This window comes from Amycolatopsis sp. NPDC051128, assembly GCF_040682715.1.
Lineage (GTDB): Bacteria > Actinomycetota > Actinomycetes > Mycobacteriales > Pseudonocardiaceae > Amycolatopsis.
This window is the reverse complement of sequence record NZ_JBFBBN010000006.1, coordinates 1-115343: the sequence shown is the minus strand read 5'-3', so window position 1 is coordinate 115343 and position 115343 is coordinate 1. Positions and strand designations below refer to the sequence as shown.

Below are 115343 nucleotides of genomic sequence, written 5' to 3'. Positions count from 1 at the left end.
CCGGGCACCGCCGGATCGCGTTTGTGGACGCCGAAGAGCGGTTCGATCTCGTCGCCTCGCCGCTGCGGTACGAGGGGTATCTGCGGGTACTGGCGGACGCCGGGATCGAGCCGGATCCCGCCTTGCACGCCCGCGCCGAGCCGGTGGCCGGTGGTGGGCGGGAAGCGGCCCGGCGGCTGCTGGATCTGCCGGCCGGGCGACGCCCCACCGCGATGTTCTGCTTCAACGACCGCATGGCGATGGGCGCCTACTCGGTCGCGCACCACCGGGGTCTTTCGGTTCCCGGTGACCTGTCCGTCGTCGGCTACGACGACCAGCAACTGGTCGCGGCCGAACTCGATCCGCCGTTGACGACGGTCGCGCTCCCGCACTACGAAATGGGCCGCTGGGCGATGGAGGTCGCCCTCGGGCTGCGCCGGGCGGATCCGGCGGTGCCGTATCTCATGCCGTGCCCGCTCATCCGCCGGGCCTCGGTGGGGCCGCCGCCGGCCCAGCTCGGCGGCTGACCGGCCGACGGCGGACCGCACTCTTCCTGCACTGCATTCCATCTGGCAGTTGGCGCTGCCATCCGGCACGGAGGCGACGGTCGGTCGCGCTCCGCAACAGAGAGAGATTGTACGGTGAAACGCAAATCCCTCCCCATCATGGTAGCGGCAGGACTGTCCGCGGTGCTCGCGCTGAGCGGCTGCGCCCGCGCGGGTCAGGACTCTTCGTCCTCCGGCGGTCCCGGTGAAATCACCATGTGGACGCACTCGGCGGGCAATCCCGGTGAGCTGGCGGTGTACCAGCGGATCATCTCCGACTTCAACGCGTCCCAGACCCAGTACAAGATCGTCCAGCAGAACTTCCCACAGGGGTCCTACAACGACGCGATCACCGCGGCCGCCGCGGCGCGCAAGCTGCCCTGCCTGCTGGACATGGACGGCCCGGTGATGCCGAACTGGGCCTGGGCCGGCTACCTCCAGCCGCTGGGACTGCCGGACGACCTGATCAAAACGCTGCTGCCCACGACCGTCGGCCGCTACAAGGACACCGTCTACTCGGCGGGCTACTGGGACGCCGCGCTGTCGATCTTCGCGCGGAAGTCGGTGCTGGACAAGAACGCCATCAGGATCCCGGCCGTCGACAAGCCGTGGACGCTCGAGGAGTTCGACGCGGCCGTCACCAAGCTGAAGGCGAACGGCTATTCCACGCCGCTCGACCTGGGCGCCGCCGACAAGAACGAGTGGTGGTCGTACGCGTACTCGCCGATGTTGCAGAGCACCGGCGGCGACCTGATCAACCGCGCCACCATGAAATCCGCGGACGGCGCGCTGAACGGCCCGGACGCGGTGAAGTTCTTCACCTGGTTCCAGCAGGTGTTCAAGAACGGCTGGGCGGACAACGCGGGCCCGGTCGGCAACCAGCGCTTCATCGACGACAAGGTCGCCCTGAGCTACACCGGTGTGTGGAACGCCAAGGACGCACTCGAGGGCATCGGCGAGGACCTGCTGATCCTGCCGCCGGTGGACTTCGGCAACGGCCCGAAGATCGGCGGCGGTTCCTGGCAGTGGGGGATCTCCGCCGGCTGCAAGAACGCCGACGGCGCCCGCGCGTACCTGAAGTTCAGCTTCCAGGACAAATATCTCACCGCCTTCGCCGACAGCCAGGTGGTCATCCCGAGCACCACGGCCGCCGCGGCGGCGTCGAAGTACTTCGGCGACACCGCACCGCTGCACCAGTTCGCGGTGCTGTCCCGGAAGTTCGCCCTGGCCCGGCCGGCCACGCCCGGCTACCCGGTGATCTCCTCGACCTTCGAGAAGGCGGCGAAGGACATCATGAGCGGCGCCGACGTGAAGCCGGCGCTCGACACCGCCGTGCAGGCGATCGACACCGACATCAAGTCCCAGAACGGCTACGGCTTCTAGCGTCGCAAGTTGTTCGACGGTCGGGCCGAGCGCCCCAATGTGGCGTTCGGTGCGTCCAGCGCACCCAATGTGGCGTTCGGTGCGTTGGGCGCACCCAATGTGGCGTTCGGTGCGTCCAACGCAACCAACGCCACATTGGGGCGCAACCCCGGCCCCCTGTCAACGAACCTCGAACGCGCGACACCAACTCGTCGCTCCCCCCGCCCGGCGGCGACGCCGGGCGGGGCCGAGAGGGAAGGCACCTCCCATGACGGCGACCATCTCGCCGGACACCCGCGCCGCGAGCGCGGCCCCCAAACCCGTCACCGGCCGGAAAACCGGCCTCGAACTACGCTCCCAGCGCCGCGCCGGCTGGGCCATGGCCGCCCCGGCGGTCCTGTTGCTGCTGGCGTTCCTGATCGTCCCGGTGATCCTCGGCTTCGTCCTGTCCTTCACCAACGCCCGGCTGGTCTCGCCCGAACCGACCACCTTCACCGGTCTCGACAACTTCGTCCGCGCCTTCACCGCCGATCCGGCGTTCCTCCGCTCGCTGGTGAACACGTTCTGCTTCGCCGCCGTCGTCGTGCCGGTGCAGGCCGGATTCGGGCTGCTGCTGGCCATCCTGGTGAACCGGAAGATCCGTGGCGCGGTGGCGTTCCGGGTCATCTTCTTCATCCCGGTCGTGACCTCGATCGTCGTGGTGTCGATCCTGTGGAAGTTCATGTACCAGCCGGATGGGCTGATCAACTCCTTCATCGACTCCATCACCTTCGGCGCCTGGCAGGGCACCGCGTGGCTGAACGACCCGAGCACCGCGCTGACCGCGATCATCGTGCTGTCGATCTGGCAGGCGGTCGGCTTCCACATGCTGATCTGGCTGTCCGGCCTGCAGACCATCCCGCAGGAACTGTACGAGGCGGCGCGGATCGACGGCGCGGGCACCTGGCAGCAGTTCCGCAACGTGACCTGGCCGTGCCTGCGCCCGACCCGGGTGTTCGTGCTGATCACCATCACCATCGCCGCGCTCGGGCTGTTCGTGCAGATCGACGTGATGACCCAGGGCGGCCCGGTGGACTCCACCTCGACGCTGGTCTACCACGCCGTCCGCATGGGCTATCACCAGCAGCAGATCGGCTACGGCTCGGCCCTGTCGCTGGTGTTCTTCGTGCTGGTGCTCATCGTCGCGCTGGTCCAGCGCTTCCTGACCCGGGACAAGGACTGACCCATGACAATCCACAAAGGACACAGCGATCCGGACGAGCGCGTGCTGCGCCGTCGCCGGCGGGTCTGGACCTACCTGGTCCTGGCCGGGCTCGCCGTCTTCTTCCTGTTCCCGCTGGTGTTCATGTTCGTCTCCAGCCTGAAACCCGACGGCCAGATCCTGTCCGACGTCGGTGGCTGGCGCGCGTTCCTGCCGCTCGGCGACATCAGCTTCGACAACTACTCCGCCGTGTTCGACCGGGTGCCGGTCGGGCGGTTCCTGCTCAACTCGGTCCTGGTCACGGTGGTGATCGTGGCGGCGGGACTGGTGGTGAACTCGATGGCCGGGTTCGCGATCTCCCGGCTGCGCTGGACCGGCCGCGGGGTCGTGCTCAGCGTCATCATCGCCACGCTGATCGTGCCGTTCGAGACCATCGCGGTTCCGATGGTCTACTGGGTCTCGCAGCTGCCGACCCTGCTGTTCGAGAACGGCCGGATCGTGTACGACTTCGGCTGGCTGGACACCTACCAGGTGCAGATCATTCCGTTCATCGCCAACGGCTTCTCGATCTTCCTGTTCACGCAGTACTTCTCGACCATCCCCACCGCACTCGACGAGGCGGCCCGGATCGACGGCGCGGGCTGGTTCACCATCTACCGGAAGATCGCCGTGCCGCTGGCGGGGCCGGCGTTCGCCACCGTCGCGATCCTGACGTTCCTGCCGGCCTGGAACCAGTACCTGTGGCCCAGCATGGTCGTCCAGGACGAGAAGCTGCGGCCGGTGATGGTCGGCATGCAGTACTTCTTCCAGGACAACACCGCCTGGGGTGAGGTCATGGCCTACACCTCCATGATCACCCTGCCGGTGCTCGTGGTTTTCCTCGCCTTCCAACGCGCGTTCGTCAGCAGCGTCGCGGCCAGCGGCGTCAAGGAATGACGTCTCTCCCGACTTTTCGAAAGGCTCGTATGTTCTCGCTGCCCGACTCCTGGGTCTGGGACTTCTGGTTCGCCGACGACGGCGACCGCTACCACCTGTTCTTCCTCTACGCCTCCCGTGCCCTGCACGACCCCGAAGCACGTCACTACCGCGCCTCGGTCGGCCACGCCGTCTCGACGGATCTGGTGCACTGGACCCGGATCGAGGACGCGCTGGTCCGCGCGGACGCCCCGGCGTTCGACGACCTGGCGACCTGGACCGGCTCGGTGGTGCGGCACCCGGACGGCACGTGGTTCCTGTTCTACACCGGCGCCACCCGCGCCGCCGGCGGCAAGAACGTCCAGCGGATCGGTTACGCCACCTCACCGGATCTCGTGACGTGGCAACGGTCTCCGGAGAACCCGATCCTGGCCGCCGATTCCGGCTGGTACGAGACACTGGACGCGGGCTGGCACGACGAAGCGTTCCGCGACCCCTGGGTGTTCGCCGACCCCGGCGGCGACGGCTGGCACATGCTCATCACCGCTCGCGCCGGTACCGGCGAGCCGTTCGAACGCGGCGTCGTCGGCCACGCCGTCTCCCCGGACCTGCGGCACTGGGAGCTGCGCCCGCCGCTGACCGCGCCCGGGCCGCGGGGGTTCGGGCAGCTGGAGGTCCTGCAGGCCGAGGTGGTGGACGGCCGCCCGGTCCTGCTGTTCTCCTGCCTGGCCGAGCACGCCTCGAGCGATCGCCGGGCCACCGGCACGACCGGCGGGATCTGGGCCGCGCCCGCCGTCGGCTTGCTCGGGCCGTTCGACATCGCGGCCGCCGAACCCGTCACCGACGACCGCTTCTACAGCGGACGCCTGATCCGGCGCCGGTCCGACGACCGCTGGGTGCTGCTCGCGTTCCACAACCGCGACGAGCAGGACTTCGCCGGCGTCATCAGCGATCCCATGCCGGTGGCGTGGGACGGCAAACGTCTCAGCGTTCTCGATTCCTGAATTCCTGGAGGTTCCATGCGCTCAACGACGAGCGGCCTTCGCCTGCTGTCCGCCGCCGCCCTCGTGGCGGCGACGGCGGCTGTGGGCATGACCGGCCCCGGCGGCGCCACCCCGGCGCACGCCGCGGCCACCTACCGCGCGCAGTACCACTTCACGGTGCCCGACCACTGGAAGAACGACCCACAGCGGCCGGTGTATGTCAACGGCAAGTTCAACTACTACTACCTCTACAACGCCGACTACCCGACCGAAGTCGGCACCGCCTGGCGGCTGGCGACGACCACCGACGGCGTCGCCTTCGCCGACCAGGGGATCGCCGCGCCGAAGAAGACGAACGCGAACCACGACCTGTGGTCCGGGTCCGCGGTGGTGGACACCGCGAACACGGCCGGCTTCGGCGCCGGCGCGGTGATCCAGCTGGTCACGCAGATGGACCATCCGACCCCCGCGCAGATCGCCAGCAGCTCCGGGCCGCAGGCGCAGTTCCTGTGGTACTCGATCGACGGCGGCCGGACGTTCCGGCCCCACGGCGAGACACCCGTGATCCCGAACGGCGGCCGTCGCGACTTCCGGGACCCCAAGGTCATCTGGGACGCCGCGCGCGGCCGGTGGGTCGCGGCGATCACCGAAGGCGACCGGATCGGATTCTTCACCTCACCGGACCTGAAGACCTGGACGTGGCAGTCCGACTTCGTGAGCACCCACGGCACCCTCGAATGCCCGGACCTGTTCCCGATGCGCGCCGACGACGGCACCACGCACTGGGTGCTGGGCGTCAGCGCCGGCGGGATCCCGGGCACCTACGCCTACTGGACGGGAGCCTTCGACGGCGCGGCGTTCACCGCCGACGCGGCCACCCCGCAATGGCTCGACCACGGCTTCGACTGGTACGCCGGAGTCACCTGGGAAGATCCTGCCGCGCCGGTGGACCGGCGGTTCGGCATGGCCTGGATGAACAACTGGGCCTACCCGGACACCACCCCCACCCGGGCCGCCGACGGCTTCAACGGCACCGACTCGATCGTCCGCCAGATCACGCTCAAGCACTACCCGGACGGCTACGCCCTCGCCTCGCAACCGACGCCTGCGCTGGCCACCCATGCCGCCTCCGTGAGGAACCTCGGCACCATCCAGGTCAACGACGGCCTGGTGCCGCTGGCCTACCACGGAACGGCCTACCAGCTCGACACCGACGTCAGCTGGACCCAGCTGGAGAACATCGGACTGCAGCTGCGGGCGTCGGCCGACGGGACCCGGCACGCGGACGCCGGGATCTACCACGACTACAGCTACCTCAACCGCCGCCAGACCGGCCAACCCGACACCACCGGGACGCGAGGGGAGAGCCACGCGCCGTGGAACCCGGCGAAGACCAGCGCGCACCTGCGGATCCTGGTCGACCGGACGACGATCGAGGTGTTCGTCGACGACGGCCGGTTCGTGCACTCCAGCGAGGTGTTCGCCGACCCCGCCGACACCGGCGTCAACCTCTACGCCACCGGCGGCAGCGCCACCTTCGCCAACACGACGATCACCGAATTCCCCGACCTGTCCCAGCGCCCGGCGCACGTGGTCTCCGGGTTCGAAGGCAGCTCGTACGACCCCGGCTGGACCACCTCCGGCAGTTTCACCGGCACCGGTCCGTCGTTCGAATACCTGCCGGGCATGGTCGGCAACGCGGTCCTGGACACGTTCGCCGGCGGCGGCGACCCGGCCACCGGCACGATCACCTCACCGGCGTTCACCCTGGACCGCAACCACCTGCGCTTCCTGATCGCCGGCGGCGACCACCCGCCCGGCTCGCCCGGGCAAACCTCGATCAACCTCGTCGTGAACGGCCAGATCGTCCGGACAGCGACCGGAGACGGCACGGGGGTGCTGAAGCCGGTCGACTGGGACATCGGTGACCTGTCGGGGCAGAGCGCCCAGGTCCAGGTGATCGACCAGGCGACCGGCGCGTGGGGCCACCTCATGGTCGACCAGCTGCTGCTGAGCGACTGAACGGATCGGCCGGGGGAGACCAGGCAGCGGCAGCTCGCCGTCGGCTGCCGGTTACTGCCTTGATTGGCGGGGCAACCACGGCAGCCGCTCCGGCGTGCTGGAGATGGCGGGCGCCGGTGCTTCCCTGCTCGCGGACGTGAACCGGTCGGCCGGGCTCTTCCCGGGGCGGGTCGTGGCGTCCGGGGTCCGGCAGCACCGGACCCCGGACGAGCGGAGGGCGCAATTCGGCGAAGGCGACAAGCACACCGGGTCCTGCCCTTTCCGGGCAGCCGGACGGCCTGCGCATCATCGGCGTCGAGCAGGCGCCCCCGTCGAGCGCCTGCCCGCTGTGGCGACTGACGCGGTCCTACGGCGAGGGGGTCGTGCTCAGCGGCGGGCCCATCACCGGCCATCCGCCGCTGAACGTGATGGGGCGGAACTGGACGCGTGGACGAGCTCGGGCGAGACCGCCGCCGTCCGCTGAGCGCGGGAGAACGTCCGGCGCGGAACGCAAGCCCGTCCCCGATCGCGGCGGTCCGTTCGCTACCCGGTGCCGCTCGATTCCCTTGCGCGCGGGCTGATCGGTTTGGCCGCCGGGCGGTCCTCGCGCGCCGTAGCGATTCCTTTCGCTCACCGGTGGAGTCCAAGAGAAGGCTGGACCAACGAGCGGGAGCGTGACGTGTCCTCCGAGACGATCTCACAGGTGAGCGGCGCCGCGCGGGCCTGCCCGCCACGCTCGCGGCGTAACCCGGCCGCTCGCTCAGGAAAACCCGAAATCGAGAGGAAACGCGCCATGAAGGTGCCATCGGTTGTGTCTGCCCAGGAATGGGAGGCCGCCCGTCAGAAGCTGTTGGTGAAGGAGAAGGAGCGGACCCGCGCACACGACGCGCTAGCCGCCGAACGCCGGCGGATGCCGTGGATGGCCGTGGAGAAGGACTACCGGTTCGACGGTCCGGACGGGTCGGTGCGCCTGCTGGACCTGTTCGAGGGCCGCCGCCAGCTGATCGTCTACCGGTTCTTCTTCGAGCCGGGTGTGCACGGCTGGCCGGAGCGTGGCTGTGTCGGCTGCTCGATGATGGCGGACCAAGTCGCTCACCTCGCGCACCTGAACGCTCGCGGCACGACGTACGCGCGGGTGTCGCGGGCGCCGCAGGCGGACATCCAGCGGTTGAAGACGCAGATGGGCTGGGACAGTCCCTGGTACACGCTCACCGACGACTTCGACGCCGATTTCGGCGTGGACGAGTGGCACGGCACCAACGTGTTCGTGCGGGACGGCGAGCGGGTGTTCCGCACGTATTTCGTCAACCACCGCGGTGACGAGGCGCTGGGCAGCACGTGGAGCTACCTCGATCTCACGGCGTTCGGGCGGCAGGAGGAGTGGGAGGACTCGCCGGAGGGGTATCCGCGGACCCGGGCGTACGAGTGGTGGCGGCGGCACGACGAGTACGAAACGGGGATCGACCCGTGGGACGGGCGCCTCGACGAGAAGGTGGCCGCCACCAAGGCGCACGCACGCGCGTCGGCGGGCGACGCGACCTGACCGCCGGCCCGGTTCGAACTGGGCTCGGCGGCCCTTACGGGGCTCGCCGCGGTGGTGTGGTCAGCAAGGCCGTGATGCCGTCGACCAGGGTGTCGCCGGTCTCGGCCCAGCCGGGGATGCCCGAGCGGTTCCCCGCCTCGGCCAGCTCGGCCTCCCGCTCGGCGCAGGTGTGGACGATGGCGTGCCGGGCCATCGCCGAACGGGTGAGGATCGCGGGGTCGCCTGCGTCCCCGGCGTGTGCGGCCACCGCCCGCAGTGCCCGGTGCATGACCGGTGTCGAGGTGGTGACCGACAGCGCCGGCGCGCGGAGGACCGGGTCGCTGACGACGTGGGCGGCGAAGCGGGCGTAGTAGCTGGGGACGCCCAGGTCCGCGAGGTGCAGGGTCGTGGGCAGGACCAGGGCGGCCACGTGGTCGCGCAGCTCCGTCGAGCCCGCGGCCGCGTCCACCATCGCGGCCCGGATGTGGTCCATCGCCTCGCCGTGCTCGCGCAGCACGGCGAGGATCACGTCTTCCATCGTGCCGACGTGGTAGGCGACCGCCGAGTTGTTGGCCTGCCCGGCTTCCTGGCCGAGCCGGCGGCTCGACACCTGGGCGACGCCGTTCACGGCGATCAGCCGCTCCGCCGTCGCCAGCAGCCGGGCCCGGGTGGCCGCCGATCTCCCGCCCGCCTGCGGTCGCGGCACGGTCACCACCGCACCGGTACCCGGTCGATCCCGCCGACGATCAGCCCCTGGCGGGCACGCAGGTCCGCGGCGTCCCCGGCGAGTTCCAGGGTGGGCAGGCGTCGCAGCAGCACCTCGAGGACGGTCTGCAGCTCCACCCGCGCGAGCTGCTGGCCGACACACGAATGCGGTCCGACGCCGAAGGCCAGGTGCGGGTTGGGCCGGCGGGCGAGGTTCATGTCCTCGGCGCCGTCGAACGCGCCGGGGTCGCGGTTGCCGGCGGCCATGCTGCACACCACGGTCGTGCCGCGCGGCAGGGTGGTGCCCCCGACCACGGTCTCTTCCGAAACGTAGCGCGGCATCCCGAACCCGGGGTTGGCGTCGAACCGCAGCGCCTCCTCGACGGCGGAGGGCACCAGCGACGGGTCGGCCAGCAGCCGTTCCCAGCGGTGCTCGCGGTCCGCCAGCAGCATCGCGACCATCTTGCCGATCATGGTGGCGGTGGTCTCGTGGCCGGCGATGAGCAGGCCCTGCCCGGTCATGACCAGCTCGGTCGCGCTCATGTCGGCGGCGAGGTCGCTCAGCAGGTCGTCACCGGGCTCGGACCGCTTGGCGGCGACCAAATCCGTCATGTACTGGAAGAACTCGCGGCCCGACCGGTCGATCTCGTCCTGGGTGAACCGGGTCATGTTGAGCATGGTGTCGGACCAGCGCGCGAACCGGTCCCGGTCGTCCCGCGGGACCCCGAGCAGGTCGCAGATGACGAACACCGGCAGCGGGAACCCCAGCGCCGGGCCGATGTCGGCGGGCGCGCCGGCCTCGACCATGTCGGTGATCAGCCGCTCGGCCAGCTCCACCATCCCCGGCCGCAAGGCCTGCACCCGCTTGACGGTGAACGCTTTCCCGACCAGCCGCCGCCAACGCCGGTGCCCGGCACCGCCGAGCATCGACGCCTCCGGCTCGCCGGTGTCCACCTCGCCGCCGGTCGACGTCGAGGGCCGGCTGAACACGCCGCCGTCGTCGCTGTCGGAGACCCGGGAGGCGTCGTCGGCATCGAGCTGGCGGCTGAACCGGGGGTCGGACAGCATCGCCCGGACGTCGTCGTAGCGGGTCAGCAGCAGCGCTTCGTCGCCACTGGCCAGTCGGATGCGAGCCACCGGGCACTGCGACCGCAGCCGTTCCCACTCCGGCGGCGGTTCCAGCGCGGTGGGGTTCGGGAACGGATACGGCGGCAGTCCCTCCAGGACCAACGCCGAGGCCGGGTCGTTGCCGTCGCTTGCGCGCGCTCTGTCCTCGGGCATGTCCGCAGCCTAGGTAAGTCGTGTGACTTAATCAAGTCGCCTGTCTTAATGATCAGCATTCTCCGCCGCTGACCTGGAAGCACCCAGGTCCAGCCGAGCGGGCGCAGTCAGCGAAAGTGCCGCAGAACCATCTCGATCAGCGCGGCGACGTCGCCGCCGGCCATCGGCTCGCCGGTCATGCCCATCCGGTGGAGCAGGGTGCCGACGACGATGCCGGACCCACCCGGGCCGCCGGGCGCCAACAGCACGGTGCCCAGCCGGCCGGCTGCCGTGGTGGGCAGGCGGGCGATGTCCAGTGTGATCCGCCGCTGGTGGGGGCGCGACCAGTCGACGGGCACGTCGAGCTCGGCGCACTGGAGGTCCGCGGGTGATTCGGCGCCCGGACACTGTGTCCAGGCCAACGGGCTACCGCCGCCGGTCAGGTCGGCTGCCGCCGCCGCGGCAGGTGTCGTTGCCGCCGGCAAGCTGGTCACCAGGACGTCGACGATGACTGCGGCGAGAAGGCATCAAGGTCGGACCCGGCACGCCGGACCCAGTCCGGCGTGCCGGGCCCGATGAAGAGGCAGAGGTCGCTTATTTTTTCCCTCAGCAGGTAGACGTTTCCGTTGCCGTTCCGGTCGAAGGCCTCTTCTTGGCCTTGGCCCGGCAGCAGTGATGTCGGCGATATGGTACGCCCTCCTGCCAATTCCGACGAAAAGCCGACACGGACGGCTTACTTCTGGGCTCACCATTGTTTTGTTCGCCACACGTAGCGTTGTAGGGTTCAGGAACTAGTCGAAGATACCTCTGCAGCTGTGAGTTCCGAAATCTCGATCCCTGCGAAGGAATCCCATGATGACAACCAGTCCTGCTTTCCCGTTCCGTGATATCGCCGTCCGGTCCCGACTGGCCGCGATCTTGATCCTGGCGTTGTTGACAAGTGTCCTGATCGGCGTGGTCGGGCCGCCGAGCGCGAACGCGGCCACGCAGCCGGTCTTGTTGGGCACCGCGGCCGACTTCGGGGTTCTCGCCGCGTCGACGGTCACGAACACCGGCCCCACCACCGTCAACGGCGATCTCGGGCTGAGCCCCGGCACCTCAGTGACCGGTTTCCCCCCTGGGCAGGTGAACGGCGCCGTCCACATAGCCGACGCGATCGCGTTGCGGGCCAAGGAAGACCTGGCCGCCGCGTACGACGACGCCGCGGCACGGCCGACATCGTCCACCGTCGCAGTAGAGCTCGGTGGAACCACCAAGACTCCCGGTGTGTACGACTCCGCCGCGGGCACGTTCGGGATCACCGGAACGTTGACCCTCGACGCTCAGGGCGATCCGAACGCGGTCTTCATCTTCAAGGCCGCATCGACGCTCATCACGGCGTCCGCGAGCAGCGTGGACCTCGTCAACGGCGCGCGCTCGGCCAATGTCTTCTGGAAGGTCGGCAGCTCGGCGACGCTCGGCACCTATTCCATCCTCCGGGGGACCATCATGGCCCTCGCGTCGATCACCGTCACGACGGGCGTCGCGGTGGACGGCCGGACACTCGCCCGGACTGCCGCGGTCACGCTGGACAGCGACACCATCACCCGCCCGGCCGTGGTATCGCAGCCCGTCGGCACCACCACCAGCCTGGCCACCTCGGTCAATCCCGCACATGTCGGTCAGCCGGTCACCTTCACCGCCACGGTAGTGGAAAGCATCGGTGCGGCCATCCCCACCGGCCTCGTCGCGTTCACGGACAGGTCGAGGCTCCTCGGCGTGATCGCCCTCGACAGCACCGGGCACGCGACGTTCACGACCTCCGCCCTGATCGCCGGCCTCCACCCGATCAAGGCCATCTACGTGGGTTCGGCTGGATTCCTCGGCAGTAGCTCACCGAGGACCTACGAACTCGTCGTCTCATGAATCCGACCTGATCGGGCGAAGTTCGGTGACCACTCACCCCGGCAAGGACGAATGGCCACCGCGGCTGGTGACGGGGTTCCTGTGGAGAGGCGTTGTCGGCCGGCCCGCCGAATGTCTCCCCGCGTGCGAGAGTGGCCATTCTCCACTTTCCGGTGAATCGGATGGGGCGCGGGGGCGGTGCGGGATAACGTCAGCCACGTATCCGGCGCAGTCCCAGCCAAGTCCTGGCGGCATCGACGGCCGGAGGTGTCGGGTGCCTGCTGAAAGGAACCGGTAGCTCATGAGTCAGGGCGCGGTCGGCCGGCAGGCTCCCGGAGAACCTGCCGGTCACCGCGGGAGGGCGCCGCGGTTTCGGGTGGCCGGGGCGGTCGTGCGCCGGTGTCCGGTCCGGCCGACCGTGCTGTTTCCTGTCCGGCTGTGGCGGTGTCTGAGGCGAACGCGGCCGGACGTCGTCGTGTCTCACATCAGCATGCTCGCCGGAACGCCGGCGGTCTGGAAGAGTCTGTGGACAGTTCCGCGCTGAGTGGCCGCGACGTGGGTCGCGCCACCCTGACGGTGGCCGTGGTGGTGATGTTCGCGGTCGAGGCTCTGATGCCGTTCGTGCCATCGGACGTCTCCGGCACGGCCGTGGCCTTCTTCCTCTCCTGGGGCCTGTGCCTGGCGCTGCTGCTGAGCGACGATGGCGGTGGCCTGTACCGTCCCAGCGCCGGCTATCTGGTGCTGTTCGGTTTCTTCCATGGCGGGCTGCTGTTCAGCATCGCGCTGCGCGGACGTGACGCCTTCACCGCATATGACGTCGCGTGGATCGACGACGGGTACGCGCCGGAGGCGACCCACCTCGCCATCCTGGGCATGGCGGCCTTCACCCTCGCCGCCGAACTGGCCAGCCGGGGTGCTCGCGGCGAGCCCGCGTCCGGCCCGGTTCCGATCGAGCGCGCCAGGCTCGCCGTCGCCGGCCTGGGATGTCTGCTGACCGGAGTGGTGATCTTCGTGGTCGCCGTGGCCGACGCAGGAGGGTTCGGTCTGGTGTCCGGGGGCTACCTGATGTTCATCCAGGCCAACGAATCCGACAGCGCCCTCGGGTACGGCACACTGCTGGTCGGGTACGGCGTGATCCTCGCTGTACTCGCCGGGGGACGCACCAGGGTGGTCGCGTGGGCCATCTTCGGTGCCTACTCGGTCGTGGCTTTCCTCATCGGCTCACGGGGATCCGTGCTGTTCGCCCTGCTGGCCATCCTGATCGTCGAGGTGCGGCAAGGACGCCGCATCCGTACCTTGTGGACGGTCGGGGGCGCGCTGGGCGTGCTCGTGCTGATCGGGCTCGTGCGCCAGACGCGGCTTGTGGGGTTCGGCCAGTCCGGCGGCACCTCGGTCGGCTCCCCGTTGGACGCGCTGGCCGAAATGGGTGCCTCGCTGCGTCCGACCACGGTCGTCCTCGACTGGCATTCCTTCGGTGAGCCGTTTCGCCATGGGGTGACCCTCGTCGCGGTGCCGGTGCGCTTCCTCGAGAGGCTGACCGGCTGGCACGGTGGCGCGCCGGCGCACGACGACCGCCTGTTCAACGTCGAGATCAGCGAGCGGGTATCGGCGATCGGCGGTTCCCCGATCGCCGAGGGGTACCACAATTTCGGCACCGTCGGGGTCGTCCTCTTCATGCTGGCCATCGGGCTGGCGATCGGCCGGATCGAACGCCTTCCCCGATCCCCGTGGAGCACCGCACTGACCGGCGTCGTGTTGCTGCCCCTGCTCGTGCAGGTACGCAACAGTTTCGCCCCGGTCCCGGTCCAGCTCGCCCTCGGGTTGCTCCTGCTCTGCCTGGTCCGGGCCGGAGCGCGTCGGCACACCCCGCAGGATCCAGGAAACACCTCGCCAGAGTTGACGACCGCCCGTTGACCTGGGTCGCCTCGAAGGGATTGCGTGATGATTCTCAACCGCGCCGTGTCCGCGCTGTACCGGCAGTACCTGATCAAGCGAGATCCGGTGGCCTATGCGAGGCGACTGGGCGTCACGGTCGGTCCGGGCTGCTGGTTTCCCGGCTTCCAAGCCGAGACATTCGGGTCCGAGCCCTATCTGGTGTCGCTGGGGCGGCGGGTCGCGGTCGCCAGCGGAGTCCAGTTCGTGACCCACGACGGCGGCCCCTGGGTGCTCCGGGAGGAGTTCCCGGACGTCGATGTCGTCGCCCCGATCACGGTCGGCGACGACGTCATGCTCGGCTCCCGCGCGATCGTGATGCCGGGCGTGACGATCGGGTCCCAGGTGGTCGTGGGCGCGGGGAGCGTGGTGACCAAGGACGTGCCGGACGGGGTGGTGGTCGCCGGGGTGCCGGCGCGGGTCATCTGCGACCTCGACGACTACAGGACCCGCGTACTCGCGAAGGCGATCCACACCGGGACCCTGCCACCCGCGGCCAAACGCGCCGTACTGCGAGAGAAGTTCGCCCGTCAGCCGACACGCTGAACGGACCAGGTCCGGCGCGCCATTTCGCGCAATGCTCGCTGTCCTCGCCGGGCGCGTGCGCGAAAGCTCGGCGGCCCGGCCGGGAGTTCCGTTCCGGACTGTCCGAAAAGGAATGATCGTCACGCCTCGGCCGACTCGATCCCGAGGTGGGCGTGCGGGGTGGCCAGGGGACTCAGCTCCGGTTCCGTGACCGCCTGCGTGCGAGGAAAACAAGGGCGATCAGCAGCACGAGCGCGCCGGCCGCCGCGAACCACCACACCGGCCCGGAGCGCGACACGGTCGCGGCCGGCGATACCGCGCTGCCCGGCCGGATTGCGCCGGAACTGCCCGCCAGGGCGACGTCGTTGCCGTCGCCACCGTGGTAGGTGAGCCGGAGCGCACCGATCGCCGCTCCCTCGGGCAGCCCGTCGAAGGTGCCACTGACCTGGTCGGCTCCTTGGTTGTCGATGATCACGCCAGGGCCACTCGCCGGGTCCGGTGCGAAGGTGCCCGCGAGCATCACCGCGCCGGTGACGCTCATCCGGGTGCCGGTGAGGCGTGCGCCGGGCCGCTGGGTGTAGGCACCGCGCACGGTCATGCCGGTCGCGTCGACCGTCCCGGCGTTGTCCACCGCACCCGCCACCGTCCCGCCGGCCCGCAGCGTGCCGGCGGGTTCCACGGCGAGCTGCCGCGCCTGGACGGAGCCGGCCAGCGCGAGCGCTCCCTCCCGGACGGTCCAGGTGCTGTTCGGGGTTGTGTGCTTGCCGGTCAGGGTGAGCGTTTCGGCCCCGGTCTTGGTGACCCCGTCAGCAGCGGTCACGGCGCCGCCGAACGTCGTCGGGGTGGTGGCGCGGACGGTCAGGGTTCGCCCGGCCGCCACCGTGCTGCCCTCGGCGCCGGCGAGGTTGTTGATCGTCCGGTCGCCGGCCCGGGTGAGGTCCAGCGTCGCTCCGGCCGCCGGCAGGTCGACCGCCGTGCTCGCGGCGAGGGAACCGCCGGTGACCGCGAGCGTGCCCGCCTTCACCGTGGTCCTGCCGGTGTAGGTGAGCTCGCCGGTCAGGGTGGTGGTGGCCGGGCCGGCCTGGGTCACCGAACCCTTGCCACCGATCCGGCCCAGTTCGGCACCCCTGGTGGCGTTCTGCACGATCACCTCGCCGTTGTCGACGATCTTGCCGGTCGCCAGCAGCGCACTGTCACCCTGCGGGCTGCCGTCCCCCAGCCGCAGCGACGCGCCGTCACCGATCGTCGTGTCACCGTCGTAGTTCTGCGGCGCCGTGAACGTGACCGCGTTGCCGCGAGTCGCCGCGATGACGACGTCGCCGCGGCCGACGTCCGCCATCGTGTCGTGGTACCTGCCGCCGGAGATGGGCGCGTCCAGGGCGACCGGGCCGTCGTAGTCGAACGTCAGCACGCTGCGGGTGCCGTTCCGCTCCGCGTGCATGTTGACGTAGACGGTTTTCTCGTTGCCCGGCAGGAAGAACCGGTTGTTCGTGCCGTCGCCCCAGGTGACCGTGGCGCCCTCGATGTTGATACCGCGCTTGTTGTCGCTGTGCGGCACCGTGGCGAAGTTCCGGGACGGGTCGCTCAGCGCGGGCGCGGTGTCCGACCCGTTGTCCGACCAGCTGTACACGCCCGACATCCGCACCACCCCGGAACCCCAGGTGTGGAAGTTGATGTCGTTGCCGTAGAACTGCGAGTAGATGTCGGCGGCGTCGGTGACCACCTCGCCGTCCGGAGCATTGTGGATGAACGAGCCCTGGTTGACCACCTTGCGCACGTGCGGCATGGCGGTGAGGTAGTGCAGGCTGCCGTAGTCCGCGCCGGTGCCGACATACAGCGTGCCCGAGAACGGGTGCGTACCCGGCAGTTCGATGCCGGGCCAGGTGCTCCGCCGTTGTTTGACGAGTCCGGAGCCGCTGATCACGCCCAGGTTCACCTGCCGGTGCACGGCAAGGTCCAGAGTCCCGTCGACCTGGTGGTTCAGTGTGTTCAGCGACACCTCGGGCGCATGGGCGAAATGGCCGATGATGCCGTCTTCGCCCGATCCGCTCCCGTACTGGAGAGTCGCACCGCGTTGCACGATCACGGCGGGCGGGTCGGGGTTCTCGATCGTGGTCACCGGATGGTTGCCGCCCACCGTGACGATCTTCTGCCGGCGGCGATCACCCGGCAAAGTGAAGTCACTGTCCTTCACCAGCACCAGGGTGCCCGTTCCCCCGACGGTGAAGACACCTTCACCGCTGATCACGCCCGTGTAGGTGGTGACGCCGCCGGTGAGCCGCACGACAGCGTCCCCGCTCAGCGTCACGTTCCGGTTCGCGAGAACGTCGGCGGTGACGTCCCTGCCCCCGGATTGCGCGAACGCGCTCGGCGAACTCAGGGCTGCGAGGAGGATCGCGGTCACCGCCACCGAAACCCCGCAACCGCCACGTTGTGCGCGCAAGACCTACCTCATGATGTTAGCGATAACATTTTCCGGCGCCCAGTGTTCGTGGCCGATACAGCCCTGTCAACCCTCCCAGGATGCCGGGCCACCGGCTCCTGTGGACGGTCATGGTCGACTCAGCGACTGGTCAGGCATCCCCGTCGCCGGCGTCGCCGCCGTCGGGGTCACGGCCAGGCCCGCCGGCGGCCAGGCCCCACAAGGAGAAAATGAGCAGTGTGCCACCGAAGAGGGCCGTGTCGAGGTCGCCTTGGACGAGACCGGCGATCACGAGAGCGGCGCCACCGGCCAGCAGCAGCCCGAGGATGATCACGACAATGTGCTCCGTTCCCGGTGCGGGGCCAGTTTCATCGCCGGCCGAGTTCGACGGCTCGGTCCTGCCGGACGGCGCCGCCGGTTGGCTCGCGGCACCGCGGTCACGGAGCTGAGCGCTTCCCCGGGCGACACCTCCAGCGGCAGTCCGTCGCGTATCGCGGTGGCGTCCTCAGGCACGGACATCGGCAGGCTCCTCGAGCGTCGCGGGGCTACTTGCCGAGAATCGCCGCCAATGTCACGCTGAGGGACCGAATCCACGATTTCGCTCACTTGGGTGGCTGTCTATGCAGGATCTGCTCATCCCTGACGAGACGGATCTCAAGCTCGTGCACGCGCTGCAGGCGGCACCCCGCGCGAGCTGGCACGAGCTCGGCCGGTTACTCGGCGTCGACCCCGCCACCGCCACGCGACGCTGGCAAGGACTGGTCGAAGCCGGATCCGCCCGGGTCACCGCCTATCCGGACGTCAGGCTGTGGGCGCAGGACCACTGCAACGCGTTCATCGAACTGGATCTCCAACCGACCGCCCGCGCGCACGCGGTGGAGGTGCTGTCCCGGGTCCCGCAGATCGCCTCGATCTCGATCGTCAGCAGCGGCCGGGACCTGTTCCTGACCGTACTGACGCCCGATTTGGCGACGCTGTCCCGGCTCGTCCTCCAGAAGCTCCAGCAACTTCCCGGGCTACGCGGAACGCGCACCCACGCGGTCACCACCGTGTACGGCGAGGGCAACCACTGGCGGCTCGACGCGCTGTCGCCGCGGCGGCGCGTCCACGTCCCGCTGAAAGCCGGCAACCGGCCCGTCTGGAAGGATCATCACCGGGCAGTGCTCCGAGCCCTCGGCGACGGACGCGTTCCCGCGGCCGACATCGCGGCCCGCACGGCGAGAAGCGGTTCCACCGTCCGCCGCTGGCTCAACGAGATGATCGACGGCGGCCTGCTGTCCCTGCGCTGCGAGGTCGCCCAGCCCATCACCGGATGGCCTGTCGCCGCGACGTTCTGGGCCCGAGTGCCACCCCACGAACTGCACCGGACCGCGACCGCGCTGACCGAGCTGCCGGAAGTCCGCCTGTGCGCGGCCACCACCGGAGCGGACAACCTCGTGCTGACCCTGTGGCTGCGATCCCTCGGCGACATCCAACGCCTGGAAGCGGAACTCGCCGGCAAACTCCCCGCGCTCACCCTCACCGACCGCGCGGTCACCCTCCACGCCGCCAAACGCATGGGCTGTCTCCTCGACGACACCGGCCGGATCACCGACGTGGTACCCATCGATCCATGGGCGACGGTGACGCCGCGGTAGCGAGCTGTCAAGCTGCCCGATTTGACCGCCCCCGACGACCTGGCACCGGGCAGGAACATCGGTCACAGGGCAGGTCGAACGGCTACCCTCAGGGGCACATGCTGGGCGTACAGCCCGGGGTCAGTCAACGGCATGCCGAGCCACTTAGCCGTGACCTGCCGGGTACGGAGAGCTGGTCGGCTCCGTGAAGATGGCGCCGGTACCCGCGGGGGCCTGGTTGAGGACCCAGAGCCCGATGAGCACGGCGACCGTGAACACGACCGCTACCAGCAGGGCCAGCACGATGCGGCGCCTTCGTTCGCGGCGCAGCCAGTCGCCGCGGGCGGTGCGGTAGGCATCGCGAGCGGGGTGGACGCCGCTGGCGAGGGTGTCGAGCGTTTCGCGGAGGCGGCGTTCCATGTCGTCGGGGACGGTGTTCATCGTCGGGCCTCCATTCGCTGGGTCAGGGCGGCCATCCCGCGCGCGGCATGGGTCTTGACCGACCCCGGCGAGATGCCCATCGCGGCCGCGATCTCGGCTTCCTTCAGACCCTGCCAGTACCGCAGGACGAGGGCTTCCCGTTGCCGGGCAGGCAGTTCTCGCAGGATACCGACCAGTGCTCGTTGATCGTCGTGCAGGAGCACGGAGTCTTCGGGCGAGGCCACGGATTCGGGGAGCAATGCCTCGATGTTCCGGCGGACGACCTGAAGGTGCCGGATCCGCATCCGGGTGAGGTTGCAGATGGTGGATCGCAGGTAGGCCTCCGCGGAACCGGGATCACGCATCTTCCGCCACTTCCGGTAGATCTGGTAGTACGCCTCGGCCACGACGTTCTCGGGATCGTCGGCGCCGAGCAGGGCGGCGAGCCGCAGCATCGACGGGTAGTGCAGGTCGAAGAGCCGGGCCACTCCCGCCTCGCGGTCCACGTCGCCGTCGGTCGCGGTCAGGGCCGGCTGCGGCCGGGGCTCGGTCCGTCTCATCGGTTCGCTCCGCTCTCAGGGGAGTTCTTCGTGGTCATGCGGGCGGGAAGCGTGGTGGTGTCCGGCGCGCGCGGGGTGCCCAGCCGTTCGAGCACCGCGGTCGCCGCGATGGTGACCACCAGGTTGAGGACCAGCGCGACGATACCGGCGTAGAGCCCGATCGCGTGACCTGGCGGACCGACGGAAACGACCGGCGAGAACCCGGCGTGCACCACGGAATACGTGCCACCGGCCATCCCGGTCGCCCATCCCGCCAGTAACGCCCGATGGTGGAGCCGGCGGGTGAACAGGCCGACGACCACGGCCGGGAATATCTGCAGGATCCACACCCCGCCGAGCAGCTGGAGGTTGATGGCGTCCTGGTCGCGAAGTCCGAAGACGAACGCGATGGCGCCGACCTTCGCGGTGAGGGAAACGGCTTTCGCGATGCGCACCTGGCGCTTGGGCGTGGCGGTGGGGTGGAAGTACTCGACGTACACATTGCGGACGAAGGACGTCGCGGCCGATATCGACATGACGGCGGCCGGGACGAGCCCGCCGACGATGAGGGCGCCGAAGACGAGCCCGGCCACCGGTGCCGGCATGACGTGCAGCACCAGCAGGGGCACGGTGGCCTCGCCGCGGCCGGGCGGAGTGTGCACGCCCGCGGCGAGTGCGGCGATGCCGAAGAACGCGAACACCGCGAGGATCGCGGTCCAGGCGGGCAGTGCGACCGAGGCCCGGCGCAGGGTGTCGCGGCCGGTGGCGGCGAAGCCCACCGTGAGCACATGGGGATACATGAACAGGGCGAGCGCCGAGCCGAGCGCGAGGGTGGCGAACGCGGGTTGCTGGGCGGATGTGAGCAGGAGAGCCCCACTCCCTGCCGGGTGCTGCTCGGCCAGGCGCGTGGACGCCGCGGCGAAGATCGTGCCGAGGCCGCCCACCCGCACCAGGACGTAGCCGAGGACGGCGATCGCCGAGCAGAAGACGGCCAGGGTCTTGAAGGCCGAGATGACCGTGGGGGCGCGCAAGCCACGGCGGTACGTCGCGACCGCCAGGCCGGCGAAGAGCACGACCATCACCAGGTCCCCGGCGGCGGTCCGGGCGGGTATCCCGGCCGCGACGAGGACCGCGCGGATGCCGACCACCTGGAGAGCGAGGTACGGCATGGTGGCGAGGATGCCCGTCAGCGCCACCACCAGCGCCAGGGTCGGCGATCCGTACCGGCCGCGCACGAAGTCCGCGACGGTGACGTAACCGTGGTCGCGAGCCACCGACCACAGTCGCGGAAGGAGCAGGAAGGCCAGCGGGCAGATGATCACGGTGTACGGCAGCGGGAAGAAGGCCGGCGCCCCGGTGGCGGACACCAGCCCGGGCACCGCGATGAACGTGTAGGCCGTGAAGATCGTGCTGCCGAGCAGGAACCAGGTCCAGAGCGGGCCGAGGCCCCGGTCGGCCAGTGCCCAGCCCTCCAGCGTGGGCAGGTTCCCGGTGGCATGGAACCGGCGTGCGGTGACGGCGAGGAGTGACGCCACGCCGATGACGGCGAGAGTCGTCGTCATGAGGTCTCCGGACATCGGTCACCGTCCTTGGCGCGCCGCTCTTGTCTTCCAGTTGCCGTACCGCCGTGTTCGGAGGACAAGCGCCCGCGGAATTTTCCGGTGGATTCTCACCGGCCATGCGGTGTCAACCGAATCCGGGGACCGGCAACTCTTGCACAACGTGGACCACAAGGCGAGGCCACTTCCCGGCCCGCCCGTTCCTTCCTGCCGGCTTGAGGAGTCGACCTTGTCAAGATTTGTCATGCCCTCGTCGGGGATCCGGCCGCGGTCGGTCCTGCTCTGGACCGCCGTGGCACTGGTGGGCGCGGTGGGGTGGGGTGTTCTCGCCCTCTCCCGCGGGGAACGGGTCTCGGCCATCTGGCTCCTGCTGGCCGCCCTGGGCTCCTACCTCATCGCGTACCGCTTCTATTCGCGGTTCATCGCACGGCGGGTGCTGAAGGTCGACGACCGGCGGGCCACCCCGGCGGAGCGGCTGGAGGACGGCGTCGACTACCAGCCGACCGACCGGCGCATCCTGCTCGGTCACCACTTCGCCGCGATCGCCGGTGCCGGGCCGCTGGTCGGCCCGGTGCTGGCGGCCCAGATGGGCTTCCTTCCGGGGACGATCTGGATCGTCGCCGGCGTGATCTTCGCGGGTGCGGTCCAGGACATGGTCGTGCTCTTCCTCTCCCTGCGGCGCGACGGCAAGAGCCTGGGGCAGATGGCCCGGGACGAGATCGGCAAGGTGGGCGGCGCGGCCGCCCTGCTCGCCGTCTTCGCCATCATGATCATCCTGCTGGCGGTGCTGGCCCTGGTCGTGGTCAACGCACTGGCGCACTCGCCGTGGGGCACCTTCTCCGTCGTCATGACCATCCCGATCGCGCTGGTGATGGGGTGCTACCTCCGGTTCCTGCGACCGGGGCGTGTGCTGGAGGCCAGCGTGCTCGGCGTGGTCCTGCTCCTGCTGGCCATCGCGGGCGGCGGCTGGGTCGAGCACTCCGCGCTCGCGGCGGCGTTCACCTGGAGCCCGACCACCCTCGTGCTCGGCCTGGCCGGCTACGGCTTCGTCGCCTCGGTGCTGCCGGTGTGGGCGCTGCTCGCGCCCCGCGACTACCTGTCCACGTTCATGAAGATCGGCACGATCGCCCTGCTCGCGGTCGGTGTGCTGGTCGTCGGGCCGGTCCTGCAGAGCGGCGCGGTGACCCGGTTCGCGTCCTCCGGGACGGGTCCGGTGTTCGCCGGAACCCTCTTCCCGTTCCTGTTCATCACCATCGCGTGTGGTGCGTTGTCCGGCTTCCACGCCCTGGTGTCGTCGGGGACCACCCCGAAGCTGATCCAGAAGGAATCCCAGGTCCGGATGATCGGCTACGGCGCGATGCTGATGGAGTCGTTCGTGGCGATCATGGCGTTGATCGCGGCCTGCGCCCTCGACCCGGGGCTGTACTACGCGATGAACGCCCCCGCCGGGCTGCTCGGTTCCACGGCGGGCTCCGCCGCCCGTGCCGTCACGGACCTGGGGTTCGCCATCACGCCCGACCAGCTGAGCGCGGCGGCGGACGCGGTGGGGGAGCACAGCCTCGTCGCCCGCACCGGTGGCGCGCCGACCCTGGCGGTCGGAATGTCGGAGATCCTTTCCGGACTCTTCGGCAGCGCCTCGGCGAAGGCTTTCTGGTACCACTTCGCGATCATGTTCGAGGCGTTGTTCATCCTCACCACCGTCGACGCGGGCACCCGGGTCGGCCGGTTCATGCTGCAGGACATGCTGGGCAACGTCTGGAAGCCGATCGGCCGGGTGACCTGGAAGCCGGGCATCTGGCTCACCAGCGCCCTGGTCGTGGCCGCCTGGGGCTACTTCCTCTACGTGGGCGCCACCGACCCGCTCGGCGGGATCAACCAGCTCTTCCCGCTCTTCGGCATCGCCAACCAGCTGCTCGCCGTCATCGCACTGGCGGTCACCACCACCGTCCTCGTGAAGTCGGGGCGGCTCCGCTGGGCCTGGGTGACCGGGATCCCGCTGGCCTGGACCGTCGCCGTCACCTTCACCGCCAGCCTCGAGAAGATCTTCTCGAGCAACCCCCAGATCGGCTTCTTCGCCCAGCACGCCCGCTACGACGCCGCCCTCGGCTCCGGCCGGATCCTGCCGCCGGCCAAGAGCGCGGCCGACATGCACGCGGTGCTCACGAACTCCATTGTGGACGGTGTGCTCGTTTCGGTCTTCCTGCTGCTGGTCGTCATCGTGGTCGCCAACGCCGCGGTCGTCTGCGTCCGTTCGGTGCGCTCCCGCCGGACGCCGCCCTCGAGCGAGGCCCCTTACGTCGAGTCGCTGATCGACGTCGGGGAGCCCGCGCTCACCGGTGGCCGGAAATGAGGATCCGTGCCGCGGTGGCCCGCGCGCTGCACCTGGTGCGCTGGTACGTCGGGGAGCTCACCGGGGACGCGGAGTTCGCCCGCCATTGCGCGCGCCTGCGGCAGCTCCATCCGGACCAGCCCGTCCCGACGCGCCGTGCGTACGAACTCGCGCGGTCGCGGCGCCGGGATCACCGCCCCATCGATCGCTGCTGCTGAACCCGGGAGGCTTCGATGCCACGACGCGGTACCGTCCTCATCCGACCGGAACTCGACGACGAAGCACTGCACCGGACACTGGCCCAGGTCCGCCCGGGGCGGCAGCTGCACGGGCTCGGCGCCGATCACGGCCGCGCCCTGTGGCAGCCTGCCGCCCGCCTCCTCCGTGCCACCGGGCCGGACTGGGACCGCCGGGCACACCGGGTCTCGGTCCTGGCCGCGGCCCTGCCGCCCGCCACCACCGAACGCTGGTGCGCCGACCGCCCGCGTGATCCCGACGCGCTCGTGGTCCGGGCCGGCCTCGACGCCTGGCACACCATCACCACCGGACGAACGTCGGAGGCAGCCGCGGGCCGGTCCTGCCGGCAGGCCGCCGAAGCCTGGCCCGAGGACCCCACACCGTGGCTGGCCCTCCTTTCCGTCCGGTGTGCCCTCGGCTCGGCCGAACGGCACGTCCGCCCGATCTGGCACGAGGTGGTGGCACGGGACCCGGGAAACCGGGCCGCCCACCACGAGTTCCTCCGTTACCTCTCGCCCCGCCGGCACGGTTCCCTGCTCGCGATGACCGACTTCGCGAGGACATGTGGCCGAAACTCGTCTCCCCTCGCGATCCTGCCGCTCGCCGGCCGCGTCGAGCAATTCGCTTGGAACGCCCACCGCGGCGACGCCGGTGTCCTCGGCGCCCGTCTGCGCTGGCACGAAGAAGACATCGCCGACGAACTCGACCACGCGATCGCCGGCTTGTTCCACGCCGGCACCCCGTCACACGCCGCGGCGGTCGCCGACCTCAACATCCTCGCCTTCGTCCTCACCCGAACCCGCCGAACCACCGACGCCGCGCCGATCTTCCGGCGGCTCGGCGGCCACATGACCCGCTATCCGTGGAACTTGACGCGGTATCCGGTCGACGCCTACACCTACTGGCGGGAACAGGCCTACCGCCAACCTCGCCCCGGCACGATCAAGCGTCCGCATGAGATCGCGCCGCGGGCTTTCCGATCGGCAGGGCGGGGTCTTTCCCGTGATCGGCTCTGGCGGGCTTCCGGTGGTGGGTTGTCGGAGGAGGATGCGGTGGCGCAGGAGAGCTTCGAGTCGTTCGGGGGAGCGGAGGCCGTCGATTCTGTCGACGTTCACCTTCCACGAAGGTAGGCACACCCACCGTTCGAACTCGCGCTGACCGGCGTCGACCTGATCGCCTGGACCCGGCACCGCTCCTCGAAGGCGAACTGGCCACCGCCGAGCCGAAGGCCGCGCTACCGGCTGCTCCACGTCGCGGCCCGCACCGCCGGACGCGCCTGCCGCCTCGGTGATCCCCTGCGTCTCATGAGGGACTTCCTACGAAAACCTTCCCGTTACATCTTGACGTGACCGATTTCATCGTTCAGAGTCCAATGGTGCGTTCGGTCACACCGCCGTTGGCTACCTGACACCTATACCCCCTCATGTTCCCGCACGGATCGCCCCCAAAAATGTTAGCGCTAACACTTCGCCATTTGGACTGTTTCCCTGCGCAGGTGTCGCCGGGTTCCGCACCGATGCGGACCCCTCCTGAAAGGACAGATGCTCATGTCGGTTGGGTCAGCGCGGACCGCGAGGTGGGGTCGCCGGTGGCGGTCGGGGTTGGCCGCCGCGGTGGTCATGATGGTCGCGGGTGGGTTGCTCACGGTGGCCACGACGCCGGCGTCGGCCGCCACTGTGGACACGACCGCCTGGTACGTCCTGGTGAACCGGAACAGCGGCAAGGCTCTCGACGTCTACAACTTCTCCACCGCCGACGGCGGTAACGTCGTTCAGTGGAGCCGCACCAACGCGAACAACCAGCAGTTCCAGTTCGTGGATTCCGGTGGCGGTTACTACCGGGTCAAGGCGCGGCACTCGGGCAAGGTGATCGACGTGTCCAGCTGGTCGACAGCCGATGGTGCCGCCATCCATCAGTGGACCGACGGCAACGCTGCCAACCAGCAGTTCCGGCTGGCCGACTCCGACAGCGGTTACGTGCGGCTGATCAACCGCAACAGCAACAAGGCGGTCGAGGTCCAGAACGCGGCGACCAACGACGGCGCCGGCGTCGTGCAGTACAGCGACTGGGGCGGCAGCAACCAGCAGTGGCAACTCGTCCGCGTCGACGGGGGCAGCGGCGCATGCACGTTGCCGTCGACGTACCACTGGTCATCGACCGGCCCGCTGGCCACCCCGAGCGCGGGGTGGGTCTCGCTCAAGGACTTCACCAACGTCGTCTACAACGGCAAGCACGTCGTCTATGCCACGACGCACGACACCATCGCCGGTGACCAGGGGCACTGGGAATCGACGGCCTTCAGCCCCTTCACGAACTGGTCCGACATGGCGTCGGCCACCCAGAACAAAATGTCCTTCGGTGCCATCGCGCCGACGCTGTTCTACTTCGCCCCGAAGAACATCTGGGTGCTCGCCTACCAGTGGGGTTGGCCAGATCCTTTCTCCTACCGCACCTCGAGCGACCCCACCAACCCCAACGGCTGGTCCGCGCAGCAGCAGCTGTTCGCGGGCACCCTTCCCGCCCCCGGAGCCCCCATCGACCAGACCCTCATCGCCGACGACAAGAACATGTACCTGTTCTTCGCCGACGACCGCGGCAGCATCTACCGCGCCAGCATGCCCATCGGCAACTTCCCGGGCAGCTTCGGCACGAGCTACACGAAGATCATGAGCGACACGCCGGCCAACCTGTTCGAGGCGGTCGAGGTCTACAAGGTCAAGGACCAGAACCAGTACCTCATGCTCGTCGAGGCGCAGGACTACCGCGGCCGCTTCTTCCGCTCGTTCACGGCCACCAGCCTGGACGGCACGTGGACACCGCAGGCCGACACCCAGAGCAACCCCTTCGCCGGCAAGGCCAACAGCGGGGCCACCTGGACCAACGACATCAGCCACGGCGATCTGGTCCGTACCAACCCCGACCAGACCAAGACCATCGACCCGTGCAACCTCCAGTTCCTCTACCAGGGGCGCGACCCCAGCACCGACGGCATGGACTACGGCATCCTGCCGTACCGGCCGGGTTTGCTGACACTGCAGCGCTAGAGGTTCGGCTTCTGGCGACCTCCGCCGACGCAACCCCTTCACATCCCAACCGAACAAGGGACTCGAACAGTGACATTCACCCTTCGACGGTCGTCGAAACGCGTCCTCGCGTTGACGATAAGCCTGCTATGTATGACGGCATTTCTTCCGGCCGTGGCCCAGGCAGACAACCCGATCGTGCAACACATCTACACCGCCGACCCGGCACCGCTGGTCTACAACGGCCGGGTCTACCTGTACACCGGGCACGACGAGGACGGCTCCACCTCCTACGTGATGAAGGACTGGCGGGTGTGGTCCTCCGCCGACATGGTCAACTGGACCGACCACGGCTCACCGCTCAGCCTGGCGACCTTCAGTTGGGCCAGCGCGGACGCCTGGGCGGGACAGGCCGTCTACCGCAACGGCAAGTTCTACTGGTATGTGCCGGTGCGCATGACCAACGGATCGCAGGCCATCGGAGTCGCGGTCTCGGACAGCCCCACCGGGCCGTTCCGCGACGCGCTCGGCGGGCCACTGATCCAGAACTCCGAAATCGACCCCACCGTCTTCATCGACGACGACGGACAAGCCTACCTGTATTACGGCAACCCGAACCTGTGGTATGTGCGGCTCAACGCCGACATGATCTCGTACTCCGGCAGCCCGACGCAGATACCGCTGACCACCGCTGGGTTCGGCACCCGCACGGGAGATGCGAGCCGGCCCACCCTGTACGAGGAAGGCCCGTGGTTCTACAAGCGAAACGGCCTGTACTACATGGTGTACGCGGCGAAGTGCTGCGCTGAGTTCATCGCCTACTCCACCTCGCCCGGCCCGACCGGACCGTGGACGTATCGTGGCACCATCATGCCCGCGCAGGGCAACAGCTTCACCAACCACGTCGGCCTCGTCGACTTCAACGGCGGCTCGTACTTCTTCTACCACAACGGCGCTCTGCCGGGCGGGGGTGGCTTCACCCGGTCGGCCGCGGTGGAGAAGTTCAGCTACAACGCCGACGGCACCATTCCGACGATCAACATGACGACGGCCGGGGCGCCGCAGAACGGCACGCTCAATCCTTATGTCCGCCAGGAAGCCGAGACCATCGCGTGGGGGAGCGGCATCGAAACCGAACCCTCCAGCGAGGGCGGGATGAACATCAGCTGGATTGAAAACGGCGATTACCTCAAGGTCAAGGGCGCGGCATTCGGCGCCGGTGCCAGCTCGTTCACCACCAGGGTGGCCTCGAACACCAGCGGCGGCCAAGTCGAGCTGCACCTGGACAGTGCTACCGGGCCGACGGTCGGGACATGCACTGTGCCGGGCACCGGAGGCTGGCAGACCTGGAGCACGGTCTCGTGCCCTGTCACCGGTGCGACCGGGACCCACGATCTGTACCTGCGCTTCGCCGGTGGCAGCGGGTTCCTGTTCAATATGAACTGGTGGCAGTTCACCAACGGCCAGACCACCTTCTCGTCAAACGCCGTCGCCCAGCACAGCGGGTACTGCCTGGACGACCCCAACCAGAGCACCGCCGACGGCACTCAGTACCGGCAGTACACCTGCGGCACCGGTGAGGAACAGCGGTTCGACTTCCGCCCGGTGCCAGGGGTGGCGGATACCTACTCTCTGGTGAACCGCTCCAGCGGCAAGTGCCTCGACGTCAGCGGCTTCTCCACCGCCGACGGCGCGGCGGTCCAGCAGTGGACCTGCCACGGCGGCACGAACCAGCAGTTCACGCTGCGGCAGGTCGCCGCCAACGACTACCAGCTCGTCGCGGTGCACAGCGGCAAGTGCGTGGACGTCAGCGGGATCTCCACCGCCGTCGGAGCACTGGTCCACCAGTGGACCTGTGACTCCGCCAGTGCCCTGGCCACCAAGAAGAACCAGGTGTGGCGCCTGGCCGGCAAGAGCTGAACCACCACAGGGTCGGGCCCGGGTCGGCAACCCGGCGCCCGACCCTGTCCAGGGCCCTTTGCCGGCCGGGGTAGCCGATATACGCCACTGGGCGAGCAGCAGTTTCGGCAGCGGTGTTCCGGATCGCCGACGACCTCGGCAAGGCCGCCGGGGGTGTTGCCGAGCTGGTCGCTGCCTTGTCCGGACCAAGCACCAGTACGCCGGTCCGTTCACCGTCCACGAAGGACGGCACACCCACCGCACGTGGCTGACCGAAGACGGAAATCCCGGAGGGGATCGAGGCGGACTCCAGCTTCGGCGTCTTGACCGAGCAAGCCGTGAAACGCCCAGATCGGGCTCGGCCACGACCCAGATCCGCGAGTCGACCCCTCGGTAGTTGTATTGGCCATGGAGGTTGGGTACAGGGCGGCACGTGATCGGATGATCTTGGTGTGAGGGATGACCCACGCTAACGTACCCCTGACCCCCGACCGGCTGGCCCGCCTAGCCCACCTCGACGGCGCCACCGGCCGGGCGGTCCGCCGCTACGAACACCCGGCACCCGGAGGTCTGGTGCACGTGGACATCAAAGAAGCTGGGCAACATCCCCGACGGCGGCGACCACAGAGTGCACGGCCAGCCGTTGGTGGCCGCAACAGTGCCACCCACCGCGACCCCGCCCGACTCCGCACGGTCGGCGGCCGCGCCAACCTCGGCTACAGCTACCTGCACAACGCCGTGGACGACCACTCCCGCCTGGCCTACGCCGAGATCCTGCCGGATGAGACCAAGGAGACCGCGGTCGCGTTCTGGACCGCGCGCAGGCGTTCTTTGCCGATGCCGGGATCACCGTCGCGCGGGTGCTGACCGACAACGGGTCCTGCTACCGCTCACGCCTCTGGCGCGACACGCTGCGCGACGCGCAGTCCTCAGCGCGCGGCGAGCACCCGGCGCACCTCGTCCGCGCCCAGCACCACGGGGGAGCGCAGCGATCCGACCTCGCCGATCTCGATCTCGACCACGTCTCCCGGCCGCAGCCCTTGGTCGAGCCCCGGCACGACGGACGTGCCCGTCGAGAGCACGGCGCCGTCGGGGAAGTCGTTGTCCCGCCACAGGTACTCGACCAGTCCGGCCGGTTCGCGGTTCAGCTGGGCGGTACTGGCTTCGCCGGCGAACACCTCGTGACCGTCGCGCAGGATGCGCATGCGGAGGTCGAGGGACAATGGGTCCGGCACTTCCCACGCCGGTCGCACCCGTGCCGACACCGCGCACGAACCGGTGTAGATCTTGGCCTGCGGGAGGTACAAGGGGTTCTCGCCTTCGATGCTGCGGGAGCTGACGTCGTCGACCACCACGTACCCGGCGATCTCTCCGGCACCGGTCAGCAGCAGGCCGAGTTCCGGCTCCGGCACGTTGTTGGCGGAATCGGCGCGGATGGCGATTGGCTCGCCGTCGGTGACCACGCGCCACGCGGCCGACTTGAAGAACAACTCGGGCCGCTCCGCGCGGTACACCCGCGCGTAGACGTCCTCGTCGGCGCTCTCCTCGCGGCGGGCCTCCTCGGACCGCAGGTAGGTCACCCCGGCGGCCCACACCTCCATTCGGCCGTCCAGCGGCGGCAGCAGGCGCACTCCGGCCGTGGTCACGGGCTCCCCGGCGGCCTCGGCCAGCTCGCGGATCTCCGCGACGGAGTGGCGTAGCAGGTCACTCATCGACGCCACCGGGAGCGGCCGCAACTGCTCATCGGTGAGCAGGCCGACGCGGACACTGCCGGTTCCGTCGGCGAATCGCACTAGGTGGCTCATCCCGGACCTCCTCGTTCGGTCCCGAACCTACGGAGTGCGGAGCGTGGCGGTCAATGCGTGTGGCCGAGCGACGGCGCGTGCCGTTGACCCCTGCGAATGAGCCCGGCTAAGGGTTGTATCGCAACTCGGTGTTGAGCTGGCTGGGTCGATGGTCGATGGTCGATCATGGTGTTGTGGTGCAGGTGATCACAGCGTCGCGGCTGGAGTGTCACGAGCGGCACCCCGGCATGATCACTCCTGTGGCGTTCCGTCTCTTGTACTTGATCACAGTCCGGGTGCTCGGATGGCTGATGCTGCTCGCCGGCAGCAGGATCGTGTTGATTGCCGAGGTGCTGGTGTTACGGCACGAGGTCGCCGTGCTGCGTCGCCAGGCCGGCAGACCCCGTCCTACCTGGCCAGACCGGGCGATCCTGTCCGCCCTCGCCAGGCTGCTACCAAGCCCGCTCAGGAGATATGCCGCATCGTCACGCCAGCGACACTCCTGGCCTGGCATCGCCGTTTGGTCAGAAAGAAGTGGACCTACCCGCACCGGACAGGGCGTCCGCCGATAGTCGAAGAGATTCGCAGTCTAGTTCGGAGGTGTCCGGTCTTGCTCTGGTCGGAGGCTTCTTCGTGGTGAGCAAGGTGAATCTCAAGCAAGCTGCTCCGTCGCGCGAGGCCGTCAGCGTGAAATGCACCTGATCGTTGGGTCGGCTTGGCCACAGCGATTACCACGCCTGGCTGGGTGTCCTCCACGTCCCCCCGACCGGTCTCCGAGCTTGTGCCTCGGCGGAGTCGACGGCTCGACCAACCAACTCAGCTCCGCGGTCCCTCGATGCGGTGGAGTTGAGGGTGTTTGGCCGTGCGCTGGTCGCCGGAAGACTGGCCGCGCAGGCGCCTGCCGAGCCAAGGACCGAGAAAGGTAGCTGCCCAACGCAGTTCAGCGGTGGCGCGCCATTGAGTTGACGGTGGGATGGGCAACGGTGGTGGAGACTCATTCCAGGAATCGTTGCTGCCCGGCAGCTGCAGGGCGTGCGCGACCGCGTCGGCGATCAGTTGATGTCCCAGGGGGCTGCAGTGCAGCCGATCTTCGCTCCAGAACCGGCGGTCGGCGACGGAGGGGTGTCGGGCGATCTCGGCGACGGCGACGCCGTGGCGGGCGGCTGCGGCACGGATCCGGTCGTTGATGTCGAGGATGCGGGAGCGAACCGGTCGGGCGAGGGGGATGATCCTGGTGAGGTCGGGAAAGGTCAGGGTCGCCACGCGGGCTCCGGAGTCGGTGAGCGCGGCGAACATCGCTTCCAGGTGATCGACCACCGTGGCGGTTTCGACTCGAAGCCGGAGCAGATCGTTGACTCCGGCGACAACGGTGGCCACGTCGGGACGCAGTGCAAGAGCCGGCTCCAGTTGCTCGGACCGGACTTCGTCCGCGCGGCGGCCACGGACGGCGAGGTTGGCGTACTGGAGATCGGGATTGTCGATGGCGAGGTGTTCGGCGAGCCGGTCAGCCCATCCCCGAAGGCCCACGATGTCGTCACCGTCACCGACGCCTTCCGTTTGGCTGTCGCCCAAGGCGACGTAGCGCAGGTACTTGCCGCTCCGAACGGGTTCCGGGACACCGTTCTCCTGCGACCTCATCGGTTGGCCAGGGCCAAGCCGTCGACGACCAGGCCGGCACGTGCCGCGGTGCTGGTTCCCGCGGTGTCGTGGAACCGGATGGCGAGATCGCTGTCCCGCACCGCGGTGCGGACCTGTTCAGTGACTGGCACGTCGTCCTCCTAGTCAGAATGATGACTAATCATAACCATGGGTATCATGAGCTTGCCCCCATGTCGACGACGAGGAGATGCGCCGATGAGCCTGCGGCATGCCGTGCTCGCGGCGTTGTTGTCCGGCGAGTACAGCGGCTACGAGTTGACCAAGGCGTTCGACGTGGGTGTCGCCAACTTCTGGTACGCCCGGCCGCAACAGCTCTACCTGGAGCTGTCCAAGCTCGAGAGCGACGGGTTGATCAGCGGCCGGGAGGTGGTCCAGCAAACCCGTCCCACCAAGCGGCTGTTCATGGTCACCGACGCCGGCCTCGCCGAACTGGCGCGCTTCGCCGCCGCCGTGAGCAAGCCGTCGTTCATCCGTGACGACCTGCTGGTCAAGGTCCAAGCCGTCGACCACGTCGACGCGGCACCGGTGATCGCGCAACTGGATCAACGAGCCGCGGCAGCCGCGGCCAAGGTGGAGATCCTCGACAAGATCCTGCGACGTTACCGCGGGGATCTCGACGAGGAGACCTACCTGCGCCAAGGGTCTCCGATCGGGCCCTACCTGACATGCCTGCGCGGTCGGCGGTTCGAGCAGGAACACCACGACTGGTCCGTCCAGGCGGCCGCACTCCTGCGTGATCGGGCAACTCGGAACGGTGATCCGGCGCCTACCTCGGATCAATCCCGGTAGCGCTGTCGACCAGCATCTGTTTCTAACTGCTGTGGCTGGGTGAGCCCACACCGCTGTGCCGGACGTCGCAACGCTCATCGGCAGCAGAGGACGTTCGAGCGACGGCAGGAGTCGAGGACGCACGACGTGCCGTTTGCCACCATCGCGGGACCACCAGGTCGGCAGTCATGGGACCACCGACAGCAGGTAATTCACCAAGAGAACATGTTTCAGTTCTGCCCGGTGGACCGATCATGGCGATGCCAATCGAATGTCTGGTGATGCCGATGGGTGGACGTTGTGGTTCGGTTCGTCAGCAGGTGAGTTCGCGCTTCCCCGGAACGTCGCGCGGTAGTCCTGCGGCCGGTGCCCGGCCAGGCGGGTGAAGATGGCGCTGAACGTACCGGGATCGCGATAGCCGACATCGGCGGCGATGCCGGCGACTGTCCGCTCGGTGGTCTCGAGCAGGTGTTTCGCCCTGCGCACCCGTGCCGCCTGCAGGTATCCGAGCGGAGTCTGGCCGGTCTCGCCGCGAAACCGCCGCAGGAGGGTTCGTGTGCTGACGCGGAACGTCGCGGAGAGCAGCCCGAGGTCGTAGCGCTCGCGCATGTTCTGGTCCAGCCAGCGTTTGACGCCTTGCGAGAACTGGCTGCCGGTGGCCGGCAACAGCTCCGCGTCGACGTACGGAGCCTGGCTCGCCCGCGCATCATCGACGAGCGCGACACGCGCGGTGGCGCGGGCGACGCGGCTGCCGTTGTGCTCGCGGATGAGGCCGAGGGCGAAGTCGTACATCGCGCTGAACGCGCCTGTCGTGGTCACCCCGCTGTCGGTGACCACGAGTTTCTCCGGTCTGACATCGGTGCCGGGGCAACGGTCTGCCAGCCGGTCGGCGAACAGCCACGAGGTCGTCGACTCTCGCCCGTCGAGCAGGCCGGCATCCGCCAGCAGGAACGCGCCGACACAGATCGACACCAGCGCGACTCCCGATCGCGAGCTGGATCTGATGGTTTCGATCTCCGGCCTGAGCGACGTGAGCGTCGCGTCCAGGTCGAGTCCGGGGCACAGCTCGAACCCGGGTACGACGAGAACATCGACCTGCCGCACCGGCACGACCGTGATCGCCGCGCCACCGGAGGCGACCACGCGCCGCCGCGGCGACAGGATCGACACGTCGTACAGCGGATCCCTGGTCGCCTTGGCTGCGGCGATGTGCGAGGCCATCGTGAGGAGGTCGGGAATCCCGAAGACCTCCGACGCGAAGCATCCTGGATAGGCGAGCACACCGACACGAAGCGGGGCAACCACGGTGGCGAGATTACCCGGAAATGTGGCGATCTCGCCACTGGCCGAACCAGGCACTCCCGCTCGACGATGCCGCTATGGCGATCACTGAACCGCAAGCGGACGACGCCCTCGCGGACTTCTCGACGCGGCTTGTCGACACCGGAGGTGTCAGCAAGACCGTCTACGTCGGCGGGTCCGGGCCGGCTGTCGTGCTGATGCCCGAGATGCCCGGCATCAGCCCGGACGTCGTCCGCTTGGCACGCTGGATTCGAGACGCGGGATTCACGGTCTATCTTCCGTCGCTGTTCGGTGTCGACGGCGTCTTCCCCACCACCGCCGACGGGGAGAAGGTCGTCCGCCGTGCTTGCGTCAGCGCCGAGTTCCGCGCGTTCGCCGGTGGCGGCACAAGCCCGATCACGGCCTGGCTTCGAGGGTTGGCCAGGACGGCGCTGGCCGAGTGCGGCGGGCCTGGTGTGGGAGCGATCGGGCTGTGTTTCACCGGCAACTTCGCGCTCACCATGACACTCGAACCGGCCGTCATCGCGCCTGTGGTCAACCATCCCTCGCTGCCACTGGACGACCCCGCCGGACTGGAGATCAGCGACGAGGACGCCGCGATGGTGCGCGAGCGCATCGAGCGTGACGGGCTGAAGGTGCTCGCCTACCGTTTCGACAACGACCGGTGGTGCACCGGTCAGCGGTTCGCCGCCTACCAGGCGCTCCTGGGCGACGCGTTCGATGGACGCGTCATCCCGGGCGAGACGGCCAACCCCGAGCCACCCCCCTTCTTCCGTGATGTCGTCGGCTGTCCCCACAGCGTCGTCACAGCCCACCTCGTCGACCAGCAGGGACACCCCACACTGCGCGCCAGAGACGAGATCCTGGCCTTCCTTGCCGAACGGCTCGGCCACGATCCGAGGGGGCATGAAACGCATTGACACACTCTCCGTCCGCGCGCTTCACCCCATAACTCCCGAGTAGGCGCCCGCTCGAAGAGACGTCCGTTGTCCATCCGGCGGGATCGAAGCGCTCTTGGAGGCGACGGAAAGCCGTTGCCCCTCAGGCGATTCCTTGCACTCGTTTCATGTGCGAGCAGTAGACGCGATTGCCGAGCCGCATGTTCTCGGGCAGGTGCTGCGCCGACCAGAATGCGCGCGCGGTGGCCGACGTGCCGATGTCGGTGGTGGCCCAGCGGTAGCTAGGGCGGTGGTTGAGCGCAGCGAGGACCAGCACAGTTCTGAATCGGCGAAGCCGATATGACGGATTGACGTCGACTCGGGTGATGACGCCGCGCTGGTCGGAGTGGTCGTAGCTGACGGTTTGTCCGCTCACCGCCAGGTGGTGCCTGGGATTCAGGCACCTCGCGTGTGCACCTGCGGGGCGGACCGGAAGTCCGCTGCCGGTGCCGGGGCTGTGCCCGCCGCCCTTCATCGTGGTCAACGGTCACGCTCGAGCCGGGTCCACAAGCACACCAGCTCGCTCGTGCTGTAGTCCTGGTTCGGGGTCTCCTGAAGCCGGCCGGGTCGCAGCCAGTGGCCCGCCGGGCATCGAGCAGGTAGATGTGGCCCGGACGTGGCCGGGTCCACGGCCACAGCGGGACGTCGAGGTAGCGTCCGGCCCGCGCGGCGCCCGCCGCGGCGCCGCCGTGTAGGGTCTCGCCACCAATGACATGGCGATCTTCTCTCACCTGCGGCTTCTCGGTTGTCTCACGACGATGTCACCATGATCAGCCTCAAACTCGTGTCGCTTCCTCGCCGAGGCTTTGCGGCCGGATTCCGGCGCGCTCCCCGGTGAGCATGCCCCAACTCCTTCGTGCACAGAGCTACCGGACGGTTACGCGACGGGGATCGAAGACACGCGTCATCGTCAGGGCAGCTCGCCGGCGGCTCAGGAGCCGGCTCGCGAGCACGCCGAGGCGGTTCGTGTGGCCGTCGACGACGACGGGGCCCGGGTTGCGGCTGTGCAGGTGGTTCAGTGCGGTGGTGACGACGTCGTCGGGTGTGCGGAGTTTTCCGGTGGTCAGCACGGCCGCGTCCGGGCCCATGCCCGAGGTGAAGTCGGTGGCGGTGGCGCCGGGGCAGACGGCGAACACGGTGACACCGGTGCCGCGCAGCTCGGCCCACAGTGACTCGGTGAAGCTGAGGGAAAACGCTTTCGTAGCGCCGTAGACCGCCATCCGGGGCGAAGGCAGGTAGGCGGACACGCTGGCGAGGTTGATGACGAATCCGTGGCGGCCGTTCACCATGCCGGGGAGGAAGGCGGCCGTCAGCCGTACCGGTGCCAGGGCGCCCACGGCGATCTCGGCGGAGAGGCGGCTGGGTTCGGATTCGAGGAATGGGGCGAACGATCCGGACGCGGCGTTGTTGATCAGGCCGGTGACGTGGAGGCCCTGCTCGGTGACCGCGTGGTGCAGTTCGTCGGCGGCATCGGGCCGGGCGAGGTCCGTCGGGATCACGTCGATGCGGGCGTCGGTGGCGCGGCGGAGTTCCTCCGCCAGCGAGGTCAGCCGCGCGGCGCGGCGGGCGACGAGCACGAGGTTCGCGCCGCGGGCGGCCAGTGTCCGGGCGAACGCGGCTCCGATACCGGAGCTCGCTCCCGTGAGCAGCACGGTCTGGGCGCGGTAGTCAACGGTCATGCCACCAGGGAACCGGCGGCCGGCGCGCGGGTCCAAGACCTGTTTCGCACCTGGTCATGCACGAGCGGTATCGCGGACGAGCAGCTTCTGCGCGGAACGGACGAACTCCGCGACGAGCGGGTTGGTCTCCACGGCACGGCCGGCGACGACGACCTGGCTCGGCTCGGCCCCGTCGATGGGAACGGCGACCAGGTCGGGACGCAGGGTGAAGCGCCGGTCATCGGCGGGGACGACCGCGATGGCAGTGCCTTCGGCGATGGCTTCGAGTTTGTCGTCGTAGGTCTCGGCGAGGGTGGGTCCCAATGGGGCCGGATCATTGCTTTCGCGGGGTTCGAGGCGCCAAAAGCCGGTCCAGTCCTCGCCCATGCCGGTGCAGCCGACGAGCGGTTCCGACCGGACGTCCGCAACGTTGATGGACTCCTTGCCCGCGAAGCGGTGGGCGGTCGACACCAGGGCGACCAGAGGCTCGGTGTAGAGCGCGGTCACGGCGAGGTCGTCTTCGGGTATCGGCAGTGGTGCGCGGATGACCAGAGCGTCGATCTGCCGGTCCACCAGTGCACCCGCCTCCCGCGAGCTGAGATGACGGGTGCGGACGTGGGCGCCGGGATGGCGGTTTCGCAGGTCGCGGACGGCGGGGGTGATGACCAGATCGTCGGCGTACCCGACGGTGATGGTGCGGGCCGGCGCCGCGGCGCGCGCGGTGAGCACGGCCTGCTCGGCGTTGTGCACCAGTTGCTGCGCTCGGGGCAGGAACGCTGCGCCGGCGGCGGTGAGCCGGCTGCCCTGGCTGGTGCGTTCCAAGAGGCGTACTCCGACTGCGTTTTCCAGCCGCTGGATCTGGCGGCTCAGGGACGGCTGGGCGACCCGCAGCTGTTCGGCCGCGCGGGCGAAGTTCAGCTGCTCGGCGACCACCAGGAAGTACCGGACCAGTCGCAGATCCAGGTCGGGAGCATGTTCGCAGGCTACTCCGCCATGCCGTTCCGGTATGGCGGCGTGCGGATGAGCTGGAGAAAGTAGCCACGGGTCCCGCTCGCCCGGCGCGGCGAGATACGAGACGTACCGGGCGGCGCCGGCGCGACGGCCGCCAGCCGAGAAAGCTGCTGCGGACCCTGGCCGGAATCCTGGTCGCGGCGGCTGTCGCGCGAACCGGTGGTTGCTGCGGCGTGAGGGCGTCGACTCTCCCTGAGACAGTCAGCTAAGAGTCCCAGATGTGTGGGACCTCAGATCGTGCTGCGTGGGAGCAGTCCGCCTAGCACGAGGTTGGCCAGGTCTTCGAGTCGCCGGGTGAGGTCGAACGGGTGCTCGTCGCCGGCCCAGCGCAGGACGGTGGCGAAGTAGCCGGCGGCGAGAACCTGGCCGGCGAGGGCTGGGTCGGCGTCGGGACACAGTTCGCCGCGGTCCTGGCCGCGCCGGATCACGTCGGTCAGCTCGACCTCCAGTGCCGGGCCGCGAAGGGGACTGCCGAAGCGCAGGGACGCGTCCAACAGGGCGGCGGTCTCGCGGCGGGCGCCGGTGTTCAGCTCGGCCATCTCGCGCAGATAGTGCCGGAGCTGCTCAGGGCCGGGCAGGTCCTGGACGTGCTCGCCGACGAGGATCTCGGCGACCCGGGCCCGGCGCCGTCGACCCCATTCCTCGAGGAAGGCCGCCTTCTGCGGATAGTGGTTGAACACCGTTGCGCGGGCGACGTCGGCACGTTCGGCGATCTCGTCCATCGTCGTGGCATCGAAGCCCTTGTCCACGAACAGCGCGAGTGCGGCCTCGTAGAGCCGGTCGCCGACGTTCTTGCGCTTGCGCTCCCGCCGGGTAGGTGCCGCTGGCATGCCCCCAGTAAACACGCCCCTTGACACGCGGCCATCTTCGGATCCAATCTTAGACGTAAGTCCAAAGTTGTACTTGGATCTAGGAACGGATCGCCATGGCTCCCACCTTCACCGCCGGACACGCCGACCTGGCCGGCGGCTGCCATGCGTGGCTGCAGCCGGATGGTGGCTGGGGTTTGAGCAATGCCGGGCTGGTCTCGGGTCGCGGCGAGTCGCTGCTGGTGGACACCCTGTTCGACCTGCGCCTGACCGGCCGCATGCTGGCCGGGCTGGCGCCGGTGACCGCCGACGCGCCGATCAGCACCGTGGTCAACACGCACGGCAACGGGGACCACTGGTTCGGCAACCAGCTGCTGGCCGGCAGCCGGCTCATCGCATCGGCGGCGACCGTCGAGGACATGCGGGCGGTCGGGCCCGCGGAGGTGCGCGCCCTGCTTGCCCATCCCGGTCCGGCCGGTGTCGTCGCTCGCCGGATCTTCGGTGCCTTCCACTTCGGCGAGGTGACCCCCGCCCTTCCCGAGACCACGTTCGAGCGGGAGCTGAACCTGCGCGTCGGTGGAGTCGAAGTGCAGTTGACCGACGTGGGGCCGGCGCACACGGCGGGTGACACGATCGTTCACGTGCCCGCCGCCGGCGTCGTCTACACCGGCGACATCGTGTTCGCCGGTGGCACCCCGATCGTGTGGCACGGCCCGATCGCCAACTGGCTGCGGGCGTGCGACCTGATCGCCGAACTCGGCGCGACCACGATCGTTCCCGGCCACGGCCCGGTCACCACGACCGCGGCCGTGCGTGCGCAGTCGGCGTACCTGCGGTTCGTGCAGGAGGAGGCCGCACTGCGGCACGCGAAAGGCATGACCTTCACCGAGGCGGCGCACGACATCGACCTCGGCGGCTACGCCGCCCTACCGGAGCGGGAACGCCTGATTGTCAACGTGCACGCGGTCTACCGCGAGCTCGATCCCGAGACCCCGGCGCTCGACGGCCCCGCCGTGTTCGCGTGTCTGGGCGAATTCCTGGAGGACCTGCTGTGATCCCCGATGTCGTGGAGAAGACCCCCAGCCGCCTGTCCGCGGGCACCCTGATCGCCGGCTGCGTCGCTGTGTTCCTGGCGCAGACCGGACTCGTGCTGCCTGCCGCCGTCAACGGCGTCATCCAGCAGACACTGCATCTGTCCGGCTCGCAGCTGACCTGGGTCAGCGACGCGTTCCTGGTGCCGATCGCGATGTTCAGCCTCACCTTCGGCGTGTTCGGCGACCGCTATGGCCGCAAGAAGATGCTGGTCATCGGATCGCTGCTGATGCTGGCCGGCTACCTGATCTCGGCGGCGGGCGGCCCGGTCCAGCAGCTGTGGACCGGGCAGGCGCTCTGCGGGATCGGCGCCGCGGCGCTGTTCCCGTCCTCGTTGGCGATCATCACCGCGTCCACGCCCCGGCCCGCTGATCGCGCGAAGGGGCTGGCGGCGTGGACCACCGCGCTGTCCGGCGGCGCGCTGGTCGCGCCGCCGCTGGCCGGTGGCGCCGTCGAGTTCGGCTCGTTCTACTGGGCGTTCGGCGCGGTCGCGGTGCTCGCCGCGGTCAGCGCAGTGCTCACCGTGCTGCTGACAACCGACTCGAGCGCGCCCGAGGGGCGATCGCTGGACTGGCCCGGCCAGATCACCATCGCCGGGGCGCTGCTGGCGCTGCTGTTCGGCGTGATCGAGGGGCCGGGACGCGGCTGGGGCTCGACGGTCGTGGTCACGGCGTTCGTGCTGGCCGCCGCGCTACTGGCCGCGTTCGTCGTCGTCGAGAACCGTACCGAGCGACCGATGCTCAGGCTGGACCTGTTCCGCATACCGGCGTTCGCGGGGGCGGCGGTGGTCGCCGTGGCCGGGATGTTCGGCTTCCTCGGTGGCGCCTATGCGCTGAGCATCCGGCTCGGCGTCATCGCCCACCAGACGCCGCTGCAGGCGGCCGTGCCATTCCTGGTGATCCAGGGCGTCACCCCGTTCGTCTGGCCGCTGCTGGTGCGGCTGCTGCGCCGGGTCGGCCCACGGATCATGCTGGTCGCCGGCCTGCTCGCGATCGCCGCCGGATGGATGTGGCTGGACGCGCTGCCGGTGGCCGCCTCGACCCTGCTCGCGATGCTGCCCGCCCTGCTGTTGCTCGGGTTCGGTTTCGGGCTGCTGGTCTCGGCCATCACCGCGGCGGCGGTCAACGTCGTGCCGATCGAGCTGGCCGGGATGGCCAGCGGAACGACCAGCGTGGTGCGCGACCTCGGCCAAACCCTCGGGCCGGCCCTGATCGGCAGCATCGCACTCAGCCAGTCGGCGAGCATGCTCGCCCCCGAACTGGCCACGCTGCCGCTGCCGGACGCCGCGCAGCACGCCGTCGACGCGGTGTTCGCGGCGGGCGGGCCACTGGCAGTGGCCACCGCGCCGCTCGGCCAGGCGTCCACTGTGGTCGGTCCGATTGCCAGGCAGGCGCTGGAAAACGGCTACGGCATCGGGTTCCAAGTCTCCGCCGCCGCATGCGTGTTCGCCGCGATCGTGGCCGCGATCTTCATCCGAAAAGGACGAACCGTGGAGGCACGCTGATGCGACTGGCCACATTCTCCCAGAACGGCACGTCCAGGGCGGCCGTAGTGGTGGGCGATGAGCTGCACCCGCTGCCTGACGGCGTCACCGTGCTCGACCTGATCGAGCAGGGCAGGCTCCCGGAAGCAGGCGCCCGGCACGAACGTCCGATCCCGCTGGGCTCGGTGCGCCTGCTACCACCCTTGCAGCCGATGGCGATCCGCGACTTCATCACCTTCGAGGAACACATCGAAGGCATCGCCGCCGGCTTCGGCGACGAGGTGGCCCCGGAGTGGTACCAGGCACCGGCGTTCTACTTCACCAATCCCCACGCGCTGCTCGGCGCGCACGACGACGTGCCGATCCCACCCGGCTGCCAGGCCTTCGACTTCGAACTCGAGGTCGCCGCCGTCGTCGGCCGCGCGGGCCACGACCTCACCCCGGACCAGGCCCGCGACCACATCATCGGGTACACCATCCTCAACGACTGGTCCGCCCGCGATCTGCAAGCCCACGAGATGCGGGTCAAGCTGGGTCCGGCCAAGGGAAAGGACAGCGCCACCACACTCGGCCCCTGGCTGGTCACCGCCGACGAGCTCGAGGACCGCCGGAACGCCGACGGCTTCCTGGACCTGAGCATGACCGTGACACGCAACGGCGGGCATATCGGCCAGGACACCCTCGCCAACATGGCCTGGACCTTCGAGGAAATGCTGGCCTACGCCTCTCGCGGCACCTGGGTGCGGCCCGGCGACGTCCTCGGGTCAGGCACCTGCGGCTCCGGTTGCCTCGCCGAACTCTGGGGCCGTCGCGGCAGGCAGGATCCACCGCCCCTGCAACCCGGCGACGTCATCACGATGACCGTCGACGGGCTCGGCGCCATCACCAACACCGTGGTGCCCGGCCCGCTGCCCACGGCGATACCACGAGCTCGCGCTCGATGCCACTCAGGAGCCGGCAAACCTTGAGCTGTGAGGCCGGTGACTCGTCGGCGACGACCGTGCTCATCTGCGGAAGGCTCCTCATGCCCAAAGGGAGAGCTCTGAGCATTTCGCGGGGTCGAGCGGCTCTGTGATGATCATTCGCCGCTGGGCGGAGGTTACCTAATCGGTGAAACAGGCCCGGGCCGGGAGTCTCCCGGCCCGGGCCCGCCCGCCCCGGTCCTACAGGATCGTGATCGCCCGTGGGAGCGGAACTTCGCTGTTGTAGTCGAAGTTTCGCAACGCACGCCTCAAAGCCGACCGCAGTTTCTGCATCCCCCGGACAATCCGGAGACCGGCTGGCATCCTTCTCAGGATGACCGACTTCGCGTTTCGTGCCGCCGCCGGTAGTGTCGTCGGCCGACGGTATTCAGATAATTTCGACGTCGTCCACCTGACACAGGAACCTCTGCTCGCGGTCGTGGCGGACGGCATGGGCGATGGGGAAGGCAGTCGCACAGCCGGCCGCACCACCGTCGATGTCTTCATCGACCACATCCGCACGGCCGGCGACGCCCTCGACGCCGCGACACTCCGGGCCGCCGTCGCGGAAGCCCAAGCACAGGTCGGCGCGGCCGGCCGCCGGATCGGCGAGCTGACCGGCTGCACCCTGACCGCTCTAGCAGCATCCTCGGCCGGACTGTGGCTGGTGCAGATCGGCGACTCCCGCGGTTACCGCCTTCGAGACGGTCTGCTGGAGCAACTGACCGTCGATCACACCATGGCCTGGCTCGGCGCCATCAACGGCTGGTACCCGTTCGATTCACCCGAAGCCCGCTCCGCCCGCTACCAGCTGACCCGGTACATCGGGCACAACGCACACCCTGAACCGGACGTGCTCAACCTCGCCCCACGCCCCAGTGACGTTCTCCTGCTGTGCAGCGACGGCGTCACCGACCAGGTGCCCTACGCCCGAATCCGCGAAGTTCTCCAGGGGGCAGCCACCCCGGACCGGCAGGTACGCCAGCTACTCGCCGACACCGAAAAGGCAGGCGGAGACGACAATGCCACCGCAGTGATCGTCCATGTGACCCTGGGATAGCGCACAGCCGATTCTCCCGAATGACCCCCTTCTCGCCGATGTGGCAAGCCAGCGTTCGCGGGCACGCACGCTGCCGGCACTCCCTCTGCCGACAGGCCATGCTCGGCGACGTCGACCTCGACGCGTTGCGACGCGGAGTCCGCGCGCTCTGGCCACAACCACCCCAGCCGCCTCACACAGCCCCGCAGGAGCGCCCACAGTAAAGGCGCCCGCAGGCTGGGCGGCCGTCAACCGCACATCCGCTACTGCGGCTGATCGAGTGTTGCGACGTCCGGACATGCCGATGAGCGGCGGGCGAGCCGCCGACAACGCCAGGCGATGTGACGGGTTCTGCCCGCCTGTGGCCGCGAGGTGGTCTCCTGGTGCAGGGCCGCGGCCATCCATTCCTGAACGCGGCCGTCTTGTCCGGGTCCGGCTCGGGCGTGCCGTTGATCGTCGCCACCAGGGTGCCGTAACTGACCGTCAGGTTCGTCCCGGTCATGCTCGCTCGCGACTCCGCTGACCGGTTCCGGTAAATGCAGCCATACTCCGCCGGGCCTTGTGCTCACCCGTCATGGCGGCGACGAACCCGGCCGAGTTGGCCACCATCTGTTCGGCGATGTCCCGAGCCTGCACGGAGTCCTCCGGCCTGCTGCGCCGCCTGCGCCTCCAGGAAGAGAACCCGGCGTCGCTCGGCGCGGGCCGGCAGCTCCGGCGTTGCCGACAGCAGTGACCTGAGAGTCGAGGCCCGAGGCCTCAGCGGAAGTCGTTCGCGTGGTCTTCGGCCCATTGTGCGAACGTGTGGGCTGGACGGCCGGTGACGTCCGCGATGACGGTCGATACCTGCGGCGGTGTGGCGGTTCCGGCCTGCCAGGCGGCCATGATCGCGTCGACACCGATGGGCGGCATGGTCTTGCCGAGTTCGGCGCGTGCCTGGTCGACCGAGATCGTCTCGAGGGTGATCTCGCGACCGGCGGCCGCACCGATGTGGCGTACCTGCTGCCGGATGGACAGGGACTCGGGCCCCCGCACGGGGTAGGCGTGGCCGCGGTGCCCCGGCTGGGTCAACGCGGTCACGGCGAGCGCCGCGAGGTCCTTCTCGTGGATGGGCGCTGTCCGCGCGTCCGGGTAGGGCACCCTGACGACGCCCTCGTCGCGGATCGAGTTCCGCCACCACCACAGCGTGTTGGTGGCGAACATCCCGGCCCGGATGAACGTCCACGCCAGACTGGAGTTCTCGATGGCGGACTCGACGGCGATGTGCGCCCGGGCGATCGGGTTGCGCGCGGCATCGGCGTGGACGACGGCCCCGGACGACAGCAGTACCACGTGCTGGACGCCGGCGGACTCGGCCGCCGCCACGAAGCCGTCGATTCCTTCCGGCTTGGCGTAGAGGAACACCCGCTGCGCGCCGTCGAGAACGGCGGGCAGGGTCTCGGGGCTCTCCAGATCGGCCGTGACGGCTTCCGCTCCCGGCGGGAATCCCCTCGGGTGCGGCTTCCGGCTCGTCAACCGCATCTTCTCGCCCACCAGGCTCAGGCCCGCCGCGACATGACGACCGACGTTGCCGCCGGCTCCGAAAACTACTGTGACCATGACGGCAGCGTAGGCCTAGAAGCTTACCGATCGAAAGGACCTACCTTGAGGTAAGCTCCGGATATGGAGGTAGGTTCCCAGGCCGGGCGCGACGCATGGCAGAACATGAGTGACGCGTTCAACAGCGAGTGCCCAGCGCGCGAGGTACTCGAGCACATCACCAGCCGCTGGGCCATGTTGATCCTGGCGGCACTGGGGGAGACACCGCGGCGCTTCTCCCAATTGCATACGACGGTCGGCGGGATCAGCGAGAAGATGCTGTCGCAAACACTGCGCACCCTGGTCCGGGACGGGCTCGTCGTGCGAACGGTCGAGCCCACCACGCCGCCACGGGTCAGCTACGAACTCACTCCACTCGGCCGGGGACTCACCAAGTCACTGGAACAGTTCCTGAGCTGGATCCGGCAGCACACGATCGACGTCGTCACCGCCCAGCGCCGCCACGACCAGCAGCACCAATGAGCCCGCCGCAAGAGCTTGCCTGACCCCACAACCACCCAGGCCCCGTCCGAGCGCCGCACGCGCGCTCCGGCCGCCGGAGGTGGCCCGGCTGGTTCTGAACTGCGCCTCCGATGGGGCTCCGTTGAAACATGGTGAAGATGTCTGCTGACCTGCATTTATTGGCAGAAAACGGCCCTCAGTGACACTCGTCGGCATCAATTCCCGGCGGACTTGTAAACAGGTGGTCAGGCCGTCCACCTCCTGGTGGAGCGCCCGTCGTGCGCAACGCGGATGGCGTCGTTGGGACTGCGAGGGCTGGCCCGCGGCAGCGTGGCTGTCGAACTAGGGGCGATTTAAGGGCGAAATTGCAGGTCGAACGAGGTCGACCGACGTCGACTGAGGGCATGAGCGATTGCAAACATCCCAGCCAGATCGACTGATATCGACTCAAAACGACTCGAACCAATAATCCGGAGGGTTCTTGGTTCGAGTCCTAACGGGGAGCTGAGGCCCAGGTCAACGATCGCGCTTTCTTCGCGTCCGGGGTCGAGGGGAGGATGATCTGATCATTGGTGCTGGGCAGCGGTCGGCGATCGTGATCCGACGTCGTTGTCGTCGGCGGGCTCAGGGCGCCGAGGACGTTGAAGGAGCAGGCCGCGGCTGGGGCGGTGCCGCATCACCGGTTCGGCAAGCACTGCCGGTTCACCCGTGGTGACGTCGCCGAGATCGTGCGGCTCAGTGCTGCCCCGGTGAAGCCACCGCGGCGGCGGGTGTCCGTTGAGGACGTCGCCCAGGACTTCCGCGCCGCGGGATGCGGGCGGAGCAATAGAGAAGAGGAGTCAAGGATGGCCCACGGCCAGGAAGAGCCCGGCACGGGTGAGTGGCGTGCTCGGTACAAGCGTCCCGACGGGACGTGGGGGAGCAGGTCAGGGTTCCCTACCAAGAAGGCGGCTGAGGAGTGGGGGCTCGAGCAGGAGGCCCTGATCCAGCGGGCGATCGGGCCCGGCTCCGGGGCCATCGCCGGATCGTCGCCGACTGACGAGTAGAAGCCCTGCCCCTCCGGGGAGGGACAGGGCTTCTGACCTGCGAAAACATGTGGTGCGCGATACTGGGATTGAACCAGTGACCTCTTCCGTGTCAGGGAAGCGCTCTCCCGCTGAGCTAATCGCGCGAGGTGGAGACGGGATTCGAACCCGTGTACACGGCTTTGCAGGCCGTTGCCTCGCCTCTCGGCCACTCCACCGTGCCAGGCTCGAGAGCCTACCGAGCGGATGACGGGATTCGAACCCGCGACCCTCACCTTGGCAAGGTGATGCGCTACCAGCTGCGCTACATCCGCACTCCCACGCTCCGGATCGGGAGGTCCAGGGCCTCGGCCTTGTCCCTCACCCCGTCGCCGTGGTGTGTGAAAACCATATCGGACCCCGGAGACGGCGGCGACACCGGGGTGTCACTCCGCCGTTGCAAGCCCGTCATCAGGCCAGATCGTGGGGGATGAGGTGGGTGAGCGCGTCGTCGACGTCGACCCACAGGTGCTCGTTGCCCGGCAGCACGACGTCGTACGTGCGGTCGAGGAAGTCGGCGAGCTCCTGGGCCGAGGCTTCGAACATGGCGTGCCCGGACGGCGAGTTCAGCTCGATCAGCACGGACTCGGGGTCCTCGACGGAGGGGCGGATGCGGACGTCCCCGTCGCCGGCGTCGGCCAGGAGGCCATCGGCCAGGAGGTCACGCGCGTACACCCACTCGACCCAGCCGGCGCGGCCGGTGCGGAAGGCGGCGACGACCGCGTACGGGTCGCGTGTGTCGTAGCGCAGCTCCACCTTGACCGGAACCGCGGGAGTCCGCGGCGCCAGCAGGTCGAAGACCGCCGTCGAGCGGAGCGTCACGTGATCGTTGCGCATCGTCCTACCCTTCGTCTCCCTTCCCGGCCCGGCCCGGCCGAGGGCGTCACCACTAAGACGCATCGGGAGGCCGATTCCGTCGCGGGTGCGCCACAGATCACCCGTCCGGGCTCGTCGGCCCCATCTGTCGTCCGTGATCACCCGCGGCGCGCAGCTGACCGGCGCACCCCGCGGGGGTCCACGCCTCCATACTGCGCGGTTTAGTCGCCGGGCGATAGCACCGTCGCACGGGTGTCGAACGTGGCGTCAGGCGGCCCCCGGGCGGAACAACCCCGGCTAGCTCGGGGTTGTTCGTTCCGTACTCGCCAGTAAGCGGAGTGTGGTCGACGAGGACCACCCGTTTGCAGGCCCCCTAAAGTCGTAGGCTAGAGTTCTTCACAACACCGCGAGCGGGCGATTAGCTCAGCGGGAGAGCGCTTCGTTCACACCGAAGAGGTCACTGGTTCGATCCCAGTATCGCCCACGCGAAAGTAGTAGAGCCCCGTTCGCCGAAAGTGCGAGCGGGGCTCTCTCGTTGTGCCCTGCGGGTGGCGACGCAGGGCCCCGGACCCCAGGTCGGGCCCCCTTTCGCGTGGACATCGCCGCGCCGGATGCCGGCCCGCCGAACCGGAGTGAACGATCCGTTCGGATCATCCGTATCAGCTCCTGAGAGCAGTTCGCGCCCGTGCCGCCGAGGCCTGCTGGAACTGCTACCGAAACCTGCCGCTGCGGCGGCCTTCTGTCGAACGGAACCCTCAGGAGGGCCGCATGTGATCCTCGGCACGTAGTGCCGTCGCTTCCGGCGGTCGCCGGCCGTCCGACCGGAGCGCACTGGTTCGCCGGGGACGGGCGACGTGTGACGGAAACCCGCGCCCGTGACGGTGTGGCGACGAATGTCACCATCCGGGGTTGTGGGTACTCGTGCCGACGCGGCGGCGGCCCGATCTGGTCCACTGTGGACCATCGGCGCGCCGAAGTGTCCACAGTAGATTCGCGCGCGCCCGCTCGGCCGTTTGGAGGCGGGTGGTCCACCCGAGTGCGGGTATTGCCTCTCTGACTACGTTCCGTAATTTATCACCGGATACGGTCTATTACGCATCGTCACCATCTTGTTATCTTTGCGGCCATTTTCTGGCGGGGAAGACGGGCAGCGTGTGGCTGGAAACCCTTGTAACGATGCCGAGAGAGCCGCCGATAACTTGCCGTGTGAACCCCTGCGGGCATAGCGCGAAAACCGAATGACGATGACACTGTGAAATCACTTTCGGTGACACTGCGTGCCTGTAGGTCAACCCAATCGTTGTCCCGGGAGGTCAGATGGAAGAGTCGGTGCGGCCTTCTTACACGGTGAGCCAGCCACCGCCGCACATCGACCTCCAGGCCATTCCCCGTCCCGTCACGCGGGACGAGCACGCGGAAGGCGAGCCGGCGGGAACTCCGTCCCCCAAGGCGTTGCCCGCGGCCTGGGAGGCTCGTTACAGAGCTTGGGTCATCGGCAGCGACGTCTTCATCGCGCTGCTGGTGATCGCGATCAGCGCGTTCGTCATCGATCGCGTTGCCCCGCATGACATGCACGCCTTCGGCACGATGCTCGCCGTGTTCGTCTCCCTGCCGGCCAGCCGGGCATGGAGCCCGCGGGTGCTCGGGGAAGGCGCGGAGGAATACCGCACCCTCGGCCGTGGCTTCGTCACCGCGGCCGTCCTGGTCGCACTGGGCGGCCTGCTGTTCGGCGCGCTCGATGTCCAGCTCTGGGTGTTCGTCGTCGTCCCGGCCATCGCGCTCGTCGCCTTCCCGCAGCGGTACCTGCTGCGCCAGGTGCTGCACCGCAAGCGCGCCAAGGGACTGTGCCTGCTGCCGGTGATGGCCGCGGGCAGCCCGGAGACCGTCGCCGACCTCATCGCGCGCACCCGGTCCGAGGTGCACGTCGGCTGGCGCGTCGAGGCGGCCTGCACCTTCACCGGGCACGGCGCCGACCGCGACAGCGGCGAAATCGACGGCGTCCCGGTGGTGGGGCGGCTGGAAGAGCTGTCCCGCCACGTGCGGCGCGGCGGCTACCGGGTCGTGGCGATCACCGCGGACCAGTACTGGAGCCCCAAGCGGCTGCAGCGGCTGGCCTGGGACATGGAAGGCACCGGCGCCGAGATGGTCGTCGCGCCGGTGCTGATGGAGGTCGCCGGGCCCCGGCTCAACGTCACCGGCGTGCTCGGCATGCCGCTGTTGCGGGTCACCGCGCCGAGGTTCACCGGCGGCCGCCGGGTGGTGAAGGAGATCGTCGACCGCATCGGCTCGGCGCTCCTGCTCACCCTGCTTTCGCCGCTGCTGCTCGCGATCGCCGTCGCGATCAAGCTGAACGACCGCGGTCCGGTGATCTACCGCCAGCGCCGCGTCGGCCGCGACGGCGCGACGTTCACCATGCTCAAGTTCCGCACGATGGTCACCGACGCCGACAAAATCCGGCAGACCCTCGCGGCGGACAACGAGGGTGCGGGCCCGCTGTTCAAGATGAAGCGGGATCCGCGTATCACCCGTGTGGGTGGTCTCCTGCGCCGGTACTCGCTCGACGAGCTGCCTCAGCTGTTCAACGTCGTGTCCGGGAAGATGTCGCTCGTCGGCCCCCGGCCGCCGTTGCCGGAGGAGACCGCGCAGTACGCGCCGGACGCCCGGCGCCGGCTGCTGGTGAAGCCGGGACTGACCGGCCTCTGGCAGGTCAGCGGGCGCAGCGACCTCACGTGGGCGGAGAGCATCCGGCTCGACCTGCGCTACGTCGAGGACTGGTCCCTTGCGCTGGACCTGGTGATCCTCTGGAAGACCTTCCGCGCGGTGATGGGTGGGCAGGGCGCCTACTGACCCGTTCCGCACCGCGCCTCGCAGGACCACGGCCGCCGATCCCCGTCGCAGGGGGTCGGCGGCCGTGTCGTCTGTGGGTCACCTCACCGGCCAAGATGGTTGAACGCGAAATAGTTCAATGCTCAACTGAGTTGGAAGGGGGACGGACCCAACGGAAGGAACCTCAGCCCCATGACCACCTTTGCCGAGCAGACCGAGGCCATCCAGCTCCCCGCGGACGTGCAGAACCTGCTGTTCCGCGAGGCGCGCACGGCCAACAGTTTCAGCTCCGAGCCGGTGACCGAGGAGCAGGTCCGCGCGATCTACGACCTCGTCAAGTGGGCCCCGACGTCGATGAACACCCAGCCGCTGCGCGCGCTGGTGCTCCGGACCGCCGAGGCGAAGGCCCGCCTGCTCCCGCACCTGGCCCCGGGCAACCGGGACAAGACCGAAGCCGCGCCGCTGACCGTCGTGCTCGCCGCGGACGTCGACTTCCACGAAAACATCCCCCAGGTGTTCCCGCACAACCCGGGGGTCAAGGACAACTTCGCCGACGAGCAGGGCCGCGTCGAGTTCTCGAAGCTGAACTCGCTGCTGCAGGTCGGCTACTTCATCATCGGCGTGCGCGCGGCCGGGCTCGCCGCCGGCCCGATGACCGGGTTCGACGCCGCCGGTGTCGACCAGGAGTTCTTCGACGGCAAGCCGTGGCGCTCGCTGGTCGTGGTGAACCTCGGCAAGCCGGGGGAGAACCCGTGGTTCGACCGCCTGCCGCGGCTGGACTTCGACCAGGTCGTCGAAACCCGCTGACCCCCGTTCCCCGCTCGGGCAGGCCGTCTCCGTCGCGGAGGCGGCCTGCCTGGCGTTCGCGGACGCGCGTGAGGCGCGCGCGGGCCGCCGACTAGCATCGACGGCGTCATCTCTGTCACTTCAGTTCGAGGAGCCATCGTGTCCCAGTCGCCCCCCGTTTCCCCCGTGGCCGCCTCCCGCGTGGTGGTACCGGCGGGCACTACGGCGGGCGCGGCGGTCCGCGAGGCCGGCCTGCCGACCAAGGGCGAGGACACGATCGTCGTCGTGCGCGACGCCGACGGGAAGCTGCGCGACCTGGCCTGGGCGCCGGAAACCGAAGTCGAGGTCGAGCCGGTCGCCGCGAACACCGAGGACGGACGCAGCGTCATCCGCCATTCGGCGGCACACGTGCTCGCCCAAGCTGTCCAGCAGCAGTTCCCGGACGCCAAGCTGGGCATCGGCCCGCCGGTGAAGGACGGCTTCTACTACGACTTCGCGGTTGACACTCCGTTCACCCCGGAAGACCTGCAGGCGCTCGAAAAGCGCATGAAGCAGATCGTGAAGGGCGCCCAGCAGTTCTCGCGGCGCGTTTTCGACTCCGTCGACGAGGCGAAAAAGGAACTGGCGGACGAGCCGTTCAAGCTCGAGCTCGTCGACCTCAAGTCCGAAGTGGACACCTCCGAGGTGATGGAGGTGGGCGAGGGCGAGCTCACCATCTACGACAATCTCGACCCGCGCACCAAGGAACGTGTCTGGAGTGACCTCTGCCGTGGTCCGCACGTGCCGACCACGAAGTTCATCCCCGCGTTCAAGCTGACCCGCGTCGCCGCGGCGTACTGGCGGGGGAGCGAGAAGAACCCGCAGCTGCAGCGGATCTACGGCACCGCGTGGGAGTCGGCGGAGGCGCAGGACGCCCACCTCGAGCGCGTCGCCGAGGCCGAGCGCCGCGACCACCGCAAGCTCGGCGCCGAGCTCGACCTGTTCTCCTTCCCCGAGGAGATCGGCTCCGGCCTGCCGGTGTTCCACCCGAAGGGCGGCATCATCCGCCGTGAGCTGGAGAACTACTCGCGCCGCCGCCACGAGGAGGCCGGCTACGAGTTCGTGAACACCCCGCACATCAGCAAGGGCGAGCTGTTCCACACCTCCGGCCACCTGCCCTACTACGCGGACACGATGTTCCCCCCGGTGCAGTTCGACGAGGAGAACTACTACCTCAAGGCCATGAACTGCCCGATGCACAACCTGATCTTCCGCTCGCGCGGGCGGTCCTACCGCGAGCTGCCGCTGCGGCTGTTCGAGTTCGGCACCGTGTACCGCTACGAGAAGTCGGGCGTGGTGCACGGCCTGACCCGCGTGCGCGGGCTGACCATGGACGACTCGCACATCTACTGCACCAAGGAGCAGATGCCGGGCGAGCTTCGGTCGCTGCTGAAGTTCGTGCTCGACCTGCTCGCCGACTACGGCCTCTCGGACTTCTACCTCGAGCTGTCCACCCGCGGCGACTCGGACAAGTTCATCGGCGAGGACTGGGAGTGGGAGGAGGCCACCGAGACGCTGCGGCAGGCCGCCGTCGACTCCGGCCTCGAGCTGGTCCCCGACCCCGGTGGCGCGGCGTTCTACGGCCCGAAGATCTCGGTGCAGGCGAAGGACGCGATCGGCCGCACCTGGCAGATGTCGACCATCCAGCTGGACTTCAACCAGAACAAGCGGTTCGAGCTGGAGTACACCGCGCCGGACGGCACCCGCCAGCGGCCGGTGATGATCCACCGGGCGCTGTTCGGCTCGATCGAGCGGTTCTTCGGCGTGCTGACCGAGCACTACGCGGGCGCGTTCCCGGCGTGGCTCTCGCCGGTCCAGGTGGTCGGCATCCCGATCACCGCAGACCAGGTCGAGCACCTGCAGGACGTCGAGAAGGCGTTGCGCGCCAAGGGGATCCGCGCGGAGGTCGACGCGAGCGACGACCGGATGCAGAAGAAGATCCGCACGCACACGACGCAGAAGGTGCCGTTCATGCTGCTGGCCGGCGCGAAGGACGTCGAGGCGGGCGCGGTGTCGTTCCGCTTCCGCGACGGCGGCCAGATCAACGGGGTGCCGGTGGCCGACGCCGTCGCCGCCATCGCCGGCTGGATCGAGCGCCGCGAGAACGCGTCGCCGTCGGCCGAGGCGCTGGAGACGGTCGTTCGGTGAGTGACGGTCCCGAGCACGTCGAACAGCAGGGCGCCGGGGTCCAGGACGCGTTCCAGCGGCTCTGGACCCCGCACCGGATGGCCTACATCAAAGGCCAGGACAAGCCGGAGGACGACGAGGAGCACGGCTGCCCGTTCTGCCGCATCCCTTCCCTGGACGACAAGACGGGGTTGATCGTCGCGCGCGGCGAGTTGGTGTACGCGGTGCTGAACCTGTACCCGTACAACCCGGGCCACCTGATGGCGGTGCCGTACCGGCACGTCGCGGACTACACCGAGCTGACGCCCGCGGAGACGCGGGAGGTCGCGGAGTTCACGCAGCACGCGATGAAGGTGATCCGCGCGGTGTCCGGTGCGCACGGGTTCAACATCGGCCTCAACCAGGGCGTCATCGCGGGCGCGGGGATCGCGGCGCACCTGCACCAGCACCTGGTGCCACGCTGGGGCGGCGACGCGAACTTCATGCCGGTCATCGGTCAGACGAAGGTGCTGCCCCAGTTGCTGGGGGAAACACGGGACCTGCTCGCCGACGCCTGGTAAAGCCGGCCGGCTTGGCCTGCGACGATGACTGATTGAGTGTTCAATCAGGGGTATGATGGGGCTATGTCCGAAACCCGCTGGCTCAGCGACGACGAGCAACGCGTCTGGCGTGAGTTCAACGCGGCCACCCGGATGCTGAGCGCGCACCTCGAGGGTCAGCTGCAGCACGACTCGGGCATGCCGCACACCTACTACGAAGTGCTCGTGGCCCTCTCGGAAGCGCCCGGCCGCCGGCTGCGGATGAGCGAGCTCGCCGACGCGCGGCAGGCGTCGCGAAGCCGCCTTTCGCACGCGGTCGCGCGGCTGGAGGCGAACGGCTGGGTGCGCCGCGAGGCCTGCCCGACCGACAAGCGCGGGGCCTGGGCCGTGCTGACGAAGGAAGGCTTCGCCGCGCTCGAAGCCGCCGCGCCCGGGCACGTCGAGGCCGTCCGGGAGAGCCTGTTCGACCCGCTGACGCCGGAGCAGGTGACCGCGCTCGGCGAGATCAGCGCGGCGATCCGCCGCAGGCTGTCGCCGAAGTGCGCCGCCGCGGCGGCCGCCGAAGAGGCCCGTGAGTACTCCGGCGAGGTCGTCGGGTTGCCGAAATCCGGCTGAGCCGGGGCGGCGCGTCGGCTCGGCCGCGACGGGTCGATAGGCTGCCATCGCCCCCCGACCCTCGTAGCCAGGTGCCTCAGACGAACCGATGCTCAATATCTTCGCGCGTGCCTCCGTCTCCCGCGTCACCGATCCGATCGGCCAGGCGCTGGTCCGGGCCGGGCTGACCCCCAACGTGATGACCGTGTTCGGCACCGCCGGCGCGGTCGTGAGTGCCCTGGCCTTCTTCCCGAACGACCACCTGCTGTGGGGCACCTTCACGGTGTGGGGCTTCGCCATGCTCGACATCCTCGACGGCGCCATGGCCCGTGCCCGCGGCTACGGCACCCCGTTCGGCGCCGTGCTCGACGCGACCTGCGACAGGCTGGTCGACGGCGCGTTGTTCGCCGCCATCGCCTGGTGGTGCTTCGTCGTGGACGACAACCACCCGGCCGCCGCCGCCGCGCTGCTGTGCCTGGTGCTCGCCCAGGTCATCTCCTACGTCAAGGCCCGTGCCGACGCCTCGGGCCTGCCGGTCGACGGCGGGCTCGTCGAACGCGCCGAGCGGCTGATCATCGCCCTGGTCGGCACCGGCCTGCACGGCTTCGGCATCCCGTACACCGTCGACGTCACGCTCTGGCTGCTGGCCGCCGGCTCCGTCGTGACCCTGCTGCAGCGCTTCGCCGCCGTGGCGAAGGCGGCCCGCGAGGCCGCCGCCGGGGAGCGACCGGCGTGAGCGGGCTGACCGAGCGGCTGAGCGCCATCGGCTACGCGGCGGGCTGGCGGCTGGCCGGCTGGCTGCCCACCGGGTTCGGCAGCGCGGTCTTCTCGCTCGGCGCCGACCTCGCCGTCCGGCGCGACAGCGGGGGAGTGCGGCAGCTGCGCGCGAACCTCGCCCGTGTCGTGCCGCAGGCCGACCAGGCCGAGCTGGACGAGCTGACGCGGCGCGCGATGCGGTCGTACGCCCGGTACTGGCACGAGACGTTCCGGCTGCCGTCGATGGACCACAAGGAGGTCAGCGCCAAGGTCGCGGCCTCGATCACCGGCGTGGAAAACCTCGACGCCGCGCTCGCCGAGGGCAACGGCGCGGTGATGGCGCTGCCGCACAGCGGGAACTGGGACATCGCCGGCGTGTGGCTGGCCGACTACCTGGGTGGCTTCACGACCGTCGCCGAGCGGCTGAAGCCCGAGTCGCTCTACCGCCGGTTCGTCGCGTACCGCGAGTCGCTCGGTTTCGAGATCGTGCCGCTCACTGGTGACAGCTCGGCGATGCGCGTGCTGCTGAAACGGCTGCGCGAGAACAAGGCCGTCTGCCTGGTGGGCGACCGCGACCTGACCACGAGCGGGATCCCGGTGAAGTTCTTCGGCGAGCAGGCCCGGATGCCGGGCGGCCCGGCGCGGCTGGCGGCGACCACCGGGGCGGCGCTGATCCCGGCCGGCTGCTGGTTCACCGAGGACGGCTGGCAGATCCGCCTGCACCCGCGCATCCGGGTCACCGCGCGGGCCGAGGTCCCGGCCGCGACCCAGGCGCTGGCCGACATCTTCGCCGGCGACATCGCCGCGCACCCGGCCGACTGGCACATGGTGCAGAAGTTCTGGCCGGCCGACCTCGAGGCCGGCGAGCGGGTCAGCCTCGAAGAAGCGAGCTGAGCGTGGCCGCGCGGCCGATGCGGGTCGGGATCGTCTGCCCCTACTCGTTCGACGTGCCCGGCGGGGTCCAGGGGCACGTGATCGACCTGACGAAGGCGCTGCTCGCGCGCGGGCACCAGGTGTCCGTGCTCGCTCCCGCCGACGAGGACGCGGACCTGCCGGAGTTCGTGCACCCCGCGGGCAAGGCGCTCGGGATCCCGTACAACGGCTCGGTGGCGCGGCTGCAGTTCGGCCCGGTGTCCTACGCCCGGGTGCGGCGCTGGATCCGCGACGGCGACTTCGACGTCCTCCACCTGCACGAACCGGCCGCGCCCAGCCTGTCGCTGCTGGCGCTGCTCATCGCGGACGGCCCGATCGTGGCGACCTTCCACACCGCGACGACGCGCTCGCGCACGCTGTCGGCGTTCCAGCCGGTGCTGCGGCCGCTGCTGGAGAAGATCACGGCGCGGATCGCGGTGTCCGCGCTGGCCCGCCGGGTCCAGGTGGAGCACGCGGGCGGCGACGCCGTCGAGATCCCCAACGGCGTCGACGTCGGGTTCTTCTCCTCGGCGACGCCGTTGCCGGGCTACCCGCGGGCCGGCGGCACGGTCGGGTTCGTCGGCCGGTTCGGCGAGCCGCGCAAGGGCATGGGCGTGCTGCTGGAGGCCCTGCGGCGGATCCTGCCGGAGTTCGAGGACCTGCGGCTGGTCGTCGTCGGCCGCGGGGACGAAGACCAGCTGCGCCGTGACGCCGGGCCGGAGCTGGCGCCGCACCTGGAGCTGCTCGGCCAGGCCGACGACGCCACCAAGGCGCGGGCGCTGCGCAGCGTCGACGTCTACTGCGCGCCGAACACCGGCGGCGAGAGCTTCGGGATGATCCTGACCGAGGCGATGGCGGCGGGAACCCCGGTGCTGGCCAGCGGGCTCGACTCGTTCCGGCGGGTGCTCGACGACGGCCGCGCCGGGCAGCTCGTGGAGACCGGCGACCCGGCCGCCCTCGCGGACGGCCTGCGCGACCTGCTCGGCGACCCGGCGCGCCGGGCGTCGCTGGCCGCGGCGGCGGGGGAGCGGGTCACGATGTTCGACTGGTCGGTCGTGGCCACGCAGGTGCTGCGGGTTTACGAGACGGCGGTCGCCGCCGACCCGCGCCGCGTCGCGGCGCCGGAGCGGGAGTTCGCCCGGTGAGCGTGCTCGGCTGGCTGCTCCCGCTGCTCGCGCTGGTCGTCGTGCTGGGTGGGCTGTTCCTGGTGGCGACGGCGAATCGGCTCGACCGGCTGCACGTCCGGACGGACGCGTGCTGGGCCGCCCTCGACGCGGCGCTGGCGCGCCGGGCGGTCGTGGCGCGCGCGGTCGCGGTGGTGTCGGGTGAGACGGCGCTGCGGACGTCGGCCGAGCGTGCCGAAGCGGCGATGCGGCCCGACCGGGAAACGGCGGAGAACGAGCTGACGCTGCTTCTGAGCCGCGTCGACCGGACGTGCCTGCCGGCCGAGCTGGCCGAGGAGCTGACCGACGCCGAGCACCGGGTGGTGATCGCCCGCCGCGTCCACAACGACGCCGTCCGCGACACCCTGAGGCTGCGCCGGCGCCGGAAGGTGCGCTACTTCCGGCTGGCCGGGACCGCGCCGCTGCCGGAGTACTTCGAGTTCGCCGAGCCGGAGGTCTGAGATGTGGTGGGTGGTCGTCGAGGAGCAGCGCGGCGCGGGCGACGGCCGGACCTGGTCCCTGTCGGACACGTTCTCCTTCGCCGACCGGGAGACCGCCGAAGCCGAGGCACTCCGGCTCGCCCGCGAGTACCAGCCCGTCTACCCGTGGTCGCCGAAGAAGCGGAAGGTGCTGCGGACGGCGGGCGGGTACCTGGTGATCGTCGAGGGCCGGGCGTCGACGTTCCATTTCCGGCTGACCCTGGGCGAGCAGATCGACGACTGACGCCGGGCCGGCCCTCGCATTCGGCCCGGAGGCACAACTGCCGCCGAGATAGGCCGAGAAGTTGCCGGAGCCTTTCTGGTGATCAGCAGAACCATCCCTTTCCCGCCGATGACCGGAGTCGCGTCATCCCCATCTGTCCCACCTCCTTCCGCGAACCGCGGTGCCGGCCTTCGGGACCGCCAGGACAGTCAACCGCATTCACGTACCGGCACGGAAATGATTTGATCCGGTTCGAATCCGAAACGTGACTGCTAGCCTGGAGGCCGTGATCACGTTGCGTGCGGACGCCGGGACAATGGCGCGGGTCCGGTTTTCGTTTTCGCCGGCGCAGGAGGTGATGGCCTGGTTGAAACTGACGGCGAAAGGAGATCGTCATCCCGTTTTCGGAGATCCCGGACCGTCGGCGCGAGCAGCGCTGGCACACCCGGACGTCGAGCTGGTGTCCGACCTCCTGCCGCCTGACGGGGCGACCTACGTCCCGGATCTGCTGACGCCCCGCCCGGGCGCCGGCGGCAGCTGTGGCGAACTGTTCGACGAACAACTCGCCGCGGTCGAGTCGACCAGCCAGGACGACCTCGAAAGCCAGGTGTGCGCGAGCATCTCCACGTACTGGGGGCGCCCGGCACCCGTCGCCGTCCAACGGCGCATGGAAGCCGGTGACCTGCCGAAACGCCTGGCCGCTGGGCTCGGACGGTTCTGGCGCGAGGCACTGGCCGACAGCTGGCCGGCACTCCAGCCGGTGATCGACCGGGACATCGCGGACCGGGCGGCCGTGCTGGTGTCCTTCGGGCTGGGCAGGCTGTTGAACAGCGTGCACCCCGGCATCGCGTGGACCGGCGACGCCGTCACCATCGACAAGCCCTGGACCGGCGAAATCGACGTCACCGGCCGCGAACTGGTCCTGGCACCCGGCGTGCTCGGCGGGCCGAGCCTGCTCGTTCAGGTCGACAAGCCGGACGAGGTGGTTCTCTACGTCCCGGTGCGGAAAGCGGGAGCCGGCACCCGACGGCATTGCGGACGTCTCGCCGCCGTGATCGGCGAGACACGCGCCATCCTGCTCGACGAACTCGAGGGAGCACGCTCCACGACCGACCTCGCTCGAAGACTGGGCTACGCCCCGGGAACGATCTCCTACCACCTCGGCGCGATGCACCGAGTCGGCCTGGTCACGAAGCGCCGGGAAGGCCGGCAGGTGCTCTACACGCGAACGTCACAGGCGCAGGCCCTCCTGTCCGAATGACGGCACACGTGTTCTCCGGGACGACACGGGGAACAATGGCGGCATGAGTGAACCCGAAGCCTGCGACGTCGCCCACGGCACGGCTCCCGCTGGCCCCGGGGTGCGGACGCTGGTGGCGGTCTTCGCGTCGCCGGTGTCGCGGTACCTGCTGAAGTTCGCCCGGGACCTCGGGTACCACGTCGCGTTGTACGAGCCCGACCCCGCGCGCGTCACCGACGTGCCCGACGGCTTCGCGGCGGACACCACGCTGCCGCCGCTCGGCGCGTCCGCCGACGTGGTCGTCACCGATCACCACCGGCCCGAGCTCGGTGCGGTGCTGCAGGCCGCGCTGGCGGGGGAGCCGCGCTGGGTCGGGGTGCTCGGCAACCCGCGCCACCCCGGCCCGCACGTGGCCGCGCTGCAGGGACTGGGCGTGCCGGACGCCGAGATCGCCCGGGTGCACCGGCCGGTCGGGCTGAACATCGGCTCGCGGACCCCGCCGGAGATCGCGCTGGCCACGCTCGCCGGGCTGGTGGCCGACCGGAACGGCCGCCCGGGCGGCTTCGACTTCTCATAGCCCTGGCCGGTTCCCGTAACTCGCGTGATCGGAGCCGTAACTCGCGTGATCGGAGCCGTACCGCCTCGAATCACGCGAGTTACGGGCTCGATCACGCGAGATCCGGCTCCGATCACGCGAGATCCGGCTAATGCACCGCCATCCCTTCCGGCACCGGCTCGAAGCGGGCGTGGCGGCGGGTGAACGTCGCCGTGCCCGAGGTCATCGAGCGCAGGTCGATCAGGTACCGCACCAGCTCCGTCGCCGGTACCTCGGCCCGGATCACCGTCCGCCCGCCTTCGCCGGCTTCGGTGCCGAGCACTCGGCCCCGGCGGGACGAGAGGTCGCCGAGCACCGTGCCGAGGTGCTCGTCCGGCAGCCGGACGGCCACCTCCTCCAACGGTTCCAGCATGGTGATGTGCCCGTTCGCCGCGGCCTCCCGCAGCGCCAGCGCGCCGGCCGTCTGGAACGCCGCGTCGGAGGAGTCGACGCTGTGGGCCTTCCCGTCGACCAGCGTGACCTTCACGTCGACCACCGGGTGCCCGTCGGCCAGCCCGCGCTGCAGCTGGGCCCGCACCCCCTTCTCCACGCTGGGGATGAACTGGTGCGGCACCGCGCCGCCGACGACCTTGTCGACGAACTGGAACCCGCCGCCGCGCGGCAGCGGCTCGACCTCGATGTCGCAGACCGCGAACTGGCCGTGGCCGCCGGACTGCTTCACGTGCCGCCCGTGCCCCTTGGCGGGCTTGGCGAACGTCGAGCGCAGGCTGATCTTGACCGGCTCGGTGTCGACGTCCGCGCCCCCGGCCCGCAGCCGGGACAGCACGACGTCGGCGTGGGCCTCGCCCATGCACCACAGCACCAGCTGGCTGGTCTCGGCGTTGCGGTCCAGCCGCAGCGTCGGGTCGCCGGCGACCAGGCGGGACAGGTTGCGCGCCAACGTGTCCTCGTCGCTGCGCGTCTTCGCGACCACCGCCACCGGCAGCAGCGGCTCCGGCATCGCCCACGGCTCCATCAGCAGCGGCTCGTCCGGGGAGGAGACGGTGTCGCCGGTCTCCGCCGACCCCACCTTCGTCAGCGCGCAGAGGTCGCCCGCGACGCAGTAGGGCACTTCGCGCAGGTTCGCGCCGAGCGGGGAGTAGAGGTGCGCGACGCGCTCGTCGGCGTCGTGGTCCTCGTGCCCGCGGTCGGCGAGGCCGTGGCCGGACACGTGCACCGGCCGCTCGGGCCGCAGCGTCCCGGAGAACACCCGGACGAGTGATACCCGGCCCACGTAGGAGTCGACGGCCGTCCGGACGACCTCCGCGGCGAGGGGGCCCGCGGGGTCGGCGGTGATCGCGGCGTGCGCCACGCCGTCCGGCGTGGTGACGTCCGGCGGCTCGTGCTCCAGCGGGGAGGGGAACGCACGGACGATCCCGTCGAGCACCTCGGCCAGGCCGAGCCCGCTGGTCGCGCACACCGGGATGACCGGGTGGAACGAGCCCCGCGCGACGGCGGTCTCGAGGTCGGCGATCAGGGTCTCCTCGGCGATCTCCTCGCCGGCGAGGTAGCGGTCCATCAGGGACTCGTCCTCGCTCTCGGCGATGATCCCTTCGATCAGCTCGTTGCGCGCCTCGGCCATCCGCTCGAGGTCGGCCGGATCGGGCTCGCCTGCCTTCGGCGGGTGCCCGCCCGAGTAGTCGAAGTACCGCTGGGTGATGAGCCCGACGAGACCGTCGCCCGCGGGCAGGTACAGCGGCAGCACCCCGGCCCCGAACGCGGCCTGGCAGGCGGCGATTTCACCCATCGGGTCGGCCCGGTGGTGGTCGAGCCGGGAGACGACGACCGCGCGCGGCATGCCGACCGCGGCGCACTCCTCCCACACCGCGACGGTCGCCGCGTCGACCCCCTCGGCGGCGCAGACGACGAACAGCGCCGCGTCGGCCGCGCGCAGCCCGGCCCGCAGCTCCCCGACGAAGTCGGCGTACCCCGGCGTGTCGATCAGGTTGATCTTGTGACCCCGATGCAGCACCGGCGCGACCGACAGGCCGACCGAGCGCTGCTGGCGGACCGCGGCCGGGTCGTGGTCGCAGACCGTCGTCCCGTCGACCACCGTGCCCGCGCGCGGCACCGTGCCGGAGGCGGCGAGCAGGGCCTCCGTGAGGGTGGTCTTCCCGGAGCCGGACGGGCCGACGAGCACGACGTTGCGGACCTTCGCGGGGTCGTCCACAGCGACGGCGGCCCCGGTGTCGGCGTTCCTGGCTTGCTTGTCTGCCATGACGACTCCTCGGCGAACGGCTGGTGTACGGGATGTGTCCTCGATCACACACCCGCTACCCTGGTCACGGCAAGGGCAGGGCTCCCGGGACCAGCCGAATGCCCGGGGGAGCACGAGGCAGCGGGGGAGTGGCATGGACAGGCGGACCTTCTTGCGGATCTCCGGAGCGGTGCCGGTGGCGGGCCTGGCGGGGTGGCCACCGCCGGACGACTGGGAGCGGCTGCGCCGCCGGCTCTCGGGGCCGCTGTTCCGGCCGGGCGACCCGGGCTACCCGGAGGCCAAGCAGGGCTACTTCACGATGTACGACCACCGGATGCCGGTGGCCGTCGTCGGCGCGGCGCGCGTCGAGGACGTCCAGGCCGCCGTCGGCTTCGCCGCCCGGCACCGGCTGCCGATCGCCGCCCGCGGCGGCGGGCACAGCTACCCCGGTTATTCCACTGTGGACGGCGGGATCGTGGTGGACCTCAGCCGGTTCTCGGGCATCGAGGTGCGCCGGGACGGCCGCGCGGTGATCGGCGGCGGGGCCCGGCTGGAGCCGATCGCGACCACGCTCGCCGCGGCCGGCCGCGTGCTGCCGTCGGGCAGCTGCGGCTCCGTCGGCATCGCCGGGCTCGCCCTCGGCGGCGGCGTCGGCGTCCTCGACCGGAAGTACGGGCTGACCTGCGACCACCTGGAGGCGGCGCGGATCGTCACGGCCGACGGCCGGGTGCGCACGGTCTCGGCGGTGGCGGAGCCGGACCTGTTCTGGGCGCTGCGCGGCGGGGGCGGCGGGAACTTCGGGATCGTCACGGGGTTCACCTTCCGGACCGTGCCGCTCGTCGACGTGGCCACCTTCGAGCTGAAGTTCCCGGTGGGCACCCAGGCGGCGCTGTTCGCCGCCTGGCAGGAGTGGCTGCCGTCGATGCCGGACGAACTATGGGGCGGGATGGGCCTCGGCGCCGATCACGCGGTCTTCGCCGGCACGTTCCTCGGGCCGCGAGCACGGCTGGACGAGCTGCTCGAAGACCTGATCCGCCGGGTCGGCACGCCACCGGCCGAGCGGCGGCGGCAGGTCCAGGACCACCTGAGCGCGATGCGGTCGTTCGACGACCGGGAGTCCCGGCCGGGCCTGGCCGCCGGCCGGGCGGCCTACGTCGGGACCTCGCGGATGCTCATGCGGCGGGCCGCCGACCCCGCCGCGGTGGTCGAGGTGCTGCTCGGGACCCCGGGCGTCGACACGATCATCGACTCGGGTGGCGGCGCCATCGCCCGCGTCGGCGTCCGCGAGACGGCCTTCCCGCACCGCAAGGCGCTGGCCAGCTTCCAGTTCCTGCACGGCGCGGGTCCCGAGCACGGCGGCGAGGCGGCGGCCCGGCGCGCGCTCGCCGCCGTGCGGGACGGCCTCGGGCCGGAGTTCGGCACCACCGGCTACGTCAACTACCTCGATCCGGAGATGCCGGACTGGGCCGAGGCGTACTACGGCGTCAACCTGCCCCGGCTGCGCGCCGTCGCCCGGCGGTACGACCCGCGAGGAATTTTCGCTTTCCCGCAAGGGCTTTCCGTGCCCCGCTCGACTGTCCAAACGGGAGAGTCCTAGACTTCGCCGGATTCTGCGGCAGGAGGCAGCGCGTGCTCGATCTGGCATTCTCCACGGAGGACCTGGCGCACACCCGGTTCGCGTTCTCCCCGGCGTGGGAGATCGTGGCGAGCGTCCGCGTCTTGAACCAGCCGGGGGAGCACGCCCTGCACCTGCCGTGGATCAAGCGCGCCACCGCGGCGCTCGACGGGGCCGGGCTGGACATCGGGCTGCTGCGCGACCTCGCCCCGCGGCGGCACCTGCCCGGCTTCCTGGCCGGCACGCCGTCCACGCCGCTGCCCGAGCTGGCCGCCGAGCTCGCCGACCTGCGCGACGTGCCAGCCCACGTCGTCCGGCGCGAGCTGGACGCGATGACCGGGCCGCGCCCGCCCGCGCTGGGCCGGTTCCACCGCGATCCCGAAGCCGGTCTCGACCGGCTCGCCACGCTGATGGAGCGGTACTGGGACCTGGTGCTGGCCCCCGACTGGCCCCGGATCCGCGCGCTGCTCGAGGCCGACGTGCTGCACCGGTCGCGGCTGCTGGCCCAGGGCGGGGCCGCCGAGCTGTTCAACGACCTCACCCCGCTGGTCCGCTGGGAGAGCGGCACGCTCACGGTGGCGCACCGGCACCTGCACGCCACCGTGCCGCTCGACGGGCGCGGCCTCGTGCTGGTGCCCTCGGCGTTCGTCTGGCCGCGGGTCTTCTCCAAGACCGACCCCCGCTGGCAGCCGGTGCTGCGCTACCCGCCGCGCGGGATCGCCACGCTGTGGGAGACGGGCACGGCCACCGCGCCCGGCGCGCTGGCCGCCGTGGTGGGCCGCGGCCGGGCCATGCTGCTGACCGAACTGGCCGCGCCGGCGTCCACCGCCGAACTGGCTCGCCGGACCCGGCTGAGCGCCGGGGCGGTGTCGCAGCACCTCGGCGTTCTCAAGGCCGCGGGCCTGGTCAGCGGGCACCGTGCCGGACGTCACGTGCTCTACGCGCGGACCCGGGCCGCGGAAGTCCTGGTCGCGGGCATCCCGGAAGTGGACTCCTGAGATACCCGCGTACTGGCCTGCCTGAAGGGTCCACCGCCGACCTACGCTTGGAAGCGTAACCCCCGGTTTCGTGTCGAAAGGCCTCGTCGTGTCCGAGCAGCAGCCCACCCCCTCCGCTGGCACCGTCCAGTCCGTCACCGGCACCGCCAAGGTGAAGCGCGGCATGGCCGAGATGCTCAAGGGCGGCGTGATCATGGACGTGGTCACCGCCGATCAGGCCAAGATCGCCGAAGACGCCGGCGCGGTCGCGGTGATGGCGCTGGAGCGCGTGCCGGCCGACATCCGCGCCCAGGGCGGCGTCGCGCGGATGAGCGACCCCGACCTGATCGACGGCATCATCGAAGCCGTCTCGATCCCGGTGATGGCGAAGGCTCGCATCGGCCACTTCGTCGAGGCGCAGGTCCTGCAGTCCCTCGGCGTGGACTACGTCGACGAGTCCGAGGTGCTCACCCCGGCCGACTACGCCAACCACATCGACAAGTGGGCGTTCACCGTGCCCTTCGTCTGCGGCGCGACCAACCTCGGCGAGGCACTGCGCCGGATCACCGAAGGCGCGGCGATGATCCGCTCCAAGGGCGAGGCCGGCACCGGCGACGTCTCCAACGCCACCACGCACATGCGGAAGATCCGCGGCGAGATCCGGCGGCTGCGGACGCTGCCCGAGGACGAGCTGTTCGTCGCGGCCAAGGAGCTGCAGGCGCCGTACGAGCTGGTTCGCGAAGTGGCGCAGGCGGGCAAGCTGCCGGTGGTCCTGTTCACCGCGGGCGGCATCGCGACCCCGGCCGACGCGGCGATGATGATGCAGCTCGGCGCCGAGGGCGTGTTCGTCGGTTCCGGCATCTTCAAGTCCGGCAACCCGGCCCAGCGCGCCGAGGCGATCGTCAAGGCGACGACGTTCTACGACGACCCGGACGTGCTCGCGAAGGTCTCGCGCGGCCTGGGCGAGGCCATGGTCGGTATCAACGTCGAGGAGCTTGCGGAGCCGCACCGCCTCGCCGAGCGCGGCTGGTAGAGCTACGTCTGTCGGTCGAGAGGCCCCGTGAACGTCTGTTCACGGGGCCTCTCGCGTGCTGGGTCTAACCCGCAGGCTGCTGGTTAGCGTTGCTGTCCGCCTCGTGTTCGTCGTGATGTCCACCACCTAGCCACTCGCCGGTTGCCAACCAGATTCTTAGAAGTACAGCCATTCAGCTGTCCACGGCGGGCTCGACGAGGTCGTTGACATCGCGTGTTCGGCCGTGGCGCAGGGCTACCGGACTTCGTGGTCGACAGCGGCAGGTGGCCTCTGGGCTCTGCTGTATGGATGGTGTGAGAACCCGCATTATTGAGGCAGGAGGCCACCTTCTTCGGTTCGTCTGTCGGTGCGGACCACTTCATCCGCCGACTTCACACCAAGATCACAGACCTTGACGTTCTCCTGCCCCGAAAGGGCAGTCGAGCCTGCGCGTGAGCAGCCACTCTGCGTGTGTTCCGCAGGGCGGTGATCACACGAAGGCGATCGTCGGTCAGTGTGGCGACTCGCGTATTCGGTCATTTTTATGACCGGAGCGTCACCATTGTTTCCACATTTGAGTGATCGCCGGAAGTGTCGTCTCCTGATAGCGTAGGGCTTCGCTCTACGGGTGCGTGATCGGCGACGGTGAGGGAATAGCGTGAGTCGCAGCAATGCTTCCACCAAGTTGGCCGTGATGTTCATTCACGGCGTCGAAATCGACAATCCCCGCTTTGCCGACACCGCCACGGCGAAACTGAAGAAAGCGTTCGCCCGCTATTCGGGCGACGACCCCGACGACGCCTTGGTCATCAAGCCCGTGTTCTGGGCGAACGAGCTGGACTCCGGCCACGACGACTTGCTGAACCGACTCGGCGGTGGTGGTGCCACGTCGTTCTTCCGCCTGCTCAGCCGGTGGGCGACGTCGACCGACGCCGGGTCCGGGTCGGCCCTGCTGGCCTTGGTCCTGAGTGGGCTGGTGCGGTGGCTGCCAGGGGCGCCCGGCTTCCACTTTCCGACGATGCGCTGGCTCGCCGTCCACTACGTCGGCGACGCGGTCGCCTACCAGATCAACTCCTCCGACCGGGATCTGTACGACCGGGTGCACGCCGTCGTGGCGCGAACGCTGACCGAGTTGGCCGCGGAGGCAGGTGAGAACGCGCCGCTGTGCGTCGTCGCGCACAGCCTGGGCTCGGTGGTGGCGAGCAATTTCTTCTACGACCTCGAAGTCGAGGCAGGCAGTTACGGCCAGCCGCGGAAACTGCGCGGTGCGCGGGTCAGCAACAGCGTCGGCCCGAGTCCGGTCGAGCGAGGCGAAACGCTCAGCTACCTCTACACGCTGGGTAGTCCCATGGCGCTGTGGGCGGCGCGCCTGCCCGATCGTGGCACGCCGTTGATCGTGCCGCACCCGCGTGCGGCCCACCACCATCCGCAGATTCGTGGCGAGTGGGTGAACGTCTACGCCCCGGACGACGTGATCAGTTCCCCGTTGAAACAACTGAACGACCGGTACGACCGACAGGTGACCGAGGACCGCCGGTTGTCGGTCGGCCCGTGGTGGCTGTCCTGGAGTCCGCTCTCGCATCCCTGGTACTGGAATGACCGGCGGGTCATCGACCCAATCGCCGCTTCCCTGGCCGACGCGTGGCGCACGCTGCGGGCGGGCGGGAACGGCGCGTCGACGAAGGGGGTGGATGCCGACGTCGCCATGCAGCCGCTCGGCCGCCGTCGTTGACCAAAGCCCGTCGGTCGCCCGTCAAGCAGTTCGCCCCGTTGTCGGAGTGCTTCACACCCCGAAGGATTGCCGTGGTACCCGTGCACCGTGAGATTCCGCTGTTCACCCTCACCGGCGTGCAAAACGCCGAGATCACCGAGCACCCGATCACGACCGGTGACGGCCTCGGGCTCAACCTCACCAGATTCCGCCGGGACGAGTCCGACGACATCGTCCTCGTCATCCATGGACTGACGACATCGATGGACATGTTCATCATGCCCGAGCACGAGAATCTGGTCTCGTACCTGCTGGACAACGGATTCCCGGATGTGTGGACGCTCGACTACCGGATGAGCAACCGGCTTCCGTACAACCGGTCGATGCACCGCTACACGATGGACGACATCGCGCTATACGACTATCCGGCGGCGCTGAATGAACTGCGCGACGTCGTCGGCCACGACCGCCGCATCCACGTCATCGCGCACTGCCTGGGTTCCGTGTCGTTCATGATGAGCCTCTTCAGCGGCGTGGTCAGCGGCATCACGAGCGTGATCGCCAACAGCGTCGGGCTGACGCCGCGGGTCCCGAACTGGTCCCGCGTCAAGCTCGCCGTCGCGCCGACGCTCATGGAGTGGGTGCTCGGGCAGCCGTACCTCGACGCCGCGGCCGGGTCCGCGCCGCGGTTCTCGCTCGGCTGGCTGATGTCCAAGGCGGTGGACCTGTTCCACCCCGAGTGCGACGTTCCGGCGTGCCACATGCTCAGCCTCATGTGGGGCACGGGCTGGCCTGCCCTCTACAGCCACGACAACCTGTTGCCGGTCACGCACCGCCGCGGCGGTGACCTCTACGGCGCGACCGGGCTGCACTACTACCGGCACGTGCTGAAGATGGTCAACGCGGGCCGGGCCGTGAAATACGAGGACAACCCGGCGTACGCGAGTCTGCCCACGGACTACCTGGCGGGCGCGGCGGACATCACGACGCCGGTGCTGCTCACCACCGGGGACAACAACCGGGTCTTCGCCAACTCCAACATCGTCTGCTGGCGGCGCCTCGAGGAAGTGGCGCCGCGCAGGCACGAACTCAAGGTGTTCCCCGGTTACGGGCACCAGGACGTGTTCATGGGCAAGAACGTGAGCCGGGACGTCTTCCCGGAGATGCTCGAATTTCTCAAGAGGCAAGGGGCCTGACAATGGCGGGTAAGAACGGTCTCGTCGAGACGGCGAGCAATCACTACACCTACGTGCCGACGAGCCACGACAGCATCAACCACGACTCGATCACGAACCTGGGCCACGACTGGTCGCTGGTCGCCGATCCCGATGCCGAGCCCCGGCCGCCGTTCAAGGTCTATCTGCCGCGCACTACCGAGGACGTGGTGGCCGCGGTGCGGGAGTGCCGTGACGCGGGCGTCCAGCTCGTGGTGCGCGGCAACGGCCATTCGAGCAACAACCTGGTGACGCCCGACCACGGCACGGTCCTGCTCACCGAGCTGATGAGCGGTGTGGTGTCGGTCGACGGGATCGGCCTCACGGTCACCATCCAGCCGGGTGCCCGGCTCGCCGCGGTTGACCAGATGCTGTCCGAGCAGGGGATCGGGCTGAAGGTGATCGGCGATCACGACCACATCACCGCGGCCGGTTTCGCCTCGGTGGGCGGAATCAGCCCGGCCTCGCACCGCCACGGGATCTTCCTCGACACCGTGCTGGCCTTGGAGTACGTCGACTGGACAGGCGAGGTGCACCGCTGTAGCCGGGAGCACGACCTCGACCAGATGCTCAAGGTGCTCGGTGGGACCGGGCGGCACGGCGTGATCACCGAGCTGACGCTGGCCATCGAGGTGGTGGACAAGTTCCGGACCATCCTGCGCAACGAGCGCCGCATCACGACCTCGCTCGACGAGTTCGTTCGCTACTCGGCGGGCATGATCCGTAATCCGCGCGACGCGGTCATGGAGCGCGGCGTGTGGGCCGACTTCGAGGTTCCCGGCACCGACCTGGGCCTGCGCGTCGGCCAGTTCTCGTCCTACCACCCGACCCCGCAGAACCCGGTGAAGTCGCTGTGGAACCGCGTGGCCTACGGCTACCAGCAGGCGATCGGGGCGGTCGCCGGTCGGCTGCCGACGGTGCTGGACGACGTGCTGAAGTACGTCGGCATGGGCTGCATCATCCTGAGCCCGCGATACGGCAACCACAAGAACATCGAGCGGTTCACGGATCAGATCCTCGACTCCACGGTTGGCGACCCCACCCGGATGTTCGTGGTACTCGGTCCGGTCGAGCGGTACGCGAACCTGTTCTACGCCCTCAACGACCTGGTGGTGAACGAGCGGCGGCGCAGCCGGGCGATCACGTTCATCTCCGTCTACGTGAAGTCGATCCGCTCGCGCTACCTGACGGGACCGGAGGCGTGGAAGCCTGCGGGCGAGGAGCGGGAACCGGGGAGCTTCTGCGAGCTGATGCTCTACATCGGGGTGCGGCCCGAGAAGATGACGCCCGCCGTGCAGGCCAGGCTGGTCGCGGCGGTGGATGAGATCTGCCTGGCCAACGGCGCGTTCCGCTACCTGCACTCGTTGACGGGCACCGATCCGGCGAAGCTCGCCCGACTCGACCCGAACGCGCTGTACGGGGGCCGCGAGGTGCCAGCGGCCGGACACCGCAACGGCCAGGCCGAGGACATCCCCTCTGCCCCGGCCACCGCCCGCGGTCCGCGTGGGCGCAAGCAGGTCGAGGAGCCGGTGGGTTGAGCGGCGCGGAGCACGTCAACGCGGTCGTGGTCGGCTCCGGCTTCGGCGGTTCGGTCACCGCCTACCGGCTGGCCGAGGCAGGCCAGTCCGTGGTCCTGCTCGAACGTGGCCGGCCCTACCCGCCGGGCAGTTTCCCGCGCACACCGTCCCAGATGAGCAAGGCGTTCTGGGACCCTGGCGGCGGCCTGCACGGACTGTTCGACGTGTGGAGCTTCCGCGGCTTCGACTCGGTGGTGTCCAGCGGGCTGGGCGGAGGTTCGCTGATCTATGCGAACGTGCTGCTCCGCAAGGACGAGAAGTGGTTCGTCCGGGAGGACCCGCTGCCCGGCGGCGGCTACGAGACCTGGCCGGTCAGCCGCGCCGATCTCGACCCGCATTACGACACCGTGGAGAAGATGCTGGGCGCCACGCGCTATCCGTTCCACACGGCGCCGTACCAGTCCACCCGCAAGACGCACGCGATGATCCAGTTCGCGGAGCGCGCCGGGCTGGACTGGCAACTGCCGCCGCTGGCGGTGAGCTTCGCCCCCGCGCACGGTGACGAACCCGGCTTGGGAATGCCGATCGCGGAGGCGGACTACGGCAACATCCACGGGGTGCCGCGTCGGACCTGTCGCTTGGTGGGCGAGTGCGACATCGGGTGTAACGACGGGGCGAAGAACACCCTCGACCACACGTACCTGTCAGCTGCCGCCGCCCGCGGCGCCGACGTGCGCACGGGTTGCGAGGTGCGGGGAATCGCTCCGCTGGACGGCGGAGGTTTCGCGGTCACGTTCGTCCGGCACGACTTCGACGGCGACGGTTCGCCCGCGCCCGCCCGCAGTCTGCCGGCGCACCGCATCACCTGCGACCGGCTCGTGCTCGGCGCCGGTGCCTACGGCACGACGTTCCTCCTGCTGCGCAACCGGGCGGCGTTGCCCGGCCTGAGTCCGACGCTCGGCAGCCGGTACTCCGGCAACGGCGATCTGTTGACCTTCGTGGTGCCCAAGCGCGGCCGGGTGTCGGTGCCCATGGACGCGAGCTTCGGGCCGGTGATCACGACCGCTGTGCGCGTCGGCGACGCGAAGGACGGCGAAAGCCGTGACGGGCGGGGCTTCTACCTGGAGGACGGCGGATATCCGGGCTTCACCGACTGGCTGCTGCACTCGACCGACCTGACCGGCACAATGTTCCGCTTCGGCGAGTTCGTCACCCGGTGGACGTTGGGGCTGCTGACTCGGTCGTCGGACACCAACGTCAGCCTGGAGGTCTCGCGCCTGCTCGGCAACGGCGCGCTGTCCGCCGGCTCCCTGCCGCTGCTCGGGATGGGGCGGGACGTGCCGGACGGGTGGATGCGCCTGCGTGACGGGCTGCTCGACATCCGGTGGAACACCCGGACCAGCAAGGAGTACTTCCGCCGGGTCCGCAACACGATGCGGGAGTTGGCCGATTCGTTCGACGCCGAGTTCCTCGACAACCCGATGTGGTTCTTCCGGCGCATCGTCACTGTGCACCCGCTCGGCGGCGCGCCGATGGGGCGATGCGACGACGAGGGGGTTTGCGACTCCCACGGCGAGGTGTTCAACCTCCCCGGACTGTTCGTGGCCGACGGCGCCGCCATGCCTGGACCGGTCGGGGCGAACCCGTCGCTGACCATCGCCGCCCACGCCAACCGGATGGCCGACCACATCCTCGAGCAGCCGAAGCGGCGTCGGTCGGCACCACCTACGCCCGTGCCGGCGCGTCGCTCCCCGGTGATCCGCACGCCGGCGCGGACGGGCCGAACGACCTCGTTGGCGTTCACCGAGGAGATGAAGGGGTTCTTCGCCTTCGACGCGAGCGACCCCCAACACGGCCACGAGGAGGGCAAGGCCAAGGACCAGGCGCTGATGTTCCGCCTCACGATCACGACCGACGACATCGACACGTTCATCAACGTGCCGAGCCACCTGGCCGAGGCGACGGGGTACGTGGACTCGGAAGTCCTCGGTGGGCGGCTGCGGGTCGAGGCCGGCTGGTTCAACCTGTTCACCGCGGGTACGACGACGGATTCGCGGTCGATGCGCTATCGGCTGCACTTCGCCGACAGCGTCGGCAACCCGCTTACCCTGAGCGGGCAGAAGGACGTCCGCCGCGGTTCGCCGCTGCGGATCTGGTCCGACACCTCGACACTCTACTACCGCGTCTTCACCGGGCACGTCGACGAGAAGAGCGAGGCCGACGCGCGGGCCGTCGGCGCGGGCGTCCTGCGCATCCGGGAAGCCGACTTCCTGCAACAACTCACGACGTTCCGCACCAATGGCCCCAAGGCGCTGTCGGCGGTGACCGAGTTCGGGCAGTTCTTCCTCGGAGAGCTCTGGAGCGTCTACGGTCCCGGATTCAAGGCGAACGCCCTCCAAGTCGCGGCGGAGTAGGCGATGCGCGTCTTCCTCACCGGCGGGTCGGGATTCGTAGGTGGTGCGGTGCTGCGGGCGCTGCGCGACCGGGGTGACACCGTAGCCGCGCTCGCTCGTTCGGACAGCGCCGTCGACGCGGTCCTTACCGCCGGCGCGACGCCGGTCGAAGGCGATCTCGACGACCTGGCGGCCCTGCGCCGGGGATGCCGGAACGCGGACCTGGTCGTGCACGCGGCGGCGAAGCTCGGCGGTGAGCCGCGGGAGCGCGAGGCATTCCACCGGATCAACGTGCTGGGCACCGAGAACGTGCTGTCGGCCGCACGTGCCGAGAAGGTTCCCGTGCTGGTCCACCTGTCGACCGAACAGGTGGTGCTCGGCCAGCGGCCGTTGATCGACGCCGACGAGACGTGGCCCTATCCGCACCGCCACCCCGGCTTGTACGCGGAGACCAAGGCCGAGGCGGAGCGCCGGGTACTGTCCGCCGGTGACGGCTCGTTCCGCACGGTCGCCGTCCGGCCCCGCCTGGTGTGGGGCGCGGGCGACCGCACCGTGCTGCCCGCACTCGTCACCGCCGCGCGGGAGGGGCGGCTGCGCTGGGTGGACGGTGGCCGCTATCCCACGTCGAGCTGTCATGTCCGAAACGTGGTGGAGGGCGTCCTGGCGGCTGCCGAGCACGGTGCCACGGGTGCCGCGTACTTCCTCACCGACGGCGAGCCGTCGGACTTCCGGACGTTCATCACGGCCCTGTTGGAAACGCAGGGGGTGCCGCCGCCGTCGGGCACGCTGCCGCGCTTGGTCGCCAGTGTGGCGGCGACCGTGTGCGACGTGGCGTGGCAGCTGTTGCCTCTGCGGGGGGAGCCTCCGCTAAGCCGGGCCCTGCTGCTGGACTTCCTCAGCACGTGCACGGTGTCCGACAACCGTGCACGTGCCGAACTCGGCTATGTCGGTCGGGTCAGCGTGGTGGACGGACTGGCGGAGCTGCACGAGCAGTCCATAAAGGGCTAGTAGTTCTGGACCGATCGCCCGGATCGGGAGCTTGCGGAGCCGCACCGCCTCGCCGAGCGCGGCTGGTAACAGGCGGGATGGCCGCTTCCTCGGATATCAGCGCCAACGGTGAGCGATGGGGCACCTCGCCACGCGGGAGCCGGTCGGTTCGCGCCTTGTCAATTTTGGAGCGCCGCCGCCGAAGGTGACCCCGTCTGCCGCGGTCCGGCGGTCGCGAGCCGTGGTTTTCGACAGTTACGACGTGGCCCGCCGGTGGAATTTCACCGGACCGCCTTCGAGGAGGAGCGCGGGCACGGGTGGCGGCCGGAGGTTGCGTTTGTGTGGCAAATCACACTTCGGCTGCACGTGCCCATGACGTGGCCGTCTTCCCCGTAGCCGAAATGTTCGGCGAAGAGATCGCTGACTGGGTGGAGGGATTTCTCATGCACCGCAACGGAATCGTTCGTACGGCCACGTTGACCGCGTTCGCTGTCGCACTGGGGTTCGCCGGAGCCGCGCCGGCGCTGGCTGCGTCGCCCGATGCCCCGATTCACACCGCTGCCGATCTGAACGGCGACGGGACGCGCGACGACGTGGTTTCGTGGCGGGCCATTCGTGGCGACCAGGTGGTCTCGGCGACGGTGAACGGCCAGCGCACGTCGATTCACCTGCCGGCCGACGCCCGGTTCGGCGTCCTGCCCCCGCGGGTGGCTGACCTCAACGGCGATGGTCGGGCCGAGTTGCTCGTCGCGACTTCCTTCGGGGCCGACGCGAGCACCTACTCGGTGCTGCACTTCGACGGCCGGAAGCTGAGCCAGGTCGTCGGCGCCGACCACCGGCCGTTTTCGGTCGCCGAAGGTGGCGGGGCGGCCGCGCACTTGGGCTACATGTGCATGGCTCCTGGGGGTGACCGGCTGTTCGTGACGGTCGTGTCCTCGGCGGACGACGTCACTCGCCCGGCCGACGAGATCACCTACACGGGTACTCGTACGACCTACACGCTGCGCGACGGCGTGCTGAGCGTGCTCGAGGAGGACGCGTTCGCGGGCCGCCCGACGTCGGACTCGATCACGCTGGTGGACGCGGCGAGCTGCGTGTGAAGGTGTCTGTCCTTTTTGGATAATTGAAAATCGCCGCAGCTGCCGGGCATGGCTGTCACCCGGCGAGGAGTTTCCTCACCTGGTGGCAGCCGAGCGGTGCTCGCGTGGCGTCGGGTCACGTGGAACGGCCCGCGGAACGCGGCCCGGAGGAGGGCGGCATCGTGACCTTCGGTGCTCGGCGGCCGCCTGTTCATGCGAGTAGCGGTTGTCTGTGGTCGCGAAGAAGGTCGAAGCTACCAGGGCAAGACCATCACTTTCGTCGGGGAGGGCGTCATGAGGCCTGGTCTGGCTGTTTTGCTCGCGGTCGCGTTGGTCGCCACGGCGTGTGGCGGGTCTGGCGACACCCCTTCCGGCGGCCGGGACAAGGTCGGCTATCTGACGTCGTTCGGCACCTTCGGCCGCGACGCCTACGCCTACGTGGCTCAGGAGAAAGGCTTCTTCGCCGAAGCCGGGCTCGATGTCACGATCACGCCGGGCAGTGGCACGGTGGACGTGCTCAAGCTGGTCGCCGGGGGCCGGGCGGACGTCGGGACGGCGGACTTCACCGCCACCGCGATCACGGTGGCGAAGGAGAAGCTGCCGGTGACCGCCGTCGCGGCGGTGCATCAGCGGTCCCTCGCCGCGATCGTCTCGCTCGAGGGCCACGGCATCGCCAAGCCGGCGGACCTGGCCGGGAAGAAGATCGCCGATCAGCCCGGCTCGACGAACCAGGTGATGTTCCCCGTCTACGCCAAGGCCGCCGGCATCGACCCGGCCTCGGTGCGGTTCGTGCCGGCCGCTCCGCCCGCCCTGCCGCAACTGCTGGCGTCCGGGCAGGTGGACGGTATCGGGCAGTTCGTCGTCGGCCGGCCGCTCATCGAAGCGGCGGCGCGGGGCAAGAAGGCGGTCGTGCTGCCCTACGGTGACCTGGTGCCCGATCTGTACGGCAACGTGGTCGTCACGTCGAAGGATCTCGCGGCCAGGAATCCCGCGCTGGTGCGGCGGTTCACCGCGGCGCTGCTCAAGGGGCTCGGCTACGCGATCGAGCACCCCGGCGAGCTCGGCGCGATCCTCAAGAAGTACCAGCCGGCCCAGGACGCGGGTGTGGCGGGCGCCGAGATCGGGTTGATGGCGTCCTACGTCCGGCCTGCCGGGTTCACCGGCCCGCTCGGCCAGGTCGCCGAGGCGCGGGTGCGGAAGATCATCGGCACCCTCACGGACGCCGGTGCGGTCCCGGCCGGTGTGCTCACCGCCGCCGACGTCGTCTCCTTCGGGCTGGTGCCCCAGCCGTGATCGTTCTGGACGGCGTGACGCAGGTCTTCGACGGCCGGGCCGGTCCGGTCCAGGCGCTCGCCGGAATCGACTTCGAGGTGGGGGAGAACGAGTTCGTCGCGGTCATCGGGCGGTCCGGGTGCGGCAAGTCGACGTTGCTGCGGCTCATCGCCGGGCTGCTGTCACCGACCCGGGGACGGATCTTCGTCGACGGCGAGCCGGTGACGAGGCCGCGTCGCGACGTGTCGTTCATGTTTCAGCGCCCGGCCCTGCTGCCGTGGCGGTCGGTGCTGGCGAACGTCATGCTGCCGATCGAGATCTTCGGCCTGGAGCGGAAGTCCTACCGGGACCGGGCGCACGAGCTGCTGGAGCTGGTCGGCTTGCGTGGCTTCGAGAAGCGGTTGCCCCACGAGCTTTCCGGCGGGATGCAGCAACGGGTGTCGCTGTGCCGGTCGTTGATCCACGCGCCGGCGGTCATGCTCATGGACGAACCGTTCTCCGCATTGGACGCCTTGACCCGCACGGAGCTTTCCGGGGAACTGCAACGCATCCAGCTGGAGCAGCCCAGGACGGTCGTGTTCGTGACGCACTCCATCGAGGAGGCTGTCGTGCTCGCCGACCGGGTGGCGGTGCTCACCCCGCGGCCCGGCAGGCTCCGCAAGACCGTCGACCTCGCCATTTCCCGGCCGCGCGTGCCCGGGCGGCCCGACGTCGATCAGGCGGGTCGTGAGCTGCGTGACCTGCTCACCGCACCGGTCGACGGGGGAGCGACATGAGGGTCCGGGGCGTCGTGCTGCCCATCGTGGGGGTGCTGGTGCTCATCGGCCTCTGGTGGCTGGTGACGATCGTCTTCTCGATCGAGCGGTTTCTCGTTCCCAGCCCGGCCGACGTGGTCGTGTCGTTTCTCGAGCTGCCGGGATACCTGCTCGAACAAGGCCTGGTCACCCTGGTCGAGACCATCGAGGGTTTCTCGTTGTCCATTGTGGTCGGTGTCCCGCTGGCGATGCTGATCGTCCGTTCCCCGCTGCTGGAACGGACGTTCTATCCGATCCTGCTTGCCATGAACGCGGTGCCCAAGATCGCCGTCGCCCCGATCCTGGTGGTGTGGTTCGGCTTCGGCCAGGGGCCGAAGGTGGTCCTGGTCGTGCTGGTGTGCGTTTTCCCGGTGGTCATCTCGACCGCGTCCGGGATGAAGTCCACGCCGCACGAGCTCGTCGAGTTGCTCCGTTCATGGGATGCCTCCCGCCGTCAGGAGTTCTTCAAGCTGCGGTTCCTCCACGCCCTCCCGCAGATCTTCGTCGGACTCAAGGTGGCGATCTCGCTGGCGGTCATCGGCGCGGTGATCGCGGAGTTCGTCGGCGCCGACGCCGGGCTTGGTTTCGTCATCGTGCAGTCCGGCGCCAGTGCCGACACGTCGCTGGCCTTCGCCGCGATGACCCTGCTGGCGATCATGAGCATCGCGTTGTTCTACGGACTCGCCCACCTCGAGCGGAAGCTGTTGCCGTGGGCCGAGGAGCACCGGTGATCCACCCGGCGCCGCGGTCGAACGCGTCGGCGTAGCCGCGGGTGTCGTCGGAGGCGGTCAGGCACACGATCCGGCGGCGGCCGGCGGAGCCGCACCGCCGCGTTGCGCGCCAAGTTCTTCCTCGCCGCCACCGTTCGACGCCGGCACCTGGACGCACCTCGGGGACGCGCTCCGCACTTGCTCCGTGTGGCACTACGAGCCCGCGACCGGCGTGCTGGAGCTGGCCGTCTTCGACCACGGAGGGAACAGCCCCGGCACGCGGTGGCTCCGGGGCCTGCGGGCCGGCGCCGAGGTGACGCTCGGCAAGCCCGAGGGCACGCTGACCGCCCGCCAGGACGCCGCCTTCCACCTCTTCGCCGCCGAGGAGACCGGGCCGTCGCCGCCGCGGCGATCGTCCGTGCCCTGCCCGCTTCCGCGCGGGTGCTGGGTGTCTTCGAGGCCGACGAGCCCGACGGCGACGTGCCGGTCCCACGCGGGGCGCAGTTCCGCCGGGTCCACCGTCACGGGGCCGGCGCCGCAGGCTCGCGGGTGCTTGCCGACGGCGTCGCCGGGCTCGACCTGCCGCGCGGCGCGGACCACGGCGGGGTCGCCTACCTGACCGGCGAGGCACGGACGATCCAGGCGGTACGCCGCGTTCTGGACGCCCGGCAAGCGCGGGATGGAATAGGCCTGTCGGGAAAGCGCAGTGTGTGTGGTCTTCGTGTCGAGAACCCGTCATTTCACCGCACTGCGTGGCGAAGCAGGGATGCCATGGGGAAATCTCGCGCTGCGGTGCACCGGAGCTCCAAACCTCTTGGACCACCGCGATCCGCCGAACGGATATCGCCCGTCAAGCAACGTGGACCGGGAAGGCGCCGGTGAGCTGGTCCGGTCGTCGGGCTGACTCAAGTCCGGGCCGCGAGGGCCTGAGCCCGCGCACCAGCACCGGGTGGATCCAGGTCTCACGCACCGAAGGTCGCCTCGGGACGGACCGGCCGGGCCTTCAGCGGGCGAGCCCGTTCCAGCCACCTCGTCACCCGGGACCACCCGGCCTCGAACAACGCTGTCTCGTGCTGCTGCTCCGGCAGCGAACTCCGCGGAGCAGTCCACATCGGTGGTCCACCGCTTCCCGCGTTCGGCGTCTCCGTCCGGCGTCTGCCGTTTCTTTGCCGGTCTTCAGTCGTGACCCCGCAAAGTGGTCACCGCAGCAACCGAAGGGGAGGGTATGACCGCCGAACCAGCCACCGATCACCTGGTCCTGGGCCGGGAAGCGCGCGAACTGCTGTTCCTGGCCGCACGCACGCCGAACACCTTCGCCGACGTCCCCGTGTCCGACGAGCAGGTCCGAGCGATCTACGACCTGGTCAAGTTCGCCCCGACTTCCATGAACCAGCAACCACTTCGCGTGGTCCTGGTGCGTTCCACGCGGGCGCGGCGACAGCTGCTCGCCCGGCTCCACCCCGGCAACCGGGCCAAGAGCGCGACGGCCCCGCTGATCGCGCTGCTGGTGGCGGACCTCAATTTCCACCACCGGCTCCCGGAGGTCTTCCCGCATGTTCCGAAGGCGCACGAACTCTTCTCCGACAAGGAGGCCCGCGAGAATTCCGCGGTCTTCAACGCCACTCTCCAGCTCGCCTACTTCATCATCGGCGTCCGCGCCGCCGGGCTCTGTGCCGGACCCGTCGTGGGATACGACGAAGCCGGGATCATGGCGGATTTTTTCCCATGGCTGGATCGGCGTGTGCTGGCGGTACTGAACATCGGCCCGCCGGGGCCCGATCCGTGGTTCCCGCGGCTGCCACGGCTGTCCTTCGACGACGTCGTCAGCGTCGCGTGAGTCCCGAACCGAGAAGGGAGCAGACCGACATGCCCGGACCTTCGTCAGCGGTCGCGCTGGGCGAACTCGCCACGGTGGCCGAGAAGTTCTCGGCCGCGGCGGAAGCGAACCGGCGGCTGAGCGCCGAGGTCGCCGCCGGCATCGTGACGGCCGGCTTCGCCCGCCACTTCGTGCCCGCCGCGCACGGCGGCGCCGACAGCACGTTCACCGCGCTCACCGAAGCGCTCGTCCCGCTGGCCGGCCGGTGCGCTTCGGCCGCCTGGTGTGCCCAGATCTACGCCACGAGCGGCCGGATGGCGTCCTTCCTGCCGCCGCGGGGCCGGGCCGAGGTCTGGGCGGCGGGCCCGGACGTCCCGATCGCCGCCGCGCTGACCCCGACCGGCACGGCCACGCCGGCTGACGGCGGCTGGGTCCTGTCAGGCCGCTGGCACGTCCTCAGCGGTGTCGACGCGGCCGAATGGGCCCTTCTGGCGGCCGAAACCGTAGGCGGCCAACGCTTTCTCGCGGTCGAAGCGGCGCACTACACGGTCGAGGACACTTGGCATCCGGTCGGGATGCGCGGCACCGGCAGCAACTCGGTGCTGCTCGACGAGGTCTTCGTGCCCGTGCACCGCAGTTTCCCACGCGTCGCCTTGGTTCGCGGCGACGCCGGCGCCGGCGCGGCGAGCCGCCGGGCACCCCTCGACGCGGTCGCCGGCCTGCCGTTCGCCGCCGTGGTCGCCGGGATCGCCGAGCACGCGCTCGGGCACTGGACGGAGAGCATCGCGGGACAGCGCAGCGCGGGCGTGGCCGTCCGCGACACCGATGCGGCCCGGGAGCTGTTCGCGCGCGCCGCGCTGCACACCGACGTCGCCGGGATGCTCGTCGCTCGTGCCGCGGCCGCCGCCGACGACGCCACGGCCACCGCGCGGTTCGCGGGCCGGAGCCGGCGCGACGTCGCCTACGTGGCGGAGCTGGCCCGCGCGGTGGTCGACGAGCTCTTCCGTGCGGCGGGAACCCGGGTCCAGCGTTCGGGCCACCCGCTGGAGTGCGCCTGGCGGGACGTCCACGCTGCCGCGTCGCACCTGACCCTGCGAACCGGCCCGGCGGCCGCCGGCTTCGCCGCGCAGAACTGGCCGGAAGAGGAGGAAACGCCGTGACCGAGGACGTGCTGATCGTCGGGGCCGGGCCGGTGGGGCTGACCCTGGCGTGCCTGCTGCGGCAGGCGGGACTGCGCCCGCTGGTGCTGGAGGCGCTGGCCGCGCCGGACGGGGTGACGAAGGTCGGCAGCATCGGACCGCACGCGGTCGAGGTGCTCGCGCGGTGCGGCGTGCACGGCGATCTCGTCGCGGCGGAGCAGGAGAACCTGCGTGGCTATGCGCGGATGACCGGCGGTTCCGCGGTCCCCGGCGGGAAGCAGGTCCGTGGTGAGCACTTCGCCGGGGCGCCGGGCATCGACGTCTCCCACCACACGACCGACCGGCACCGGCGGATGCTGGTCGAGCAGCCGATCCTGGTGTCGATCCTGCTGAAGCGGGCGGCGCAGCTCGGATTCTCGCCCCGGTGGCAGCACGAAGTCGTCGAAGCCGGGCAGGACGGAAGCGAGGCTTTCGTGATCGCCCGGACCCCGGCCGGGCCCCGCCGGATCACTGCCCGGTACGTGATCGGCGCGGACGGCCCACGCAGCGCTGTGCGCGGGCTGGCCGGGTTCCCCTTCGAGGGCACCGGGCCGACGCTGACCGCCCGGCAGGCACTCGTCGAACTCGACCCGGACGGTGCCGTCCCGCCGCCGGGCTTCCACGCCATGGAAGGCGGGATGCTGGCCTATGGCACCGCGATCGACAGCCTGGGCACGTTCGAGTTCGACGGGCCGCCGACGACAAGCGAGCCGCTGACCGCGGCGGAGCTGCAGGCCAGCGTCGACCGGGTGCGTGGCCCCGGGGTGCGGATCCGCTCGATCCGCGAAGGCAGCCGCTACACCGACGTGGCCCGGCAGGCGGCCACGTACCGCTCGGGGCGGATCCTGCTCGTCGGCGACTCGGCGCACGTCCACCCGCCGATCGGGGCACAGGGCCTCACACTCGGTCTCGGCGACGCCGCCAACCTCGCGGCGAAGCTGACCGCGCGCTTGCTCGGCAGGCTGCCCGACGGGATCCTGGACACCTACACCGGCGAACGGCACCCGGTCGCCGCGCGCCTGCTGGCGATGATCCGCGCGCAGGTCGCCCTCATGCGGCCGGACAGTCACAACCGCGCACTGCGGCGGATGTTCCTGCGCCTGATGGAGCTACCGCAGGTCAATGACCACCTGGCGCGGTTCGCGGGTGCCTTCGACCTGCGCTACGACGTCGGCGGCGATGACCCGCTGCTGGGGACTTTCCGCTCGGGACTCGACACCTCCGTCGCCACGCGGGACGGGTCCGTTCCGCTCGCGACGCTGCTCGGCGGACGCCGAGGCGTGCTCGTCGGCTTTCCCGGTGCCCGGCCCCTGCCGGGGGCGGTCGCCGCCGCCGAACCCTGGGCCGACGTCACCGCGGCCCTCCTACGCCCGGACGGCTGCGTCGTCTGGCTTTCCCGCACCGCCGACGCCCACGGACTGGCCGCGGCCGGCCGTCGCTGGCTCGGCCGCTGACCACCCCAGAAAGGAACCACTGTGCGCATCGCAGTTTTCGGCGGCACCGGCAGGCTCGGCACCCGTGTGGTGAGCGAGGCGGTGGCCCGCGGGCACGACGTCACGTCCGTTTCCCGCCGTCCGGATCTCGGCAGGCACCCCGGCGGCGTCCGGGCGGCCACCGGGGACGCGGTCCGGCCGGCCCCGGTCGCCGCGCTGGCCGCTGGGCACGACGTGCTGCTCTCGGTGATCAAACCCGAGCTGATCGGCTCGACCACCTCGGTGGTCCTCGCCGCGCGGGCGTTCCTCGCCGCGCTCGCCGACCGGCCCGGCACCCGGCTGCTCGTCGTGGGCGGGGCAGGCACCCTGCTCGACGACGACGGCACGCGGCTGGTCGACCAGCCGGGCTTCCCCGCGTTCGCGAAGCCCTACGCGATGGGCCACGCCGCCGCGCTCGACGTCTACTCCGCCGACCGCGTCGCCGACTGGGTCTACCTGTCACCGCCCGACGACCTCGAACCGGGAGAGCGCACCGGCGGCTACCGCCTCGGCACCGACCGGCTGCTGCGCGGCGAAGACGGGACCTCGCGGATCTCCATGGAGGACCTGGCGGTCGCCCTGCTCGACGAGGCCGAGAACCGCAAGCACCAGCGCGAGCGCTACACCGTGGGCTACTGAGGTGGGGACCGTGGACCTGTTCGACCTGACCGGCAAGACCGCGCTCGTCACCGGGGGCACGCGCGGGATCGGCAAGATGATCGCCCGCGGCCTCCTCGATGCCGGCGCCGAGGTCTTCGTCGTCTCCCGAGACCCCGGGAAGTGCGCCGAGGCGGAACGGGAGCTGGCCGGACACGGCGTGGTGAAGGCAATTCCTCAGGACGTTTCGACCGAGCGGGACGCGCTCGCGCTCGCCGAGAAGATCGCCTCGGCGGCGGACGGGCTCGACATTCTCGTGAACAACGCCGGCGCACACCACATGGCACCCTTCGAGGAGCACGAAGCGGCCGAATGGCACCGGGTGCTGGGCCTCAACGTCGAGGCACCGTTCTTCCTCACCCGGGCTCTGCTGCCGTCGCTGCTCAAGTCGGTCACCGACGGCGATCCGGCGCGGGTGATCAACGTCGGCAGCATCGCCGGCCTGCACGTCCCGCGCGGCCTCGCCACCTACGCGTACTCGACCAGCAAGGCCGCGGTGCACCACCTGACCCGGGTGCTGGCCTTCGAGCTGGCTTCCCGCGGGGTCACGGTGAACGCCGTCGCGCCCGGTGTCTTCCCGTCGGAGATGACGAAGTCCACATTGGACGCCTACCGGAACGGCACGCGCGCGATGGCGCCGCTGGGCCGGGTCGGTACGCCCGACGACGTCGCCGGCGCGGTCGTCTACCTGGCCTCCCGGGCCGGCGCCTACGTGACCGGGATCGTGCTCCCGGTCGACGGCGGGCTCGCCACCACCGTCTGAGACCGACCAGAAAGGACAGAAATGATCATCCACACGCTCGTCTACCGGTTCGCCGACTCGGTGAGCGAGGAGCGGCGATCGCAGTTCTTCGCCGAGCTGGGCGCGCTGGCGCTGGAGTCGGGGCTGGTGACGCACTTCGGTCACGGTCCGCACCACCGCCTGCCGGTCGACGACGCGGCGCGGGGCCTGACCGCGAACGCTGTCGCCCAGTTCGCCTGCCCCGATCTCGAGGCGCTGAAGGCGTTCTCGGAACTGCCCGGCACGCACGAATTCATCGACCGCTGGCGCTCCGAAGCGGAGTACGAAGCGGCCTACGCCAACCACGACGAACTGCTCGGACTGACCAGGGGGAACACCGTGCACCACACCGAACACACCGTCACCGTCGCCGCGCCGCTCCAGACCGTCTGGGACATCCTGGTCGACGTCGAGGGCTACGCCCGGATCTTCCCGCCGACCCAGGAGGTCAAGGTCCTGGAGGAGTCGCCCCGGCACCAGATCGCCCGGCTGACCGTCGACGTCAACGGTGCCGTCCAGTCGTGGGTGTCGCGGCGCGACATCGACCCCGAGCGGCACGTGATCAGCTACCGGCAGCTGGAGAACGCCCCGCTGATGGCCCACATGGGCGGGGACTGGCGGGCCCTGCCGATCGACGAGGAGACCACCCAGCTGGTGCTGACGCACGACTTCCGCGCCAAGGACCCGGTCGACGGGCTGGTCGCCGGCACCTACACCTTCGAAGAGGCGGAGGCGATGATCGCCGCCGCGGTCGAGCGCAACAGTGTCGCCGACCTCGGTGCGGTGAAGGAGCAGGCGGAACGGGCGGTGCTCGCGAAGGTGCCGGCGTGAGGCGGTTCATCGACCTGAGCGTGGTCACCGCCGACAGCCCGAGCGAAGCCACGCCGGTGAAGATCGACCTGCTCGACCACCGGACCGGCGCGTCGGTGCTGGGGCTGTCCCCGGCGGACTTTCCGGGCGGCATGGCGATCTCCAATGAGACGGTCACGCTGACCACGCACACCGGCACGCACATGGACGCGCCGCTGCACTACGGGCCGGAAAGCGGTGGCAGCCCGGCCAAGAGCATCGACGAGGTGCCGCTCGAGTGGTGCTACGGCCCCGGCGTCCGGCTGGACGTCCGGCACGTCCCGCCGGGCGAGGGCATCACCGTGGCGCACCTGCGGGCCGCGTTCGATGCCGCCGGCCATGCGCCGGCCGCGGGAGAGCTCGTCTTCCTGTGGACCGGGGCCGACCGGCTGTGGGGGACCGCCGACTACCTGACGCGGTATCCGGGCCTGACCGGCGAGGGCACCGGGTGGCTGGTCGAGCAAGGGATCCGGGTGATCGGGATCGACGCTTGGGGGCTGGACCGGCCGATGAACGCGATGCTCGAGGAGTACCGGCGGACCGGGAACCGCGAGGTCCTGTGGCCGGCCCACCTCTACGGCCGTACCCGGGAGTACCTGCAGCTGGAGAAGGTCGCCGCGCTGGGCGACCTGCCGGGCCCGACCGGCTTCACCGTGGCGTGCTTCCCGGTCGCCGTCGGCGGGGCCGGGGCCGGCTGGACCCGCGTGGTGGCGATCGTCGATGAGTGAGCCGGTCGACGCCGCCGCACTGACCGGCGCGTGGGAGCTGGTCGCCTTCCGCGAAATCGACACGGACGGGCGACGCGGCGAAGGCCTGCTGGGCCCCGATCCCGCCGGACGACTGCTGTACACGGCGGCCGGGCACGTGGCCGTGCACATGACGCGGCGCGGGCCGGCCGCCACGACGGCGCACATGGGCTACGCCGGCCGGTGGCGGCTCGACGGCGGCCGGGTCGTGCACCTGATCGAGGTCTCCGCCCGTCCGGACTGGGTCGGCACGGAGCAGATCCGGGACGCGTCGCTGCGCGGCGACACGCTGACGCTGCTCGCGAGCACGGCGATCGACGGCGTGCCCCGCCACCGCGAACTGGTTTGGCGGCGGCTGACGGGTGCCGCCTCATCTTCGACTGACTGAGGGGACTGAAGTGAACAGACGAGTGGTCATCACCGGGATCGGGGTCCGCGCCCCGGGATCGGGCAACACCAAAGAGTTCTGGGACCTGCTGAGCGCGGGCCGCTCGGCGACCCGCCGGATCACCTTCTTCGACCCGGCGAAGTTCCGCTCCCAGGTCGCCGGCGAGTGCGACTTCGACCCGGAGCTGGAAGGGCTCTCCGCCCGCCGGATCCGCCGCATGGACCGCGCCGCGCAACTGGCCGTGGTGTGTGCGCAGGACGCTCTCGCCGACAGCGGGCTCGATGCGTTCGACGGCGACCCCGGCGCGGTCGGCGTCTGCATCGGCAGCGCGGTGGGCGCGGCCACCAGCCTCGAACGGGAGTATCTCGTGCTCTCCGACAGCGGCCGGCGGTGGCTGGTCGACGAGGACCACCTGAGCCCGCACATGTTCGACTACCTGGTGCCGAGCTCGATGGCCCGCGAGGTCGCCTGGGAGGTGGGTGCCGAGGGGCCGGTGACGATGGTCTCGACGGGCTGCACGTCCGGGATCGACGCCGTCGGGCACGCCGCCGCACTGATCCGCGAGGGCACCGCCGAGGCCATGGTGGCCGGCGCCTCCGACACCCCGATCTCGCCGATCGTCGTCGCGTGCTTCGACGCCATCAAGGCGACGACGCCGCGCATCGACTCGCCCGAGCGGGCGTCGCGCCCGTTCGACCGGAGCCGCAACGGCTTCGTCCTGGCGGAAGGGGCGGCGGTGTTCGTGCTCGAAGAACTCGGCCACGCCCGACGCCGCGGCGCGCACGTCTATGCCGAGGTGGCCGGATATGCCACGCGCTGCAACGCCTACCACATGACCGGCCTGCGCACGGACGGCCGGGAGATGTCGATCGCGATCGATTCCGCGCTCGTGGAGGCGAAGGCCACGCCCGAGGACATCGACTACGTCAACGCCCATGGTTCCGGGACGAAGCAGAACGACCGCCACGAAACCGCGGCTTTCAAGCGCAGCCTCGGTGAGCATGCCTACCGGGTCCCGGTGAGCTCGATCAAGTCCATGGTGGGGCACTCGCTGGGCGCCATCGGCTCGGTCGAGATCGCGGCCAGCTTGCTGGCCATGGCCAACGACGTCGTACCGCCGACGGCGAACCTGCACGAAGCCGACCCCGAGTGCGATCTGGACTACGTGCCGCTGGTGGCCCGCGAGCTCCGGGTCGACGGCGTGCTGACCGTCGGCAGCGGGTTCGGCGGCTTCCAGAGCGCCATGGTGCTGCGGTCGCTGGGCGGTGCCGCATGACCACATTGGTGACCGGGATCGGGGTGGCCGCGCCCGGCGGGCTGGGGGTGGGAGAGTTCTGGCCCGCCGTGCTGGCGGGCAAGAGCGCGATCGCGCCGGTGCGGGGCTTCGACGGCTCGGGGTACTCGGTGCGCCTGGCCGGGCAGATCCGTGGCTTCGTGCCGGAGCGGCACCTGCCGAACCGGCTGCTGCCGCAGACCGACCGCGTAACCCAGCTCGCGCTGACCGCGGCGGAGTGGGCGCTCGCCGACGCGGACATCGGCCGATCCTTGGTGACCACCGACGAGATGGGGGTGGTGCTGTCGAACGGCCAGGGTGGTTTCGAGTTCACCCATCGCGAGTTCCACAAGCTGTGGAACGACGGACCGGAGGAGGTCAGCGTCTACGAGTCCTTCGCGTGGTTCTACGCGGCCAACACCGGCCAGATCTCCATCCGGCACGGGCTGCGCGGGCCGTGCGGGGTGCTCGTCGGCGAGCAGGCGGGCGGGCTGGACGCGATCGCGAGCGCGCGTCGGTACATCCGGCGCGGCACACCTCTCGTCGTCTCCGGCGGGCTCGATTCGGCGTTCGACCCGTGGGGGTTCCTGTCGCAGACCGCGCACGGCCGGGTCAGCCGCGCCGAGGAGGACTGGGCCGCGTTCCTGCCCTTCGACCGCGGCGCCAACGGCTACGTGCCGGGCGAGGGCGGTGCCGTCCTCGTGCTCGAGGACGGCACGTCCGCCTTGGACCGCGGCGTGCCGGTGTACGGCGAGATCGCCGGCTACGGCGCGTCCTTCGACCCCCGGCCGGGCTCTGGCCGGAAGCCGGCCTTGAAACGGGCGCTGGAACGCGCGCTGGCCGACGCCGCGGTCGAGCCGCGCGACGTCGACGTGGTTTTCGCCGACTCGGCGGGCCGGCCGGACCTCGACCGCATCGAAGCCGCCGCGATCAGCGACGTCTTCGGCCCGCAAGGGGTCCCGGTGACGGCCCCCAAGGCCGCCTACGGCCGGCTCGGCGCGGGCGGCGGCCCGCTGGACGTGGCCACCGCGCTGCTGGCCGTCCGCGAGTCGGTGATCCCGCCGACCGCGCACACGCTGGACGTGCCCGAGGAGTACGGCATCGACCTCGTCACCTCGGCCGCCCGCGAAAAGGATCTGCGCACGGCCGTCGTGCTCGCCCGTGGTTACGGCGGCTTCAACTCGGCGCTGGTCGTCCGGCGGTTCGGCTATTGACGCCGTCCCGGGTTTTCACCACCAAGGAGGAGAAATGACAGAAGTGACCGCTGAACTGTTGTTCGAGGTGATCGTCGGCTGCGCGGGGGAGAGCGAGGCAGGTCCGTTGACGGCCGGCTCCCTCGACGTGTCGTTCGACGAGCTGGGCTATGACTCGCTGGCCCTGATGGAGGCGACCGCGAAACTGCGCAAGATCACCGGCGTCGAGGTCGAAGACGAGCTGCTGGCCGAGGTCGACACGCCACGGCGGCTGCTCGCCCTGCTGAACGGGCAGTTCGCGCAGGCCTGACGCGGCGAGTTGCCCGGCAGCGCCGCGGCCGCGTCCCGGTGGTCGCGGCGCTGTGCTGTCGGGAACCCGCTCCAACGCGGGAGTTCCTGTCGAGAAGCGCATCATTGCCCCGGGCGAGGATCGAGAATCCGCCAGAAATCCCCGGAACATATCGATACCACGCGTCCCATGGGCACCATTTCCCCGACCAGAGCGTGGAATCTGCCACGCCGCAGCGGCCTTCCCGCCCCGGGCAGGCCCGAGACTTCCCGGAGTTCGCCGTGACCAAATGGTGGGCACTGGTGGCGATCTGCCTCGGCACTTTTCTGTTGCTGGTGGACGCCACCATCGTGAACATCGCTCTGCCGCAGATCGCGCAGAGCCTTCAGTCCTCGTTCACCTCGTTCCAGTGGGTGGTGAACATCTACGCCCTTCCGCTGGTCGCGTTCCTGCTGATCGGCGGTGCGCTGGCCGACCGCTACGGTCGCCGCCGGCTCTTCGTCGCCGCGCTGGCGACCTTCGCGGTCGCCTCCCTGATCTGCGGGTTCGCCCCGTCGACCGAGGTGCTCATCGTGGGCCGGGCGGTGCAGGGCGTCGGCGGCGCGGTCATGTTCGCCACCAGCACCGCGCTGATCGTCACCAGCTACCGCGGGCGCGACGTCGGCATGGCGTTCGGGGTGTGGGCCGCGGTCAACGGCGCGTCGGCCGCGGCCGGGCCGATCCTGGGCGGGGTGCTGACCCAGTACCTCAGCTGGCGCGCGATCTTCCTCGTCAACGTGCCCGTCGCGATCGTGGCGATCCTGCTGGCGATCAGGCACCTCTCCGAGACGCGCAACGAGGACGTCCGGCGGTTCGACATCCCCGGGATGGTCACCTTCACCGTGGCGATCGCGGCGATCACCTACGCCGTGACCCACGCGGGCCAGGCCGGCTGGGCCGACCCGCTGACCGTCACGCTGCTGGTCACCGGCGCCGCGGCCCTGGCGCTGTTCGTGGTCGTCGAAGCCCGCAGCTCCACTCCGATGCTGGATCTGGCGGTGTTCCGCAGCCCGTCGTTCGTTGCGCTGATGGTCGCGATCACGGTCATGCAGGGTGTCGCCTTCTCCCGGTTGCCGTACACCACGGTGTGGCTCGAATCCGCGCTGGGACTCGGCCCCGTCGCCGCCGGCCTGCTCGGCAGCGTGCCGCTGAGCGCCGCGGTTCTCGTGGTCGCGCTGCTGACCGGGAAGTTCCTGCAGCACCTGGCCGCGCGGGTGCCGATCGGGGTCGGGCTCCTGCTGGTCGGTGCCGGGCTGTTCCTCCAGATCGGCCTCGACGCCGGCTCGACCGGGTTGGCGCTGCCGGCCGGGCTGGTCGTGAGCGGCGTCGGTGTCGGCATGATCAACCCGGTGCTCACCTCGGCCGCCATCGGCGCGCTGCCGCCGTCGCACGCCGGGCTGGCCGGCGGCGTGGTGAACACCTTCCGCCAGCTCGGGTTCGCGGTCTGCACTTCGCTGTTCGGCACCGTGTTCGCCACCGGCGTGACCACCAGCCTCACCGGGTCCGGCCGGTTCACCGAGACAAGTGCCGCGGGCCTGCTGGAAGGCGGAGCGGCACCCGCCGTGGTCGCGGCCGCCCCGCCCGCCGAGCGCTCCGGGCTCGACCACGCGGTCCGGGAGGCGTTCGCCACCGGGGTCGACCACGTGCACCTGATCGGCGCGGTCGCGGCCGTGGTGGCCGCGGTGGTCGTGTTCGCCCTCGTGCGGCCGGCGAAGAAGGCGCCGGAGAGCCTGCCCGCACCGGCGCGACAGGCCGGTTGAACGTCCACATCGGACACCACGAGAGAGGAAGCCATGTCCGTCACCATTTCGGAGTTCCCCGAGTACCTCGCGTTCGCGTACGGCGACACCCCGCTGATGACCTACGTGCGCAAGCCGCCGGTCGGCCCGTCGCCCTTCGCCACCGCGCAGTACCCCTACATCCACCCGGCGTGCACGCTGCGGGGCCACGAGGTCACCGAGATCAAGCCGGCCGGCCATCCCTACCTGCACGGGATCTTCCTGGCCGCGCAGAACGTGGCCGAGACGAACTTCTGGGGCCCGGCGACCTACCTGCCCGTGCACGGCTACGTGATGCGGGACGACCGCGGCGAAGTCCAGAGCCAGAAGTACGCGGTTCACGAGTCCGGCGGGGTGTCGGAGCTGCTGCACTGGACGAGCAAGGCTGGCATCGTCCTGCTGGAGGAGAACCGGCTGATCGAGGTCGAGCGCGTCGATGAGGCGGAGTCCGCGTGGGTCCTGCGGTTCAGGTACGCGCTCACCAACGTCACCGACGACTGGCTCCACTTCGCCACCCCGGGCAGCGACGGGCGCAGGGACGCCACCGGCCGGCCGGGCTGGGGCTACAGCGGCCTCTTCTGGCGCGGGCCGATGTCGATGCAGAACGGGGACGTCATCGGCCCCGAGACCTCGGGTGAACAGCAGCTCGACGGCGAGAGCACGGCCTGGCTCGGCTTCACCGGCAAGGTCGGCGACGGCGCCCGCGCCACCATGGTGTTCGTCGACGACCCGGAGAACCACACGAGCTGGTACGCGAACAGCTCCGAGTATCCCGGGATCGGGTTCGGCCTCGCCGCGCGGCAGCGCCGCTACCTCGCTCCCGCCGCCACATTGACCCGGGACCACCGGATCGTCGTCGCCGACGGCGCCTGGGACCGGGACCGGATCCGGGCGTTCGCCGGCGAACTGTAGGCGCCCGGACGTCCCTGACGGTGTCCGCCGGAATCCCCCAGGCCGGCCCGGCACCGCGTCCTGCTGAAGGGGGCTTCCACGCCACCCCCGGCGTGCGAGGCCCCCTTCAGCGCGTCCACGCCGGCCGGGCGGATTCCTGCCGGATCTCAGCTCCGGTTCTAGGCGGACACGAAAGGGTCGGGATACCGGACCGGACCGGGTCGTGTCCTGGTCCCCGATCCCGGCAGGAGAACACCACATGACAGTTACCGACGCGCCCGCCGTCCCCGGCCGCGAACTGGCCGACCGGTGGGCCATCACCGAGCTGACCGCCGAATTCGGCCTGCGCGTGGACACCCACGAATGGGACCGGCTCGTGCAGCTGCTGGCGCCGACGGTGGTGATCGACTATTCGCGGCTGCACGGCAAGGACCCGATCACCACCGACCCCGCCGGTGTGGTCGGCACCTGGCGCGGGGTGCTCGAAAACCTCAAGGTCACCCAGCACCTGATCACCGGCCAGGTGATCGAGCTTTCGGGCGACACCGCCAAGTGCACGGCGAACCTCGTCGCCGCGCACCACCTCCCCAACGACTCCGGCGCGCCGGACTGGACCCTCGGTGGCCGCTACGAGTTCGCCCTGGAACGCGCCGAGGACCGCTGGCTGATCACCGCGGTCGTGCTGTTCCCCCTGTGGGCCACCGGGAACCGGACGATCATGCAGCTCGCCGGCTCCCGCAACACGACCAGGTGAAGGAGCAGCTGATGACGAACGAAGCCGTGCCCTGCCCCGTGGTGATCGCCGGTGCGGGGCCGGTCGGCCTGATGGCCGCCTGCGAGCTTGCGTCCGCCGGGATCCCTGTGCTGGTGCTCGAACGCCGGTCCCAGCCGGACCGGATCCTCAAGGCCGGTTCGGTCGGGCCGCTCGCCATCGAGGCGCTCGACCGGCTGGGTCTGCGCGCCGAGCTGGCCGAGGCCGAGGAAGCGACCATGGCCGGGTACGCGAAGATGGCAGAGGAGGCCCGCGCCGCGGGCGACCAGGTCGCGGTGGACGCGCTGGACAAGGCACAGCGAGAACACTTCGCCGGCCTGGAAAAGCTGGACTTCGCCCGGCGCTCGGACCCCGCGCGGCGCCGGATGCGGGTGCCACAGCCGGCGCTCGTCGAGATCCTCCGCCGCCGTGCCGGGCAGCTCGGCGTCACCGTGCTGACCGCCCACGAGGTCGTCGGGCTCACGCAGGACGACGAGGGCGTCACCGTGGTGGCCGACACGCCGCGCGGGCGGCGGGAACTGCGCACCGCGTACCTGCTCGGGTGCGACGGCGGGAGCAGTGCGGTGCGGCGGCTCGCGGGCTTCGGCTTCCCCGGCACCGCGGCCACGATGCTGGGCCGTCAAGGGGTGGTCGAGCTGGCCGACCCGGCGCAGCTGCCCGCCGGCATCCACGAGGTCGAGCACGGGATCCTCGTGTGGGGCCTCGGCGTCGACCGCGTCGCGGCCCTCGAGTTCTCGCCCGAGTCCACGGAACTCGGCCCGATCACGCGGGAAGAGTTGCACACGGCCGTCGCCCGGGTCAGCGGGATCGACCTGGGCATCACGGAGTTCAAGGCCGGTGGCCGGTTCAACGACGAAGCCCGGCTCGCCGCGGACTACCGGAGCGGCCGGGTCCTGCTGGCCGGGGACGCGGCGCACATCCACGCGCCGGTCGGTGGGCAGGGCTTGAACGTCGGGCTCATCGACGCCGTGAACATCGCCTGGAAACTCGCCGCCCGCCTGCGCGGGTGGACCGGCGATGACCTGCTCGACACCTACGGCGCCGAACGCCGCCCGGTGGCCGAGGCCCTGCTGGACAACACCCGGGCGCAGATCGCCCTGATGCGGCCGGACAGCCACAGCCGGGCCCTCCGCCGCCTGTTCGCCGAGATACTGGAGCTCGACGAGGTCAACCTGTTCATCGGCGATCTGATGGCCGGGCTGGACACCCGCTACGAGTTCGGCGACGCCGACCCGCTCGTGGGCACGCTCTGCCCCGACGTCAAGCTCCCGGGGCCTGTCGAACGGTTGGCCGCGCTGCCGCACGACGGGCGGGGGGTGCTGCTCTGGCAGGGTGGGCAGCCGCCGGCGTTCGTCACGCGGTGGGCCGAGCGGGTGCGCGTGGTCACCGGCGGAACCGGCGAGACCGGCGCCGAAGCCCTGCTGCTCCGTCCTGACGCGTGTGTCGCCTGGGTGGCGCGCCCGGGTGTCCCCGCGGATCTGGCGGCGCTGGAGACGGCGTTGGGCACCTGGTTCGGGGTGCCGGCCTGACGGGCCACGGTCCGGTGAGCTCCGCCGGAGCTCACCGGACCGGTGGTGTCAGGCGGTCACGGTCCGCGCGGGGATCCCGTGGTTCACCAGTCCGAACAGCCGGCTGTTGACCCACACCAGTGGCTGGATCAGCAGATCCACCCCGACCAGGAAGAACAGGGTGCCAAGCCCGGCCGGACCGCCGAGCGCGAAGCCGGCCCCGAGCAGCGTGAGCTCGATCGCCCCCTTGGCCGCCCAGAAAGGCCAGCGCCAGTGCGTGCCGATTTCGATGGCGAGCAGGTCGATGGAGCGGATTCCGAAGCCGCTCATGATGATCAGCGCCGATCCGTAGGCACACAGCACCGTGCCGGCCACCAGTACCGTCAGCGACGGTGCGGCGAACTTCGCCATCCAGTCGAGCCGCAGCTCCAGATCGATGATCGAGCCACAGAAGAAGAAGGTGAACAGGGGCGCGATCGGCGGGCGGCGGCGGCCCCAGAGCGCGACGACGCCGACGCAGACGACCGCCACCGACGTCTGGACGATCCCGACGGTCAGCGGCAGGTGCTCGAGGACACCGAGCGCGAACGTGTCCAGCGGGTCGGTGCCGAGCCGGGAGTGGATGAACAGATAGGCGCCCGCCGCGAAGTGCAGGCACCCCACGACGTACTTGCCGAGCGTCCGGGTCCGGGCCGCCACGAAGTCGAGCCGGGTGCCGGACGGCGGGAGCCGGATGTCCGTCTTCACCATTGGTGGATCCTCTTTCGTTTCGGGATACGAGGTACGGAGTCGAGGATCGGCCACCGAAATACGGCTCACCACATTACGGGCTGATCTTCCATGATTTCGACTAATAAGGAGCCTGATGTCCAGGAATCACGCGCTGCAGCGCGCTTCTTTTGCTGAAACCCCCCACGGCTGTTAAGCTCACGGAGGTGGGGAAGAGTACTTTGGACAGCCTGGAACTGCAGATCCTGCACGCCTTGCAGGTCGACGGCCGGATTTCCTTCAGCAGGCTGGGAAAAATACTGGGGGTTTCCGACCAGACCGTTGCGCGCCGGTACCGGCGGCTGCAGAGCGACATCGGCATGAGCGTGGTGGCCCGGCTGAAGCCGGCGCCGCTCAGGCAGGCGGAATGGTTCGTGCGCCTGCGCACCGCGCCGGACGCGGCCAAGTCGATCGCCGCCGCGCTGGCGCGCCGCGAGGACACTTCGTGGGTCAGCCTGACCTCGGGGGGAACCGAAATCGTCTGTGTCGTGCGGACCCCGGTCGTCGACGACCGGCGGCGCACGCTGCTGCACCGGCTGGCGAACACGCCGCAGGTGGTCTCGGTGACGGCGCACAAGATCCTCAACACCTTCGTCGGAGGGCCGGTCGCCTGGCCGGGCATGACCGACGAGCTGAGCAGGGAACAGCTGGATCTGCTGCACGCCGGCCTCCCCGAAGTGGACGAGGTGGACGAGGTCGTGCTCGGCGAAGGGGACCGGGCGATCCTCAACGCGCTGCTGGAAGACGGCCGCAGTTCGCTGCAGCGGCTGGCGGAGGTCAGCGGCTGGGCGGAGAACACCGTCCGCCGCCGGCTGGAGGCGTTGCGCGCGAACGGTGTCCTGTTCTTCGACATCGACGTGGACTTTCACCTGATCGGGTTCGACGCCCAGGTGCTGCTGTGGCTCCAGGTCCGGCCGCAGCGGCTGGTCCAGGTCGCCGAAGCGCTCACGCGGCATGCCGAAATCTCGTTCGCCGCCGCGACGACCGGCAGCACGAACCTGCTCGCCTTCGCCATCTGCCGGGACAGCAGGCACCTCTTCGAATATCTCACGGGTGAGATCGGCGGCCTCGACGGGATCGGCCACGTGGAAACGGCGCCGGTCATGCAGATCTTGAAGCTCGCCATAAGGATGACCCCCGAATGAGTGACGGCCGCGGGTCTCGATATGTGCCGTTGAGCGCGCTATTCTCGGAGTAGGCTTGGGGCTGCTCTTGGTGTGGTGTGCAGGCTTCCGGCATGGCCGCGGGGGCGCGGGGGAGAAATTTCAACTATTTGACGATACGTCGAAGAGGTGTCCGTATTCGACAGTGCGGACGCCGACTGGGGGGAATTTGTCGTGATATTTTCGATCATGGGGCCGCTCGAGCTCATCGCCGATTCGGGGCGGGTCCGGGTGAGCCCGAAGGTGGCCCAGGTGCTCGCGCTGCTGCTGGTGCGCAACGGGCAGTTCGTGTCCTGCGCGTCGCTCATCGAGGAGCTGTGGGAGGACACGCCGCCGAAGACCGCCGTGCCGACCATGCAGACCTACATCGTGCAGCTGCGGAAGATCCTCGCCGAGGTCACCGGGCTGAGCGCGGCCGAGGTGGCGGAAGAGGTGCTGCGGACGCGCCGGGCGGGCTACCAGCTGACCCTGCCGGACGAGGCGGTCGACCTGGCTGTCCATGACAACCTGCTGAACGCGGCCGAAGCCGCGCTGGCGACCGACCAGGACGCGGCCATCGCCTTGTGGCAGCGCGCCGACCGGCTGTGGCGGGGCGACCTCGCGGCGGACGTCGAACACGGCCGTCTCCTGCGCAGCGCGGCGGCTTCGCTGGCCGAGGCCCGGATCGCGGTCGCCGAGCGCCGTCTGGGCATCGAGCTGAACCGGGGCCGGCACCGCGAGGTGCTCGCCGAGCTCGCCGGGCTGGTGCGGGAGTATCCACTGCACGAGGGGCTGCACGCCAAGTACATGCTGGCCCTCTACCGCAGCGGATGCCGCGGCCGCGCACTCCAGTCTTACCACGGCCTGCGGCGCGCGATGGCCGACGAGCTGGGGGTCGAGCCGGCATTGCCGCTGCGCCGGCTTTTCGTGGACCTGCTGGGGGACAATGAGGTGCTGGAGCCTGCGGGCTGACGCACCGCCGGACCCGCGGCGTGCCGGTTGCCGAATCGAATCGCGAAGCATCCATGGTGGACGTCGAACACGTTCTGTCCATCGTGGACAATGATCGCGGGGGCTTCGGTCGTGCCGTGGCGTCGCCTGCTTCGGCCGGCGCGACCAGGTAGTTCGAGCCGGCTGACGTCCTAGACGTACTCCGAGATCTCGACGCCGTACGTGCCCGGCTCGAGGGCTTCGAAGATGTGCGGGACATCGCCTGGGTAGGAGATGTAGTCGCCGGGGTTCAGTTCCTCCGGCGCCTCCAGCACGCCGACCCGGGCGCGTCCCGCGCACAGCACGATGTGCTCCATCACGCCGGTCATGTGGGGATCCGACCGGCGTGGCGTGCCGGGCTCGGCGCGGATGAGGTACATGTCCCGCCGCGCCGACGGGGGACAGGCCGACAGCAGCGTGCACGCGTAGTCGGCATGTTCGGCGAACACCGTCGGGCCCTTGCCGGCGCGGATGACGCGGACCTTGGGACGGTCCGGCTCGACCAGCCGGGAGAACGGCACGTCGAGGGCGACGCCGAGTGCCCACAGCGTCTCGACGCTGGGGTTGCCGGTGCCGGATTCGAGCTGGGACAGCGTCGACTTGGCCAGGCCGGCGCGGCGCGCGACCTCGGTCAGCGACAGCCCCGCGCGGGTGCGCTCGCGGCGCAGCGATGCCGCGATGATCTCCAGCGGCGCCCCGGTGGCTTCCTGCGACATGGCGTTCGCTCCATCAGTCTGTCTGTTCGCCTTGACGAACATGCGGCCGAGCGTTCACTATAAAACACATGCGTTCGATCTGGCGAACACTCGATCGGGGCCTCGCCCGTGATGTCGGCCTGGTCTGTCTCGCCGATTGTCTCGTGGGCGTGTCCTACGGCGCCATCGCGGTGAGCTCGGGCTTCCCCCTGTGGCTGCCGATGCTGATGTCGCTGCTGGTCTTCGCCGGCGCGTCCCAGTTCATGTTCATCGGCATCGTGGCCGCCGGCGGCAACCCGTTCGCGGCCGTGCTCGCCGGGCTGCTGGCCAACGCGCGGCACCTGCCGTTCGGCTTCGCGATCGGCGACGTGCTCGGCCGCCGGTGGTCGGCCCGGCTGGCCGGCAGCCACCTGATGGTCGACGAATCGGTCGCGTTCGCGCTGGCCCAGCGGGAGGTGCACCGGCGCCGCGCGGCGTACTGGGCCTGCGGGATCGGCCTGTTCACGTGCTGGAACATCGGGGTGGTCGCCGGCGCGTTCGCCGGGACGGCGATCAGCGACACCGACGTCTTCGGCCTGGACGCCGCCTTCCCGGCGGTGCTGCTGGCGCTCGTGCTGCCCTCGCTGCGCGACAAGGCGGCCCGGCTGCCGGTGCTGATCGGGGTGGCGGTCGCGCTGGCCGCGACGCCGTTCCTGCCGGCCGGGCTGCCGGTGCTGCTCGCCTTGGCCGGCGTCGTGGCCGGGGTCGCGGCGAAGGAACCCCGGCTGGAGGAGGCGCGCTGATGGACGGGGTGGAGCTGCTGATCGGCACGGCCGTGCTGGCCGTCGGCACGTTCGCGTTCCGGTTCGCCGGGCCGGTGCTGCGCAGCCGGGTGAAGCTGTCGCCGAAGGCGGAACGGCTGATGGCGCTGGCGGCGGTCGTGCTGCTCGCCGCGCTGGTCGTGGTCAGCGCGCTGACCGAGGGACACGGGTTCGCCGGCTTCGCCCGGCCGGCCGGGGTGCTGGTCGCCGGCGTGCTGGCCTGGCGGAAGGCGCCGTTCGTGCTGGTGGTCGTGGCGGCCGCGGTCACCACGGCCCTGCTGCGCCTGGCCGGGGTGCCCTGACCGAGCCGTCCACCGCGCCGGCTCCGGCAAGGACCCGGCAAGTCTCTTGGCGAGGGGTGGCTGCGAGGGGTTCGTTGGTCGCGAATGACTCATTCGGGACCTGCGAGACTGCGAGGTCGCGAATGAGTCATTCGCGACACCAAGCCGAGTGGGGAGGCGGCCCGGAGGCGGCGGAAAGCGACTTTGCCGACCGCCGGGCTGACCTGCCGGTCAACCGGTGGGGCCGGGCGTCTAGGCTGGTGGGAAGGTCTTTCGGGAGGTCGGGTGTCGTCGGAGCCGCTCATCGGTGTGCTCGCCATGCAGGGCGCCGTGCGGGAGCACGTCGCGATGCTGGCGGAAGCGGGCGCGCGGGCGAAGCCGGTGCGCCGCGCCGCCGAGTTGTCCGAAGTGGACGGTCTGGTGCTGCCCGGCGGCGAGTCGACCACGATGTCGCGGCTGCTGGAGACCTTCGAGCTGCTGGAGCCGCTGCGGGCGCGGATCGCCGAGGGGCTGCCCGCGTTCGGCTCGTGCGCCGGGATGATCCTGCTCGCCCGGCAGACCCTCGACGGGCGGCCGGACCAGCAGCAGCTCGGCGGGCTCGACGTGGTCGTCCGGCGCAACGCCTTCGGCAGGCAGGTCGACTCGTTCGAAGCGGACCTCGACTTCGCCGGCGTCGAGGGCCCGGTGCACGCGGTGTTCATCCGGGCCCCGTGGGTCGAGAAGGCCGGTGACGGCGTCGAGGTGCTGGCCACGGTCAGCGGCGTGCCCGGCGTGGGAGACGAGGCCGCTAGGATCGTCGCGGTCCGGCAAGGGGCGGTGCTGGCGACCGCGTTCCACCCGGAACTGACGCCCGACGTGCGCGTGCACCGGCTGTTCGTCGACCTCGTGCGACAGGCTGCCTGAGACGCGGTGCCCGGCCGGGGTACGGAACAGATGGAGGAGAGATGAGCGGCCACTCCAAGTGGGCCACCACGAAGCACAAGAAGGCCAACCTCGACGCGAAGCGCGGCAAGCTCTTCGCGCGGTTGATCAAGAACATCGAGGTGGCCGCGCGGACCGGCACCGGTGGCGGCGACCCGGATGGCAACCCCACGCTCTACGACGCCATCCAGAAGGCGAAGAAGAACTCGGTCCCGCAGGACAACATCGAGCGCGCCCGCAAGCGCGGCGCCGGCGAAGAGGCCGGTGGCGCCGACTGGCAGGACATCACGTACGAGGGCTACGGCCCCAACGGCGTGGCGGTGCTGATCGAGTGCCTCACCGACAACAAGAACCGCGCCGCGATGGAGGTCCGCACCGCGCTCACGCGCAACAACGGCTCCCTCGCCGACCCGGGTTCGGTCGCCTACATGTTCAACCGCAAGGGCGTCGTGATCATGTCCAAGGGTGACGCCACCGAGGACGACGTCCTGATGGCGGTGCTCGACGCGGGCGCCGAAGAGGTCAACGACCTCGACGAGAGCTTCGAGATCGTCTGCGAAGGCGGCGACCTCGTGCCGGTGCGCAAGGCACTGCAGGATGCCGGGTTCGAGTACGAGTCCGCGGAGCTCACCTTCCTCCCGACGGTGAACGTGCCCTTGGACGTCGAGGGCGCGAAGAAGGTCTTCAGGCTGATCGACGCCCTCGAAGACTGCGACGACGTCCAGAACGTCTATGCGAACTTCGACGTTTCGGACGAGGTGCTCGCCGAAGTGGGCTGAGACGGTGAGGCGGCGCGGATGGCGTTCAGGCGTGTACGCACTGTGTAGCTTTCCAGAGGCCGAGGAACGGCGAAATGCGCCGAGGGAGCTGTCCCTCGGCGCATTTCTTTTTCCCTTGTCCCGCAAGGCGTTCCGGCGAGAACCGGAAACTTAACCGGACCGGGTACTGGGCGGCGGCGGGCTCGTCGGGCACAATGTGCGCCGTGACCTCGACGACCCCCGCCGCCTCCGCTGACATCGCCGACATCGCCGCCGAGCTGACCGCGGACGAACAGCGCCTCGTCGCCTGGATCGAGGAGCAGGCCAAGGACCGCGGCAACGCCGTCATCACGGTCGCCGGGGACGACCAGGGCGCCGGCTACTGCTTCACCGCCTGCGCGTGGGCGCTGCACAACGTGCCGGAGGCGGTGGTGGTCGGCCTCCCGGAGCAGATGGGCCCGGTCCTGCTCGACGCCTACGTCGACCGCGCGGCCAACGGCGAGATCTTCGAGGTCGGCACGCGCTACGACGACTTCTTCGACGGCGTCCCGGTGGTCTTCGAGCGCGTCGCCAAGGGGCACTACCCCCAGTACTTCGGCTCGGCGTTCCTCATCTACCCGGACGGCGACTTCCCGGCGCTGCAGCTGATCGTCGCGACGCCGGAGGGCAAGTTCCCCTGGCACCCGGACGCGCCGGCGGGCTTCGCCGAGTGGCAGCCGGTGCTGACCGAGAGCGGCGATCCGGAGAGCTGGACCCCCGGCGTCGACGGACCCTGAGTCACAGCGCGCGCAGGTCGGCGGCCGCTTCCGGGTACTCCAGAGCGAGTTCCGAAGCCGACGCGAACTCCACGCAGTCGTCGGTGTAGGGCGGCACGACGACCGTGCCGAGCAGGCTCCATTCCCCGCGCGTGACGGTGGCCTGCCAGGTCCCGGCGGGCACGACGACCTGGGGACGTTGCCCCGCGGCGACGTCGGTTCCCAGCACGGGCCGCTCGACCGAGCCGTCGGGGTGCAGCAGCAGCATCGCGGCCGGCGCGCCCGCGTGGTGCGCGTAGACCTCGACGCGGTCCAGCCGGTGCGGCGCGGAGTGCTCGGGCGCGACGAGCAGGTAGTAGATCGCGGACCCGGCGTCGGACCGCCAGCTCTGCGCCCACCGCCCGCCTTCGACGGGCAACGGCTGAAGGCCCAGGTGAATGACGAAATCCGACGGCTCCGGCATGTCACCCATCCTGCCGGACCGGCGCCCAGTAGCCTGCTAACTCGAACTGATGTTCGCGGCGGGAGGAATGCGGGTGCGGGTGCTCGGGGTCGACCCCGGTTTGACCAGGTGCGGCCTGGGAGTGGTCGACGGCGGCAAGGGCCGGGCCGTCCGCTGCGTCGCCGTCGACGTGGTGCGGACGCCGGCCGACGCCGATCTGGCGCACCGGCTGCTCGGCATCTCCGACGAGGTCGAGCGGTGGCTGGACAAGTACAAGCCCGCCGCCGTCGCGGTCGAGCGCGTCTTCGCCCAGCACAACGTCCGGACCGCGATGGGCACCGCGCAGGCCGGCGGGGTCGTCGCGCTGGCCGCCGCCCGGCGGGGGCTGCCCGTCGTCTTCCACACGCCGAGTGAGGTCAAGGCCGCCGTCAGCGGGTCGGGCCGGGCGGACAAGGCGCAGGTCACCGCCATGGTGATGCGCCTGCTCAACCTCGAGGTCGCGCCGAAGCCCGCGGACGCCGCGGACGCGCTCGCCCTCGCCATCTGCCACCTCTGGCGGGAGCCGATGCGAGCCCGGCTCGCCGAGGCCGAAGCCCGCGCGGCCGAGATGGCCCGCACGCACAAGGCCCGGCTCGCCGCCGCGGCGAAACAGGCGAAGAACCCAGGAGCAGCACGATGATCTCGTCGGTACGCGGTGAAGTCCTGTCGGTCGGGCTGGACCACGTGGTGGTCGAGGTCGGCGGCGTCGGCTTCGCCGTACAGGCCACCCCGGCGACGCTGGCCACCCTGCGCCGCGGCGAAGAAGCCCGGCTGCACACCGCGCTGGTCGTGCGCGAGGACTCGCTGACGTTGTTCGGCTTCGCCGACGCCGACGCGCGGGAGCTGTTCGGCCTGCTGCAGACGGTGTCCGGGATCGGGCCGCGGCTCGCGCTGGCCACCCTCGCCGTCCTCGACCCCGGCAAGCTGCGTGCCGCGCTGGTGGAAGGCAACATCACCGTGCTCACCTCGGTGCCCGGCATCGGCCGCAAGGGCGCCGAACGGCTCACCCTCGAACTGCGCGACAAGGTCACCTCCCTGGGCGGTGCCGGTGATCCGGCCGCCGTGTCCGCGCCGGGGGCGCTGCGGGCCGAGGTCGTCGAAGCGCTGGCCGGGCTCGGGTTCCCGGCGAAGCAGGCCGAGCAGGCGGTGGACAAGGTGCTGGCCGACGGCGACGGCCACACCACCCCGACCGTGCTGCGCGCCGCCCTGGCCACCCTCGGCCGGAAGCGGTAGGGCGCGTTGATGGACCATGACGCCGTGACCGACGAAGAGGACGACGCCCTCTCGGCGTGGGCCCAGACCGGCGACGAGAACGTCGAGGGCACGCTGCGGCCCCGCAAGCTCGACGAGTTCGTCGGCCAGCCGCGCGTGCGCGAGCAGCTGGAGCTGGTGCTGGAGAGCGCGCGGCGCCGCGGGGTGCCGCCCGACCACGTGCTGCTGTCCGGCCCGCCCGGGCTGGGTAAGACGTCGATGGCGATGATCGTCGCGGCCGAGCTGGGCGCGGCCATCCGGATCACCTCCGGCCCGGCGCTGGAACGCGCGGGCGACCTCGCCGCGATGCTGTCCAACCTCGCCCCCGGCGACGTGCTGTTCATCGACGAGATCCACCGGATCGCCCGCCCCGCCGAGGAGATGCTCTACCTGGCGATGGAGGACTTCCGGGTCGACGTCGTGGTCGGCAAGGGCCCGGGCGCCACGAGCATCCCGCTGGAGATCGCGCCGTTCACGCTGGTCGGGGCCACCACCCGGTCGGGCTCGCTGACCGGCCCGCTGCGGGACCGGTTCGGCTTCACCGGCCAGATGGAGTTCTACACCGACGCCGAGCTGGAGCTGGTCGTCCGGCGGGCGGCCACGATCCTCGACATCCCGATCGACCGCGACGGCTGCGCGGAGATCGCCCGCCGCTCGCGGGGCACGCCCCGGATCGCGAACCGGCTGCTGCGGCGCGTCCGCGACTACGCCGAGGTCCGCGCCGACGGCCGGGTGACCGTCGACGTCGCCCGCGCCGCGCTGGCCGTCTACGACGTCGACGAGCTCGGCCTCGACCGGCTCGACCGGGCCGTGCTCACCGCGCTGACCAAGTCCTTCGGCGGCGGGCCGGTGGGCATCTCGACGCTGGCGGTCGCCGTGGGGGAGGAGGCGACCACCGTGGAAGAGGTGTGCGAGCCGTACCTGGTCCGCGCCGGTATGCTCGCCCGCACCCCGCGTGGCCGGGTCGCCACCGCGACCGCGTGGGAACACCTCGGCATGGTCCCGCCCGCCGACCTGCCGGGGCGCCCCGACCAGGCCGGGCCGACGCTCTTCGAGCAGGCCTGACCGGCCGGTACCGGCGGGGTGGGTGCTGGCGTCCGCGCTGGTACCTGGCACACTTGACCGGAGCACATACCCAAAAACCGGACAATTCGGCTGGGCCCGGGTGTCCGTCGAACGGAGAATCATGCAACAGCTAATGCTGCCCCTGCTGCTCGTGCTCGTCCTCGCGGTGCCGCTGGTGATGAGCACGCGAAAGCAGAAGAAGCAGCAGGCGGCGCAGCAGGAACTGATGAGCAGCCTGTCGCCCGGTGACCGCGTGATGACCACTTCGGGTCTCTACGGCACCGTCGCCGACGCTTCGGGCGACACCACGATCGACATCGAGATCGCCCCCGGCGTCGTCACCACCTGGCTGCGGATCGCCGTCCGCGAGAAGGTGGAGCCGGTCGTCGAGATCGACGAGGACGCCACCGAGGAGGTGGACGCCCCCGCCGAGGAGACGATCGCCGAGCCGGTCGTCAAGGACGACGAGCCGCAGACCACCGCGCAGGTGGCGCCGCCGCTGGAGCACGGCAAGAAGTAAGCCCCGCGGGCTTCCTGGGCAGGCCGGAAAACCCCGACGAAAGTCGGTGTGGCCTCGCACGCCGGGCTCACGCAGCACCGAGTAGTGTCTCGGTGCTGCGTGCGTGTCCGCCGTCATACCCGTGCCCGGGAGTGAATCGCACACAGTCCCGGCCCGGAACCCTCCGGGCGGGCACCGCAACGTTGGGGTCCACCCAGTCCGAGGAGACCGAAGCACCGTGGCAGCATCGGCCGGGCATCTCCGCCCGGGACGCTATCTCGCCCTGTTCGCCCTGATCGTGATCGTGCTGTACGCGCTGGTGTTCCTCACCGGCAACCACAAGCCGACCCCGAAGCTGGGCATCGACCTGCAGGGCGGCACCCGGGTCACGCTCACCGCCCGTACTCCGGACGGCGGCCAGCCGACCCGGGAGTCCCTGAACCAGGCGCGCCAGATCATCGAACGGCGCGTCAACGGGATCGGCGTCGGCGGCACCGAGGTCCTCCTCGACGGCAACAACGTCGTCATCACCGTCCCCGGTGAGCAGGGCGACCAGGCGAAGAACCTGGGCAAGACCGCGAAGCTGGGCTTCCGGAAGGTGGTCTCGAACGCGACGCAGCCGGTCGTGCCGCCGCAGACGGCGCCGCCGCCGGCAGCGCCGAGCTCGGGGGCCCCCAGCACCTCGAAGCCGCCCGCGACGTCCGGTGCGCCGACGACGAGCAAGGCGGCCGGCGGTGGGGCGCCGGGTGCGGCGCCCGCGCAGCAGCAGAGCACGTCGCCCGCCCCGCCGAGCCCCAGCACGCCGCCCGCGTCGACCCCGGCGCCGGCACCCTCCGACGGTTCGGTCGACGCCGAGACCGCGAAGGAGATCCAGGCCGCCAAGTCGGTCCGGCAGAACCCGCAGCTGATCGGCAAGGACGGCCAGCCGAACCAGGAGCTCGTCGCGCAGGCGATGGCGTCGCTCACCTGCGCGCCGAACGCCAAGGACCCCCTCGAGGGCAACGACGACCCGAAGCTGCCGCTGGTCGCCTGCGGTGACCACGACACGTACAAGTACCTGCTGGAGCCGGAGTTCCTGCCGGGCACCGAGATCGCCGACGCGAACTCGGCCTACAACTCGCAGAACGGCCAGTGGGTGGTGAACCTCAGCTTCAAGAGCGAGGGCACCAAGATCTGGGGCGACTTCACGTCGAAGAACGTGAACCAGCAGGCCGCCTTCGTCCTCGACACGCAGGTCGTGTCCGCGCCGAACATCCAGGTGGCCATCCTCGACGGCAACACCCAGATCACCGGCAAGTTCACCCAGTCCGAGGCGAAGGACCTCTCGGACATCCTGAAGTACGGCTCGCTGCCGCTGTCGTTCGCGTCCTCCGACGCGACCACGGTGTCGGCGACCCTCGGCCTGGCCTCGCTGCAGGCCGGGCTCATCGCCGGCGGCATCGGCCTGCTGGTGGTGTTCATCTACTGCCTGTTCTACTACCGGCTGCTCGGGGTGCTCACCATCCTGTCGCTGGCGCTGTCCGGCGCGCTGGTGTTCGCGGTGCTGGTGCTGCTCGGCCGCTGGATCGGCTACACGCTGGACCTGGCGGGCATCGCCGGCCTGATCATCGCCATCGGTATCACGGCGGACTCGTTCGTCATCTACTTCGAACGGCTCAAGGACGAAATCCGGGAGGGCCGGACGTTCCGGTCCGCGGTGCCGCGCGGCTGGGTCCGCGCCCGGCGCACCATCCTGGCTTCGGACGGCGTGAGCTTCCTGGCCGCGGCCATCCTGTACGTCATCGCGGTCGGCGACGTCCAGGGCTTCGCGTTCACCCTCGGCATGTCCACGGTGCTCGACCTGGTGGTCGTGTACCTGGTGACGCACCCGCTGGTGGCCATGGTGTCCACGTCGAAGTCGTCGTTCCTGTCCAATCCGAGGCATCTGGGCCTCGGCGCCGTGCAGCAACTGGGTTCGCAGCGGAAGAAGTCGACCTCGGTCGGCCGCGCGAACGTGAAGGAGGCCTGACATGGGGGTCGAAGAACTGGGCACGGACGCCGAAGGCAACGCCAAGACGGTGGCGAAGCCCGGCAAGAAGGAAAGCGTCTTCCACCGGCTCTACGTGGGTACCGGCGCGTTCGACGTCGTCGGCAAGCGCAAGCGCTGGTACCTCTTTTTCGGCACGCTGGTGCTGGTGTGCCTCCTGTCGATGATCTTCCGCGGCTTCAACATCGGCATCGAGTTCGAGGGCGGCACGCAGATCCAGATGCCGGCCAACGGCACGCATGGCGTGATCACCGAGGACCAGGCCAAGGAGTCGTTCCAGAAGGCGCTCGGCCGTCCGGCCACGGAGACGCAGAAGGTCGGCACCGGGAACGCGTCGACCATCCAGATCCGCACCGACACGCTGAACGCCGGCGACGTCGCGAAGGTCAAGCAGGGCCTGTTCCAGGACCTGGGGCCGAAGGGCGTCAACGGCCAGCCCAGCGTCCAGGCGATCAGCGACAGCGCGGTGAGCGCGTCCTGGGGCGGCGAGATCTCGCAGAAGGCGCTGCTCGCGCTCGCGGTGTTCCTCGTCGCGGTGGTCATCTTCCTCGCGATCTACTTCGACGCGCGGATGGCCGTGGCGGCGCTGGTCTCGCTGCTGCACGACATCCTGGTCACCGCGGGCGTGTACTCGCTCGTCGGCTTCGAGGTCACCCCGGCGACCGTGATCGGCCTGCTGACGATCCTCGGGTTCTCGCTCTACGACACGGTGGTGGTGTTCGACAAGGTCCGCGAGAACACCCGCGGCCTGCTCGGGCTGACCCGCCGCACGTACGGCGAGGCCGCGAACCTGGCGCTGAACCAGACCCTGATGCGATCGTTCAACACGGCGTTCATCGCCCTGCTGCCGATCCTGGGCCTGCTGATCGTCGGGTACGTCCTGCTCGGCTCGGGCACGTTGCAGGACCTGGCGCTGGTGCAGCTGACCGGCACCCTGGTCGGCGTGCTGTCGTCGGTCGCGCTGGCCACGCCGCTGCTGGTCGACCTGAAGATGCGCGACCCGAAGTACGTGCAGCAGGCCGAGCGGGTCCGGCAGCGCCGGGTCAGCCAGGAGCGCAAGGCGGCCGGCGCGGGGGACTTCGACGCCTCGGACGACGACGCGCTGGCCAAGGAGCTGCGCAAGGAGAAGGCGTACGCGGCCGCGGCCAGCGTGCCCAACCGGATCCAGAAGCAGCGTCCGTCGGGCAAGCCGGCGGGCAAGCGGAAGCGCTGACGTGGACTTGGACGAGGCACTCGGCCTGATCGGCGAGGTACCGGACTTTCCGGAGCCCGGCGTACTGTTCCGCGACCTGAGCCCGCTGTTCGCGGACGCGGGCGCGTTCCGAGCGGTGACCGACGCGCTGGCGGGCAGCATCGACGCGGGTGTCGACGCGCTCGCCGGCGTGGAGGCCCGCGGGTTCCTGCTCGCCGCGGCCGTCGGGTACGCCCGCGGCCTCGGCGTGGTGCTCATCCGCAAGCCCGGCAAGCTTCCGCAGGTGGCGGGCCGGGTGGACTACGCGCTGGAGTACGGCACGGCGACGGTCGAGCTGCCCTCGGGCGTGGTCCGGCCGGGCCAGCGGATCGCCGTCCTCGACGACGTGCTGGCCACGGGCGGCACGGTCGCGGCGACGAGCAAGCTCCTCGAGGACGCCGGCGCGGTGGTCGAGAGCGTTTCCGTGGTCCTGGAGCTGGCCGCGCTGGGCGGCCGCAAGGCTCTCGGAGACCGGAAGGTCCACGCACTGCAGGTCTGCTGAAACCCGTCACCCGCGTGATCGGAGACCGATCTCGCGTGATTGGAGCCGTAACTCGCGAGATCCGGCTTCAATCACGCGAGTCACGGCTTCAATCACGCGGGTGACGGGTTCGCCGAGGTGAACCGGCAGGTCCACGGGCTCCGGTCACCCTGAACGGGCGCACCCGAGAGGGCCGCGAGGCGCAGCGGCTACCCTGGTGGTCCGAAGGCCGCACGAGCAGCAGGAGGTGCGGGTGAGCCAGGAGCTCGACGCCGCGGTGCCCAAGAAAGAGGGCGCCCAGCAGAGCGGGCAGGCGGCGGCACAGCCCGCGTCGCCGAAGCCGAACGGCGCGGCGCCGAACCCGTCCGCGACCCGGCGGGTCCGGGCGCGGCTCGCCCGGCGGATCACCGCGCAGCGCGCCGCCCCGGTCAAGCAGGTCCTCGAGCCCCTCGCCGTCATCCACCGCGAACTCCACCCGAACGGCGATCTCGGGCTGCTGCAGCGCGCCTACGACGTCGCCGAGGAGCTGCACCGGAACCAGCGGCGCAAGTCCGGCGACCCCTACATCACCCACCCCCTCGCCGTCGCCACCATCCTCGCCGAGCTGGGGATGGACACCACCACCCTGGTCGCGGCCCTGCTGCACGACACGGTCGAGGACACCGGCTACGCGGTCGAAAGCCTGAAGGCCGACTTCGGCGAGAAGGTCGCCGAGCTGGTCGACGGCGTCACGAAGCTGGACAAGGTCAAGCTCGGCACGTCCGCCGAGGCCGAAACCATCCGCAAGATGGTCATCGCGATGGCCAAGGACCCGCGGGTGCTGGTCATCAAGCTCGCCGACCGGCTGCACAACATGCGCACCATGCGGTTCCTGCCGCCGGAGAAGCAGGCCCGCAAGGCCCGCGAGACCCTCGAGGTGCTCGCGCCGCTGGCCCACCGGCTCGGCATGGCCACGGTGAAGTGGGAACTGGAGGACCTCGCGTTCGCCATCCTGCAGCCGAAGAAGTACGACGAGATCGTGCGCCTGGTCGCCGACCGCGCCCCCTCGCGCGACATCTACCTGCGGTCGGTCATCACCGACCTGACCAGCAACCTCGTCTCGTCGCGGATCACCGCCAAGGTCGAGGGCCGGCCGAAGCACTACTACTCGATCCACCAGAAGATGATCGTCCGCGGCCGCGACCTGGACGACATCCACGACCTGGTCGGCGTGCGGATCCTGGTCGAGGACGTCCGCGACTGCTACGCGGCGATGGGCGTCGTGCACGCGCTGTGGCAGCCGGTGCCCGGCCGGTTCAAGGACTACATCGCGCAGCCGCGGTTCGGCGTCTACCAGTCGCTGCACACCACGGTGATCGGCCCGGACGGCAAGCCCCTCGAGGTGCAGATCCGCACCTACGAGATGCACCGCACCGCCGAGTACGGCATCGCCGCGCACTGGCGGTACAAGGAGACCAAGGGCACGCACAACGGCAACGCCATGGACGTCGACGAGATGGCGTGGATGCGCCAGCTCCTCGACTGGCAGCGCGAGGCGGCGGACCCGGGCGACTTCCTCGAGTCGCTGCGCTACGAACTGGCCTCGCGCGAGATCTTCGTGTTCACGCCGAAGGGTGACGTGATCACGCTGCCGGTGGAGTCGACGCCGGTCGACTTCGCCTACGCCGTGCACACCGAGGTGGGGCACCGCTGCATCGGCGCCCGCGTCAACGGCCGGCTGGTCGCGCTCGAGCGGAAGCTCGAGAACGGCGAAGTCATCGAGATCTTCACGTCGAAGGCGGAGAGCGCCGGCCCGAGCCGCGACTGGCTGCAGTTCGCCGGTTCGCCGAAGGCCCGCGCCAAGATCCGGCAGTGGTTCGCCAAGGAACGCCGCGACGAGGCGATCGAAGGCGGCAAGGAAGCCATCACCAAGGAGATCCGCAAGGTCGGGCTGCCGATCCAGCGGCTGGTCTCCGCGGAGTCGATGGGCGCGGTGGCCACCGAACTGCGCCACGCCGACATCTCGTCGCTGTACGCGGCGGTCGGGGAGGGCCACACCAGCGCGAAGCACGTCGTGCAGCGGCTGGTGGCGCTGATCGGCGGGGTCGACGCGGCGGAGGAGGAACTCGCCGAGCGGGCCACGCCGTCGACGGTGACCCGGCGCCGCGGCTCCAACGACGTCGGCGTCGTGGTCAAGGGCGCCAGCGACGTCTGGGCGAAGCTCGCCCGCTGCTGCACCCCGGTGCCGGGCGACGAGATTCTCGGCTTCGTCACCCGCGGCGGCGGTGTCTCGGTGCACCGGACCGACTGCACGAACGCCGGTGACCTGCAGTCCCAGCCCGAGCGGCTGGTCGAGGTCGAATGGGCGCCGTCGGCGTCGTCGGTGTTCCTGGTCGCCATCCAGGTCGAGGCGCTCGACCGGCACCGGCTGCTCTCGGACGTGACCAAGGTGCTGGCCGACGAGAAGGTCAACATCCTGTCGGCCTCGGTGACGACGTCCCGCGACCGGGTCGCGGTCAGCCGGTTCTCGTTCGAGATGGGCGACCCGAAGCACCTCGGCCACGTCCTCAAGGTGGTCCGCGGCGTGGAAGGCGTCTACGACGTCTACCGCGTGACCTCGGCGTCCTAGAAGGCGGGCCGCGGCGTGGCGGTCCGAATTGAACGAAATCGCGCGCGGGTGACGCTGTTGTCGTAACCCGTCCGGCCGTCCGCCGAGGAATTGCCGGCAACGGCACCGGACCATTTCCGGAATCGAAGATCGTGCCCTATTCCCGGGCAAGATCATGGCCGAAATGCCGCCCCGGACGCTGTTCGGCGCGTGCTACGGTCGGCGAATCGCACTGGTGGACCGTCGAACCTTCCGGAGAAACCCGAGGGAGCAGCATGTCCGCAGGCCCGGCTGACGACACCACGCGTTACCTGTGCGCGGCGTCCTACCTCGATCCCGGCTACAGCACGCGGGCGATCACCGAGTTCCTCGTCGAGCCCACCCGGCCGGTGCCGCCGTCGCAGGGGCTCGACGCGGGCCGCGTGCTCACGGAGGCGGTACGGGCGCGGGTGCGCCGGAAGAACTACGACGGCCTGCTGGTGGGGCTCATGGTCGTCGTCATCGGGCTGTCGTGGGACAACCCGATGCTCTACGGCTGGATCGCGCTGTCGGTCGTGCTCATGCTCGCCAGGGCGAAGAAAGGCGCGTACGCGTCTCAGCGGCCGTTCAACCCGAAGACGGCGGCCGTGCTCGGGGCCGCCGTCGTGGTCGCCTGGTTGCTGCTGGCTTACGGCGACGAGCTCTTCGGCTCCGACGACCGGTATTACCGCGACTACGACTACTACTACGAAGAATCCAGCGGTGGTGACACCGCCCGGCTCGTCGTCGGCATCGTGCTCGCCGTGGTCGTGTTCGTGCTGGTGACGGTCGAACGCTGGTCCCTGTGGAACCTGCTGACGACGCGCTTCAAGCGTCACACCGCGCCCACGCCGGGCGGCGGCCTCATCGGGCTGTTCACCGAAGACTTCCGCGGGCAGCTCGCCCATTACCAGGGGGACGGCGAACCCGCCGAGACGCCCGGCGCGCCACTGGTGGTGTACCGCGGCTACAACCCGTTCGTGGGAGCCGGGTTCCGCCGGGACGCGTGGTCCATGGCGATCCCGCTGGAGCGGCTCGACGACGAAGAAGGCGACCCGGAGACGCGGCGGGAACTCACCACCGAGACGTTGTACGAGGAGATCCGCGTCGCGATCGGGAACCTCCGCGAATCGCGCACGCTGTCGCCGGACCACCGGCTGGCCGGGCTGACCGTGACCGAGGCGGTGTACACCCCGGCGTCCGAGCTCCTCGACCACCTGGCGGAGCCGGAGGCCGCGGCCTACCTGCCGGACATCGGGCACGCGCCGCACACGCGGCTGAGCGCGGCCGACGTCGACCGGCTCCGGACGGAGCCGAAGGAATGGGCGCGCTACTACCTGTGCTTCCAGGTGGAGACCTGGGACCGGGAACTGGTGCTCACCACTTTCCTGCACGTCGCGGTGGACGACACGACGCTGTACGTCGAGTGGACGCCGTTCATGCTGCCGCCGATCCGGGCCGAATACCGCGTGGTGGACAAGATGCGCCAGGACTCGCTGCGCCCGTTCGGCCAGGGCCTGCTGGCCTGGCTGGAAATGCCGGCGAGCCTGCCGGGCCGGATCGCGAACCTCGTGTCGTGGATCCGCCAGCCGAAGCGCGAGCCCGGTGTCCTCGACCCGGACCGCTACGGCGCCGGGAACACCCTGCGCGAGCTCGCGTCGGTGAACCTGTTCACCGACTACTTCCAGCTCGTCGACATCGAACGGTACGAGAAGATCATCGAAAGCCGGCTCCTGCCGTCGATCGGCCGGCTGCTCGGCGAGGCCGGGTTCTCGACGGCGAAGTTCGAGGAGCAGGCGGCGGTCGTGATCAACAACGACATCACCATCGGCGGCGACAACCGCGGCCCGATCACCCAGACCGGGCAGAGGGGCCCCCGGCCGCGCCCGCCGAGGACAGCCGGCCGCCTGACCAGGACGGAGGCCTGATGGGACACCGCATCACGAACAAGGTCAGCATCGGCGGCGACAACTCGGGCCGCATCACCCAGACCGGCATCGAGGGCGGCGACACCGGCACCACGGTCGCGTCGTTGCTGGGACTGGTCGAGCGGCTGACCGCCGAGGTGCGCGGCAAGGATCTCGCGAAGCAGGAGGTCCTGGAGGACACGCTGACCGACCTGACGGCGGACCTGCGCGCGGGCGACGCGGCGGAGCCGGCGGTGGTGCGCAGCCGCTGGGAAAAGGTGAAGGGCCTGCTGGGCGGGCTGGCGCAGTTCTCCGAGCTGGTGGCGAAGATCTCCGACCAGGTGCAGAAGATCTTCACCTAGTGTCGCGCGTCCAAGGGTTCGTTGACGGGGCCCGGGTTTGCGCCCCAATGTGGCTTTGGGTGCGTTGGACGCACCGAACGCCACGTTGGGGCGCTCGGCCCGAACGTCGAACAACTTGCGACGCGCGACACTAGCCCGGACGCCGCTGGGAACCGTTCGGCAGAAGGAACTTCCGCAGCAGGGCGTTGACTTCTTCGGGGCGTTCCATTGACGGCAGGTGCCCGGTGTCGGCGAGCTCCACCAGTTCCGCGTCCGGCAACGACTCCGCGAGGTGCGCCGACAGCTCCACCAGTCCCGGCGCGTCCGACGTCCCGATGACCACCAGCGCCGGCGTCCGGATCTCGGCCAGCCGGTGGCGGGTGTCCGGGATCCGCTCCGTCCACTGTGGAGCCGTCCAGCCGTGCCGGTACACCTGCTCGCACATTTCCCGGACCAGCGCGAGCATCCCGGCCGGCAGCACGGACACGTCCCGCTCCGGCCCGGCGACGAGGTAGCGGATGTTGGCGTCCGCCATCGCGCGCACGTCCGCCGGATCGACGTCAGCCTCGCGGGCGGCGTAGCGGGCGAGGCGGCCGTCCGGGACCGCTTCGGCGGCCAGCCGCGCGAAGTCCGCCTGCATGTGGTCCGGCCAGGTGTGCCCGGTGAGGCCCGAACCGAGCAGCGCCAGCCGGGTGATCCGCTCCGGGGCGGCCAGCGCGGCGTCCAGCGCGCACGCCCCGCCCATCGACGCCCCGACCAGCGCCGCCTGCTCGATCCCCCGGGCATCGAGCAAGGCCAGCAGGTCTTCGTAGTGGGCGTACTCGCCGGGACTGTCGGCCGTTTCGCCGAAGCCGCGGCGGTCGTAGCGGATCACCCGGTGGGTGGCGGCGAGCGCGGTGAACTGGGCGTCCCACATCCTGCGGTCGCCCAGGGCGGCGTGCAGCAGGACGACCGCGGGCCCCTCACCCGCTTCGTCGTAGCCGAACGCCGTCCCGCCCACCTCGATCATCGCCATGGCCCCAAGCTAGCCACCCGACCGCGTCACACACCGCCGGTTTCGCTCAGGGCGAGCGTCTAGCTCCGCCTTCCTCCCCACCACCGCCCTCAACGGAGGCGCTTCGCGCCGCTGTTAGATTCCCGCCATGACCGACGGATTCCACCTGACCCGCGACGGCGAGATCGCCCGGCTCACGCTGACCCGGCCGGAGAAGATGAACGCGATCACCTACGGCATGTGGTCGGCGATCCCGGCCGTCGTGGCCGAGGTGGAGGCCGACCCGGCGCTGAAGGTGCTGGTGATCGCGGGCGCGGGCAAGCACTTCTCCGCGGGCGCGGACATCAGCGAGTTCGGCGAGCTGCGGACGACGGCGGAAGGCGCGGCGAGCTACGACAAGGCCGTCGAGGGCGCGGTGGCCGCGCTGACCGCGATGCGGAAGCCCTCGGTGGCGATGATCCAGGGCAACTGCATCGGCGGCGGCTGCCAGGTGTCGGTCGCCTGCGACTTCCGGTTCGCCGCCGAAGGCGCGCGGTTCGGCATCACCCCGGCGAAGCTCGGCATCGTCTACCACTTCGATTCGACGCGGCAGCTCGTGTCGCTCGTCGGTCCGGCGCACGCCAAGTACTTCCTGCTCTCCGGTGAGCTGATCACGGCGGGTCGTGCCCGCGAGATCGGCCTGCTCAACGACGTCTTCCCGGCCGGCGACCTGGAGTCGTCGACGTTGGAGTTCGCGGCGACGCTGTGCGCGCGCTCCCAGGCGTCGATCCGCGGGATGAACCGGATCATCGAGAAGATCGTCGCCGGGCAGGAGACCTCGGACGCCGAGGTCGAAGAGATCCGCTCCGAAGCGCTGCACGGCGAGGACTACGCGGAGGGCGTCGCCGCGTTCCTGGCGCGCCGCCCGCCGCGCTTCACCCACCGCTGACCGCTCAGGCTTCCAGGTATTCGCGGAAGTGCACGGCGACCACGTCCGTGACGCCCGCGGGATCGAGCCTGCCGTCGATTTCGATGACGCGGATGCCGAGCGCCCGCGCCGACCGCACGGCCTGCGCCGCCAGCATCCGGTCGCGGGTCAGCCGGGTCCGCTGCTCCGGGATCGTGGGCTCGTCCGGCCGGTGCCGCAGCTGGTGCTGGCGGAACAGCTCGGTCGGCACCAGCACCACCATCCGGCCCGGCGAATCCACCAGCGGGGCGACGAGGTCGGGGCGCAGCCCCTGCCCCTCCGCGAGGATCGGCCGCGGCGACATGAGCGCGCGCAGGTCTTCCAGCGCCCAGCGGAAGCGCAGCCGCGCCTCCGCGAGGGTTTCGTTCAACAGGTCCGCGGCCGTGGCGCCGACCGGGGGCGCGACCGGGCCGCCGTCGCCCCGGTCGTCGTGGTGGTAGGTGGTCAGCCCGTGCCGCTCGGCCAGGAGCCGGGCGACGGTGGACTTTCCGGTCCAGGGCGCGCCGCCGATCCACAACGCCTTGTGCAGAGTCCCGAACGGATCCCAGGTCATCGTCCGACTATCGCGGCACCGGTGGGCCGAAGGCCAGTGTTCCGGCGCCGGTTGCGCCGTTCAGCGCAGAGTGACCCGGCACGTACTGGGGGCCACGACGTCGCCGGTCACGACCGATCGCCTTGCTCGTCGACGACGAGCACGGTGGAGCTGTCCGCGAAGCCCGGCTCCTGGCCGAGCCGGAAGTGGAACCGCGTGCCCGGCCGGATCGCGGCGATCACCTGGGTGCCGGCCGTGTCGAGCACGATGATCGAGTGCTCGGCCGTGATCGGTTCGTCCCGCAGCAGCACCTCCGGCGCGGTGTCCGGCCGCGGCCGGGGGACGACGACCGGGATCGGCAGGGTCCCGCTGACCGAGCCGGCCCCGTCGTCGTCCTCCTCGTCCTCCTCGGGTGCGAGCGGCACGAACGGTGGCGGAGGGAGGAGCTGGTGGCGGCGCCGCCACCAGAGCCCGGCGATCAGGCCGGTCAGCAGGCCACCGGTGCCGCTGACGGCCGAGGCCAGCCCGACGCCGAGGCCCGGCGTCTCTTCGGCCGGAACGGGGGCCTGCGCGGCCGGGGCGGGCGGTGGCGCCGCGGGCAGCGGTGCCGTGGGCAGCGGCCCGAACCGCACGGCGGGGTCCTCGGCGTCGTCGGGCAGCTGGAGCACCTGGCCGGGCTCGATCGCCGTGGCATCGGTGAACGGCGTCCCGTCCGGCCGCGGCCTACCCTGGTTGAGCCGGAAGATTTCGGGGAAGCGCTGCCCGTCGCCGAGCGCGCGTTCGGCGATCCGGAACAGCGTGATGTCGTCCGGGTTCTCGGCGTGCGGGACGACGAAGTACTTCACCGACGGCGGAGGCGGCGGCTCGTTCTGCGCGAGCGCCGGGCCGCCGGCGAACACGGCGAAGAGGACACCGGCGCAGGCGACCTGGCCGCTTCGCCCGAGGACACGGCGCACCGCGGGAACCCGGTTTTCGACCATCGTCGGCACCTCTCCCCGGAGACCCGTGCGGGGTCCCGGTGTTGCCCCCTTACACGGGGCCGGTGCGGACGTGGTTCAGATCTTGCTCCCGGGTGGGTGGTCGGCAACGACGTGAACGGCCAAGGCCGGGAGTAAGGATTCCTCTGCCGCGCAAGCGGTCAACGGAAGGCCGTGAATGGCCCAATTATGGTGTGTATTTAGCACAAATTGGAATTAAAGGGAGTGGG

Annotated in this window: 106 protein-coding genes, 4 tRNA genes and 1 pseudogene (1 of these 111 running past the window's edge); 83 read left to right on the top strand and 28 right to left on the bottom strand. The window is 70.1% G+C overall.

What is annotated here, in order from left to right:
• From AB0M82_RS09535 to AB0M82_RS09505, 7 genes are all read left to right on the top strand, one after another.
• Positions 1-506 carry the 3' portion of a LacI family DNA-binding transcriptional regulator gene (locus tag AB0M82_RS09535; RefSeq protein WP_364719180.1) on the top strand. Its footprint begins 529 nt before the window's first position, so the window shows 506 of its 1035 coding nt (coding positions 530-1035); the start codon falls outside the window, past its left edge; it ends in the stop codon at positions 504-506.
• A 138-nt stretch (positions 507-644) separates the two neighbouring features.
• Positions 645-1907: an extracellular solute-binding protein gene (locus tag AB0M82_RS09530; RefSeq protein WP_364719178.1), complete on the top strand. Its 1263-nt coding sequence runs from the start codon at positions 645-647 to the stop codon at positions 1905-1907.
• Between the two features lie 247 nt (positions 1908-2154).
• A complete protein-coding gene (locus AB0M82_RS09525; RefSeq protein WP_364719176.1) occupies positions 2155-3108 on the top strand; it encodes a sugar ABC transporter permease in 954 nt (317 codons plus the stop codon).
• 3 nt (positions 3109-3111) lie between these two features.
• Positions 3112-4023, top strand: coding sequence for a carbohydrate ABC transporter permease (locus AB0M82_RS09520; protein ID WP_364719174.1), 912 nt, complete (start codon positions 3112-3114; stop codon positions 4021-4023).
• Between the two features lie 29 nt (positions 4024-4052).
• Positions 4053-5006 carry a glycosyl hydrolase family 32 gene (locus AB0M82_RS09515; protein WP_364719171.1) on the top strand — a complete coding sequence of 318 codons (954 nt, stop codon included), beginning with the start codon at positions 4053-4055 and terminating at the stop codon, positions 5004-5006.
• A gap of 15 nt (positions 5007-5021) precedes the next feature.
• The gene (locus AB0M82_RS09510) at positions 5022-7007 is read left to right on the top strand and encodes a glycoside hydrolase family 32 protein (RefSeq protein ID WP_364719169.1); all 1986 of its coding nucleotides are present in this window, start codon (positions 5022-5024) and stop codon (positions 7005-7007) included.
• Positions 7008-7779: 772 nt separating this feature from the next.
• A complete protein-coding gene (locus tag AB0M82_RS09505; protein WP_364719167.1) occupies positions 7780-8529 on the top strand; it encodes a DUF899 domain-containing protein in 750 nt (249 codons plus the stop codon).
• Positions 8530-8563: 34 nt separating this feature from the next.
• Here AB0M82_RS09505 and AB0M82_RS09500 read toward each other — a convergent pair whose 3' ends face one another.
• The 3 genes from AB0M82_RS09500 to AB0M82_RS09490 all read right to left on the bottom strand — a co-directional run bounded on the left by AB0M82_RS09500 (position 8564) and on the right by AB0M82_RS09490 (position 10967).
• Positions 8564-9220, bottom strand: coding sequence for a TetR family transcriptional regulator (locus AB0M82_RS09500; RefSeq protein ID WP_364719165.1), 657 nt, complete (start codon positions 9218-9220; stop codon positions 8564-8566).
• Positions 9217-10494, bottom strand: a complete 1278-nt coding sequence (locus tag AB0M82_RS09495) for a cytochrome P450 (RefSeq protein ID WP_364719163.1) — start codon at positions 10492-10494, stop codon at positions 9217-9219. Before AB0M82_RS09495 ends, AB0M82_RS09500 begins: the two co-directional genes overlap by 4 nt.
• Positions 10495-10601: 107 nt before the next feature.
• Entirely contained in the window at positions 10602-10967 is a 366-nt protein-coding gene (locus tag AB0M82_RS09490) for a hypothetical protein (protein ID WP_364719161.1), read from the bottom strand.
• Between the two features lie 439 nt (positions 10968-11406).
• Here AB0M82_RS09490 and AB0M82_RS09485 point away from each other — a divergent pair, with 439 nt between their 5' ends.
• From AB0M82_RS09485 to AB0M82_RS09475, 3 genes are all read left to right on the top strand, one after another.
• A complete protein-coding gene (locus AB0M82_RS09485; protein WP_364719158.1) occupies positions 11407-12378 on the top strand; it encodes an ice-binding family protein in 972 nt (323 codons plus the stop codon).
• A 378-nt stretch (positions 12379-12756) separates the two neighbouring features.
• On the top strand, positions 12757-14271 hold the full coding sequence (gene wzy / locus AB0M82_RS09480) for an O-antigen polysaccharide polymerase Wzy (protein WP_364719156.1): 1515 nt from the start codon (positions 12757-12759) through the stop codon (positions 14269-14271).
• Between the two features lie 27 nt (positions 14272-14298).
• Entirely contained in the window at positions 14299-14835 is a 537-nt protein-coding gene (locus AB0M82_RS09475; RefSeq protein ID WP_364719154.1) for an acyltransferase, read from the top strand.
• A 172-nt stretch (positions 14836-15007) separates the two neighbouring features.
• On the opposite strand, the gene AB0M82_RS09470 is transcribed toward AB0M82_RS09475, so the two are convergent.
• Positions 15008-17218 carry an autotransporter-associated beta strand repeat-containing protein gene (locus AB0M82_RS09470; RefSeq protein WP_364719153.1) on the bottom strand — a complete coding sequence of 737 codons (2211 nt, stop codon included), beginning with the start codon at positions 17216-17218 and terminating at the stop codon, positions 15008-15010.
• A gap of 169 nt (positions 17219-17387) precedes the next feature.
• Positions 17388-17570, bottom strand: a complete 183-nt coding sequence (locus AB0M82_RS09465; RefSeq protein ID WP_364719151.1) for a hypothetical protein — start codon at positions 17568-17570, stop codon at positions 17388-17390.
• Positions 17571-17856: 286 nt separating this feature from the next.
• Here AB0M82_RS09465 and AB0M82_RS09460 point away from each other — a divergent pair, with 286 nt between their 5' ends.
• Positions 17857-18873, top strand: coding sequence for an Lrp/AsnC family transcriptional regulator (locus AB0M82_RS09460; protein WP_364719149.1), 1017 nt, complete (start codon positions 17857-17859; stop codon positions 18871-18873).
• 144 nt (positions 18874-19017) lie between these two features.
• On the opposite strand, the gene AB0M82_RS09455 is transcribed toward AB0M82_RS09460, so the two are convergent.
• Genes AB0M82_RS09455 through AB0M82_RS09445 form a run of 3 tightly spaced genes read right to left on the bottom strand, consistent with a single transcriptional unit; the run spans position 19018 to position 21388 of the window.
• Positions 19018-19293, bottom strand: a complete 276-nt coding sequence (locus AB0M82_RS09455) for a hypothetical protein (RefSeq protein WP_364719147.1) — start codon at positions 19291-19293, stop codon at positions 19018-19020.
• Complete coding sequence (locus AB0M82_RS09450) at positions 19290-19832, bottom strand: sigma-70 family RNA polymerase sigma factor (protein WP_364719145.1); 543 nt, start codon at positions 19830-19832, stop codon at positions 19290-19292. The genes AB0M82_RS09455 and AB0M82_RS09450 overlap by 4 nt, the downstream gene beginning before the upstream one ends.
• Positions 19829-21388: a sodium:solute symporter gene (locus tag AB0M82_RS09445; RefSeq protein WP_364719143.1), complete on the bottom strand. Its 1560-nt coding sequence runs from the start codon at positions 21386-21388 to the stop codon at positions 19829-19831. Before AB0M82_RS09445 ends, AB0M82_RS09450 begins: the two co-directional genes overlap by 4 nt.
• A gap of 226 nt (positions 21389-21614) precedes the next feature.
• Here AB0M82_RS09445 and AB0M82_RS09440 point away from each other — a divergent pair, with 226 nt between their 5' ends.
• From AB0M82_RS09440 to AB0M82_RS09415, 6 genes and pseudogenes are all read left to right on the top strand, one after another.
• Positions 21615-23720 carry a carbon starvation CstA family protein gene (locus tag AB0M82_RS09440; RefSeq protein WP_364719475.1) on the top strand — a complete coding sequence of 702 codons (2106 nt, stop codon included), beginning with the start codon at positions 21615-21617 and terminating at the stop codon, positions 23718-23720.
• A complete protein-coding gene (locus AB0M82_RS09435; protein WP_364719141.1) occupies positions 23717-23917 on the top strand; it encodes a YbdD/YjiX family protein in 201 nt (66 codons plus the stop codon). The genes AB0M82_RS09440 and AB0M82_RS09435 overlap by 4 nt, the downstream gene beginning before the upstream one ends.
• Positions 23918-23932: 15 nt before the next feature.
• The gene (locus AB0M82_RS09430) at positions 23933-25066 is read left to right on the top strand and encodes a hypothetical protein (protein WP_364719139.1); all 1134 of its coding nucleotides are present in this window, start codon (positions 23933-23935) and stop codon (positions 25064-25066) included.
• A 417-nt stretch (positions 25067-25483) separates the two neighbouring features.
• Positions 25484-26980, top strand: coding sequence for a non-reducing end alpha-L-arabinofuranosidase family hydrolase (locus AB0M82_RS09425; protein WP_364719136.1), 1497 nt, complete (start codon positions 25484-25486; stop codon positions 26978-26980).
• Positions 26981-27049: 69 nt separating this feature from the next.
• Positions 27050-28879 carry a family 43 glycosylhydrolase gene (locus tag AB0M82_RS09420; protein ID WP_364719133.1) on the top strand — a complete coding sequence of 610 codons (1830 nt, stop codon included), beginning with the start codon at positions 27050-27052 and terminating at the stop codon, positions 28877-28879.
• 474 nt (positions 28880-29353) lie between these two features.
• Positions 29354-29751: pseudogene (locus tag AB0M82_RS09415) on the top strand (DDE-type integrase/transposase/recombinase); the annotation flags it as partial.
• Positions 29752-29787: 36 nt separating this feature from the next.
• Here AB0M82_RS09415 and AB0M82_RS09410 read toward each other — a convergent pair.
• The 3 genes from AB0M82_RS09410 to AB0M82_RS09400 form a co-directional block, all read right to left on the bottom strand.
• A complete protein-coding gene (locus AB0M82_RS09410; protein WP_364719131.1) occupies positions 29788-30663 on the bottom strand; it encodes a fumarylacetoacetate hydrolase family protein in 876 nt (291 codons plus the stop codon).
• Between the two features lie 795 nt (positions 30664-31458).
• Positions 31459-32280 carry an SGNH/GDSL hydrolase family protein gene (locus tag AB0M82_RS09405; protein ID WP_364719129.1) on the bottom strand — a complete coding sequence of 274 codons (822 nt, stop codon included), beginning with the start codon at positions 32278-32280 and terminating at the stop codon, positions 31459-31461.
• Positions 32277-32411 (bottom strand): hypothetical protein, encoded by a 135-nt coding sequence (locus AB0M82_RS09400; RefSeq protein ID WP_364719126.1) that lies wholly within the window; start codon positions 32409-32411, stop codon positions 32277-32279. The genes AB0M82_RS09405 and AB0M82_RS09400 overlap by 4 nt, the downstream gene beginning before the upstream one ends.
• A gap of 85 nt (positions 32412-32496) precedes the next feature.
• Here AB0M82_RS09400 and AB0M82_RS09395 point away from each other — a divergent pair, with 85 nt between their 5' ends.
• On the top strand, positions 32497-33090 hold the full coding sequence (locus AB0M82_RS09395; protein WP_364719123.1) for a PadR family transcriptional regulator: 594 nt from the start codon (positions 32497-32499) through the stop codon (positions 33088-33090).
• Positions 33091-33321: 231 nt separating this feature from the next.
• On the opposite strand, the gene AB0M82_RS09390 is transcribed toward AB0M82_RS09395, so the two are convergent.
• A complete protein-coding gene (locus tag AB0M82_RS09390; RefSeq protein ID WP_364719120.1) occupies positions 33322-34374 on the bottom strand; it encodes a helix-turn-helix domain-containing protein in 1053 nt (350 codons plus the stop codon).
• 74 nt (positions 34375-34448) lie between these two features.
• On the opposite strand from AB0M82_RS09390, the gene AB0M82_RS09385 reads away from it, so the two are divergent.
• A complete protein-coding gene (locus AB0M82_RS09385) occupies positions 34449-35291 on the top strand; it encodes a dienelactone hydrolase family protein (RefSeq protein WP_364719117.1) in 843 nt (280 codons plus the stop codon).
• Positions 35292-35412: 121 nt separating this feature from the next.
• On the opposite strand, the gene AB0M82_RS09380 is transcribed toward AB0M82_RS09385, so the two are convergent.
• From AB0M82_RS09380 to AB0M82_RS09365, 4 genes are all read right to left on the bottom strand, one after another.
• Complete coding sequence (locus AB0M82_RS09380; RefSeq protein ID WP_364719115.1) at positions 35413-35685, bottom strand: hypothetical protein; 273 nt, start codon at positions 35683-35685, stop codon at positions 35413-35415.
• 490 nt (positions 35686-36175) lie between these two features.
• Complete coding sequence (locus tag AB0M82_RS09375) at positions 36176-36988, bottom strand: SDR family oxidoreductase (RefSeq protein ID WP_364719113.1); 813 nt, start codon at positions 36986-36988, stop codon at positions 36176-36178.
• Between the two features lie 54 nt (positions 36989-37042).
• Positions 37043-37918: a LysR family transcriptional regulator gene (locus AB0M82_RS09370; protein WP_364719472.1), complete on the bottom strand. Its 876-nt coding sequence runs from the start codon at positions 37916-37918 to the stop codon at positions 37043-37045.
• A 290-nt stretch (positions 37919-38208) separates the two neighbouring features.
• A complete protein-coding gene (locus tag AB0M82_RS09365) occupies positions 38209-38808 on the bottom strand; it encodes a helix-turn-helix domain-containing protein (protein WP_364719111.1) in 600 nt (199 codons plus the stop codon).
• A gap of 95 nt (positions 38809-38903) precedes the next feature.
• Here AB0M82_RS09365 and AB0M82_RS09360 point away from each other — a divergent pair, with 95 nt between their 5' ends.
• The 4 genes from AB0M82_RS09360 to AB0M82_RS09345 all read left to right on the top strand — a co-directional run bounded on the left by AB0M82_RS09360 (position 38904) and on the right by AB0M82_RS09345 (position 43384).
• Complete coding sequence (locus AB0M82_RS09360; RefSeq protein WP_364719109.1) at positions 38904-39842, top strand: MBL fold metallo-hydrolase; 939 nt, start codon at positions 38904-38906, stop codon at positions 39840-39842.
• Positions 39839-41383 carry an MFS transporter gene (locus tag AB0M82_RS09355; RefSeq protein WP_364719106.1) on the top strand — a complete coding sequence of 515 codons (1545 nt, stop codon included), beginning with the start codon at positions 39839-39841 and terminating at the stop codon, positions 41381-41383. The genes AB0M82_RS09360 and AB0M82_RS09355 overlap by 4 nt, the downstream gene beginning before the upstream one ends.
• Positions 41383-42330 (top strand): fumarylacetoacetate hydrolase family protein, encoded by a 948-nt coding sequence (locus tag AB0M82_RS09350; protein WP_364719104.1) that lies wholly within the window; start codon positions 41383-41385, stop codon positions 42328-42330. Before AB0M82_RS09355 ends, AB0M82_RS09350 begins: the two co-directional genes overlap by 1 nt.
• Positions 42331-42658: 328 nt before the next feature.
• Entirely contained in the window at positions 42659-43384 is a 726-nt protein-coding gene (locus AB0M82_RS09345) for a protein phosphatase 2C domain-containing protein (protein WP_364719102.1), read from the top strand.
• Positions 43385-44119: 735 nt separating this feature from the next.
• Here AB0M82_RS09345 and AB0M82_RS09340 read toward each other — a convergent pair.
• Positions 44120-44959 (bottom strand): NAD(P)H-binding protein, encoded by an 840-nt coding sequence (locus AB0M82_RS09340; protein ID WP_364719099.1) that lies wholly within the window; start codon positions 44957-44959, stop codon positions 44120-44122.
• Positions 44960-45022: 63 nt separating this feature from the next.
• Here AB0M82_RS09340 and AB0M82_RS09335 point away from each other — a divergent pair, with 63 nt between their 5' ends.
• A complete protein-coding gene (locus AB0M82_RS09335) occupies positions 45023-45421 on the top strand; it encodes a helix-turn-helix domain-containing protein (protein ID WP_364719096.1) in 399 nt (132 codons plus the stop codon).
• Between the two features lie 1075 nt (positions 45422-46496).
• Here the strand turns inward: AB0M82_RS09335 and AB0M82_RS09330 are convergent.
• From AB0M82_RS09330 to AB0M82_RS09315, 4 genes are all read right to left on the bottom strand, one after another.
• Positions 46497-46571 (bottom strand) — tRNA-Val (locus AB0M82_RS09330).
• 1 nt (position 46572) lies between these two features.
• Positions 46573-46643, bottom strand: a tRNA-Cys gene (locus tag AB0M82_RS09325).
• 23 nt (positions 46644-46666) lie between these two features.
• A tRNA-Gly gene (locus AB0M82_RS09320) sits at positions 46667-46739 on the bottom strand.
• A gap of 136 nt (positions 46740-46875) precedes the next feature.
• The gene (locus tag AB0M82_RS09315; RefSeq protein ID WP_033293569.1) at positions 46876-47301 is read right to left on the bottom strand and encodes an SsgA family sporulation/cell division regulator; all 426 of its coding nucleotides are present in this window, start codon (positions 47299-47301) and stop codon (positions 46876-46878) included.
• A 391-nt stretch (positions 47302-47692) separates the two neighbouring features.
• Here AB0M82_RS09315 and AB0M82_RS09310 point away from each other — a divergent pair.
• The 13 genes from AB0M82_RS09310 (at position 47693) to AB0M82_RS09250 (ending at position 59541) form a co-directional block, all read left to right on the top strand.
• Positions 47693-47764: transfer RNA gene (locus AB0M82_RS09310), tRNA-Val, on the top strand.
• Between the two features lie 833 nt (positions 47765-48597).
• Positions 48598-50127 (top strand): sugar transferase, encoded by a 1530-nt coding sequence (locus AB0M82_RS09305; RefSeq protein ID WP_364719095.1) that lies wholly within the window; start codon positions 48598-48600, stop codon positions 50125-50127.
• A gap of 171 nt (positions 50128-50298) precedes the next feature.
• On the top strand, positions 50299-50913 hold the full coding sequence (locus AB0M82_RS09300; protein ID WP_364719093.1) for a malonic semialdehyde reductase: 615 nt from the start codon (positions 50299-50301) through the stop codon (positions 50911-50913).
• A gap of 138 nt (positions 50914-51051) precedes the next feature.
• The gene (gene thrS, locus AB0M82_RS09295; protein WP_364719090.1) at positions 51052-53079 is read left to right on the top strand and encodes a threonine--tRNA ligase; all 2028 of its coding nucleotides are present in this window, start codon (positions 51052-51054) and stop codon (positions 53077-53079) included.
• Complete coding sequence (locus AB0M82_RS09290) at positions 53076-53618, top strand: HIT domain-containing protein (RefSeq protein WP_364719088.1); 543 nt, start codon at positions 53076-53078, stop codon at positions 53616-53618. The genes thrS and AB0M82_RS09290 overlap by 4 nt, the downstream gene beginning before the upstream one ends.
• A 63-nt stretch (positions 53619-53681) precedes the next feature.
• Complete coding sequence (locus AB0M82_RS09285) at positions 53682-54212, top strand: MarR family transcriptional regulator (protein WP_364719086.1); 531 nt, start codon at positions 53682-53684, stop codon at positions 54210-54212.
• 88 nt (positions 54213-54300) lie between these two features.
• Positions 54301-54927, top strand: a complete 627-nt coding sequence (gene pgsA, locus AB0M82_RS09280; RefSeq protein WP_364719083.1) for a phosphatidylinositol phosphate synthase — start codon at positions 54301-54303, stop codon at positions 54925-54927.
• Positions 54924-55841, top strand: a complete 918-nt coding sequence (locus AB0M82_RS09275) for a phosphatidylinositol mannoside acyltransferase (protein WP_364719080.1) — start codon at positions 54924-54926, stop codon at positions 55839-55841. Before pgsA ends, AB0M82_RS09275 begins: the two co-directional genes overlap by 4 nt.
• Positions 55842-55858: 17 nt before the next feature.
• Positions 55859-57004 (top strand): glycosyltransferase family 4 protein, encoded by a 1146-nt coding sequence (locus AB0M82_RS09270; RefSeq protein ID WP_364719469.1) that lies wholly within the window; start codon positions 55859-55861, stop codon positions 57002-57004.
• Positions 57001-57483, top strand: a complete 483-nt coding sequence (locus AB0M82_RS09265; protein ID WP_364719077.1) for an NUDIX hydrolase — start codon at positions 57001-57003, stop codon at positions 57481-57483. The genes AB0M82_RS09270 and AB0M82_RS09265 overlap by 4 nt, the downstream gene beginning before the upstream one ends.
• A 1-nt stretch (position 57484) precedes the next feature.
• A complete protein-coding gene (locus tag AB0M82_RS09260) occupies positions 57485-57745 on the top strand; it encodes a hypothetical protein (protein WP_364719075.1) in 261 nt (86 codons plus the stop codon).
• 265 nt (positions 57746-58010) lie between these two features.
• A complete protein-coding gene (locus AB0M82_RS09255) occupies positions 58011-58985 on the top strand; it encodes a DUF5937 family protein (RefSeq protein ID WP_364719073.1) in 975 nt (324 codons plus the stop codon).
• Between the two features lie 43 nt (positions 58986-59028).
• Positions 59029-59541: an XdhC family protein gene (locus tag AB0M82_RS09250; RefSeq protein WP_364719070.1), complete on the top strand. Its 513-nt coding sequence runs from the start codon at positions 59029-59031 to the stop codon at positions 59539-59541.
• Positions 59542-59668: 127 nt separating this feature from the next.
• Here AB0M82_RS09250 and AB0M82_RS09245 read toward each other — a convergent pair whose 3' ends face one another.
• Complete coding sequence (locus AB0M82_RS09245) at positions 59669-61777, bottom strand: elongation factor G-like protein EF-G2 (protein ID WP_364719068.1); 2109 nt, start codon at positions 61775-61777, stop codon at positions 59669-59671.
• A gap of 133 nt (positions 61778-61910) precedes the next feature.
• Between AB0M82_RS09245 and AB0M82_RS09240 the strand changes: the two genes are divergently transcribed.
• The 28 genes from AB0M82_RS09240 (at position 61911) to AB0M82_RS09105 (ending at position 92688) form a co-directional block, all read left to right on the top strand.
• Positions 61911-63353, top strand: coding sequence for an FAD-binding oxidoreductase (locus AB0M82_RS09240; RefSeq protein ID WP_364719066.1), 1443 nt, complete (start codon positions 61911-61913; stop codon positions 63351-63353).
• A gap of 32 nt (positions 63354-63385) precedes the next feature.
• A complete protein-coding gene (locus AB0M82_RS09235) occupies positions 63386-64369 on the top strand; it encodes a DUF5937 family protein (RefSeq protein ID WP_364719064.1) in 984 nt (327 codons plus the stop codon).
• Between the two features lie 88 nt (positions 64370-64457).
• Positions 64458-65381: a pyridoxal 5'-phosphate synthase lyase subunit PdxS gene (pdxS, locus tag AB0M82_RS09230; RefSeq protein WP_364719467.1), complete on the top strand. Its 924-nt coding sequence runs from the start codon at positions 64458-64460 to the stop codon at positions 65379-65381.
• Positions 65382-66018: 637 nt separating this feature from the next.
• The gene (locus tag AB0M82_RS09225; RefSeq protein ID WP_364719063.1) at positions 66019-67092 is read left to right on the top strand and encodes a hypothetical protein; all 1074 of its coding nucleotides are present in this window, start codon (positions 66019-66021) and stop codon (positions 67090-67092) included.
• 80 nt (positions 67093-67172) lie between these two features.
• Positions 67173-68267, top strand: coding sequence for an alpha/beta fold hydrolase (locus AB0M82_RS09220; RefSeq protein ID WP_364719061.1), 1095 nt, complete (start codon positions 67173-67175; stop codon positions 68265-68267).
• Positions 68268-68269: 2 nt separating this feature from the next.
• Positions 68270-69823: an FAD-binding oxidoreductase gene (locus tag AB0M82_RS09215; RefSeq protein WP_364719059.1), complete on the top strand. Its 1554-nt coding sequence runs from the start codon at positions 68270-68272 to the stop codon at positions 69821-69823.
• A complete protein-coding gene (locus AB0M82_RS09210) occupies positions 69820-72216 on the top strand; it encodes a GMC family oxidoreductase (protein WP_364719057.1) in 2397 nt (798 codons plus the stop codon). The genes AB0M82_RS09215 and AB0M82_RS09210 overlap by 4 nt, the downstream gene beginning before the upstream one ends.
• Before the next feature lie 3 nt (positions 72217-72219).
• On the top strand, positions 72220-73203 hold the full coding sequence (locus AB0M82_RS09205; protein ID WP_364719055.1) for an NAD-dependent epimerase/dehydratase family protein: 984 nt from the start codon (positions 72220-72222) through the stop codon (positions 73201-73203).
• A 422-nt stretch (positions 73204-73625) separates the two neighbouring features.
• Entirely contained in the window at positions 73626-74282 is a 657-nt protein-coding gene (locus tag AB0M82_RS09200; protein WP_364719053.1) for a VCBS repeat-containing protein, read from the top strand.
• A gap of 273 nt (positions 74283-74555) precedes the next feature.
• A complete protein-coding gene (locus AB0M82_RS09195; RefSeq protein ID WP_364719051.1) occupies positions 74556-75554 on the top strand; it encodes an ABC transporter substrate-binding protein in 999 nt (332 codons plus the stop codon).
• Complete coding sequence (locus AB0M82_RS09190; RefSeq protein WP_364719048.1) at positions 75551-76309, top strand: ABC transporter ATP-binding protein; 759 nt, start codon at positions 75551-75553, stop codon at positions 76307-76309. The genes AB0M82_RS09195 and AB0M82_RS09190 overlap by 4 nt, the downstream gene beginning before the upstream one ends.
• A complete protein-coding gene (locus AB0M82_RS09185) occupies positions 76306-77058 on the top strand; it encodes an ABC transporter permease (protein ID WP_364719045.1) in 753 nt (250 codons plus the stop codon). Before AB0M82_RS09190 ends, AB0M82_RS09185 begins: the two co-directional genes overlap by 4 nt.
• 186 nt (positions 77059-77244) lie before the next feature.
• Positions 77245-77919, top strand: coding sequence for an SIP domain-containing protein (locus AB0M82_RS09180; protein ID WP_364719042.1), 675 nt, complete (start codon positions 77245-77247; stop codon positions 77917-77919).
• 343 nt (positions 77920-78262) lie between these two features.
• Positions 78263-78874, top strand: a complete 612-nt coding sequence (locus tag AB0M82_RS09175; protein ID WP_364719039.1) for a malonic semialdehyde reductase — start codon at positions 78263-78265, stop codon at positions 78872-78874.
• 29 nt (positions 78875-78903) lie between these two features.
• On the top strand, positions 78904-80013 hold the full coding sequence (locus AB0M82_RS09170; RefSeq protein ID WP_364719037.1) for a hydrolase: 1110 nt from the start codon (positions 78904-78906) through the stop codon (positions 80011-80013).
• On the top strand, positions 80010-81485 hold the full coding sequence (locus tag AB0M82_RS09165) for an FAD-dependent monooxygenase (protein ID WP_364719035.1): 1476 nt from the start codon (positions 80010-80012) through the stop codon (positions 81483-81485). The genes AB0M82_RS09170 and AB0M82_RS09165 overlap by 4 nt, the downstream gene beginning before the upstream one ends.
• Before the next feature lie 21 nt (positions 81486-81506).
• The gene (locus AB0M82_RS09160; protein WP_364719033.1) at positions 81507-82142 is read left to right on the top strand and encodes an NAD(P)H-binding protein; all 636 of its coding nucleotides are present in this window, start codon (positions 81507-81509) and stop codon (positions 82140-82142) included.
• A 10-nt stretch (positions 82143-82152) separates the two neighbouring features.
• Positions 82153-82923: an SDR family oxidoreductase gene (locus AB0M82_RS09155; protein WP_364719031.1), complete on the top strand. Its 771-nt coding sequence runs from the start codon at positions 82153-82155 to the stop codon at positions 82921-82923.
• A 21-nt stretch (positions 82924-82944) separates the two neighbouring features.
• A complete protein-coding gene (locus tag AB0M82_RS09150) occupies positions 82945-83772 on the top strand; it encodes an aromatase/cyclase (RefSeq protein WP_364719028.1) in 828 nt (275 codons plus the stop codon).
• The gene (locus AB0M82_RS09145; RefSeq protein WP_364719025.1) at positions 83769-84518 is read left to right on the top strand and encodes a cyclase family protein; all 750 of its coding nucleotides are present in this window, start codon (positions 83769-83771) and stop codon (positions 84516-84518) included. Before AB0M82_RS09150 ends, AB0M82_RS09145 begins: the two co-directional genes overlap by 4 nt.
• Positions 84511-84924: a lipocalin-like domain-containing protein gene (locus AB0M82_RS09140; protein ID WP_364719022.1), complete on the top strand. Its 414-nt coding sequence runs from the start codon at positions 84511-84513 to the stop codon at positions 84922-84924. Before AB0M82_RS09145 ends, AB0M82_RS09140 begins: the two co-directional genes overlap by 8 nt.
• 10 nt (positions 84925-84934) lie before the next feature.
• Positions 84935-86200 carry a beta-ketoacyl-[acyl-carrier-protein] synthase family protein gene (locus AB0M82_RS09135; protein ID WP_364719020.1) on the top strand — a complete coding sequence of 422 codons (1266 nt, stop codon included), beginning with the start codon at positions 84935-84937 and terminating at the stop codon, positions 86198-86200.
• A complete protein-coding gene (locus AB0M82_RS09130) occupies positions 86197-87411 on the top strand; it encodes a ketosynthase chain-length factor (RefSeq protein ID WP_364719017.1) in 1215 nt (404 codons plus the stop codon). Before AB0M82_RS09135 ends, AB0M82_RS09130 begins: the two co-directional genes overlap by 4 nt.
• A gap of 34 nt (positions 87412-87445) precedes the next feature.
• Positions 87446-87700 carry an acyl carrier protein gene (locus tag AB0M82_RS09125; RefSeq protein ID WP_364719015.1) on the top strand — a complete coding sequence of 85 codons (255 nt, stop codon included), beginning with the start codon at positions 87446-87448 and terminating at the stop codon, positions 87698-87700.
• Positions 87701-87960: 260 nt separating this feature from the next.
• On the top strand, positions 87961-89478 hold the full coding sequence (locus AB0M82_RS09120) for an MFS transporter (RefSeq protein ID WP_364719012.1): 1518 nt from the start codon (positions 87961-87963) through the stop codon (positions 89476-89478).
• Between the two features lie 33 nt (positions 89479-89511).
• Positions 89512-90408 (top strand): DUF6807 family protein, encoded by an 897-nt coding sequence (locus AB0M82_RS09115; protein WP_364719010.1) that lies wholly within the window; start codon positions 89512-89514, stop codon positions 90406-90408.
• A 238-nt stretch (positions 90409-90646) separates the two neighbouring features.
• Positions 90647-91141, top strand: coding sequence for a nuclear transport factor 2 family protein (locus AB0M82_RS09110; protein WP_364719007.1), 495 nt, complete (start codon positions 90647-90649; stop codon positions 91139-91141).
• Positions 91142-91152: 11 nt separating this feature from the next.
• Positions 91153-92688 carry an FAD-dependent oxidoreductase gene (locus tag AB0M82_RS09105; RefSeq protein ID WP_364719004.1) on the top strand — a complete coding sequence of 512 codons (1536 nt, stop codon included), beginning with the start codon at positions 91153-91155 and terminating at the stop codon, positions 92686-92688.
• A 48-nt stretch (positions 92689-92736) separates the two neighbouring features.
• On the opposite strand, the gene AB0M82_RS09100 is transcribed toward AB0M82_RS09105, so the two are convergent.
• Positions 92737-93417: a hypothetical protein gene (locus tag AB0M82_RS09100; RefSeq protein WP_364719002.1), complete on the bottom strand. Its 681-nt coding sequence runs from the start codon at positions 93415-93417 to the stop codon at positions 92737-92739.
• 185 nt (positions 93418-93602) lie between these two features.
• Between AB0M82_RS09100 and AB0M82_RS09095 the strand changes: the two genes are divergently transcribed.
• Together AB0M82_RS09095 and AB0M82_RS09090 are read left to right on the top strand one after the other, a co-directional pair.
• Positions 93603-94580, top strand: a complete 978-nt coding sequence (locus tag AB0M82_RS09095; protein ID WP_364718999.1) for an AsnC family transcriptional regulator — start codon at positions 93603-93605, stop codon at positions 94578-94580.
• 207 nt (positions 94581-94787) lie between these two features.
• Positions 94788-95549, top strand: coding sequence for an AfsR/SARP family transcriptional regulator (locus tag AB0M82_RS09090; RefSeq protein WP_364718996.1), 762 nt, complete (start codon positions 94788-94790; stop codon positions 95547-95549).
• A 170-nt stretch (positions 95550-95719) separates the two neighbouring features.
• On the opposite strand, the gene AB0M82_RS09085 is transcribed toward AB0M82_RS09090, so the two are convergent.
• Positions 95720-96283 carry an XRE family transcriptional regulator gene (locus tag AB0M82_RS09085; RefSeq protein WP_364718993.1) on the bottom strand — a complete coding sequence of 188 codons (564 nt, stop codon included), beginning with the start codon at positions 96281-96283 and terminating at the stop codon, positions 95720-95722.
• A 68-nt stretch (positions 96284-96351) separates the two neighbouring features.
• Between AB0M82_RS09085 and AB0M82_RS09080 the strand changes: the two genes are divergently transcribed.
• The 5 genes from AB0M82_RS09080 to AB0M82_RS09060 all read left to right on the top strand — a co-directional run bounded on the left by AB0M82_RS09080 (position 96352) and on the right by AB0M82_RS09060 (position 99798).
• Positions 96352-97044, top strand: coding sequence for an AzlC family ABC transporter permease (locus AB0M82_RS09080; protein WP_364718991.1), 693 nt, complete (start codon positions 96352-96354; stop codon positions 97042-97044).
• Positions 97044-97364 carry an AzlD domain-containing protein gene (locus tag AB0M82_RS09075; protein ID WP_364718988.1) on the top strand — a complete coding sequence of 107 codons (321 nt, stop codon included), beginning with the start codon at positions 97044-97046 and terminating at the stop codon, positions 97362-97364. Before AB0M82_RS09080 ends, AB0M82_RS09075 begins: the two co-directional genes overlap by 1 nt.
• Before the next feature lie 264 nt (positions 97365-97628).
• The gene (gene pdxT, locus AB0M82_RS09070) at positions 97629-98246 is read left to right on the top strand and encodes a pyridoxal 5'-phosphate synthase glutaminase subunit PdxT (protein WP_364718986.1); all 618 of its coding nucleotides are present in this window, start codon (positions 97629-97631) and stop codon (positions 98244-98246) included.
• A 41-nt stretch (positions 98247-98287) separates the two neighbouring features.
• Positions 98288-99043, top strand: a complete 756-nt coding sequence (locus AB0M82_RS09065; protein ID WP_364718984.1) for a YebC/PmpR family DNA-binding transcriptional regulator — start codon at positions 98288-98290, stop codon at positions 99041-99043.
• 194 nt (positions 99044-99237) lie between these two features.
• Positions 99238-99798: a DUF4262 domain-containing protein gene (locus AB0M82_RS09060; protein ID WP_364718983.1), complete on the top strand. Its 561-nt coding sequence runs from the start codon at positions 99238-99240 to the stop codon at positions 99796-99798.
• 1 nt (position 99799) lies between these two features.
• Here AB0M82_RS09060 and AB0M82_RS09055 read toward each other — a convergent pair whose 3' ends face one another.
• Entirely contained in the window at positions 99800-100240 is a 441-nt protein-coding gene (locus tag AB0M82_RS09055; RefSeq protein ID WP_364718980.1) for a cupin domain-containing protein, read from the bottom strand.
• Between the two features lie 73 nt (positions 100241-100313).
• On the opposite strand from AB0M82_RS09055, the gene ruvC reads away from it, so the two are divergent.
• The 10 genes from ruvC (at position 100314) to AB0M82_RS09005 (ending at position 111685) form a co-directional block, all read left to right on the top strand.
• Entirely contained in the window at positions 100314-100898 is a 585-nt protein-coding gene (ruvC, locus tag AB0M82_RS09050; protein WP_364719464.1) for a crossover junction endodeoxyribonuclease RuvC, read from the top strand.
• The gene (gene ruvA, locus AB0M82_RS09045) at positions 100895-101491 is read left to right on the top strand and encodes a Holliday junction branch migration protein RuvA (protein ID WP_364718978.1); all 597 of its coding nucleotides are present in this window, start codon (positions 100895-100897) and stop codon (positions 101489-101491) included. The genes ruvC and ruvA overlap by 4 nt, the downstream gene beginning before the upstream one ends.
• A 9-nt stretch (positions 101492-101500) precedes the next feature.
• On the top strand, positions 101501-102574 hold the full coding sequence (gene ruvB, locus AB0M82_RS09040; RefSeq protein ID WP_364718975.1) for a Holliday junction branch migration DNA helicase RuvB: 1074 nt from the start codon (positions 101501-101503) through the stop codon (positions 102572-102574).
• 121 nt (positions 102575-102695) lie between these two features.
• The gene (gene yajC / locus AB0M82_RS09035; protein WP_364718973.1) at positions 102696-103094 is read left to right on the top strand and encodes a preprotein translocase subunit YajC; all 399 of its coding nucleotides are present in this window, start codon (positions 102696-102698) and stop codon (positions 103092-103094) included.
• 217 nt (positions 103095-103311) lie between these two features.
• The gene (secD, locus tag AB0M82_RS09030; RefSeq protein WP_364718970.1) at positions 103312-105081 is read left to right on the top strand and encodes a protein translocase subunit SecD; all 1770 of its coding nucleotides are present in this window, start codon (positions 103312-103314) and stop codon (positions 105079-105081) included.
• Between the two features lies 1 nt (position 105082).
• Positions 105083-106312 carry a protein translocase subunit SecF gene (gene secF / locus AB0M82_RS09025; protein WP_364718967.1) on the top strand — a complete coding sequence of 410 codons (1230 nt, stop codon included), beginning with the start codon at positions 105083-105085 and terminating at the stop codon, positions 106310-106312.
• A 1-nt stretch (position 106313) separates the two neighbouring features.
• A complete protein-coding gene (locus tag AB0M82_RS09020) occupies positions 106314-106832 on the top strand; it encodes an adenine phosphoribosyltransferase (protein WP_364718964.1) in 519 nt (172 codons plus the stop codon).
• Positions 106833-107064: 232 nt separating this feature from the next.
• Positions 107065-109419 (top strand): bifunctional (p)ppGpp synthetase/guanosine-3',5'-bis(diphosphate) 3'-pyrophosphohydrolase, encoded by a 2355-nt coding sequence (locus AB0M82_RS09015; RefSeq protein ID WP_364718962.1) that lies wholly within the window; start codon positions 107065-107067, stop codon positions 109417-109419.
• 254 nt (positions 109420-109673) lie between these two features.
• Positions 109674-111344, top strand: a complete 1671-nt coding sequence (locus AB0M82_RS09010) for a hypothetical protein (RefSeq protein WP_364718959.1) — start codon at positions 109674-109676, stop codon at positions 111342-111344.
• Positions 111344-111685, top strand: a complete 342-nt coding sequence (locus AB0M82_RS09005; RefSeq protein WP_364718956.1) for a hypothetical protein — start codon at positions 111344-111346, stop codon at positions 111683-111685. The genes AB0M82_RS09010 and AB0M82_RS09005 overlap by 1 nt, the downstream gene beginning before the upstream one ends.
• Before the next feature lie 130 nt (positions 111686-111815).
• On the opposite strand, the gene AB0M82_RS09000 is transcribed toward AB0M82_RS09005, so the two are convergent.
• Positions 111816-112679, bottom strand: coding sequence for an alpha/beta hydrolase (locus AB0M82_RS09000; protein ID WP_364718954.1), 864 nt, complete (start codon positions 112677-112679; stop codon positions 111816-111818).
• 127 nt (positions 112680-112806) lie between these two features.
• On the opposite strand from AB0M82_RS09000, the gene AB0M82_RS08995 reads away from it, so the two are divergent.
• Positions 112807-113586: an enoyl-CoA hydratase-related protein gene (locus AB0M82_RS08995; protein ID WP_364718952.1), complete on the top strand. Its 780-nt coding sequence runs from the start codon at positions 112807-112809 to the stop codon at positions 113584-113586.
• 4 nt (positions 113587-113590) lie between these two features.
• Here the strand turns inward: AB0M82_RS08995 and AB0M82_RS08990 are convergent, their stop codons facing one another.
• Both AB0M82_RS08990 and AB0M82_RS08985 read right to left on the bottom strand, forming a co-directional pair.
• Entirely contained in the window at positions 113591-114157 is a 567-nt protein-coding gene (locus tag AB0M82_RS08990) for a hypothetical protein (RefSeq protein WP_364718950.1), read from the bottom strand.
• A gap of 107 nt (positions 114158-114264) precedes the next feature.
• On the bottom strand, positions 114265-115116 hold the full coding sequence (locus AB0M82_RS08985; protein WP_364718948.1) for a hypothetical protein: 852 nt from the start codon (positions 115114-115116) through the stop codon (positions 114265-114267).
• Positions 115117-115343 lie beyond the last annotated feature (227 nt).

Bases quoted from the DNA above. Each gene is read 5' to 3' on its own strand.
- AB0M82_RS09515 (WP_364719171.1), top strand. From the start codon at position 4,053: ATGTTCTCGCTGCCCGACTCCTGGGTCTGGGACTTCTGGTTCGCCGAC.
- AB0M82_RS09305 (WP_364719095.1), top strand. From the start codon at position 48,598: ATGGAAGAGTCGGTGCGGCCTTCTTACACGGTGAGCCAGCCACCGCCG.
- AB0M82_RS09110 (WP_364719007.1), top strand. From the start codon at position 90,647: ATGACAGTTACCGACGCGCCCGCCGTCCCCGGCCGCGAACTGGCCGAC.
- AB0M82_RS09360 (WP_364719109.1), top strand. From the start codon at position 38,904: ATGGCTCCCACCTTCACCGCCGGACACGCCGACCTGGCCGGCGGCTGC.
- AB0M82_RS09125 (WP_364719015.1), top strand. From the start codon at position 87,446: ATGACAGAAGTGACCGCTGAACTGTTGTTCGAGGTGATCGTCGGCTGC.
- AB0M82_RS09060 (WP_364718983.1), top strand. From the start codon at position 99,238: ATGTGCGCCGTGACCTCGACGACCCCCGCCGCCTCCGCTGACATCGCC.
- AB0M82_RS09530 (WP_364719178.1), top strand. From the start codon at position 645: ATGGTAGCGGCAGGACTGTCCGCGGTGCTCGCGCTGAGCGGCTGCGCC.
- AB0M82_RS09525 (WP_364719176.1), top strand. From the start codon at position 2,155: ATGACGGCGACCATCTCGCCGGACACCCGCGCCGCGAGCGCGGCCCCC.
- AB0M82_RS09260 (WP_364719075.1), top strand. From the start codon at position 57,485: ATGTGGTGGGTGGTCGTCGAGGAGCAGCGCGGCGCGGGCGACGGCCGG.
- AB0M82_RS09105 (WP_364719004.1), top strand. From the start codon at position 91,153: ATGACGAACGAAGCCGTGCCCTGCCCCGTGGTGATCGCCGGTGCGGGG.
- AB0M82_RS09340 (WP_364719099.1), bottom strand. From the start codon at position 44,959: ATGGTCACAGTAGTTTTCGGAGCCGGCGGCAACGTCGGTCGTCATGTC.
- AB0M82_RS09055 (WP_364718980.1), bottom strand. From the start codon at position 100,240: ATGCCGGAGCCGTCGGATTTCGTCATTCACCTGGGCCTTCAGCCGTTG.
- AB0M82_RS09405 (WP_364719129.1), bottom strand. From the start codon at position 32,280: ATGAGGTCGCAGGAGAACGGTGTCCCGGAACCCGTTCGGAGCGGCAAG.
- AB0M82_RS09245 (WP_364719068.1), bottom strand. From the start codon at position 61,777: ATGGCAGACAAGCAAGCCAGGAACGCCGACACCGGGGCCGCCGTCGCT.
- AB0M82_RS09445 (WP_364719143.1), bottom strand. From the start codon at position 21,388: ATGTCCGGAGACCTCATGACGACGACTCTCGCCGTCATCGGCGTGGCG.
- AB0M82_RS09350 (WP_364719104.1), top strand. From the start codon at position 41,383: ATGCGACTGGCCACATTCTCCCAGAACGGCACGTCCAGGGCGGCCGTA.
- AB0M82_RS09425 (WP_364719136.1), top strand. From the start codon at position 25,484: ATGTCGGTTGGGTCAGCGCGGACCGCGAGGTGGGGTCGCCGGTGGCGG.
- AB0M82_RS09520 (WP_364719174.1), top strand. From the start codon at position 3,112: ATGACAATCCACAAAGGACACAGCGATCCGGACGAGCGCGTGCTGCGC.
- AB0M82_RS09375 (WP_364719113.1), bottom strand. From the start codon at position 36,988: ATGACCGTTGACTACCGCGCCCAGACCGTGCTGCTCACGGGAGCGAGC.
- AB0M82_RS09205 (WP_364719055.1), top strand. From the start codon at position 72,220: ATGCGCGTCTTCCTCACCGGCGGGTCGGGATTCGTAGGTGGTGCGGTG.
- AB0M82_RS09455 (WP_364719147.1), bottom strand. From the start codon at position 19,293: ATGAACACCGTCCCCGACGACATGGAACGCCGCCTCCGCGAAACGCTC.
- AB0M82_RS09505 (WP_364719167.1), top strand. From the start codon at position 7,780: ATGAAGGTGCCATCGGTTGTGTCTGCCCAGGAATGGGAGGCCGCCCGT.
- secF (WP_364718967.1), top strand. From the start codon at position 105,083: ATGGGGGTCGAAGAACTGGGCACGGACGCCGAAGGCAACGCCAAGACG.
- AB0M82_RS09270 (WP_364719469.1), top strand. From the start codon at position 55,859: ATGCGGGTCGGGATCGTCTGCCCCTACTCGTTCGACGTGCCCGGCGGG.
- AB0M82_RS09440 (WP_364719475.1), top strand. From the start codon at position 21,615: ATGCCCTCGTCGGGGATCCGGCCGCGGTCGGTCCTGCTCTGGACCGCC.
- AB0M82_RS09170 (WP_364719037.1), top strand. From the start codon at position 78,904: ATGCCCGGACCTTCGTCAGCGGTCGCGCTGGGCGAACTCGCCACGGTG.
- AB0M82_RS09285 (WP_364719086.1), top strand. From the start codon at position 53,682: ATGTCCGAAACCCGCTGGCTCAGCGACGACGAGCAACGCGTCTGGCGT.
- AB0M82_RS09140 (WP_364719022.1), top strand. From the start codon at position 84,511: ATGAGTGAGCCGGTCGACGCCGCCGCACTGACCGGCGCGTGGGAGCTG.
- AB0M82_RS09010 (WP_364718959.1), top strand. From the start codon at position 109,674: ATGTCCGCAGGCCCGGCTGACGACACCACGCGTTACCTGTGCGCGGCG.
- AB0M82_RS09250 (WP_364719070.1), top strand. From the start codon at position 59,029: ATGAGTGAACCCGAAGCCTGCGACGTCGCCCACGGCACGGCTCCCGCT.
- AB0M82_RS09175 (WP_364719039.1), top strand. From the start codon at position 78,263: ATGACCGCCGAACCAGCCACCGATCACCTGGTCCTGGGCCGGGAAGCG.
- AB0M82_RS09215 (WP_364719059.1), top strand. From the start codon at position 68,270: ATGGCGGGTAAGAACGGTCTCGTCGAGACGGCGAGCAATCACTACACC.
- AB0M82_RS09430 (WP_364719139.1), top strand. From the start codon at position 23,933: ATGCCACGACGCGGTACCGTCCTCATCCGACCGGAACTCGACGACGAA.
- AB0M82_RS08995 (WP_364718952.1), top strand. From the start codon at position 112,807: ATGACCGACGGATTCCACCTGACCCGCGACGGCGAGATCGCCCGGCTC.
- AB0M82_RS09385 (WP_364719117.1), top strand. From the start codon at position 34,449: ATGGCGATCACTGAACCGCAAGCGGACGACGCCCTCGCGGACTTCTCG.
- AB0M82_RS09335 (WP_364719096.1), top strand. From the start codon at position 45,023: ATGGAGGTAGGTTCCCAGGCCGGGCGCGACGCATGGCAGAACATGAGT.
- AB0M82_RS09435 (WP_364719141.1), top strand. From the start codon at position 23,717: ATGAGGATCCGTGCCGCGGTGGCCCGCGCGCTGCACCTGGTGCGCTGG.
- AB0M82_RS09000 (WP_364718954.1), bottom strand. From the start codon at position 112,679: ATGGCGATGATCGAGGTGGGCGGGACGGCGTTCGGCTACGACGAAGCG.
- AB0M82_RS09150 (WP_364719028.1), top strand. From the start codon at position 82,945: ATGATCATCCACACGCTCGTCTACCGGTTCGCCGACTCGGTGAGCGAG.
- AB0M82_RS09365 (WP_364719111.1), bottom strand. From the start codon at position 38,808: ATGCCAGCGGCACCTACCCGGCGGGAGCGCAAGCGCAAGAACGTCGGC.
- ruvA (WP_364718978.1), top strand. From the start codon at position 100,895: ATGATCTCGTCGGTACGCGGTGAAGTCCTGTCGGTCGGGCTGGACCAC.
- AB0M82_RS09005 (WP_364718956.1), top strand. From the start codon at position 111,344: ATGGGACACCGCATCACGAACAAGGTCAGCATCGGCGGCGACAACTCG.
- AB0M82_RS09085 (WP_364718993.1), bottom strand. From the start codon at position 96,283: ATGTCGCAGGAAGCCACCGGGGCGCCGCTGGAGATCATCGCGGCATCG.
- AB0M82_RS09495 (WP_364719163.1), bottom strand. From the start codon at position 10,494: ATGCCCGAGGACAGAGCGCGCGCAAGCGACGGCAACGACCCGGCCTCG.
- yajC (WP_364718973.1), top strand. From the start codon at position 102,696: ATGCAACAGCTAATGCTGCCCCTGCTGCTCGTGCTCGTCCTCGCGGTG.
- pgsA (WP_364719083.1), top strand. From the start codon at position 54,301: ATGCTCAATATCTTCGCGCGTGCCTCCGTCTCCCGCGTCACCGATCCG.
- ruvB (WP_364718975.1), top strand. From the start codon at position 101,501: ATGGACCATGACGCCGTGACCGACGAAGAGGACGACGCCCTCTCGGCG.
- AB0M82_RS09100 (WP_364719002.1), bottom strand. From the start codon at position 93,417: ATGGTGAAGACGGACATCCGGCTCCCGCCGTCCGGCACCCGGCTCGAC.
- AB0M82_RS08990 (WP_364718950.1), bottom strand. From the start codon at position 114,157: ATGACCTGGGATCCGTTCGGGACTCTGCACAAGGCGTTGTGGATCGGC.
- AB0M82_RS09080 (WP_364718991.1), top strand. From the start codon at position 96,352: ATGCGTTCGATCTGGCGAACACTCGATCGGGGCCTCGCCCGTGATGTC.
- AB0M82_RS09460 (WP_364719149.1), top strand. From the start codon at position 17,857: ATGCAGGATCTGCTCATCCCTGACGAGACGGATCTCAAGCTCGTGCAC.
- AB0M82_RS09185 (WP_364719045.1), top strand. From the start codon at position 76,306: ATGAGGGTCCGGGGCGTCGTGCTGCCCATCGTGGGGGTGCTGGTGCTC.
- AB0M82_RS09510 (WP_364719169.1), top strand. From the start codon at position 5,022: ATGCGCTCAACGACGAGCGGCCTTCGCCTGCTGTCCGCCGCCGCCCTC.
- AB0M82_RS09065 (WP_364718984.1), top strand. From the start codon at position 98,288: ATGAGCGGCCACTCCAAGTGGGCCACCACGAAGCACAAGAAGGCCAAC.
- AB0M82_RS09475 (WP_364719154.1), top strand. From the start codon at position 14,299: ATGATTCTCAACCGCGCCGTGTCCGCGCTGTACCGGCAGTACCTGATC.
- AB0M82_RS09395 (WP_364719123.1), top strand. From the start codon at position 32,497: ATGAGCCTGCGGCATGCCGTGCTCGCGGCGTTGTTGTCCGGCGAGTAC.
- AB0M82_RS09345 (WP_364719102.1), top strand. From the start codon at position 42,659: ATGACCGACTTCGCGTTTCGTGCCGCCGCCGGTAGTGTCGTCGGCCGA.
- AB0M82_RS09240 (WP_364719066.1), top strand. From the start codon at position 61,911: ATGGACAGGCGGACCTTCTTGCGGATCTCCGGAGCGGTGCCGGTGGCG.
- AB0M82_RS09410 (WP_364719131.1), bottom strand. From the start codon at position 30,663: ATGAGCCACCTAGTGCGATTCGCCGACGGAACCGGCAGTGTCCGCGTC.
- AB0M82_RS09315 (WP_033293569.1), bottom strand. From the start codon at position 47,301: ATGCGCAACGATCACGTGACGCTCCGCTCGACGGCGGTCTTCGACCTG.
- AB0M82_RS09090 (WP_364718996.1), top strand. From the start codon at position 94,788: ATGGGGCCGCTCGAGCTCATCGCCGATTCGGGGCGGGTCCGGGTGAGC.
- AB0M82_RS08985 (WP_364718948.1), bottom strand. From the start codon at position 115,116: ATGGTCGAAAACCGGGTTCCCGCGGTGCGCCGTGTCCTCGGGCGAAGC.
- AB0M82_RS09195 (WP_364719051.1), top strand. From the start codon at position 74,556: ATGAGGCCTGGTCTGGCTGTTTTGCTCGCGGTCGCGTTGGTCGCCACG.
- AB0M82_RS09450 (WP_364719145.1), bottom strand. From the start codon at position 19,832: ATGAGACGGACCGAGCCCCGGCCGCAGCCGGCCCTGACCGCGACCGAC.
- AB0M82_RS09200 (WP_364719053.1), top strand. From the start codon at position 73,626: ATGCACCGCAACGGAATCGTTCGTACGGCCACGTTGACCGCGTTCGCT.
- AB0M82_RS09300 (WP_364719093.1), top strand. From the start codon at position 50,299: ATGACCACCTTTGCCGAGCAGACCGAGGCCATCCAGCTCCCCGCGGAC.
- AB0M82_RS09075 (WP_364718988.1), top strand. From the start codon at position 97,044: ATGGACGGGGTGGAGCTGCTGATCGGCACGGCCGTGCTGGCCGTCGGC.
- AB0M82_RS09115 (WP_364719010.1), top strand. From the start codon at position 89,512: ATGTCCGTCACCATTTCGGAGTTCCCCGAGTACCTCGCGTTCGCGTAC.
- AB0M82_RS09130 (WP_364719017.1), top strand. From the start codon at position 86,197: ATGACCACATTGGTGACCGGGATCGGGGTGGCCGCGCCCGGCGGGCTG.